Source organism: Nocardia terpenica, from assembly GCF_013186535.1.
In the GTDB taxonomy this organism is placed as follows: Bacteria; Actinomycetota; Actinomycetes; order Mycobacteriales; family Mycobacteriaceae; genus Nocardia; species Nocardia terpenica.
Genome location: NZ_JABMCZ010000001.1, coordinates 1,147,320 through 1,260,002 on the forward strand (window position 1 = coordinate 1,147,320; position 112,683 = coordinate 1,260,002).

General features: G+C 69.1%; 114 protein-coding genes (1 of these 114 cut by a window edge). 71 read left to right on the forward strand and 43 right to left on the reverse strand.

Going from position 1 to position 112,683, the window contains the following annotated elements; all coding sequences use genetic code 11:
• Positions 1-229, reverse strand: the beginning of a protein-coding gene (locus tag HPY32_RS05225; protein WP_067593222.1) for an ornithine cyclodeaminase family protein. Its footprint begins 794 nt before the window's first position; the window shows 229 of its 1,023 coding nt (coding positions 1-229); the start codon lies at positions 227-229; the stop codon falls past the left edge of the window.
• 102 nt (positions 230-331) lie between these two features.
• On the opposite strand from HPY32_RS05225, the gene HPY32_RS05230 reads away from it, so the two are divergent.
• From HPY32_RS05230 to HPY32_RS05250, 5 genes are all read left to right on the forward strand, one after another.
• Complete coding sequence (locus tag HPY32_RS05230) at positions 332-916, forward strand: TetR/AcrR family transcriptional regulator (RefSeq protein ID WP_067593219.1); 585 nt, start codon at positions 332-334, stop codon at positions 914-916.
• A 241-nt stretch (positions 917-1,157) separates the two neighbouring features.
• Positions 1,158-2,336: an elongation factor Tu gene (tuf, locus tag HPY32_RS05235; protein WP_067596179.1), complete on the forward strand. Its 1,179-nt coding sequence runs from the start codon at positions 1,158-1,160 to the stop codon at positions 2,334-2,336.
• A 133-nt stretch (positions 2,337-2,469) separates the two neighbouring features.
• On the forward strand, positions 2,470-2,628 hold the full coding sequence (locus HPY32_RS05240; protein ID WP_156674678.1) for a hypothetical protein: 159 nt from the start codon (positions 2,470-2,472) through the stop codon (positions 2,626-2,628).
• Between the two features lie 151 nt (positions 2,629-2,779).
• Positions 2,780-3,235, forward strand: coding sequence for a hypothetical protein (locus HPY32_RS05245; protein ID WP_156674677.1), 456 nt, complete (start codon positions 2,780-2,782; stop codon positions 3,233-3,235).
• Positions 3,236-3,328: 93 nt separating this feature from the next.
• Positions 3,329-3,805, forward strand: coding sequence for a GNAT family N-acetyltransferase (locus HPY32_RS05250; protein ID WP_067593215.1), 477 nt, complete (start codon positions 3,329-3,331; stop codon positions 3,803-3,805).
• On the opposite strand, the gene HPY32_RS05255 is transcribed toward HPY32_RS05250, so the two are convergent.
• The 6 genes from HPY32_RS05255 to HPY32_RS05280 all read right to left on the reverse strand — a co-directional run bounded on the left by HPY32_RS05255 (position 3,783) and on the right by HPY32_RS05280 (position 8,612).
• Positions 3,783-4,937 (reverse strand): NAD(P)/FAD-dependent oxidoreductase, encoded by a 1,155-nt coding sequence (locus HPY32_RS05255; protein ID WP_231951838.1) that lies wholly within the window; start codon positions 4,935-4,937, stop codon positions 3,783-3,785. The two genes, HPY32_RS05250 and HPY32_RS05255, sit on opposite strands and share 23 nt — an antisense overlap.
• Positions 4,938-5,016: 79 nt before the next feature.
• Complete coding sequence (locus HPY32_RS05260; protein WP_067593211.1) at positions 5,017-6,777, reverse strand: ABC transporter ATP-binding protein; 1,761 nt, start codon at positions 6,775-6,777, stop codon at positions 5,017-5,019.
• Positions 6,774-7,226 (reverse strand): S26 family signal peptidase, encoded by a 453-nt coding sequence (locus HPY32_RS05265; RefSeq protein ID WP_067593208.1) that lies wholly within the window; start codon positions 7,224-7,226, stop codon positions 6,774-6,776. The genes HPY32_RS05260 and HPY32_RS05265 overlap by 4 nt, the downstream gene beginning before the upstream one ends.
• Positions 7,223-7,768, reverse strand: coding sequence for a thioredoxin domain-containing protein (locus HPY32_RS05270; protein ID WP_067596177.1), 546 nt, complete (start codon positions 7,766-7,768; stop codon positions 7,223-7,225). Before HPY32_RS05270 ends, HPY32_RS05265 begins: the two co-directional genes overlap by 4 nt.
• Before the next feature lie 29 nt (positions 7,769-7,797).
• A complete protein-coding gene (locus HPY32_RS05275) occupies positions 7,798-8,346 on the reverse strand; it encodes a MauE/DoxX family redox-associated membrane protein (RefSeq protein ID WP_067593205.1) in 549 nt (182 codons plus the stop codon).
• Between the two features lie 71 nt (positions 8,347-8,417).
• The gene (locus HPY32_RS05280) at positions 8,418-8,612 is read right to left on the reverse strand and encodes a hypothetical protein (RefSeq protein ID WP_156674676.1); all 195 of its coding nucleotides are present in this window, start codon (positions 8,610-8,612) and stop codon (positions 8,418-8,420) included.
• 289 nt (positions 8,613-8,901) lie between these two features.
• Here HPY32_RS05280 and HPY32_RS05285 point away from each other — a divergent pair, with 289 nt between their 5' ends.
• Positions 8,902-12,651 carry an nSTAND1 domain-containing NTPase gene (locus tag HPY32_RS05285; protein ID WP_171982722.1) on the forward strand — a complete coding sequence of 1,250 codons (3,750 nt, stop codon included), beginning with the start codon at positions 8,902-8,904 and terminating at the stop codon, positions 12,649-12,651.
• Positions 12,652-12,678: 27 nt separating this feature from the next.
• Here the strand turns inward: HPY32_RS05285 and HPY32_RS05290 are convergent, their stop codons facing one another.
• Positions 12,679-13,722: a DUF2961 domain-containing protein gene (locus HPY32_RS05290; RefSeq protein ID WP_067593200.1), complete on the reverse strand. Its 1,044-nt coding sequence runs from the start codon at positions 13,720-13,722 to the stop codon at positions 12,679-12,681.
• A 121-nt stretch (positions 13,723-13,843) separates the two neighbouring features.
• Here HPY32_RS05290 and HPY32_RS05295 point away from each other — a divergent pair, with 121 nt between their 5' ends.
• Positions 13,844-14,362, forward strand: coding sequence for a DinB family protein (locus HPY32_RS05295; RefSeq protein WP_067593198.1), 519 nt, complete (start codon positions 13,844-13,846; stop codon positions 14,360-14,362).
• A 4-nt stretch (positions 14,363-14,366) separates the two neighbouring features.
• Here HPY32_RS05295 and HPY32_RS45570 read toward each other — a convergent pair whose 3' ends face one another.
• Positions 14,367-16,640 (reverse strand): ATP-binding protein, encoded by a 2,274-nt coding sequence (locus HPY32_RS45570; RefSeq protein ID WP_067593196.1) that lies wholly within the window; start codon positions 16,638-16,640, stop codon positions 14,367-14,369.
• Between the two features lie 72 nt (positions 16,641-16,712).
• On the opposite strand from HPY32_RS45570, the gene HPY32_RS05305 reads away from it, so the two are divergent.
• From HPY32_RS05305 to HPY32_RS05315, 3 genes are read left to right on the forward strand one after another with little or no spacing between them, the layout of a single operon-like run.
• Positions 16,713-17,624, forward strand: coding sequence for an LLM class F420-dependent oxidoreductase (locus tag HPY32_RS05305; RefSeq protein ID WP_067593194.1), 912 nt, complete (start codon positions 16,713-16,715; stop codon positions 17,622-17,624).
• A 7-nt stretch (positions 17,625-17,631) separates the two neighbouring features.
• Positions 17,632-18,051 (forward strand): MmcQ/YjbR family DNA-binding protein, encoded by a 420-nt coding sequence (locus HPY32_RS05310; RefSeq protein WP_067593191.1) that lies wholly within the window; start codon positions 17,632-17,634, stop codon positions 18,049-18,051.
• 34 nt (positions 18,052-18,085) lie between these two features.
• On the forward strand, positions 18,086-18,754 hold the full coding sequence (locus HPY32_RS05315) for a class I SAM-dependent methyltransferase (protein WP_171982723.1): 669 nt from the start codon (positions 18,086-18,088) through the stop codon (positions 18,752-18,754).
• Between the two features lie 277 nt (positions 18,755-19,031).
• Here HPY32_RS05315 and HPY32_RS05320 read toward each other — a convergent pair whose 3' ends face one another.
• From HPY32_RS05320 to HPY32_RS05335, 4 genes are all read right to left on the reverse strand, one after another.
• On the reverse strand, positions 19,032-19,604 hold the full coding sequence (locus HPY32_RS05320; RefSeq protein ID WP_067593188.1) for a PadR family transcriptional regulator: 573 nt from the start codon (positions 19,602-19,604) through the stop codon (positions 19,032-19,034).
• Positions 19,605-19,653: 49 nt separating this feature from the next.
• A complete protein-coding gene (locus HPY32_RS05325; RefSeq protein ID WP_231951339.1) occupies positions 19,654-20,742 on the reverse strand; it encodes an IS630 family transposase in 1,089 nt (362 codons plus the stop codon).
• Between the two features lie 94 nt (positions 20,743-20,836).
• The gene (locus HPY32_RS05330; protein WP_067593184.1) at positions 20,837-21,628 is read right to left on the reverse strand and encodes an IclR family transcriptional regulator; all 792 of its coding nucleotides are present in this window, start codon (positions 21,626-21,628) and stop codon (positions 20,837-20,839) included.
• Positions 21,629-21,770: 142 nt separating this feature from the next.
• On the reverse strand, positions 21,771-23,408 hold the full coding sequence (locus HPY32_RS05335; RefSeq protein ID WP_373686598.1) for a nitroreductase family deazaflavin-dependent oxidoreductase: 1,638 nt from the start codon (positions 23,406-23,408) through the stop codon (positions 21,771-21,773).
• Positions 23,409-23,596: 188 nt separating this feature from the next.
• Between HPY32_RS05335 and HPY32_RS05340 the strand changes: the two genes are divergently transcribed.
• Both HPY32_RS05340 and HPY32_RS05345 read left to right on the forward strand, forming a co-directional pair.
• Positions 23,597-24,193: a TetR/AcrR family transcriptional regulator gene (locus tag HPY32_RS05340; protein WP_067593180.1), complete on the forward strand. Its 597-nt coding sequence runs from the start codon at positions 23,597-23,599 to the stop codon at positions 24,191-24,193.
• A 396-nt stretch (positions 24,194-24,589) separates the two neighbouring features.
• Positions 24,590-25,393 carry an SDR family oxidoreductase gene (locus HPY32_RS05345; RefSeq protein WP_067593178.1) on the forward strand — a complete coding sequence of 268 codons (804 nt, stop codon included), beginning with the start codon at positions 24,590-24,592 and terminating at the stop codon, positions 25,391-25,393.
• 667 nt (positions 25,394-26,060) lie between these two features.
• On the opposite strand, the gene HPY32_RS05350 is transcribed toward HPY32_RS05345, so the two are convergent.
• Entirely contained in the window at positions 26,061-26,918 is an 858-nt protein-coding gene (locus HPY32_RS05350; protein ID WP_067593176.1) for a ribokinase, read from the reverse strand.
• A gap of 50 nt (positions 26,919-26,968) precedes the next feature.
• Here HPY32_RS05350 and HPY32_RS05355 point away from each other — a divergent pair, with 50 nt between their 5' ends.
• Complete coding sequence (locus HPY32_RS05355) at positions 26,969-28,240, forward strand: glutamate-5-semialdehyde dehydrogenase (protein ID WP_067593173.1); 1,272 nt, start codon at positions 26,969-26,971, stop codon at positions 28,238-28,240.
• 24 nt (positions 28,241-28,264) lie between these two features.
• Here HPY32_RS05355 and HPY32_RS05360 read toward each other — a convergent pair whose 3' ends face one another.
• Entirely contained in the window at positions 28,265-28,897 is a 633-nt protein-coding gene (locus tag HPY32_RS05360; protein WP_067593170.1) for a TetR/AcrR family transcriptional regulator, read from the reverse strand.
• Positions 28,898-29,020: 123 nt separating this feature from the next.
• On the opposite strand from HPY32_RS05360, the gene HPY32_RS05365 reads away from it, so the two are divergent.
• Positions 29,021-29,848 carry an SDR family NAD(P)-dependent oxidoreductase gene (locus HPY32_RS05365; protein ID WP_067593167.1) on the forward strand — a complete coding sequence of 276 codons (828 nt, stop codon included), beginning with the start codon at positions 29,021-29,023 and terminating at the stop codon, positions 29,846-29,848.
• Positions 29,849-29,860: 12 nt separating this feature from the next.
• Here HPY32_RS05365 and HPY32_RS05370 read toward each other — a convergent pair whose 3' ends face one another.
• Positions 29,861-30,064: a hypothetical protein gene (locus HPY32_RS05370; protein ID WP_156674675.1), complete on the reverse strand. Its 204-nt coding sequence runs from the start codon at positions 30,062-30,064 to the stop codon at positions 29,861-29,863.
• Between the two features lie 139 nt (positions 30,065-30,203).
• Here HPY32_RS05370 and HPY32_RS05375 point away from each other — a divergent pair, with 139 nt between their 5' ends.
• Positions 30,204-30,407 carry a hypothetical protein gene (locus tag HPY32_RS05375; RefSeq protein ID WP_067593160.1) on the forward strand — a complete coding sequence of 68 codons (204 nt, stop codon included), beginning with the start codon at positions 30,204-30,206 and terminating at the stop codon, positions 30,405-30,407.
• 252 nt (positions 30,408-30,659) lie between these two features.
• Positions 30,660-31,280, forward strand: coding sequence for a DUF998 domain-containing protein (locus HPY32_RS05380; protein WP_171982724.1), 621 nt, complete (start codon positions 30,660-30,662; stop codon positions 31,278-31,280).
• Between the two features lie 62 nt (positions 31,281-31,342).
• Here HPY32_RS05380 and HPY32_RS05385 read toward each other — a convergent pair whose 3' ends face one another.
• The gene (locus HPY32_RS05385; RefSeq protein ID WP_156674673.1) at positions 31,343-31,717 is read right to left on the reverse strand and encodes a hypothetical protein; all 375 of its coding nucleotides are present in this window, start codon (positions 31,715-31,717) and stop codon (positions 31,343-31,345) included.
• Positions 31,714-32,097, reverse strand: a complete 384-nt coding sequence (locus HPY32_RS05390) for a hypothetical protein (protein WP_067593154.1) — start codon at positions 32,095-32,097, stop codon at positions 31,714-31,716. Before HPY32_RS05390 ends, HPY32_RS05385 begins: the two co-directional genes overlap by 4 nt.
• Before the next feature lie 210 nt (positions 32,098-32,307).
• On the opposite strand from HPY32_RS05390, the gene HPY32_RS05395 reads away from it, so the two are divergent.
• Positions 32,308-33,192 carry a Scr1 family TA system antitoxin-like transcriptional regulator gene (locus tag HPY32_RS05395; protein WP_067593152.1) on the forward strand — a complete coding sequence of 295 codons (885 nt, stop codon included), beginning with the start codon at positions 32,308-32,310 and terminating at the stop codon, positions 33,190-33,192.
• On the forward strand, positions 33,189-33,377 hold the full coding sequence (locus tag HPY32_RS05400) for a DUF397 domain-containing protein (protein WP_067593150.1): 189 nt from the start codon (positions 33,189-33,191) through the stop codon (positions 33,375-33,377). Before HPY32_RS05395 ends, HPY32_RS05400 begins: the two co-directional genes overlap by 4 nt.
• A 55-nt stretch (positions 33,378-33,432) precedes the next feature.
• Here HPY32_RS05400 and HPY32_RS05405 read toward each other — a convergent pair whose 3' ends face one another.
• The 4 genes from HPY32_RS05405 to HPY32_RS05420 all read right to left on the reverse strand — a co-directional run bounded on the left by HPY32_RS05405 (position 33,433) and on the right by HPY32_RS05420 (position 37,879).
• Positions 33,433-33,969 carry a DUF3558 family protein gene (locus HPY32_RS05405; protein WP_171982725.1) on the reverse strand — a complete coding sequence of 179 codons (537 nt, stop codon included), beginning with the start codon at positions 33,967-33,969 and terminating at the stop codon, positions 33,433-33,435.
• Between the two features lie 157 nt (positions 33,970-34,126).
• Entirely contained in the window at positions 34,127-34,765 is a 639-nt protein-coding gene (locus tag HPY32_RS05410) for a TetR/AcrR family transcriptional regulator (protein WP_067593146.1), read from the reverse strand.
• A 28-nt stretch (positions 34,766-34,793) separates the two neighbouring features.
• Complete coding sequence (locus tag HPY32_RS05415) at positions 34,794-36,839, reverse strand: CocE/NonD family hydrolase (RefSeq protein ID WP_067593144.1); 2,046 nt, start codon at positions 36,837-36,839, stop codon at positions 34,794-34,796.
• A 92-nt stretch (positions 36,840-36,931) separates the two neighbouring features.
• Entirely contained in the window at positions 36,932-37,879 is a 948-nt protein-coding gene (locus tag HPY32_RS05420; RefSeq protein ID WP_067593142.1) for an LLM class flavin-dependent oxidoreductase, read from the reverse strand.
• Positions 37,880-38,086: 207 nt separating this feature from the next.
• Between HPY32_RS05420 and HPY32_RS05425 the strand changes: the two genes are divergently transcribed.
• Entirely contained in the window at positions 38,087-38,236 is a 150-nt protein-coding gene (locus HPY32_RS05425) for a hypothetical protein (RefSeq protein WP_156674672.1), read from the forward strand.
• Here the strand turns inward: HPY32_RS05425 and HPY32_RS05430 are convergent.
• Complete coding sequence (locus tag HPY32_RS05430; RefSeq protein ID WP_067593140.1) at positions 38,226-39,101, reverse strand: LysR family transcriptional regulator; 876 nt, start codon at positions 39,099-39,101, stop codon at positions 38,226-38,228. The genes HPY32_RS05425 and HPY32_RS05430 overlap by 11 nt on opposite strands.
• Before the next feature lie 99 nt (positions 39,102-39,200).
• On the opposite strand from HPY32_RS05430, the gene HPY32_RS05435 reads away from it, so the two are divergent.
• From HPY32_RS05435 to HPY32_RS05490, 12 genes are all read left to right on the forward strand, one after another.
• Positions 39,201-40,601, forward strand: a complete 1,401-nt coding sequence (locus tag HPY32_RS05435; RefSeq protein WP_067593137.1) for an MFS transporter — start codon at positions 39,201-39,203, stop codon at positions 40,599-40,601.
• Between the two features lie 134 nt (positions 40,602-40,735).
• Positions 40,736-41,611 (forward strand): AAA family ATPase, encoded by an 876-nt coding sequence (locus tag HPY32_RS05440; protein ID WP_067593134.1) that lies wholly within the window; start codon positions 40,736-40,738, stop codon positions 41,609-41,611.
• Positions 41,611-43,047 (forward strand): vWA domain-containing protein, encoded by a 1,437-nt coding sequence (locus tag HPY32_RS05445; RefSeq protein ID WP_067593131.1) that lies wholly within the window; start codon positions 41,611-41,613, stop codon positions 43,045-43,047. The genes HPY32_RS05440 and HPY32_RS05445 overlap by 1 nt, the downstream gene beginning before the upstream one ends.
• A 50-nt stretch (positions 43,048-43,097) precedes the next feature.
• Positions 43,098-43,730 (forward strand): hypothetical protein, encoded by a 633-nt coding sequence (locus tag HPY32_RS05450; RefSeq protein WP_067593129.1) that lies wholly within the window; start codon positions 43,098-43,100, stop codon positions 43,728-43,730.
• 81 nt (positions 43,731-43,811) lie between these two features.
• Positions 43,812-45,164, forward strand: a complete 1,353-nt coding sequence (locus tag HPY32_RS05455) for a DoxX family protein (protein ID WP_231951836.1) — start codon at positions 43,812-43,814, stop codon at positions 45,162-45,164.
• Positions 45,165-45,216: 52 nt separating this feature from the next.
• On the forward strand, positions 45,217-45,858 hold the full coding sequence (nadD, locus tag HPY32_RS05460) for a nicotinate-nucleotide adenylyltransferase (protein WP_082871687.1): 642 nt from the start codon (positions 45,217-45,219) through the stop codon (positions 45,856-45,858).
• A complete protein-coding gene (gene rsfS / locus HPY32_RS05465) occupies positions 45,855-46,283 on the forward strand; it encodes a ribosome silencing factor (protein ID WP_067593123.1) in 429 nt (142 codons plus the stop codon). The genes nadD and rsfS overlap by 4 nt, the downstream gene beginning before the upstream one ends.
• Before the next feature lie 29 nt (positions 46,284-46,312).
• A complete protein-coding gene (locus HPY32_RS05470; protein ID WP_067593121.1) occupies positions 46,313-46,939 on the forward strand; it encodes a histidine phosphatase family protein in 627 nt (208 codons plus the stop codon).
• 610 nt (positions 46,940-47,549) lie between these two features.
• Complete coding sequence (gene octT / locus HPY32_RS46055; protein WP_309247515.1) at positions 47,550-48,245, forward strand: diglucosylglycerate octanoyltransferase; 696 nt, start codon at positions 47,550-47,552, stop codon at positions 48,243-48,245.
• A gap of 3 nt (positions 48,246-48,248) precedes the next feature.
• Positions 48,249-49,091 carry a DegV family protein gene (locus tag HPY32_RS05480; protein ID WP_067593112.1) on the forward strand — a complete coding sequence of 281 codons (843 nt, stop codon included), beginning with the start codon at positions 48,249-48,251 and terminating at the stop codon, positions 49,089-49,091.
• A gap of 114 nt (positions 49,092-49,205) precedes the next feature.
• Positions 49,206-50,090 (forward strand): ComEA family DNA-binding protein, encoded by an 885-nt coding sequence (locus tag HPY32_RS05485; protein WP_067593109.1) that lies wholly within the window; start codon positions 49,206-49,208, stop codon positions 50,088-50,090.
• On the forward strand, positions 50,087-51,643 hold the full coding sequence (locus HPY32_RS05490) for a ComEC/Rec2 family competence protein (RefSeq protein WP_067593106.1): 1,557 nt from the start codon (positions 50,087-50,089) through the stop codon (positions 51,641-51,643). Before HPY32_RS05485 ends, HPY32_RS05490 begins: the two co-directional genes overlap by 4 nt.
• A 129-nt stretch (positions 51,644-51,772) precedes the next feature.
• On the opposite strand, the gene HPY32_RS05495 is transcribed toward HPY32_RS05490, so the two are convergent.
• Positions 51,773-52,147 carry a hypothetical protein gene (locus HPY32_RS05495; protein WP_156674671.1) on the reverse strand — a complete coding sequence of 125 codons (375 nt, stop codon included), beginning with the start codon at positions 52,145-52,147 and terminating at the stop codon, positions 51,773-51,775.
• 344 nt (positions 52,148-52,491) lie between these two features.
• Positions 52,492-53,322 carry an alpha/beta fold hydrolase gene (locus HPY32_RS05500; protein WP_171982726.1) on the reverse strand — a complete coding sequence of 277 codons (831 nt, stop codon included), beginning with the start codon at positions 53,320-53,322 and terminating at the stop codon, positions 52,492-52,494.
• A gap of 70 nt (positions 53,323-53,392) precedes the next feature.
• Here HPY32_RS05500 and HPY32_RS05505 point away from each other — a divergent pair, with 70 nt between their 5' ends.
• Complete coding sequence (locus tag HPY32_RS05505) at positions 53,393-54,346, forward strand: helix-turn-helix domain-containing protein (protein ID WP_067593100.1); 954 nt, start codon at positions 53,393-53,395, stop codon at positions 54,344-54,346.
• A 39-nt stretch (positions 54,347-54,385) separates the two neighbouring features.
• Here HPY32_RS05505 and HPY32_RS05510 read toward each other — a convergent pair whose 3' ends face one another.
• The 3 genes from HPY32_RS05510 to HPY32_RS05520 form a co-directional block, all read right to left on the reverse strand.
• Positions 54,386-55,201 (reverse strand): MerR family transcriptional regulator, encoded by an 816-nt coding sequence (locus HPY32_RS05510; RefSeq protein WP_067593097.1) that lies wholly within the window; start codon positions 55,199-55,201, stop codon positions 54,386-54,388.
• Between the two features lie 100 nt (positions 55,202-55,301).
• Positions 55,302-56,831, reverse strand: a complete 1,530-nt coding sequence (locus HPY32_RS05515; protein ID WP_231951834.1) for an MFS transporter — start codon at positions 56,829-56,831, stop codon at positions 55,302-55,304.
• A gap of 43 nt (positions 56,832-56,874) precedes the next feature.
• Positions 56,875-57,195 carry an ArsR/SmtB family transcription factor gene (locus HPY32_RS05520; RefSeq protein ID WP_067596171.1) on the reverse strand — a complete coding sequence of 107 codons (321 nt, stop codon included), beginning with the start codon at positions 57,193-57,195 and terminating at the stop codon, positions 56,875-56,877.
• A gap of 127 nt (positions 57,196-57,322) precedes the next feature.
• On the opposite strand from HPY32_RS05520, the gene HPY32_RS05525 reads away from it, so the two are divergent.
• The 5 genes from HPY32_RS05525 to holA all read left to right on the forward strand — a co-directional run bounded on the left by HPY32_RS05525 (position 57,323) and on the right by holA (position 61,557).
• The gene (locus tag HPY32_RS05525; RefSeq protein ID WP_171982727.1) at positions 57,323-58,732 is read left to right on the forward strand and encodes an MFS transporter; all 1,410 of its coding nucleotides are present in this window, start codon (positions 57,323-57,325) and stop codon (positions 58,730-58,732) included.
• A gap of 86 nt (positions 58,733-58,818) precedes the next feature.
• Positions 58,819-59,355: a cupin domain-containing protein gene (locus tag HPY32_RS05530; RefSeq protein WP_067593091.1), complete on the forward strand. Its 537-nt coding sequence runs from the start codon at positions 58,819-58,821 to the stop codon at positions 59,353-59,355.
• An 8-nt stretch (positions 59,356-59,363) separates the two neighbouring features.
• Complete coding sequence (locus HPY32_RS05535) at positions 59,364-60,104, forward strand: SDR family oxidoreductase (protein WP_067593088.1); 741 nt, start codon at positions 59,364-59,366, stop codon at positions 60,102-60,104.
• A 48-nt stretch (positions 60,105-60,152) separates the two neighbouring features.
• Positions 60,153-60,575: a TetR/AcrR family transcriptional regulator C-terminal domain-containing protein gene (locus tag HPY32_RS05540; protein ID WP_067593085.1), complete on the forward strand. Its 423-nt coding sequence runs from the start codon at positions 60,153-60,155 to the stop codon at positions 60,573-60,575.
• Positions 60,576-60,585: 10 nt separating this feature from the next.
• Positions 60,586-61,557: a DNA polymerase III subunit delta gene (holA, locus tag HPY32_RS05545; protein WP_067593082.1), complete on the forward strand. Its 972-nt coding sequence runs from the start codon at positions 60,586-60,588 to the stop codon at positions 61,555-61,557.
• 120 nt (positions 61,558-61,677) lie between these two features.
• On the opposite strand, the gene rpsT is transcribed toward holA, so the two are convergent.
• Entirely contained in the window at positions 61,678-61,944 is a 267-nt protein-coding gene (gene rpsT / locus HPY32_RS05550) for a 30S ribosomal protein S20 (RefSeq protein WP_067593079.1), read from the reverse strand.
• 233 nt (positions 61,945-62,177) lie between these two features.
• On the opposite strand from rpsT, the gene HPY32_RS05555 reads away from it, so the two are divergent.
• Positions 62,178-62,969: an aquaporin gene (locus HPY32_RS05555; RefSeq protein ID WP_067593076.1), complete on the forward strand. Its 792-nt coding sequence runs from the start codon at positions 62,178-62,180 to the stop codon at positions 62,967-62,969.
• A 13-nt stretch (positions 62,970-62,982) separates the two neighbouring features.
• Here the strand turns inward: HPY32_RS05555 and HPY32_RS05560 are convergent, their stop codons facing one another.
• The gene (locus HPY32_RS05560; protein ID WP_082871921.1) at positions 62,983-63,549 is read right to left on the reverse strand and encodes a type II toxin-antitoxin system PemK/MazF family toxin; all 567 of its coding nucleotides are present in this window, start codon (positions 63,547-63,549) and stop codon (positions 62,983-62,985) included.
• Positions 63,550-63,757: 208 nt separating this feature from the next.
• Between HPY32_RS05560 and lepA the strand changes: the two genes are divergently transcribed.
• The 3 genes from lepA (at position 63,758) to HPY32_RS05575 (ending at position 70,330) form a co-directional block, all read left to right on the forward strand.
• A complete protein-coding gene (gene lepA / locus HPY32_RS05565) occupies positions 63,758-65,596 on the forward strand; it encodes a translation elongation factor 4 (protein WP_156674670.1) in 1,839 nt (612 codons plus the stop codon).
• 292 nt (positions 65,597-65,888) lie between these two features.
• Positions 65,889-68,462: a hypothetical protein gene (locus HPY32_RS45575; RefSeq protein ID WP_067593070.1), complete on the forward strand. Its 2,574-nt coding sequence runs from the start codon at positions 65,889-65,891 to the stop codon at positions 68,460-68,462.
• Positions 68,463-68,506: 44 nt separating this feature from the next.
• Positions 68,507-70,330: a P-loop NTPase family protein gene (locus HPY32_RS05575; protein WP_067596169.1), complete on the forward strand. Its 1,824-nt coding sequence runs from the start codon at positions 68,507-68,509 to the stop codon at positions 70,328-70,330.
• 223 nt (positions 70,331-70,553) lie between these two features.
• On the opposite strand, the gene HPY32_RS05580 is transcribed toward HPY32_RS05575, so the two are convergent.
• Positions 70,554-72,599, reverse strand: a complete 2,046-nt coding sequence (locus HPY32_RS05580; protein ID WP_067596168.1) for a glycoside hydrolase family 15 protein — start codon at positions 72,597-72,599, stop codon at positions 70,554-70,556.
• Positions 72,600-72,728: 129 nt separating this feature from the next.
• Here HPY32_RS05580 and HPY32_RS05585 point away from each other — a divergent pair, with 129 nt between their 5' ends.
• From HPY32_RS05585 to HPY32_RS05635, 12 genes are all read left to right on the forward strand, one after another.
• On the forward strand, positions 72,729-72,965 hold the full coding sequence (locus tag HPY32_RS05585; RefSeq protein ID WP_156674669.1) for a hypothetical protein: 237 nt from the start codon (positions 72,729-72,731) through the stop codon (positions 72,963-72,965).
• Between the two features lie 126 nt (positions 72,966-73,091).
• A complete protein-coding gene (locus HPY32_RS05590; protein ID WP_098693780.1) occupies positions 73,092-73,355 on the forward strand; it encodes a hypothetical protein in 264 nt (87 codons plus the stop codon).
• 344 nt (positions 73,356-73,699) lie between these two features.
• Positions 73,700-73,789: an Ms4533A family Cys-rich leader peptide gene (locus HPY32_RS46485; RefSeq protein WP_373686599.1), complete on the forward strand. Its 90-nt coding sequence runs from the start codon at positions 73,700-73,702 to the stop codon at positions 73,787-73,789.
• Positions 73,790-73,939: 150 nt separating this feature from the next.
• Positions 73,940-74,986, forward strand: coding sequence for a sulfate ABC transporter substrate-binding protein (locus tag HPY32_RS05595; RefSeq protein ID WP_067593067.1), 1,047 nt, complete (start codon positions 73,940-73,942; stop codon positions 74,984-74,986).
• Positions 74,986-75,825 carry a sulfate ABC transporter permease subunit CysT gene (cysT, locus tag HPY32_RS05600; RefSeq protein ID WP_067593064.1) on the forward strand — a complete coding sequence of 280 codons (840 nt, stop codon included), beginning with the start codon at positions 74,986-74,988 and terminating at the stop codon, positions 75,823-75,825. The genes HPY32_RS05595 and cysT overlap by 1 nt, the downstream gene beginning before the upstream one ends.
• Positions 75,822-76,631 carry a sulfate ABC transporter permease subunit CysW gene (gene cysW / locus HPY32_RS05605; RefSeq protein ID WP_067593061.1) on the forward strand — a complete coding sequence of 270 codons (810 nt, stop codon included), beginning with the start codon at positions 75,822-75,824 and terminating at the stop codon, positions 76,629-76,631. Before cysT ends, cysW begins: the two co-directional genes overlap by 4 nt.
• Positions 76,628-77,641, forward strand: a complete 1,014-nt coding sequence (locus HPY32_RS05610; protein WP_067593058.1) for a sulfate/molybdate ABC transporter ATP-binding protein — start codon at positions 76,628-76,630, stop codon at positions 77,639-77,641. Before cysW ends, HPY32_RS05610 begins: the two co-directional genes overlap by 4 nt.
• A gap of 219 nt (positions 77,642-77,860) precedes the next feature.
• Entirely contained in the window at positions 77,861-78,460 is a 600-nt protein-coding gene (locus HPY32_RS05615) for a hypothetical protein (RefSeq protein ID WP_156674668.1), read from the forward strand.
• Between the two features lie 174 nt (positions 78,461-78,634).
• Entirely contained in the window at positions 78,635-79,783 is a 1,149-nt protein-coding gene (locus HPY32_RS05620; protein ID WP_156674667.1) for an Hsp70 family protein, read from the forward strand.
• A 169-nt stretch (positions 79,784-79,952) separates the two neighbouring features.
• Positions 79,953-80,951 carry an AurF N-oxygenase family protein gene (locus HPY32_RS05625; RefSeq protein WP_067593047.1) on the forward strand — a complete coding sequence of 333 codons (999 nt, stop codon included), beginning with the start codon at positions 79,953-79,955 and terminating at the stop codon, positions 80,949-80,951.
• The gene (locus HPY32_RS05630) at positions 80,952-82,574 is read left to right on the forward strand and encodes an FAD-dependent oxidoreductase (protein WP_067593043.1); all 1,623 of its coding nucleotides are present in this window, start codon (positions 80,952-80,954) and stop codon (positions 82,572-82,574) included.
• Between the two features lie 437 nt (positions 82,575-83,011).
• Positions 83,012-85,093: an Hsp70 family protein gene (locus tag HPY32_RS05635; RefSeq protein ID WP_171982728.1), complete on the forward strand. Its 2,082-nt coding sequence runs from the start codon at positions 83,012-83,014 to the stop codon at positions 85,091-85,093.
• Positions 85,094-85,251: 158 nt separating this feature from the next.
• On the opposite strand, the gene HPY32_RS05640 is transcribed toward HPY32_RS05635, so the two are convergent.
• A complete protein-coding gene (locus HPY32_RS05640) occupies positions 85,252-85,449 on the reverse strand; it encodes a hypothetical protein (RefSeq protein ID WP_156674665.1) in 198 nt (65 codons plus the stop codon).
• Between HPY32_RS05640 and HPY32_RS05645 the strand changes: the two genes are divergently transcribed.
• Positions 85,426-86,586, forward strand: a complete 1,161-nt coding sequence (locus tag HPY32_RS05645) for a pyridoxal-phosphate dependent enzyme (RefSeq protein WP_067593036.1) — start codon at positions 85,426-85,428, stop codon at positions 86,584-86,586. The genes HPY32_RS05640 and HPY32_RS05645 overlap by 24 nt on opposite strands.
• Before the next feature lie 142 nt (positions 86,587-86,728).
• Positions 86,729-87,112 (forward strand): hypothetical protein, encoded by a 384-nt coding sequence (locus tag HPY32_RS05650; protein WP_156674664.1) that lies wholly within the window; start codon positions 86,729-86,731, stop codon positions 87,110-87,112.
• 60 nt (positions 87,113-87,172) lie between these two features.
• Here HPY32_RS05650 and HPY32_RS05655 read toward each other — a convergent pair whose 3' ends face one another.
• The gene (locus HPY32_RS05655) at positions 87,173-87,934 is read right to left on the reverse strand and encodes an SDR family NAD(P)-dependent oxidoreductase (protein ID WP_067596165.1); all 762 of its coding nucleotides are present in this window, start codon (positions 87,932-87,934) and stop codon (positions 87,173-87,175) included.
• A gap of 146 nt (positions 87,935-88,080) precedes the next feature.
• Here HPY32_RS05655 and HPY32_RS05660 point away from each other — a divergent pair, with 146 nt between their 5' ends.
• The 8 genes from HPY32_RS05660 to HPY32_RS05695 all read left to right on the forward strand — a co-directional run bounded on the left by HPY32_RS05660 (position 88,081) and on the right by HPY32_RS05695 (position 95,246).
• Positions 88,081-88,785 carry a TIGR00266 family protein gene (locus tag HPY32_RS05660; RefSeq protein WP_156674663.1) on the forward strand — a complete coding sequence of 235 codons (705 nt, stop codon included), beginning with the start codon at positions 88,081-88,083 and terminating at the stop codon, positions 88,783-88,785.
• 33 nt (positions 88,786-88,818) lie between these two features.
• Complete coding sequence (locus HPY32_RS05665) at positions 88,819-89,613, forward strand: HAD family hydrolase (protein WP_067593023.1); 795 nt, start codon at positions 88,819-88,821, stop codon at positions 89,611-89,613.
• A gap of 112 nt (positions 89,614-89,725) precedes the next feature.
• The gene (locus tag HPY32_RS05670; protein ID WP_231951832.1) at positions 89,726-90,655 is read left to right on the forward strand and encodes a dihydrodipicolinate synthase family protein; all 930 of its coding nucleotides are present in this window, start codon (positions 89,726-89,728) and stop codon (positions 90,653-90,655) included.
• Positions 90,656-90,657: 2 nt separating this feature from the next.
• Complete coding sequence (locus HPY32_RS05675) at positions 90,658-91,842, forward strand: NAD(P)/FAD-dependent oxidoreductase (RefSeq protein WP_067593020.1); 1,185 nt, start codon at positions 90,658-90,660, stop codon at positions 91,840-91,842.
• Positions 91,839-92,156 (forward strand): (2Fe-2S)-binding protein, encoded by a 318-nt coding sequence (locus HPY32_RS05680; protein WP_067593017.1) that lies wholly within the window; start codon positions 91,839-91,841, stop codon positions 92,154-92,156. The genes HPY32_RS05675 and HPY32_RS05680 overlap by 4 nt, the downstream gene beginning before the upstream one ends.
• The gene (locus tag HPY32_RS05685; RefSeq protein WP_082871683.1) at positions 92,153-93,577 is read left to right on the forward strand and encodes an FAD/NAD(P)-dependent oxidoreductase; all 1,425 of its coding nucleotides are present in this window, start codon (positions 92,153-92,155) and stop codon (positions 93,575-93,577) included. Before HPY32_RS05680 ends, HPY32_RS05685 begins: the two co-directional genes overlap by 4 nt.
• Positions 93,577-94,578, forward strand: a complete 1,002-nt coding sequence (locus tag HPY32_RS05690) for a proline racemase family protein (protein WP_067593015.1) — start codon at positions 93,577-93,579, stop codon at positions 94,576-94,578. Before HPY32_RS05685 ends, HPY32_RS05690 begins: the two co-directional genes overlap by 1 nt.
• Complete coding sequence (locus HPY32_RS05695; protein ID WP_067593012.1) at positions 94,578-95,246, forward strand: GntR family transcriptional regulator; 669 nt, start codon at positions 94,578-94,580, stop codon at positions 95,244-95,246. Before HPY32_RS05690 ends, HPY32_RS05695 begins: the two co-directional genes overlap by 1 nt.
• A gap of 13 nt (positions 95,247-95,259) precedes the next feature.
• Here the strand turns inward: HPY32_RS05695 and HPY32_RS05700 are convergent, their stop codons facing one another.
• The 5 genes from HPY32_RS05700 to HPY32_RS05720 are packed head-to-tail and all read right to left on the reverse strand — an operon-like array spanning position 95,260 to position 100,688.
• Positions 95,260-96,006 (reverse strand): sirohydrochlorin chelatase, encoded by a 747-nt coding sequence (locus HPY32_RS05700; RefSeq protein WP_067593009.1) that lies wholly within the window; start codon positions 96,004-96,006, stop codon positions 95,260-95,262.
• A 1-nt stretch (position 96,007) separates the two neighbouring features.
• Positions 96,008-97,309, reverse strand: a complete 1,302-nt coding sequence (locus tag HPY32_RS05705) for a sulfate adenylyltransferase subunit 1 (protein ID WP_067593006.1) — start codon at positions 97,307-97,309, stop codon at positions 96,008-96,010.
• The gene (gene cysD / locus HPY32_RS05710; RefSeq protein ID WP_067593004.1) at positions 97,309-98,250 is read right to left on the reverse strand and encodes a sulfate adenylyltransferase subunit CysD; all 942 of its coding nucleotides are present in this window, start codon (positions 98,248-98,250) and stop codon (positions 97,309-97,311) included. Before cysD ends, HPY32_RS05705 begins: the two co-directional genes overlap by 1 nt.
• Positions 98,247-98,963, reverse strand: coding sequence for a phosphoadenylyl-sulfate reductase (locus HPY32_RS05715; RefSeq protein WP_067593000.1), 717 nt, complete (start codon positions 98,961-98,963; stop codon positions 98,247-98,249). The genes cysD and HPY32_RS05715 overlap by 4 nt, the downstream gene beginning before the upstream one ends.
• A gap of 15 nt (positions 98,964-98,978) precedes the next feature.
• Positions 98,979-100,688, reverse strand: coding sequence for a nitrite/sulfite reductase (locus tag HPY32_RS05720; RefSeq protein ID WP_067592997.1), 1,710 nt, complete (start codon positions 100,686-100,688; stop codon positions 98,979-98,981).
• Positions 100,689-101,067: 379 nt separating this feature from the next.
• Here HPY32_RS05720 and hemW point away from each other — a divergent pair, with 379 nt between their 5' ends.
• The 7 genes from hemW to HPY32_RS05755 all read left to right on the forward strand — a co-directional run bounded on the left by hemW (position 101,068) and on the right by HPY32_RS05755 (position 107,287).
• A complete protein-coding gene (gene hemW, locus HPY32_RS05725; RefSeq protein WP_082871682.1) occupies positions 101,068-102,288 on the forward strand; it encodes a radical SAM family heme chaperone HemW in 1,221 nt (406 codons plus the stop codon).
• A 188-nt stretch (positions 102,289-102,476) separates the two neighbouring features.
• The gene (hrcA, locus tag HPY32_RS05730) at positions 102,477-103,508 is read left to right on the forward strand and encodes a heat-inducible transcriptional repressor HrcA (RefSeq protein WP_067596161.1); all 1,032 of its coding nucleotides are present in this window, start codon (positions 102,477-102,479) and stop codon (positions 103,506-103,508) included.
• A 34-nt stretch (positions 103,509-103,542) separates the two neighbouring features.
• On the forward strand, positions 103,543-104,691 hold the full coding sequence (gene dnaJ, locus HPY32_RS05735) for a molecular chaperone DnaJ (RefSeq protein ID WP_067592990.1): 1,149 nt from the start codon (positions 103,543-103,545) through the stop codon (positions 104,689-104,691).
• A 6-nt stretch (positions 104,692-104,697) separates the two neighbouring features.
• Positions 104,698-105,426, forward strand: a complete 729-nt coding sequence (locus tag HPY32_RS05740; protein ID WP_067592987.1) for a 16S rRNA (uracil(1498)-N(3))-methyltransferase — start codon at positions 104,698-104,700, stop codon at positions 105,424-105,426.
• A 36-nt stretch (positions 105,427-105,462) separates the two neighbouring features.
• The gene (locus tag HPY32_RS05745; protein WP_067592984.1) at positions 105,463-105,687 is read left to right on the forward strand and encodes a ribbon-helix-helix domain-containing protein; all 225 of its coding nucleotides are present in this window, start codon (positions 105,463-105,465) and stop codon (positions 105,685-105,687) included.
• Positions 105,684-106,121, forward strand: coding sequence for a type II toxin-antitoxin system VapC family toxin (locus tag HPY32_RS05750; RefSeq protein ID WP_067592981.1), 438 nt, complete (start codon positions 105,684-105,686; stop codon positions 106,119-106,121). The genes HPY32_RS05745 and HPY32_RS05750 overlap by 4 nt, the downstream gene beginning before the upstream one ends.
• Before the next feature lie 284 nt (positions 106,122-106,405).
• Complete coding sequence (locus HPY32_RS05755; protein ID WP_197696592.1) at positions 106,406-107,287, forward strand: DUF4185 domain-containing protein; 882 nt, start codon at positions 106,406-106,408, stop codon at positions 107,285-107,287.
• Positions 107,288-107,516: 229 nt separating this feature from the next.
• On the opposite strand, the gene HPY32_RS05760 is transcribed toward HPY32_RS05755, so the two are convergent.
• From HPY32_RS05760 to HPY32_RS05780, 5 genes are all read right to left on the reverse strand, one after another.
• Positions 107,517-108,335, reverse strand: coding sequence for an LLM class F420-dependent oxidoreductase (locus HPY32_RS05760; protein ID WP_067592978.1), 819 nt, complete (start codon positions 108,333-108,335; stop codon positions 107,517-107,519).
• 14 nt (positions 108,336-108,349) lie between these two features.
• Positions 108,350-109,189, reverse strand: coding sequence for a carbohydrate ABC transporter permease (locus HPY32_RS05765; protein ID WP_067596160.1), 840 nt, complete (start codon positions 109,187-109,189; stop codon positions 108,350-108,352).
• A gap of 18 nt (positions 109,190-109,207) precedes the next feature.
• Positions 109,208-110,140 carry a carbohydrate ABC transporter permease gene (locus tag HPY32_RS05770; protein ID WP_067592975.1) on the reverse strand — a complete coding sequence of 311 codons (933 nt, stop codon included), beginning with the start codon at positions 110,138-110,140 and terminating at the stop codon, positions 109,208-109,210.
• On the reverse strand, positions 110,137-111,459 hold the full coding sequence (locus tag HPY32_RS05775) for an ABC transporter substrate-binding protein (protein WP_067596159.1): 1,323 nt from the start codon (positions 111,457-111,459) through the stop codon (positions 110,137-110,139). Before HPY32_RS05775 ends, HPY32_RS05770 begins: the two co-directional genes overlap by 4 nt.
• A gap of 84 nt (positions 111,460-111,543) precedes the next feature.
• Positions 111,544-111,921, reverse strand: coding sequence for a DUF4913 domain-containing protein (locus HPY32_RS05780; protein ID WP_067592972.1), 378 nt, complete (start codon positions 111,919-111,921; stop codon positions 111,544-111,546).
• Between the two features lie 376 nt (positions 111,922-112,297).
• On the opposite strand from HPY32_RS05780, the gene HPY32_RS05785 reads away from it, so the two are divergent.
• Positions 112,298-112,627, forward strand: a complete 330-nt coding sequence (locus HPY32_RS05785) for a hypothetical protein (protein ID WP_067592969.1) — start codon at positions 112,298-112,300, stop codon at positions 112,625-112,627.
• Positions 112,628-112,683 lie beyond the last annotated feature (56 nt).

Below are 112,683 nucleotides of genomic sequence, written 5' to 3' on the forward strand. Positions count from 1 at the left end.
TGAGCCCCAACACCCCCGCCCCGCCCATGATGGCCGGAGCCAGCCGGAGGAACGTGCCCTCGATCCGCAGATTGGATCGCTGCGGCATGGCCAGCCGCGGCCCGGGCGCCTCGCCGAGCGCGGTCTCGATGGCGTCGACCAGTGCCGTCATATCGGTGGCCCGGCGCACCTCGTCGTCGCTCAGCAGCAGCGTCGTGCCCACCGGTGCCGGGATTCGAGTCGTCTCCACGGTGTCTCCTCGCAGCGTCGTTCGATTGATGCCCCGAGCCTAGCAAGTTTGTAACCAATGGTCACTAACTATGTTCGGTGACCCTCTCGTAGAGTCCCGACCATGGCCGATGCCGAGACAGCCCGCCCCCGACCGGGACGCCCCGCCCAGCTGAACCGCGAGCGGATCGTCGACGCCGCGTTCTCGGCCGGGAACCTCGACACGCTGACCATGCGCGACCTCGCGGCGCGGCTCGAGGTCACCCACGGCGCCCTCTACCGCTGGGTCCGCAACCGCGACGAACTGTTCGATCTCGTCAGCGAGGCGATGATCGACCGCATCCTGCCCCCCGACGGTCCGGGCGGCGGGCAATGGCGGGAATGGCTGGCCCGGGTCGCCTGGGCCATGCACGACCATTTCCTGTCCGTCCCCGGCTACGCCACCCGCACCGCGCGCCCGCACCGCCACACCGCCCACTCCTTCGGGCGGCTGCGCGGCGCGGTCGTCACCGCCTTCACCGACGCCGGGGTCGATCCCGAACTCGCCGAGCAGAGTTGGTACATCTTCATCACCTCCGTCGTCAGCTGGCTTGCCACCCAGGAGAATCCGCTCGATCTCGGCCGCAGCGCCCCCCGCTTCGACCTGTTCCTCGGCACACTCCTGCGCGGCCTGCCCGCGCGGGAGCCGGGTGCGCAGCGACCGTCCTAGACGAGCCGGGCCGGTGGAAAATCGGTGGCGGGCGGCGGGGCCTGGGCGGCACCATGATTCGCATGTTCCGGCAGCTGTTCGTCGCTTCGCCCGCGGGTGCGGGCGCGATGGCCGCTGCCGCGGTGGTCGCATTCGACGGCGCACGACGCTGACCTTCTCCGGGACGTTCCGGGATCTCGGGCGGGGGAGGTGGTTCGTCGCCGAGGTCCCGATGCACGACTTCCGGGGAAGGTTCCCGATCATGGCCAAGCAGCCCTACATTCGCACCAAGCCGCACCTGAACATCGGCACCATGGGTCACGTCGACCACGGCAAGACGACCCTGACCGCCGCCATCACCAAGGTCCTCGCCGAGCGCGGCGGCGGCTCGTTCGTGCCGTTCGAGCGGATCGACCGCGCGCCGGAGGAGGTCGCGCGCGGTATCACCATCACCATCGCGCACGTCGAATACGAGACCGCCACCAGGCATTACGCGCACGTCGACATGCCGGGGCACGCCGACTTCGTGAAGAATATGATCACCGGCGCCGCGCAGATCGACGGCGCGATCCTGGTGCTGTCCGCCCAGGACGGCGTGATGCCGCAGACCGTCGAGCACGTGCTGCTGGCCCGGCAGGTCGGCGTCGAGCACATCGTGGTCGCGCTGAACAAGGCCGATATCGGTGACGCCGAGCTGCTGGAGCTGGTCGAGCTCGAGGTCCGCGAGCTGCTGACCGCGCACGGCTACGACGGCGCGGGCACCCCGGTGGTGCCGGTCTCCGGATTGCGTGCGCTGCAAGGCGATTCGTATTGGTCGGCGGCGGTGCTGGCGCTGCTGGACGCGGTGGACGCGCACATTCCCACGCCGGTGCGCTACACCGATACGCCGTTCCTGCTGCCGATCGAGAACGTGCTCACCATTACCGGGCGCGGCACCGTCGTCACCGGTGCGGTGGAGCGCGGCCGGGTCCGCCCGGGCGATCGGGTCGCGGTGCTCGGGTACGGCTCGGAGCTGGAGACGGTGGTCACGGGCATCGAAACCTTCGGCCGGACAATGGAGTTCGCGGAGGCGGGCGATAATGTCGCGCTGCTGCTGCGCGGCGTGCAGCGGGGGCAGGTGCGGCGCGGGCAGGTCGTCGCCGCGGTCGGCAGCATTGCCGTGCGCACCCGCTTCAGCGCGCGGATCCGGCTGCTGTCGGCCGCGGAGGGCGGGCGGCGCACGGCGATCGCCACCGGCTACCGGCCGCAGTTCTACCTGCGCACAGGGGATGTCGTCGGCGATGTCACGCTCGGCTCGACGCCGTTGGCGCTGCCGGGCGAGACCGTCGACGCGACAGTGACACTGGGGCAACCGGTTCCGCTGGAGCCGGGGCTCGGTTTCGCGGTCCGCGAGGGCGGCCGGACCGTCGCGGCGGGCTCGGTGCTCACCGTCGACGGCTAGCGTGCCGGACCGCCGGTTGTAACAATCCGGCCGCGTACCGGCGAGTAAACGGGTAGAGGTGTTCGAATCCGGAGTCCGATGGGAATCCGATCACCACAGGGTCCTCAATGGACGATGACCCGAGGAGGCAGGCATGGACAAGTCCGTGTGCATCGACTGCTGGCGCCGCGACAATCTCACCTTCGCACAACGCCTGGACCCGGCCTTCGTCACCCCGGGCCCGGCCTACCGCTGCCCCACCCACCGCCGCCTCCACGAGGATCTACACAGGCCCACTCCCCGGGCCGCGTAGTCCTCGGTGGTCGCGGGTTACCCGCCCACGCTCCGCGCGGGCGGGTACTGGGGGGCGGCTCCGCGGGCGGGTAACAAGGCTGCTGATCGTCCCGATATCCGGTTGCTACAACCTATTTGATGCTATTTCCCCAGATGAGGAGTGCGTCTTGATGCGTCTACGAGTAGCCGGGGTGGCCGCGCTCGCGGTGGTCGCCGCGTCCGCGGTGTCGACGGCCGGGGCCGCGAACGCCGACGATTCGTTCCTGACGGTGTCGGGAACGGTGCAGTGCGTCGGTCAGCAGTACACGCTCACCGTGCCGTCGTCGAAACTACAGTCCGGCACCGATTCCTACTACTTCCTCGACGGCTCCACCGTGATCGGCGGGCGGCAGACGTGGGAGCCCAACCAGGACGCCACCGTCACCTGGACCCCGACGTCCAGCGGCACCCACAACCTCTTCCTGCACGGCGACGAACCGGGCGCGGCCTACGTCATCGGCCCCACCACCGTCACCGTCCTCGCCGCCAACGACCCCAACTGCACCACCACCCCCACCCCCGGCGGCACCGGTAGCGCCGACTCCATCCCGGTAATCGGCGCGATCCTGAAGAGCCTCGGCCTCTGACGGACAGTGCGGCCCCGTTGATCCACGCCACCGTCGACTTGTCCACAGACAGACGATGGTACGTTCGCGCGGGGATCGAGATGAGGGGGCCGGATGATCGAAGAGCAGGTTCTGACAGCCGAGGACTGGCGGCTGTGGCGGCGATTGCGGCGGCAGGCGCTCGGCGAGTCGGCGGCCGCGTTCGGTTCCACGCTTGCGGAGTGGAGCGGGGCGGGCGATACCGAACAGCGGTGGCGCGCACGCCTTTCCGATGTTCCGCTGAATGTGGTGCTGCACCTGGACGGCGAACCGGCGGGCATGGTGTCGGCCTGTAGCTGTGCCGACGGCACGGTCGAGCTCATCTCGATGTGGGTGGCGCCGTTCGCCCGCGGTCGCGGTGTCGGCGATGCGGCCGTGCTTTCCGTTGTGCGCTGGGCGGATTCGCGCGAGGTCGTGCTGTCGGTCAAGACCGGCAACGAGCCCGCGGCGGCGCTCTACCGACGCCACGGCTTCACCGACATCGGCCGCTCACCGGACGATCCCGGTGAGCGGCTGATGCGCCGCGCGCTCACCCGGACACGGCCGCGATAGGCGCGGGCAGCGGGTCCGGGCCGGGCAGCCAGCGATAGGCGCGCGGGAACCGCAGCGACGTCAGGGTGAACCGGCAGACCCGCTCCTTGAGCAATGCCGCGGGCCGCCCGGACAGGGCGAGTTCGCGTGGCGTGTCGTCCGGGTGCGCGGTCTGGATGAATCCGTCGCGGCGGCCGAGGCTCATGCCCGTCCCGGCCATGCCGATCGACACCGGCGCGGGCCGTTCGCCCCGGATCAGGGCCAGCGTCGTATCCGCGCCGTGCGCGCCCATCGGTATCGCGGCCTGGCAGCTCATCCGCAGATGCGCGCCGACCCGCGGCGGGGGCGCGACCGCGTCACCGACGCCGACGATCCGCCGATGTCCCTCGCACACCAGCGTGTCGTCGGTCCGCAACCGGCCGTCGTCGGTCACCGGCAGCCCGCTGCGCAGCGCCAGATCCGGCACGCCGAACGCCCCCGCCCACACGGTGCAGTCACTGGGCACCGGGCCGGTGTCGGTATCGATGCCGTCCCGGCGAATCCCGGTGACCCGCAACCCGGTCCGCACCCGCACGCCGATCCCGGTGAGCTTGCGCGCTATTCGCGCACGGCTGGACTCCGGCAACCCGGCTCCGACCGCCCGCGAGACCAGCTCGACCCGCAGATCCGGGTACCGGCAGGCGATTTCGGCCGAGCTCTCGATCCCGGTCGCGCCGCCACCGATCACCACGACCCGCGCCCCCGGCGGCAGCTGCCGCAGTCGTGCGCGCAACCCCATGGCGCTCTCGAAATCGGCGATGCCCCAGGCGTTCTCGTGTCCGGCGATGCCTCGCGACGTCGTGCTGCCCACCGCGTAGACCAGCCGGTCGTACTCGAGCGCGTCCCCGTCGTCGAGCAGCGCCGCCCGCTCGCCGATGCCGACCACCGTCGCCACCCGCAGCCGGACGTCGCGGTGCAGCAGACCCCTCAGCTGCCGCACCGCATTCGACGTCCCGGCCGCGTGCTCGTGCAGCCGGATGCGTTCCACGAACACCGCCCAGGGATTGACGACCGTCACCTCGACATCCGAACGTCCCTTCGCCGCAAGCCGATTCGCGGCCATCACGCCCGCGTATCCGGCGCCGACCACCACCACCCGCACCAACGCGACCACCTCCTCCGATCGGTTTTCTCCGACATCTCGCAGACACCGCCCGGACGCCGACCGTGACATCGACATCGTGTGGTGCCGGTCACAGCGCGGCCGCGTACCGGTGGTCCTTGCGCACCAGCGCCGCGTACCGGCCGCCCTGGGCCAGAAGGTGTTCGTGGGTCCCGCGTTCCACGATCCGCCCCTCGTGCAGGACCACGATCTGGTCGGCGTCGCGAATGGTGGACAGGCGGTGCGCGATGGTGATGGTGGTGCGCCCGGCGGCGAGCGCGTCGACCGCCTCCTGCACCGCCCGCTCGGTCGCGGTGTCCAGGGCGCTGGTAGCCTCGTCGAGCACCAGGACGGGCGGATTGCGCAGCAGGGTGCGGGCAATGGCGAGGCGCTGGCGTTCCCCGCCCGAGAAGCGGTAGCCGCGCTCACCGACGATCGTGTCGTATCCGTCGGGCAGCGAGGCGATCAGGTCGTGGATGTGCGCCGCCCGCGCCGCGGCGATCAGCTCGTCCCGGGTGGCGTCGGGCCGCCCGAAACGGAGGTTGTCGGCCACGGACGCGTGCAGCAGATAGGTCTCCTGGGAGACGACACCGATTGCGGCGGCGAGCGTGTCGAAACTCAGCTCCCGCACGTCGTATCCGTCCAGCGTGACCCGCCCCGCCGTGACGTCGTACAGCCGGGGCACCAGATAGCCGAGCGTGGTCTTGCCCGCGCCGGTCGCCCCGACCACCGCCAGGCTCGTCCCGGCCGGAACATCGACGCTGATATCCCACAGCGCGGGCGTCGATCCGTCGTAGTGGAACGCGACGTCCTCCAGGCGCACATGACCGCGAACAACGCTCGGCCGCAATGGATTCTGCGGCTCCGGTACATCGACGGGAAGATCCAGATACTCGAAGACCCGCTCGAACAGCGCGGTCGAGCCGCGCACCGCGACCCCCATCTGCAACAGCGACATCGTCGGACCCAGCAACCCCTGCTGCAAGGTGGTGAAGGCGACCAGGGTGCCGATCGACACCATCGGGCGGCCGTGGGTCGCGGTCATCCCCGCCACCCAGTACATGGCCGTCGGCATTGCCGCCAGGACGACGGAGACCCCGGACTGCTGCCACTGCCCGGCCATGCTGGCGCGCACCTCCAGATCGGCCAGCGTGGCCGAGCCCTCGGCGAACCGCCGGGTCAGTTCCCCGGACCGGCCCACCGCCCGGGACAGCAGAATCCCGCTGACCGACAACGACTCCTGCACCAGCGACGTCAGCGTGGCCAGGTGCCGCTGCCGCAGCGCGATGATGTCCTTGCGCTGCCCGCCGACCCGCCAGGACACCCGCGCGGACACCGGCAGCAGGCACAGCGCGGCGATCGTCAACCGCCAGTCCAGCGCCAGCATCGCCGCCACCCCGGCCACCACCGTGGTGACGCTGGAGACCAGCAGGGTGGCGGTATTGGTCACGGTGGCCTGCATGCCGCCGATGTCGTTGGCGATCCGCGACTGGATGTCGCCGGTGCGGGTACGGGTGAAGAACGCCAACGACATTCGCTGCAACCGCGCATACACCGCGCTGCGCAGGTCGTGCATGATCCGCTGCCCCACCAGCGTGGACAGATACACCTGCCCCACCGACAGGCAGGAATTCACGATCGTCACGCCCACCATGCCCAGCGCCAGCAGCGACAGCAGCCCGGTCCGGCCGTGCGGCAGCGCCACATCCAGGATCGCGCGCAACAGGAACGGCGAGACCAGCGACGTCACCGACGAGCACGCGATCAAGGCGCACACGATCAGCAGCCGCCACCGGTGCCGCCGGAACAGGCGCGCGATCCGCCGCACGGACACCGTCGGCGGCGTGGTCATCGGGACCCGCCGGACAGCGGACGGATCACGGTGCCCAGCACCCAGTCCGCCGGGAAATATCCCTGCTGCCGCGAGTCGACGCTGACTCGCGGATTGTCGCCGAGCAGCACCAGCTTGCCGTCCGGCACCCGATCGGACGGCCGCAGCCCCGTCAGCGCGGAGGCGCACTCGCGGGGCACCGGGTCGCCCGAGATCCCGGCCACCCGCTTGATCTGCCACGGCCGCGATCCGAGCGGTGGGTGCGCGGCCCCACCCTCCCCGACGACCACCACCTGACCGCGTCCGGCAACGGCGGTGCGGCGCACCAGGACTCGATCCCCGTGCCGGTAGGTCGGCTCCATGCTGGCCCCGCGGACGGTGACCGCGACGAAGCGGCGTCCCAGCACCGCGCGGGCCAGGGCGAGGCCGAGCACCAGCACCGGGACCCCGCGGAGCAGCGGCCTGTTCATGCCGGGACGGGCGGCTGATCCAGCTCCACCCGGTCGGTCGTGACGGTGAGCCTGCCATTGCCGTTCGGTGCGACCGTCAGCGCGCTCGGGAAGTGCACCATGCGGAAGGCGCGGGTCAGTTCGCCGCCGTCGCCCTCGGCCACCACGCGGGCGACCGGGATGAGGTCGGCGACCATATCCCCGGCCTCGCCCGCGTCGCCGACCACGACGGCCAGGACGCGGTCCCGGCCGCCGGGCACCGCCCTGGCGTACTCGACGAACTTCGGCAGCGTCTCCCGGCAGGGTCGGCAGTCGGGCGTGAAGAATCCGACGAGCGTGTCGGTGCGCAGCGATTCGGGAATCAGCGGCGTGCCGTCCACCGTGACCGTCGCGAATTCGCCGATCTCCATGCCGATTTCGATGTTCGGCGCGCCGATCGCGGGCATCCGTGCCGCCAGCAGTGCCGTGTGCTCGCGTAGCCGTTTGACCACGCCCAGGGTGAGCAGCAGGTCGAGAGCGCAGACCGCGCCCACCAGGACGACCGCCGCAATGAGGAAGACCATCTCGGTATCCTTTTCGATTCGCTTGATAATCAACGAGAGTGAGGTGCCGCCGGGGTCACCGGACGGAACAACTCGACGACATCGTCGAGCGCCGCGATCAGCAATCCGAGCAGCACGCCGCCGGTCACCGCCACCGCGGCACCGCCAAGCTGTGCGGGTCCCGCCGGAGCGGTCCCCAGCGCGCCCGCGGCCGAGGCAATGCCCAGCAACACATTTCGCGCCACGTGCCGCGGACCCAGGGGAGTGGCGGTCCTGCCGAAACAGCGGCAGGGAGTGCGAACGTCGCGCTGCACGCTGTGGTGCACACCGAGCGCGAACACCCCCAGCAGTGCGGCCGCGACCGACAACCCCACGATGCCGGTGAGCCGCACCGGAACTGTCAGCAGCAGCCAGATCGAGCCTTCGATCCCGACCACGAGCCGGGCCACCGGACGGACGAAACCGGCTGGTAGCAAACGCATGTCACGCACGGACCCGGCGAACTCACCGAATGCTTCTCGGCCCGCGACCTTGCCGAGGAACGCCGCCAGGAATACGGCACCGATCAGGCCCCGGATGCCGAGGACGAAATACTGCATGGGAGAACTCGTCTCTGCGAGGGGACATCGGTTTCTCCGGAAAGCCGATGTCCCCGTGTTCCGAACGGATGTCAGCAGGAGCCTGTCCCGCAGGTCAGTGCGCCGGTGCTGGTGTCGACGCAGCACTTGTCATGGGCGCACTGCCAGCAGTCGTCCCAGCAGCACACGCTGCCGCAACACTGGTTGAATGCCATCGCCGACGCCTCGATGCGCGGCACGAACCTGTCGAGGAGCCTGCTCCCCATGGTTTCCATCAGGCCGTACACGGTTGCCTCCTGATTTTCGAAGAAGTGTGTTTCCGGAATCGGGTCGTTATCCCCGCGTGTGTGCCCACCCCCTCTCGGTCACGCCGAGTACCGATGGACCGGTTCTACGCCGGGACGATTGTTCGCGGTCGGGGCCCGATCGGCGGACAACAATGACCGGACAATCACGCCGCGGCCCGGTGCGCCCGGGCGGACCGGGCGGTACGTCGAATCCCGTTGTCCACGTAGGGGTTGGACCGTGGACAACCCGCGTCGGACAATGGTGCGGAGAAAGGCCGAGGGGGGCGCGATGCCGCGGCGCGAGCAACCGATCCGAGACGACGGGGCGATGGCCCGATTCGCCATCGACCTGCGACAACTCCGCAAACAGGCCGGGAGCCCGCCGTATCGGCAGCTGGCGCGCGACGCCATGTTCTCCCCGTCGGCGCTGGCCGACGCCGCCAGCGGGCGCAAACTACCCAGCCTGGCCATCACGCTGGCCTACGTGCGGGCCTGCGGGGGCGACACCGCGCAGTGGGAGGCCCGCTGGCACGAGGTGGCCGCCGAATCGACCGATGCCGCCCGGGATACGCGCGACGGCGAACCGCCCGGACGCGAATCCGCCTGCCCCTACGTGGGTTTGGCGCCGTTCCAGCCGGACGACGCCGACCGGTTCCACGGCCGCGAACGACTCACCGACGAGGTCGTCTCCCGCATTCGGCGGCAGCGATTCCTGGCGGTCTTCGGTGCGTCGGGGTCGGGAAAGTCCTCGCTGCTGCGCGCCGGTGTGCTGCCCCGCATCCGGCGCGGCGATACCGGCCGCGCGGTAAATGGTTGGCCGACACTGCTTTTCACGCCGGGACCGCACCCGCTCGAGGAGTGCGCCGCCCACGTGGCCGCCCTCGGTTCCCAATCCGCGGCGACGATCTGCCGCGAAACCGCCGAGAACCCGCGCGCGGTGCACCTGAGCGTGCTCCAGGCGCTGGCCACCCACCCCGACGACGTCGATCTGCTGATCGTGGTGGACCAGTTCGAGGAACTGTTCACGCTGTGCGACAACCATGGCGAGCGAGCGGATTTCCTCGCCGCCCTGCTGACCGCGGTCCGGGCCGCCAACAGCCGCACCCGGGTGATCCTCGGGGTCCGGGCCGACTTCTACGCGCGCTGCGGGCAGCATCCCGACCTGGTCGACGCGCTGCACGACGCCCAACTGCTGGTCGGCCCGATGAGCACCGAGGAATTGCGCAGGGCCGTCGTGCAACCGGCGGCCGATGCCCAGTGCACGGTGGAGGGCGCGCTGCTGGCCCGGATCATTGCCGACACCGCCGGGCAGGCCACCGTCCTGCCGCTGGTATCGCATGCCATGCGCGAGACCTGGCGCCGCCGCCGCGGCAACAGCCTCGCCCTGGCCGGATACGAGGCGGCGGGCGGCATCCGGCACGCCCTCGCCCAGACCGCCGAGACCATCTACAGCGCGATGTCACCGCCCCGGCAGCGCCTGCTGCGCGCCACCCTGCTGCGCCTGGTCGCGCTGGGCGAGGCCACCGAGGACACCAAGCGCCGGGTCGCGGCGGATTCGCTTCCCGCCGAGGCCGGTCCGATCCTCGAGGAGTTGGCCCGCGCCCGGCTGGTCACCCTCGACGCCGGGTCGGTCGAGATCACCCACGAGGCGCTGCTCCAGGCGTGGCCCCGGCTGCGCGGCTGGCTCGACGGCGACCGCGCCGGGCTCCGTACCCATCAGCAACTGCTCGACACCACCGCGGCCTGGATCCGGGAGCACCGCGACCCCGGCATCCTGTATCGGGGCGGCCGGTTGGCGACCGCCGTCGAGTGGGTCCGAAACCACGGCGACGACATGCTGCTCGGCGGCCAGGTGCGGGACTTCCTCGCCGCCTCGGCCCGGCAGCAGCGGCGGCTGATCCGGCTGCGGCGGGCCGCGGTCGCCCTGCTGACCGTGCTCGCGCTCGCCGCGTCCGGCGCGGCGGTCGTTGCCTTCCAACAGGGTTCGAACGCCCGCGCGCAACGCGACCGCGCCGTGGCCGGGCAGGTGCTCGCCGAGGCCGATCAGATGAAGGGCCGCGATTCGGCCCTCGCCGCACAGCTCGACCTGGTGGCGCACCGGTTGAGCCCCAGCGCCGAATCCGCTACCGCGCTCATCGATTCCCGCGATACCGCCCTGTCGACCGCGCTCACCGCGCACACCGGGCCGGTCTATGCCGTCGCCGTCAGCCCGGACGGGCACACCCTGGCCACCGGCTCCGGCGACAAGACCATTCGGCTCTGGGACATCACCGATCCCGGCCGCCCCCGGCCGCTCGGGCCGCCGCTGCTCGGCCACACCGACTGGGTGTACTGGCTGGCCTTCAGCCCCGACGGGCACACCCTCGCCAGCGCGAGCCGCGACCGGACCGCGCGGCTGTGGAACGTCACCGACCCCGCGCATCCGCTGCCCTGGGCGCCGCCGCTGGTCGGGCACGAGGGCTACGTCTTCTCGGTCTCCTTCAGCGGCGACGGCCGAATCCTGGTGACCGCGAGCTACGATCACACGCTGCGGCTGTGGGACGTCGCCGACCCCGCCCATCCCGCCCCGCTCGGGCCGCCGCTGGTCGGGCACACCGAGTCGGTCGCCTCCGCGACGATCGGCCCGGACGGCCGGACCGTCGCCAGCGCGGGCCACGATCACACGCTGCGGCTGTGGAACGTCGCCGACCCCGGCCACCCCACCCCGTGGGCCCCGCCGCTGACCGCCCACAATGCCGTCGTCTACGCGGCGGCGTTCAGCCATGACGGGCGCATGCTCGCCAGCGTCGGCGACGACAACACCGTGCGGCTGTGGGACATTCGCGATCCGGCGCACCCGGTGGCGCTGGCGCCGCCGCTGACCGGATCCTCCAATACCCTGCTCGCCGTGGCGTTCAGCGCCGACGACCGCACGCTCGCCGCGGGCGGGGCCGAGAACGTGGTGCGGCTGTGGAACCTCGCCGATCCGGCGCATCCGGTCGCCCTGGGCCCGCCGCTGGTCGGGCACACCGGGATGATCACCGCGCTCGCCTTCACCCCGGACGGGCAGACCCTGGTCAGCACCGGCGAGGACGCCACCGTGCGGCTCTGGGACGTCCGAAATCCCCTGCGCCCCAGCCCGATCGGGGAACCGCTCACCGGCCGCACCGCGGGTGTCACCGCCGTGGCCTACGCCCCCGGCGGTCGCCTGCTCGCCAGCACCGGCCGTGACCATACCGCGCGGCTGTGGAACGTCGCCGACCCGAACCACGCCGGGCTCTGGGCGACAGTGCCTGCCGGACAGGGAGATTCGGACGAGGCGCTGGCCTTCGACCCCACCGGGCGGGTGCTCGCCACCGACGGCGGGCCGGGCACGATCCGGTTGTGGGACGTCGGCGATCCCGCCGCCCCGCGACCGCTGGCCACCGTCACCGATACCCCGCCACTCGTCCGATGGACCGGGTTCAGCCCGGACGGGCATCTGCTCGCCGCCGTCGGCAACGACCAGAAGATCCGGCTGTGGGACGTTCGCGACCCGGCCGAACCCCGTGCGCTGCAACCGATCACGACCACCGATTCGGACGGGCTGCTGTGGGCGGACTTCGCGCCGTCGGGGCAGTTGCTGGCCGTCGCCGGGGCCGGTCACACCGTGCAGCTGTGGCGCGTCGCCGACCCGAACCACCCGGCGCTGGTCGGCAATCCGCTCACCGGTCACACCGATCAGGTCACCTGGGTGGGCTTCGGCCCGGACGGCCGCACCCTGGCCAGCGCGAGCGACGACGGGACGCTCCGGCTGTGGAACGTCGCCGACCCCGCGCACGCGTCGGCCCGGGGAATCCCGTTGTCGGCGGGCCACACCGGCCATCTCCTCAACGCGGCCTACAGCCCCGACGGCCACATCCTGGCCAGCGCAGGCGACGATCGCGCCATCGGGTTCTCCCTCGACGACACCGACTCGGCCGCCCGGCGCGTCTGCGCCACCACCCGCGGCGCGCTGCCCCCGGAGCTGTGGCGGCACTACGTCCCCGAGCTGCCCTACCGCCCGCCCTGCCCCGACTAGGGGAGCGAGTTCGGCTGCGGCCCGGCGCTATTCGGTCCGCGCCGAGCGCTGGCGCTGTCCCAGGACCACCCGGTGCTGGTACCAGAAGGCCGTCGTCCCGATGTCCGCGTTCTCCAGCGGCAGATAGCGGCCCTCGGTGCCCCAGCCCAGCGCCTGGATGGTGACGCGCAGGCTCCGGTCGAAGCAGATGGGATCGCGCACGTGCCACCGGAACAGGCCGAACTGCTGCGTCGGCTGATAGATCTGGTCGGGCGGAATGGCCTGGAGGAAACCGAGATACGGCGTGGAGTAGGTGGTGTAGACGCCGTTGCCCATGTCCATGTTCCAGGCGCCGCCGAAGTAGTCCTCGGTGCCGGTGCCGCAGATGGTGGGGAATTCGGTGTCGCCGTCCATGTAGAACTTCATCTCGCCCTCGCCCCACCAGCCCGGCGCGTTCGGCTGGATGGCCAGGTAGGTGCCGACATACCGGCCCGGACCCGGTGTGTCGGGGAGGATGGTGTGAATGGCCGGATGCCCCAACGGATTCTGGCGCTGCCAGCTGGCCTGCAGGTAGCCCGCCTCGCGCGGCACGTCCTGCTCCAGATAGGTCACCTGGTAGTAGACGAACACGCTGTGATCGCTGTCGTTGGTGAGGGTGATCGTCGCGTGCGAGCGGAACGGCAAGGGCCAGTAGCTGTTCAGCCCGCCCGCCGGCGCGACCACCATCATCTCCGAATTCATCAGCGCCAGTTGGCCCCACGCATTGCAGAAGAACGAGCCCAGCGGCACATCCACGGCCGGGGTGGCGTCGCCGTCCCAGTACATGCGCAACTGCAACTGCTGAAGCGCGCTCCGGTCGGTGGTCAGCCAGAAATGCCTGATGATGGCCGGTCCGGCGATATCGGCCAGGGTCGCCGTCTGCCCCGAATCGAGCTTGATCGAGGGTGATATCTTCCAGCCGATGCCCAGGTCTCGGGCCGCGTCCGCCCCGGTGCCCGTCGTCGCGCGCCCGCCCTGCCCCGGTGCCCCGGTGGGGTTCTCCGCACTGATCGAGCGGGTTCGGCTCTGATCGATCCGCCATATCTCGTGCATTCACCCGATGCTCCCACCTTATCGCCCGACTCGGGCGCGAATCGCCGGACCGTTTCGTACCGGTTCGGCGGCGGCGGAAAATGCGCTGACCGGGCAGAGCCGTTCCGCTACAGTCCGTTTCATGACGTGGACAGCGCCGGAGATCGACCGGCAGGACCCCAGCGGCATCGCGGGCGAGCGCGCCATGCTGCGGCACTGGCTGGACTACCACCGGCAGACGCTGCTGCACAAATGCGCGGGCCTGACCGGCCAGCAGCTGGCGCGGCGCAGCGTGGCGCCGTCGTCGCTGTCGCTGCTGGGGCTGGTGCGGCACATGACCGAGGTCGAGCGCGCCTGGTTCCGGATCCGGGCGACCGGCGCCGACCTGAGCTACCTGTACTGCGTCGGGGACAATATCGATGGCGACTTCGACGATGTCGACGCGGCCGAGGCGGCGATCGACTTCGCGCTGCACCGCACCGAGCTCGACCTGTGCGACAAAGCGGTCGCCGACCTCGCGCTCGACCACACCTTCGCCCATCCCCGCTACGGCGAACTCACCCTGCGCTGGGTCTATATGCACGTGATCGAGGAGTACGCCCGGCACAACGGCCACGCCGACCTGCTGCGCGAACGCATCGACGGCACGACGGGGGACTGAGGGCTCACAGCGCGTGGTCGCGCACCCAGCCCGCGACCTGGGTCCGCGAGCCGAAGCCCAGCTTGGTGAGAATGTGCTCGACGTGGGTTTCCGCCGTGCGGACGGAGATGACCAGTTCGGCGGCGATGCGCTTGTTGCTGTATCCGGCGGCGATCAGCCGGGCCACCTCCTTCTCCCGGCGGGTGAGCATGTCCGCGCCCCGGCGCAGGTACGGATCGCGGTCGATCGGGTCGGGCCGCACCGGTTCCGCGGCGGCGGGTGCGCGCTCGAGCGCGTAGTCGATGGCCGCGGGCAGCGGCAGCGCCGCACCGGCCGCCACGGCGGCCCGGAAACCGTCCTCGCCCAGCGCCGTTCGCACCCGGGCGCGCACCTTCTCGCCGACCGCGCCGGTAATGGCCTGCGCCAGCCGCACGCTGCTCAGCTCCAGGCTCTGCGCCGCGCCCATCAGCCGTGCCGCCCGTACCGGCTCGCCGCGGGCGGCCGCCGACCAGGCCATGCCGTCGAAAGCCGAAGCGAGCCATACGCATCGATCGAATTGGGCGAACATCTCGATGGCCCGCCGCAGGAACCGCGCGGCCGCGTCCTGATCCCCGTGCCGCCACCGGTCGATCCCGGCCGTCCAGTGCGCGAGCCCGCCCATCAGCCGCGGCCCGTGCTCGGCGGTGACGGCCAGCAGCGCGGCCGCGACGGCGGTGGACCGCTCGTCCTCCAGCAGCGTCGCGCACATGAAACCGAAGGAGAGACTGTCCATTTCGAGCGAGGGCCGCGCGGATTCGCGGGCCAGCGCGGCGGCCTGCTCGCTGAGCGCGAACGCGGTCGCGGTGTCGCCGTCGGTGAATGCGATCAGCGCGGTCCCCAGCCGCGCCTCGGCCAGAATATCGGCCGCGCCCAACTCCATCGCCAGCGTCCGGCAGTCCTCGATCAGCCGCGCCGCCGACTCCCGATCCGACAGCAGCGCCGCCAGCGAGGCCGCCGACGACAACGCCCGCGCCCGTTCGGGTGTCGGCTCGGGCGCCCGCTCCAGCGCGTCGGTCAGCCACCGGTATCCCTCGGACAAGAACCGGTAGTGCTCCCAGAACGGCCGCAGCGCCGTCGCCGTCTCCAACGCCACGGCGGGCGAGTCGGCCAGCGAAAATTGCAGTGCCGCACGAATATTCGCATGCTCGCGAGAAAGCTGCCGAAACCACCGCAGATCATCACCGCTGCGATAGGCCCGATGCCCCCGCAACCCCAGCGCACAGTAGTACTCCCGATGCCGAGCCCGCGCCGCCTGCTCGCCCCCCGACTTCACCAGCCGGTCGTACCCGAACTGCCGAATCGGTTCCAACATGGTGTATCTGGCAACCGCACCGTCATCGCGCCGAATCAGCACCGATTTGTCCACCAGCCCAGCAAGAGTGTCGACCACTGCCTCGGGCTCACCCACTGCTTCGGCGGCATCGAGATCGAGGCCGCCCGAGAACACCGAAAGCTGTTGCCACAGTTGCTGTTCGGAGGGCGTGCACAGGTCGTAGCTCCAGCCGATGGCGTCGGCGATGGTGCGCTGACGGGGCGGGGCGGTGCGGGGTCCGGCGCGGAGCAGGCCCATGGTGTCGTCGAGGCGGTCCAGGATTTGTTCGGGGGACAGGACGCGAAAGCGTAAGGCGGCCAGTTCGAGTGCCAGGGGGACGCCGTCGAGGCGGCGGCAGATGGCGGTGAGCGTGGCGCGGTTGGCGGGGGTGGCGGCGAAGGCCGGATCGGCCGCGCCGACCCGGGCCAGCAGCAGCCGCAGCGCGTCGCTGTCGTCGGCCGCGACCGGCAGCGGGCGGACCGGCATCATCTGCTCGCCCGGCACGCCCAGCACCTCCCGGCTGGTGGCCAGCACCCGCACCTGCGCGGTCGCGGCGACGATGCGGGCCACCAGCTCCGCGCAGGCGTCGACGAGGTGTTCGCAGTTGTCCAGGATCAGCAGCAGCCGCCGCGGCGCGAGGAAGTCGAGCAGCCGCGGCAGCGCGGCCGCGGTATCGTCGCGCAGCCGCAGGGTTTCCGCGACGGCGAGCGTCACCAGCTCCGGGTCGCGCACGTCGGCCAGCTCCACCAGCCACACCCCGTCCGGGAACGCCCGCGCCGTCGCGGCACCCACCTGCCGCGACAGCCGGGTCTTCCCGACACCGCCCGGCCCCAGCATGGTCAGCACGCGGGTGGCCGACAGCAGATCCCGGGCCTCGGCCAATTCGTCGTGGCGGCCGATGAAACTGGTGACCTCGGCGGGGAGGTTTCCGAGAACACGCCGAGACATTCCGTCACAGTATCGTGAACGAGGGAACAGACCATAGGTTGCGCCCAACCCGACGAAGCGAGGAGACCAACCGTGCGGATCGGCATCATGCTCGGAGAATCGACCGAACCCGATGCGCTGGAGCGCCTGACCGACGACCTGCGCCGCGCCGCCGACGCGGGCTTCGAATCCGCCTGGCTCCCGCACACTTTCGGCCTCGACGCGCTCACCGCGCTGGCGCTGGCGGGCAGCCGGGTGCCGGGCATCGAGCTCGCCACCGGCATCGTGCCCAGCTACCCGCGCCACCCCGGCACGCTGGCCCAGCAGGCCCGCACCACGGCGCTGGCGGTGGGGCCGGGGCGGCTCACGCTGGGGCTGGGGCTGTCGCACAAGTTCGTCATCGAGGACATGTTCGGCTACGACTTCGACCGCCCGGCGCGGCACATGAAGGAGTATCTGGAGGTGCTGCTGCCGCTGCTGGCGGGCGAACCGGTGTCCTACACCGGAGAGACGCTGCGCGCCAACCTCGCCCTGACCAGTCCGGACGCCGGGACCATCCCGGTCGTGCTCGCGGCGATGGGCACCCACATGCTGAAGCTGGCGGGCCGCCGCACCGACGGCACCATGCTGTGGATGACGGGCGCGCGCACCATCGCCGAGCACATCGCGCCGACCATCACCGCCGCCGCCACCGAGGCCGGGCGGCCCGCGCCGCGCATCGTGTGCGCGCTGCCGATCCTGGTCACCGACGACTCCGAACGCGCTCGCGCGCACGCGGCCTCGGTGTTCGAGATCTACGGCACGCTGCCGTCGTACCGGGCGATGCTGGACCGCGAGGGCGTCGCGGCGCCGGAGGATGTCGCCATCATCGGCACCGAGGAGCAGGTGACCGCGCGCATCCGGGAGATCTTCGCCGCGGGCGCCACCGAATTCGTCGGCTCGATCTTCGCCGGGGGAGACGCCGCGACCCGCACCCGCGAACTGCTCGTCGGGCTCGCGGACTGAGTCGGCCATGGCACGCCGGGCGCGGGTGCAGGACGTGCACGAGGTGGCGTCGGCCATGCCGCACGTCACGGTGGAGTACGGCCCGCAGGACAATCCCGTCTACCAGGTGGGCCGCAAGTCGTTCGTCTTCTTCCGCACCCCGCGCCCGGACGCCGTCGATCCGGACACGGGGGAGCGGTACGGTGACGTCATCGTGATCTGGGTGCCCTCGGAATCGGACAAACTGGCGCTGGTGCAGGATCCCGATTCACCGTTCTTCACCACCGCGCACTTCGACGGGCACCTGTCGGTCCTGGTGCGCGGGAGCCGGATTCGCGAACTGGGCCTGGACGAGCTGACCGAGGTGATCCAGGATGCGTGGCTGTGTCGGGCCTCGGCGGCGCGGGCGCGGCGGTGGCTCGCGGAGCATCGGCTCCGACCGTCTTGACCTCGAGTACGGTTGATATTTCAGACTCGATGACATGACACAGGCAGCCCCGGAGTTCTGGAACACCGTCTACGACAACGACACCGCGCCCTGGGTGATCGGCGAGCCGCAGCGCGCCATCGTCGACCTCGAGCGCGACGGCTGGATCCGCGGCCGGGTGCTCGACCCCGGCGCCGGCGCGGGCGAGCACACCATCCTGCTCACCCGGCTCGGCTACGACGTCCTCGGCGTCGACCTGTCCCCGAGCGCCGTCGACTACGCCCGCCGCAATGCCGCCGCCCACGACGTGCCCGCCGCCCGGTTCCGGGTGGCCGACATGGTGCGGGCGGGCGAGGATCCCGAATACGCCGCCGAGCTGGGCGAATTCGACACCATCGTGGACAGCGCCCTGTTCCACGTCTTCCTCGACGACCCCGCCCGCCGCGCCTCCTACGTCAAGGCCCTGCACACCCTGTGCAAGCCCGGCGGCCTGGTCCACATCCTGTCCCTCTCCGACGCCGACCCCGGCTTCGGCCCCCGCATCAGCGACACCCTCATCCGCGAATCCTTCACCACCGGCTGGCACCTGGAATCCCTCCACCCCTCCACCTACCGAGGCCGACTGACCCCCGCCCTCCCCGCCGAGGAACGCGCCACCATCACCCCCAACCCCGACGGCACCGTAGACGTATCCGCCTGGCTAACCCGCCTCCGCCGCCTCTGACCCCGCCCACCCGCCGGGAGATCCCGGTGCGTTCCCGTCATAGCCCCGGTGCGCTTCCGTCCTGGTCTCGGTGCGCTTCCGTCCTGGTCTCGGTGCGCTTCCGTCCTGGTCTCGGTGCGCTTCCGTCCTGGTCTCGGTGCGCTCCGCTCCTGGTCCCGGCGCTTTCCCCTTATGGTCCCGGTGCTTTCCCTCATGATCCCGGCGTGCTTTTGGCCGGGATCTCTCGGTAGATTCCGGCCAAAAGCACGCCGGAATCAAGGGATACGGGGTCGGGCATTCAACTCGCCGGACGATCCCGCAGCACTTGGCTTTCCAGATCCGCGAGCAATTCCGCCGCGAAATCCCGTTCCGCCTCGTAGTGCCGGATGCACCAGCGCAGGACGGCGCCGGGGACGGTCGGTTCGGCGGCGGCGGCCGCGGCGTCGGATTCGGCGCGGCGGCGCATGGTTTCGGCGTAGGCGATGTGTTCGGAGAGGATGTCGCGGAGGCGGTCCGGCTCGGCGAGGTGGCTCAGCCAGGCGCGCAGCAGGACGCTGTGTTTGAGGACCGGGGCCTCGACGGGGGAGTGGTTCACCCAGTGCGCCACCGCCTCCCGGCCGCTGGCGGTGATCGAATACATGCGCTTGCCGCGCAGGCCGTCGTCGGACACCACCGGCCGCGAGGTCACGAAGCCGCATCCCTCCAGGCGCTTGAGCTCGGCGTAGATCTGGCTGAACGACGGGCTCCAATAAAACATCTGCAAACTGCCGTCGGCCACCTTCTTCAGGTCGTAGCCGGAGGATTCGCCGGTGTGCGAGAGCATTCCGAGCACGGCCCACGAGGTGGTCGGCAGATCGGGGCCCGCTGTCATCTGGGCACTATATCGCTCGGAATTATGCCGATCGGGACCTAGTGCCTTGTCACGCAACCTTCGGTAGGTAATCGGGTCGCCGGATCTTGGAGCCGACAGCGAAGTTGCGGACAGGTCCGGCGTGCTGGTTACGCCAGCGGATGTAGTCGCCGATGACCGCGTCCTGCTCGTCATGGCTGCGGTGATCGGTACCGTTCAGCGCGAAGTAGCGCAGGGCGGCGAACTCGCATTCGATGCGGTTCAGCCATGAGGAGTAGGTCGGCAGGAACACCAACTCGATCTGGTTGGCGGCGCACCACTCTCGCACCTCACGCCGTTTGTGGACCGAGTAGTTGTCGCAGATCAGGTACAACTTCTCGCCCGCCCAGCGGGCCCGCAAGGTCTTGAGGAAGGCCAGAAATTCGGTCCAGCGTTTGCGGTCACGGATCCGGTAGTACAACTGCCCGCTGCGCAGGTCCAGGGCGCCGAGCATGTGCCGCACGCCTTGGGTTCTGTTGTAGGTCGCTCGCAGCCGCTTGGGCCGGCGACGCGTGAACCAGCCGCGACCGGGCCGCGGCTGCAGATTCAACGGACCGAACTCGTCCACACAGATCACGCGCCCGTCTGCGGGTGGATGGTCGTAGAGGTCGAGCACCCGGTTCATCTTCTCGGTGAACTCGGGATCGTTGCTGGCCTTCCAGGTTTTGGTAGCCTGCCACGACACCCCACCGGCCTTCAGGATCCTGCGCAGCGTCTCGCGGCTGATTTCGGCGATCCTGTTGACCGCCAATACCTCTCGCAGTTTCGACAGGCTCCACGTCGTGAACGGCCAGCCTAGATCGAGGGGGCAGCACCGGGCGATCCGACAGATCCGATCACGCATCGCCTGATCGGTCTTCGCCGGTCTGCCCCCTCTCCATTTTGGGTCGAGCGCCTCGAAGCCCTTCTCGTTGAAATCGTGGATCACTTGCCGCACATACGATTCCGATACTTGCATCAGCTTCGCGATGAACCCGACCGGCTGATGCTGCGCCGAGGCCATCACCACCACCGCCCGCCGCATCCGCACTGGTTGCTTGCTGCGCCGGGCGATCTGGGCCAGCTTGCGACCCTCCTGCGGGGTCACCGCTCTGACGAACACATCCGGCTTCCGAGCCACCGGCACCACCTCCGCCAGGCAGCATCACCGGCCGACCAGTGGCGAGCAACCCGACACCCCGACGATTAACGCATCAACCTTTCCGGACGAGGCACTAGTGCCACCGCACCCGCCGCGGAAACAGCGTCCGCGCGGCCTCGTGCGCGACCTCCAGCACCACCCGCGCCAGCCGATCGAAACCCATCGACTCGGCCCGCCCCGACAGCGACAGCGCCGCGGGCGGCATCCCGCGCCCGCGTAACGGCGCTGCGACACAGGCGATTCCGGTGACGGCCTCCTCCCGGTCGATCGCGACGCCCTGCCGCAACCGAATCTGGCCGAGCTCGCGCTGCAGGGCGTCGGTATCGCAGAGGGTGCGCGGGGTCAGGCGGGTCAATTTCCCCCGCACCGCGGCCTCGGCGATGGCCGGGTCCAGCGCGGCCAGCATCGCCTTGCCCAGAGCCGTTGCGTGCGCGGGCATCCGGCCGCCCAGCCGGGTCGGCAGCGTCGCGCCGAACCGGCCCCCGACCTTGTCCAGGTAGATCACGTCGCGGCCGTCGAGCACCGCCAGGTGCCCGACCAGTCCGGTGCGCTGGGCCAGCTCGTGCAGCAGCGGGCTGACCGCCTCGCGGATCTCGTTGTGGTCGGCGGTGAGCCCGCCCAGCTCGAGGGTCCGCATGCCGAGCCGGTAGCCGCCGGAGGTGTGCGCCAGCCAGCGCAGCCGGATCATCTGATCGAGGATGCGATGCACCGTCGAGCGCGGAAGCCCGGTCCGCTCAACGAGTTCCAGCAGCGTGAGGGTGGGTGTGGTGGCGTCGAACGCGTCGAGGATGAGGGTCATCCGCTCGATCATCGAGACCGGGCTCGCCGCGGTGCGGCCCCCGGAGGACAGCACGGTGACGGTCATATGTACCTCCGTTGGCTCATATGCAGTCTAGGAGTATTCCGACTAGGCATGCACGGGTTCAGGGCTTTGTGTCTCCAGTCACAGTGGCCCGCGTGCGGCCCGTCGCGAATCGGTAGAACTACGTATGTGCCACGGACGCTGGTCAGTCGGTGAAGGTGATCCGCACGGTGATCGGCGTGGTCTGCAATGCCGCGAAACCGGCCGCGGTCAGCGGCGCGAGCCGCGGATGCGGGGCGAACGTGCGGGCGCGGGCCACCACATCGTCGTCGGGCAGGAACTCGGCGGTGCCGGTGCGCCACCGGTTGCCTTGGCGCACGCGCACTTCCGGATGCGCGGCGATATTGCTCCCCCACCCCGACCGCTTTCCGTGCTGGCAGATCACCCACGCGCCCTCGTGATCGAACAGCACCGTCACCGGCACCCGCCGCGGCTGCCCGCTCTTGCGCCCGATCGTCTCCAATTCCGTGGCGAACGTGGTGCGCACGCCGATGCGGTCGAGTGCGCGGAAGGTCGGGTTGGCGACATACCGGTTGACGGCTCGTTCGACGACGAACTTTCGGGCCAGCCGATCCTTGTTCGTCCCGCCCGCCGCGCCGCGCTTGGGCCGGAGGGCGTCGAAACCGTTGCGGCGCACCATGGTCACCGCCGTCCGCCACGGGGAGCGGTTGGGGTCGGGTTCCAGTCCCGAACCGAGGCGGTGCAATTGGTCGGTATGCCATTGCAGATCCACGGCGCCGTCGAAGGTCTTGACGCTACTGCTGGCGCCCAGCCGCCCGCGCAGGCCGACCGTAATGTGCGGCGGGCGTAGCGCATCGGTGCGGGCGGAGAGCAGATCGTCTGCGGCGGTGGGGAATACGGCGCTGGGACGGCCGACGCCGACCACATCGCACGCCCCGGATTCGATCGCGTCCGACATCGCGGCGCGGGAACGGAACCCGCCGGTGACCGCCAGCGGCACCGCGCCCGCGGCCTGCCGCACCGTCTCCGCGTACTCCAGAAAGTATGCCTCGCGGGCGCGCGTGCTGTCCGATGCCGTGCGCGGGCGGCCCATCATGGCCGGGGATTCGTAACTGCCGCCGCTGATTTCGATCAGGTCGAGCGCCTCGGCGGACAGCCGCTCCACCACCGCCCGCGACTCGTCCTCGGTGAACCCGCCGCGCTGGAAATCCGCGGAGTTGAGCTTGATCGCGACCGCGAACCCCGGCGATACCGCGCCCCGGATCGCGCGCACCACCTCCAGCGGGAATCGCATCCGGCGCTGCGGATCACCGCCCCACCCGTCGGTGCGCCGATTCGCCAGCGGCGACAGGAACTGCGACACCAGGTAGCCGTGCGCGCCGTGCACCTGCACGCCGCTGAAACCGGCGGCCTCGGCGACCCGCGCGGCCGTGCCGAACCGGGCGATGATGTCGACGATCTCCGCCTCGGTCAGCGCGCGGGGCGCGGGCAGCCCGGGAATGCCGGGTGCGATGGCCGAGGGCGCCACCGTGCGACGCCGGGACGCGAGCGGATTGCCCTGCCGCCCCGGATGATTCAACTGCATCCACACCGGCGTGCCCCCCTCCCGGGCGGCCTTCGCCCACCGGGTCAGCGCATCCAGATCGCGCTCGTCCTCGATGGCCACATTGCCCGGCTCCCCGAGCTGCGTCCGATCGACCATCACATTCCCGGTGACGATCAGCCCGAATCCTCCCGCGCCCCACCGACTGTAGAGCCGGGGCAGCCGATCGTCGGGCGCATGCTCGGCATTCCCGAGCCCCTCGCTGAGCGCCGATTTCATGATCCGATTGGGCAGCACCTGCCCGCAGGGAAGCGTAAGAGAATTATGCAAACTCGCCATCGTGCCTCCAAGGTCGCCGCGAACCACCCGGTAGGTAGACCGATTGGTTTAGCAGGCACGCTAGTACACCGATCGGTCTACGGCAAGGGTAGGGTAGAACGACGGAATCTTCGGGGATAGGAGTCCAGATGGGAGCCCGGGATCGGCTGATCGACAGTGCCGTGGAGCTGATGCGGCGGCACGGTGTCGCGGGTACCGGCATCGCCGACCTGCTGGAGCACAGCGGCATTTCCCGGCGGTCGGTGTATCTGAACTTCCCGGGCGGTAAGGCCGAGCTCATCGCCGAGGCCACCCGCACCGCGGGCCGGGCGGCGAGCGGGCTGTACCGCCGGGTCATCGCCGAGGCCGACCTGGCATCGTGCATCGCCGCCTTCCCGGCCATGTGGCGCGAGGTGCTGGTATCGAGCAACTTCGCCGCGGGCTGCCCGATCGTGGCCGCCGCCCTGGGCCGCTCCGAGTCCCCGGACGCGGCCGAGGCGGCGGGGGAGACATTCGCGGACTGGGAACGGATCCTCACCGAGCGACTGGAGGCCGAACAGGTGGAGGCCGAGGTGGCCGAGTCGCTGGCGACCACCATCGTCGCGGCGGTGGAGGGCGCGGTGGTGATGTCACTGGCCGCCCGCTCGGTCGCCCCGCTCGAGCGGGTCAGCAAGCAGATGGCGGCCCTGGTTGCCCAGTACGCCCGGCCGACGCGCCCGGCCGCCGAACCGGCGACCACCGACTGAGCGCGTATTCGAAAGTCCCCTCGTCATTCCGGCGTGCGTCCTGCTGGTGCTTCCGGCGTGCGTCCTCTTCGTCATTTCGGCGTGCGTCCTGCTGGTGCTTCCGGCGTGCGTCCTCCTCGTCATTCCGGCATGAGTCCTCCTCGTGATTCCGGCGTGAGTCCTCCTTGTGATTCCGGCGTGCTTTTGGCCGGAATCCACCCTGCCGCAGCAGATCTCGGCCGAAAGCACGCCGGAATGACGAGCAGGGCCTCTGCTCATATCCGCCGAACGCCCCGATTTTCCCGGGCTTGCGCATCTCTCGATATCTGCTCCGAACGCATATGTACGTTGCGCTGCAACGTAATTCACCAAAATTTCCATGTGCACGTAGCGCCCGCCGGAGGGTAGCTTCGGGGCATGAAAATTCTGGTGACGGGTGCGAGCGGCAATATCGGCAGGAAGGTCGTCGATCATCTGATCGCGGCGGGGGCGGACGACATTCGGGCACTGGCGAACCATCCCGAGCGTGCCGACCTGCCGCCGGAGGTCGAGGTGGTGCGGGGCTATCTGGGGCGCGTGTCGTCGCTACCCGCGGCATTCGAGGGGGTCGACCGCATGTATCTGGCCCCGCATCTGCCCACCGCGGCCGAGGTCGTCCAGATCGCGCGGTCGGCCGGGATCGGCCGCATCGTCGACCTGTCCGGCGACGAGTCCAATCACTGGTGGCCGATCGCGGAGGCGGTCCAGAACTCCGGCCTGGACTGGACCCACCTGTTCGCGGGCGAATTCATGGAGAACAGCACCCAGTGGGCCGACCAGATCCGCGCCACCGGCGAGGTCCGCGAACCGTACCCGGATTCGGGCAACACCCCCATAGCCATGGACGACATCGCCCGCGTAGCCGCCACGGTCCTACTACAAGAAGGCCACTCCCACGCCTCCTACACCCTGACCGGCCCCGAAACCATCACCCGAGCCACCCAACTCGACCACCTCGCCCAGGCCCTGGGCCGCCCCCTCACCTTCGTCACCATCCCCCACGACGAGGCCATCGCCCAATTAACCCCGCACATGGGCGATTTCGCCACCTGGTACGTAGACGGCCTACGCACAATGGTCGACCACCCCCTACAACCAACCACCACGGTCCCCGACCTCACCGGCCACCCAGGCACAACCTTCGCCCAATGGGCAACCACCAACGCCCACCAATTCCGCTGAGCCCCAGCGCCATTCAGCCGCCCCCTGCGTGCAAGCCTCAACCCCATCAACCTCCCACCTCCGAGCAAGCCTCAACCCATGATTCCGGCGTGCTTTTGGCCGGAATCTCGCTAGGCCCCGGCCAAAAGCACGCCGGGGTCGTGGTGGTGGCGTGCGCGGGGTCGTGGTGGAGTGCGCGGGGTCGTGGTGGTGGCGTGCGCGGGGTCGTGGTGGTGGCGTGCGCGGGGTCGTGGTGGTGGAGTGCGCCGGGGCCGTGCAGGTGGCGTGCGCGGGGCCATGGATGTGGAGTGCGCCGGGGACGTGGAGGTGGAGCACGAGCTTCGCCCAGTGGGTACCCGCGAACGCCGACCAATCCCGCTGAGCCCCATGGGCGTTCAAACTGTCGCCGCCGAGCAAGCCTCAGCCCTGTGATTCCGGCGTGCTTTTGGCCGGAATCTCGCTAGGCCCCGGCCAAGAGCACGCCGGGGCCATGGAGGTGGGGTGCGCCGGGGCCATGGATGTGGGGTGCGCCGGGGCCGTGGAGGTGGGGTGCGCCGGGGCCATGGGGTGGTGCGCGCCGGGGTCGTGCCGTGGAGGTGGCGTATGTCGGGACCGCGGGGCGACGTACGCGGGGCCTTGGAGGGTGGTGCGCGCCGGAGGCGTAGAGGTGGCGCGCGCCGAGGGCCGTTTACTGCTCGGCAAGCAGCCTCTCGATGTCGGTCCGATTCGGAATTGACGCGCTGGCACCGAGTTTTGTGGTGGCGAGGGCGCCTGCGGTGCAGCCCCAGGCGAGGGCGGTGGTGGGGCCCTCGTGCCAGTGGGCGGCGAAGGCGCCGGTGAAGGCGTCGCCTGCGCCGGTGGTGTCGATTACGTCCACGTGGACGCCGGGGTGGCTCAGGTTCGCGTCGGGGCCGCGGTAGGTCGCGCCGTCGCCGCCGCGGGTGATCACCAGGTGCGCAACGGTATCCAGCGCGGAGCTCAGTTGCTCGGCTTCGCCTTCGTTAACCACCGCGATATCCACGACCTCCCACAACTCCGGCGGAAGCTGTTGCACGGGAGAAGGGTTCAGCAACACCACGGTCCCGTGGGCGTGGGCGTGGCGGGCGGCGGCCAGTACGGTTTCGGCCGGAATCTCCAACTGGCACATGAGGATATCGGCCGCGGCGATGGTGTCGAGGTCTTCGGCGGTCAAATCCGTCATTCGCCCGTTCGCGCCCGGCACCACCACGATGCTGTTCTCCCCGGCCGAGTCGACCACGATCGCGGCGATTCCGCACGAGCCGTCCAGTGACCGCAGTCGCTCGGCCCCGACTCCGGCGTCGGAGAGTACCCGCCGCAAGTCGGGGGCGAAACGGTCGTCGCCGACCGCGCCCACGAACTCCACCTCGCCCCCGGCCCGCCGCGCGGCGATGGCCTGGTTGGACCCCTTCCCGCCGGGCACCATCTCGAATCCGGTGCCGAGCACCGTCTCCCCGGGCTCCGGCCGCTTGCCGGTCGTCGTCACCAGATCCATGCCGATACTGCCCACCACCACGATTCGTGCCATACGGGCACGGTAGCCGGATTCGTCCGGCCGCGGTCAGTAGGCTGGTGGCCATGACTGCTCCCACTGCCACCACCAGCCAGGACGACGTCCGCGCGGTGGTGCACGACGCGGCGCGCCGGGCCCGGGTAGCGTCGCGGACGCTCGCCCAGCTGACCACCGCCCAGAAGGACACCGCCCTGCACGCCGCCGCCGATGCCCTGCTCGCGGCGAAGGACCGGATCCTCGCGGCCAATGCCGCCGACCTGCTGCACGCCGAGAACGCGGGCACCGGCGCCTCACTGCTGGATCGCTTGCGCCTCACCGATTCCCGCGTCGACGGCATCGCCGCGGGCCTGCGTCAGGTCGCGGGCCTGCCGGACCCGGTCGGCGTGGTGGTGCGCGGCTCGACGCTGCCGAACGGTCTGGAGACCCGTCAGGTGCGGGTGCCGCTGGGCGTGGTCGGCATGGTCTACGAGGCCCGCCCGAATGTCACGGTCGACGCCTTCGGCCTGACCCTCAAATCCGGCAATGCGGCCCTGCTGCGCGGCTCGTCCTCGGCGTCGAAATCCAATGCCACCCTGGTCGCCGTGCTCCGGGAAGCGCTTGCGGCACAGGGCCTTCCGGAAGACTCCGTGCAATTGCTGCCGAGCGAGGACCGCTCCAGCGTCACCCACCTCATCCAGGCCCGCGGCCTGGTCGACGTGGTCATCCCGCGCGGCGGCGCGGGCCTGATCAATGCCGTGGTCCGCGACGCGCAGGTCCCGACCATCGAGACCGGCACCGGCAACTGCCACGTCTACGTGCACGCCGCCGCCGATCTGGATATGGCCGAATCCATCCTGATCAATGCCAAGACCCGCCGCCCGAGCGTCTGCAATACCGCCGAGACGGTCCTGATCGACAAGGCCGTCGCCGATACCGCGGTGCCCCGGCTCACCGCCGCGCTGGAGCGGGCGGGCGTCACCATCCACGGCGACCTGCCCGGCCTGGTCCCGGCCACCGACGAGGACTGGGCCGACGAATACCTGTCCCTCGATATCGCCCTGAAGGTCGTCGACGACCTGGACGCCGCCGTCGACCACATCACCCGCTGGGGCACCGGCCACACCGAGGCCATCGTCACCGCCGACCTGTCGGCCGCCCGCGAGTTCAGCAGCCGGGTCGACGCCGCCGCCGTCATGGTCAACGCCTCCACCGCCTTCACCGACGGCGAGCAGTTCGGCTTCGGCGCGGAGATCGGCATCTCGACCCAGAAGCTGCACGCCCGCGGCCCGATGGGCCTGCCGGAACTGACCTCCACGAAGTGGATCGTCTGGGGAGACGGGCAGATTCGCCCGGTCTGAGCCGACTATCGGTGCGGTGCAGCGTTATTGCCCGAATGCCCGGAGAAAGGTGTCCACCGCGGAGTCGGTGAGCGCCCGCAGCTCGGTATCGGGAACAACGCGAGTCCCCAACCGGGACTGCGTATCCAGCGGCCCGATGAGCAGCGCCGTGAAATGCGCGGCCGCCAGCTCCGGGTCCTGGATGCGCAGCCTGCCGCTCAGCGACAGCCGGGCGAGCCGGTCCGCCAGGGCCCGCCCCGCGCGGTGCTGCACCCCGGTCACGATATCGACCAGGTCGGGAAACCGCGCGGCCTGAGCGCAGACCAGCTGCCGCAGGGCGCGCGCCTCCTCGGCGCAATAGCACTGTGCCAGTTGCAATCCGACCTCGCGGAGCCGGGCGGGCAGCTCGTCGCCATCGGTCAACTGCTCGATGGCGGCGAGGTTGGCGGCCAGGGCGGTATCCGAAAGTGCTTGCACCGCTTGGCGAAACAGCGTCTCCTTATCGCCGAAGTGGCTATAGACGGTGGCCTTGGCGACCTTGGCCTCGGCCGCGATGTCATCCACCCGGGCCTGCGCGTACCCGACGCGTGCGAAGACCGTCAGCGCCGCGGTCATGACGGCACGCTGCTTGTCGATGCGCCCGCGCGTCGAGGCCGATCGGGAGTTCGCCGTGGTCATCGGTCGAATATACCTCGAAGTCTTGGTGATTGAACTCACGAGTCTACTTTGTGGGTCTTTCGTTCTAGACTCGTGAGTCTGGATGGATAGTCCACAGAGTTCATCGAGCATGAGGAGAACACCGTGAAGACCGTGGTCATCACCGGCGGAACCGACGGCATGGGGAAGGCGCTCGCGCTCACCCACCTGCGGCGCGGCGACCGGGTAATCATCCTGGGCAGCAACGAGTCCAAGGGCCGAGCCGTCCTGGCCGCCGCCACCGAACTCGGAGCCGCCGACCGCGCCGAGTTCCTCCGCGCCGACCTGAGCCTGGTATCGGAGAACCGCCGGATACTCACCCGCATCGCGGCCGACCACCCGGTCATCGACACCCTCGTCTTGGCCGCGCGGTATTTCCGCGCGAACCGCTTCGTTACCACCGAGGGCTTCGAGGCGACCTTCGCCCTGTTCTACCTGAGCCGCTACCTGTTCGGCCACGCCCTGGCGCCGAACCTGGACCGAGCGACCACACCGGTGATCCTCAATTTGGCCGGTCCCGGCGGCAACCTATCCGAAATCAATTGGGACGACCTGCAATTCGCCCATCACTACGACTCCGACGCCATCATGCACCAGTCCGGAAAACTCAACGACCTGCTGGCCGTCTCCTTCACCCACCGCCACCCCACCCCCCGAGCCCGCTACATCCTCCTCCACCCCGGCCTGACCGCAACCGCCTTCACCGGCCAATACGACTCTGCCACAGCACGATTGGTCGCCGGAATGCGAGACCGCGGCCAACCCGTCGAAGCCGCCGTAACCCGCATCCTCCACCACCTCGACAACCCACCCACGGCCCCACTCACCGCCTACATGCAGGACACCCCGATCGACACCACCGGAACCCCCTTCTCGCCCGAAGCCGCCGCCCGCCTCGAAAATCTCACGGAAAGCCTTCTGTCCGACCGTTAGACGTGGACGGTCTCAGCCGCGATCGACCGGTTGCCGCTGCTGGAACGCAAGAAGCAACGCACCCGGCAAGCGCTGATCGATACCGCGCTGGAGCTGTTCACCGACCGCGGGTTCGACAACATCACCCTCGATGAGCTCTGCGACCCTGCGCCAGCTGTGGGCAGCCTTCCATTGCGCCCTCGACACCTGGAGCGCCACCACCCGCGAAACATCCACGCTCGCAAGACATGTCCGCGACGCCTTCGCCGCCAATCCCCGAAGCACTCACCATGACCCCAACGCCACGCCCGCCGAGCTGAGTGGGGCGGATAATGCACTAGTGTGGGGCACACTTCGAACTGGGTGGGGAATTTGCATGGTCCGGCTTATTGTTGCCGCGCTGGTGTTCGTCGTCGCGGCCTATGCCTCGATCTGGCTGCTGTGGATAGACGGTCGGCCGAATCACGGGACCGACCGCGCACGCCGCATCCGACGGCTTCGAGCCATCGTCTTCTCGATCACCGGCGTGGCGCTCACCGCCTTCATCGCCGCCTTCCTCACCTACCGACCCCTGACCTGATCACTGTCAGGGTCACGCACCCCGGTGTTGTCGTCCTGACCGCCGCGCAGCGGCGCAGCTGGAAACGATGACCCGCCGGTCCTCGGTGTCGTATCGAGCGGTGGTGCTGGCACTACCGGCTATCGGGGCGGTGGCAGGCTGTTTGCCGCAGGTCGGTTTCCGTAGCTTGATGCCGTGAAAATGAACGACCGGGACCGGCTTTCTCTTCATCGACGTCGATCCCACTGTGTCGCAACCGGCAGGATCGGCGCCGTGGCTTGGCTGGTCGGTGCCGCGCAGTTTCTGATCGCGCAGCTGGTCGTGGGGGCCGGGTGGACAACTCGGTACAGCTGGGCAACCAACAACATCAGTGATCTGGGAAATGTGGGTTGCGGGATCTGGGACGAATCCCGTCCCCGGTATGTGTGTTCACCGCTGCACGCGGTCATGAACGTATCCTTCATCGCCCAAGGGGTGCTGTTGCTGGTGGGAGTGCTGCTGACCGGGGCGTTCTGGGGCCGGACGGCGATGTCTCGGGCCGCCCGCGCGCTGCTGGCGGTCGGCGCGGCCGGATGGGTGGTGGTGGGTCTGATGCCCGCGGACGTCGACGAGAACCTTCATCTGCTGGGGGCGCTGTTGATCATGGGGTTGGGCAATATCGGGCTCGTCTGCGCGGGTTTTCTACCGCGGACCACCTCGTTCGGTCGGATACGGCTCGCTACTCGCGCCTTCGCCGCCGTGGCGGTGTTGTCGGCGGTGATGTTCTTCCCCGGATACGGCCCCCTCATCGGCACGGGTGGTATGGAACGACTCGCGGCCTTCGCGGTCACGGCGTGGACGGTGGTCGCGGCGATCACCGCGCTGCGCAGGGTGCCGGTGAAGGTGCCGTCGTAGACCGCAGCCGCACTGCGCCGCAGTCGGTCTCGCGGTTGTCTACTCGTCATCCCGGCCGCCCACTACTCGTCATCCCGGCGTGCTTTTGGCCGGGATGAATCCGGGGCGATGCGACCAGCGGCGACCAATGCCGCGAAGGCGGCGCGCTTGCGGGCGCAGGTGTGGTCGCGGTGGAGTTGCATCCAACGGTGGGCGTCGGTGAGGGTGAACGGCTGGGTGGGGGCGGTGCAGGTCCATTCCATAGGCCATGGGGCGGAACGCAATTCGCAGCGGCGACCGGTTGGGTCGTGGGCGCCCGGGCGGTGGCGGCGGGGCGGGGGCCATACGCAGCCGAGGGCAAGCAGGGCCGCCGCCGATGCCGCGCATATTGTCACGATGCTCGAGATCGTGTTCCATGCCTCGGCCGTGCACAGGCCGCAGGCGGGTGCACTCGTCATGCCGCCTGCCCGTCGGTACCGGCGCTCGGGGGAGTCGAGCGTACCCAAGTTCCCTTGGGGCACACGGTTTCCAGGTCGAATCCGGCGTCGCAGATCAGGGCGGGGCGGCTGTCCACGTGGCCGAGGTCGTACACCACGATGACATCGACCTTCAGCCCTGACGCCATGCCGAGGGCGTACTCGATGGGAGCATCGCTGTCGGTAGGTGGGCGGACGGTATAGAGGTACTGGTAGCCCAGCGAATGCGCATGTCGCTGCACCTCCACGGCATGCCGGGGCGCATCCGGTCCGGACACATCCTTGCGGACGAGGCCGATAGCGCTCGGCTTGGCGCTCGTGGTGAGCTCCTGCAACGACTCGAAGGCATGCGTGTATGCCATGGCTCCTCCGGAACCTGTTCGGTGTGTTGGAATTTCGACGCATCGCCGCCGAGGATGTGCGTTATCGTTGGCTACCTCGGGGCGCACAGTCAGCACACACCTCTCGGCGCAGTTCCACAACCGTTTTCGCAAAAGATCTTCACTTCGAAAAAACGAATCGTTTCAGTACGGCGCAGCAGTTTTCCCTGATAGAGACGAGGAGGGCCAACCATGCCACCACAGCCGAACGTCCCGTCCGTTCCGCGTCGACAGGTCGCGCACATCCTGTCGAGGCTGCACAAGGAGTCCGGTCTCTACATCAAAGACGTTGCGGAGCAGATCAATCTGCATCACACCACCGTGTCGAAGATGCTGAAGGGTGAGCCGTGCAATCTGAAACCGATCTACATCGACAAGCTCTGCGAGATCTACCGGGTTGGGCCTGCTCTCAAGCGAGAGTTGAAAGCTCTTGCGGCAGAAGCCGAAGAAGCCCGGGGATGGTGGCATGACATCGGTGATGTGGAGTCGACCACTCAGCTGAGCACGTTCATCGCGCTCGAACGCTCCGCTACGGCCTTCTTCGTGTACCAGAACGCTCGTATTCCTGGCCTGCTGCAATGCGAGGACTACGCAAGGAGCCTCCTGAGCACCAGCCCTGACACCGAGCCGGAGAATGTAGAGAGATATGTAAAGCTTCGAATGAGCAGACAAACCCTGCTCACCGAATCCAAGCCGAAGTTGGATGTAATTCTCGATGAGTGCGTGCTTCACCGAGTGCTTGCCGATCCGGAAATGGCGAAACAGCAGCTGAATCAGATCCTCGCCACCTCGAAGCTGTCCAATGTCAGGTTCCGCCTCGTGCCCTTCGATGTCGGTCTCTACCACGGGACCGACACGGGGCCGTTCATGATCCTCGAATTCGGTGGTGCCAAAGACGTTGAACCAGAATCTCCCATCGTTTACGTAGAATCTGGCGTCAGCAGCACTCTTTACTTCGACAAGGCTGACCAAGTGTCCAGGTATCATCGATCTTGGGCGGACATCGAGAAGTCCGCGCTGAGCGTGTCCAAGACTCGCGCATACTTGTCGAAGATCGCAAAGGAGTTGCCCCGGTGAGTATCCCCGCCGAGTGGTTCAAGAGCAGCTACAGCAGTACGACCGGCGACTGCGTCGAAGTAGCCTTCTTATCCCCCAACACGATCGGAGTCCGCGACAGCAAGAACCCCACCGGCCCAGCACTGACTTTCACTGCGGCCGAATGGGATTCCTTCACCGCCGCCCTCCGCGCCGACCCCTCCTGACCCGGCACCGGCAGGAACCACAACCTGCCGGTTGGTCAGATTCCCGCCGCAGCGCTCAGGACAGATACCCCACCAGCGCCCCGCCGATCCGCCGCGCCACGGCGCACGGCTCGTCCGCATCCGGCTGGAGATTGCGCACCACGAATTCGGCGAGGCCGTTCGGCACGGTAATCCCGATGTAGCAGCCAATCTTGTTGGTATCCTGGGACGCACGATATTGGATGCCCGACCGGCCGCCGACCGGCTTCGGGCTGAAATCCGTGTAGCGTCCACTCTGTAGCCGGTCCTGTAATGAATCCCGGGACGATACGATCGCCAAGTCGAAGTTGTTCGTGGTGGACACCCACGTGCATTGATTCGTGTCCCGCTTCTTGCTGGCGGGGAGCAGTCCCTGCTTGGCGATATCGGCGTCGGATATCTCGCAGGGGTCCCAGAGCGCGGCGGGCGTGGCTGCGGCCGTGGTGTTTTCGGCCCGGGTGGCCGCAGCGGTGATGGTTGCCGTCACCTTCGTGTTGCCGGAAGTCGGCTGGCCGCCGGTGGAACTGCTGCTACACCCCGCGAGCAGCAGCGCAGCACCGGCGGCCACAACCATGGCACCCATCGACTTCCCTCTATCCGACACGGACGAAACCTCTTCTCTACCACCACCGTTGGTGGCACTCCGGATAGCGGGCTCGGTCGACCGCCCGCACCGAGCCTATCCACACCGTAGACAACAGCAAATCCCCAGAAACTCGATCCTTGACAGTTCATTGTTCAATGTCGTACGACAGGTCCCCGAGGTCGGGTGTGTGGGTGACGTAGTGTTCCGCGAGCGGGATGCGGTATGCCGCGAGATCCGGTCGGGGATAGACGCTTCCGGTCAGGGCGGCGCCGGAGAACATGTGCACCATGGAGAACAGGGCGAGCTCGTGCGCGGACTCCGGGACGGCGTCGAGCAGGCCGATCTCGGCGGTGTGGGTGTGAATCCCGTTGTAGAACTTCTGGATCGCCGGTTCGATCATCGCGCGCAGCTCGTCGTCGGTGCGTGCGGCCACCATCATCTCGTGCCATACCGCGACCAGGGGTGATTCCGCCGCGTCGGCCAGGAATGCCAGCCCGGCGCGCAGCGGCGACGGCTGTTCGCGGAGGTGTTGCCCGGCCGCGGCGTATGCCGCCAGAATGCGCCCGCTGACCTCCTCGGCGACCCGGGCGATCAGCGACAGCCGGGTGTCGAAGTGCCGGAACAGCGCACCGGCCGAGACCCCGGCGCGGTCGCAGACGGCCGAGACCGAGGTCCGGTAGTAGCCGTGGTCGACGATGGTGTCGATGGCGGCGTCGATCAGCCGCCCGACCATCGCCTCCCGGCGCTGCTGTTGGGTTCTGGTGCCCGGTTGCGCATTGGACATCCCACCAGTATGGCCGGGCCGGGATCGCTTATTCCGGCAGCGGCCGATCGGTCGGGATGTTGATCCAGCTGGGCGCGCTGGGGTCCAGGCGCAGCTGCTCCGGTCGGAAACCGCTGTCCAGCAGCAGCGGCGTGGGAGGTATTCCCGCCGGAACGTTGCCCGCGAACACGTCGACCCGCAGCCGGTGACCCGGTTGCAGCACCGCGTCGGTCGGGATCAGGGCGATGTCGAGGGTGACCGGCTGTCCCGGCACGGTCGGCTCTCGCCTGCCGAGGTCGAGGTAATAGTGCGGGTCGGTGTAGTCGCCGTTCGGGGATCTGGTGCTCTTGGTGTCGTCGATGGCGCGCAGCGACGACATCAGTTGGCCGAGGCTCAGTTCGCGGGATTGCCCGTCGGGGGCGACGTCGTTGAGGGTCACCGACCAGAATCCGTCCGTCGCCTCGTGCACCGTATTCAGGTGCACGGCGATCGGGCCGGATATCTGGGTCGGTTCGGTCGCCGGTGGGCTGGTGAATGTCAGCGCGTTGGATTCGCGGATCTGTGAATCCTGGGTGCAGCCAACGAGAATCGAGGTGATGCCGAACGATGCCTGCGCGGCGTCGCGCGAGCACAGCACCGCCGCGCCGGGGGAGACGGTCAGGTCCGTGGTGCCCTGCGGCGATTGCCCGGACAGGCTGCCGTCGTGCAGTGCGGTGCGGGTGGTGCCGGTCGGGGCGTCGGTGAGGTAGCGGCGGTGGTAGGACATGCCGTCGCGGGGGAACGAGCCCGGGGCCGACCAGCCGCCGCCCTGCTGCTTCACCGTCACCGGGCTGTAGTGATCGATGCCGTTGTCGATTCCCCTGAGCCACTTGTCGAACCACGCCCGTTGCAGCACGTCCAGCCGCGGCGGATAACCCGGGTGCCCGAAACCGCCGACGCCCGCGCCGCTGTGGTAGCCCTCGCCCATGATGATCTTCTTCTGGGTCGGCGGCAGCGGAATCTTGTCGTAGGTGTCGGTTTCGTCCCGGGCGAATGCGTCGAACCAGCCGCCGACGAGGAAGGTCGGGACGTCGATCGTCGCGGCGTCCGGTGCCAGGGCGCGACGCACGGGGGAGTCGTCGGTGAAGAAGTCCTTGGCCTTCTGGCTCAGGTGCGTCGTGTCGGTCGACAGGTAGGCGCTGGCCATGAGGTCCATCTGGCTGAGCGGGCTGGCGAGGCGGTCTTTCAGCCACTGCAATTCCGTTGCGGGATCGAACTTTCCGGTAAGCAGCGACTCGATGTCGGGAACGAATTTCGCCAGATTGATCGCCAACTGCCACGGTGCCGCCGGGGCGACGAGGCTGCCGCCGTTGAGCAGGCTGGCGGTGATGTCGGCGCTGGCCTCCAGCGGGAAGATCGCCTTCAGTCCCGGGGGGTGGTGGGCGGCGGCCTGGATCTGGTTGAGGCCGCTGTAGGAGATGCCGGTCATCCCGACCGTGCCGTCGCTCCAGGGCTGCTTGGTGATCCAGTCGATCAGCTCGTTCGTGTCCTGCTGTTCTCGCGGTCCCCACATTCCCCACTCGCCCTGCGAGTTACCGGTCCCACGGGCGTCCACGACCATGACCCGGTAACCGCCGCGGACGAGTTTCCAGTCGCCCAGGGCGGCCTGCGCCAGACCGGAATCCGCCAGTCGGGTGAGATCGGTGACGCCCTCCAGCGCGGTGCCCGCCAGGTTCACCGATCCGATCAGCGGGGCCAGAACCTGTTCGATCCCAGGTATTTTCAGCAGCGCCTGGCCGATATTGAACCCGGTGCGGGTGTAGGCCGTCACCATGAGGATCGTCGGCGTTTTGTCCGTCGTCGCCCGGTCGCCCTGCGCCGGATGGAAGATGTCTCCCTTCAGGACCGTGCCGTCGCTCATCGTGATCGGAACGCCCAGCTCGGGCCGGATATCCGAATACGGTTGCGGGCCATCCTGAGTCGCCGTCCACTGCGCCGCCTGCCCACCGCCGTCGATCCCGGTGAAATCCGGCGCGGCCGCACTCGCCACCGCGGTCGCACCAACCGCGAGCAGCACCGGAGCAACCATCGCGACCAGCCGCGTCATCCATGACATGCCCGGTCTCCCTTCCCGTTTCGTGCCGATTATGCACAAGATCACAGGTACCCGCGCGGTGGCATCAGGATAGAGAGCGATCGGTATCTAAGTCAATGTCCGGCAAGGATCTCGAGGATCGCGGCTTCCTCCCGAGCGGGGTCGGTCAGCGGGCGGATGCTGGCCGCGATCTCGTCCGCACCGGCCTCGTGCAGAGCGAGCAGGCGTCGATGAATCGTGTCCTCGTCGCCGTAGACATAGTTTTCGTGAATGAGCTCGTCGCTGAGTCGGCCGTCCGCGGTGAGGGGAAAACCGGCTTCGCGGAACATCTTTCCGTAGGTGGGCAATCGGGCGAAGTGCTCGAAGCCTGCCTGCGCGGCCTGGCGCACGACGCCGAAATCCTTGGTGAGCAGGATGGGCGAGGCGGCGATCAATGGTGGCCGGGGACGCTGGGCCAGTCGCGCGCCTTCCTCCAGCGCGGGGCGGGCGATCGAGCGGATGTAGGAGGGTCCGGCGGAGGTGAGCATTGCGCCGTCGGAGATCTCACCTGCCAAGCGCAGCATGTTCTTTCGCAGTACGCCCAGCACGATCGGCGTTCGCGGCGGCGTGACAGTCGGCGGCAGCGCGGCGTGCACCCGGTAGTACTCCCCGTCCATGTCGACCCGCCCGTCCCACAGCATTCCGCGTAGGACCGCGACGTATTCGCGCAAGTGCGCCAGTGGCTTGCCGAACGGCAGGCCGTAGGTGCCCTCCATCACCACCTTGTGGCCGGACCCGATGCCCAGGCGAAAACGGCCCGGCGCCAACTCGGCCGCGACCAGTGCCTGATTCGCCCGCGCCAGTGGATGGGTGGGGTAGGTGATCGAGATTCCCGTGGCCAGCCCGATTTTGCTGGTTCGGGCCGCCGCCGCGGTGGCGATCGCCAATCCGTCCGGCCCGATCGGCCACGAGGGCACCCAGGCCGTGCCGACCCCGGCCGCTTCGGCCCGCGAAATCGCTTCCAGGACACTGCGAACCGATGGCGGGAAGATCACCACACCGGCAGGAATATTCGAAGCCATCAAGCGCCCCCAGGAAATTCGGATGCGGATTGTGCCGCCACTTCGTACGGTTGTGTCCTGGCCAGCGCACGACAGTACGACCGAACGGGGGCCGAGTACCCGGTACGGAGACCTTCACGAGAGGCTTGTACCCGCATGTTTACCGCATTGCACCAAATAGTAGACCGGATAACCAAACTCAGTGCCGAATCGGCTTTTTTCGCGGACATGTTCCGTCCGGCCGATGCGCTACCACCGCTCGACCGCGCCACCGAACTGATCGATCGGCAGGCCGTCCACGGGCGGACCATCCACGAAATGCCGCGGCTGGAGATGGATTTGCACGCCGCGATCATTGCGCGTCGTTTCACCTACTGAGGTGATCGCGTAGGGCGCGCGCCGTTTCCGAGAGATCCCTGTCGTCGGTGTAGCACACGACCAGGCGGCGGTCCGCCCACGGGTCGGTCAGGGGTACTGCGGCGAGAGTGCCTGCGGCGAGCCAGGATTGGATGCTGTGGCGGGGGAGTACGGCGATGCCGATTCCCGCCGCCACGGCGCGGCAGGCAATGTCGATGCCCGGCAGGCGAACTCGGTAGGTGGGCCGGGTTCCCAATGGCCGGGCATGGCTTTCCACATGTTCCTGAAGCGGATCGGAGCGGTTCAGGCCGACGAAGGCGCGGCCGACGACATCGGCGAAAGCCACCGTCGGGTTTCGGGTCAGCGGGTCGTCCGGGACGGTGACGACGACCAGGGGGTCCGGGCGCAGGACACGGGTGTGCAGCTGCCCGAGATCCACACTGTCCGCGACGATTCCGAGATCGGCCCGGTGTTCCGCGACCGCGGCCACGATGCGGTGGCTCGGCCGCTCCTCCAGATCGATGCGCGCGGCGGGATGCGCGGTGAGGAACGAAACCGCCACCGCCGGAACCACACTCGCGGTGGCCGCGGTATTCGCCTGGACGCGGACAGTCGCGCCGTGCCCCTGCGTGTACTCACCGAGCTCCACCCGCAGCCGATCGACCGAACGACCGACGGCCCTGGCGTGCCGCAGCAGCAGTTGCCCGGCCGGAGTCACCGTCACCCCGCGCCGTCCCCGATCGAACAGCGTCACCCCCAGCGCGCGTTCGAGCGCGCGAATCCGTCCGCTGGCCGCGGGCAGGGACAACCGGGCGCGGGCGGCGCCGTGGGTAATGCTGCCCGTCTCGGCGACGGCCGTCACCAGTTCCAGATCGATCAGCTCCACAAGCCCTCCACCCCGAATCAGCCTTCGGCGCTACCGAAGCCTGACCGCAAATCTTTCGCATTTACCAGGCCGTTTCCGTAGTAGCACGCTACAGATGTGATGGCTACCGCACAGAATGCGCCCGCCCGGTCCGGGCACGGTGGAGCGCTCGCGCTGACCGGGATCTGCCTCGGATTCTTTCTGGTCCTGTTCGATGCCACCGCCGTCAATGTCGCCACCGGAGACATCGCGACCGCGCTGGGCGCGTCGGTCGTCACGGTGCAGTGGGTGCTCAACGCGTACACCGTGGCCTTCGCCGCCCTCATGCTGACCGCGGGCAACCTCGGCGACCGCTGGGGCGCGCGCCGCACCTACCAGGCCGGTGCCGCCCTGTTCGCGGTGGCCAGCGCGGTATGCGCCCTCGCTCCCGACGCCGCGGTGCTGATCGCGGCGCGGGCCGGGCAGGGTGTGGGTGCGGCGGCGGTGGTGCCGTGTTCGCTGGCGCTCATCGCCCACCGCTTTCCCGAAGGGGCGCAACGCTCTCGGGCGCTGGGCATCTGGGGTGGCGTCTCGGGGATCGGGTTGACCGCGGGACCTGTCGTCGGTGGAGCGCTCGTCGCCGCGCTCGGCTGGCGGTCGGTATTCCTGGTCGTCGTGCCGATCGCGGCGGTCTCGCTGGCCCTCGTCGCGGCTCGGGTGGAGGAGACGCCACGCCGGTCGGCGCGGCCCGACCTCGTGGGGCAGGTGCTCGCGGTCGCGGCGCTGGTGGCCCTGACCGCGGCACTGACGCAGACCGCCACGCAGGGCTGGCGCGCTCCGCTCGTCGTGGGACTGCTCGGGGTCGCGGTCGGCACCGGTATCGCCTTCGTGGTGAGCGCATTCCGCGTCCCCGAACCGATGCTGCCGCCGAAACTGTTCGCCAGCAACGCCTTCAGCGGCGTGACCGGGGTGGGTTTGCTGTTCAACTTCGGGCTCTACGGCGTGCTGTTCTGCCTGACCCTGTTCCTGGAGCGCGCACTGCACCGGCCCGCCGCGATCGCGGGCATGGCGCTGCTGCCACTGACCGCCGTGGTGACGCTCGGGGCGCTGTTCTCCGGCCGGATCACCGCCCGATTCGGCCCCCGCGCGCCCATGATCGCGGGCCTGGCGGGCGGCCTGTTCGGGACCTGCCTGCTCGCCGTGTGGGGAGACCGATCCGGCGTCGCGGCACTGGCGGTATTCGGTGCCATCCTCGGCTGTGTCGGCCTGGCCATGCCCGCCATGACCGCAATCGCGTTGGCCGCGGTCGGATCTCGGCGTGCGGGACTCGGTGCCGCCACGCTCAACGCCGCCCGCCAGACCGGCGGCGCGCTCGGTGTCGCCCTGCTCGGCAGCGCCGCGTTTCAACGATCCGCCAGTTTTCCGCACCTGCGATTTCCGATGACGCTGGCCGCGATCGGCTACCTGATCGCCCTCGGCATCACCGTCGCCGCGATCCGTCCGCGACCCGACGGCGATCCCCCACGTCATCGCGGCACGTGAGCGGCGAGCCGACCGAAAACCGTACCGGTGTGTACCGTCATGGGTGGGCGACTTTACGGTGCATACCGGAGTTCCCCGAGGGTTGGAGCTGGAGGAGTGCGGGCACGCCCGTTTTCCGGAGGAGGACCGCAACAGTGCAGACCGCAGCGCACGAGCCGATCTTCGCGTCGGTGGACGATGTGATCGAGCGGCTCGCGACGACCGGCTATCTGGCCGACAAGGCGACGGCGACGTCGGTGTTCCTGGCCGACCGGCTCGGCAAGCCGCTGCTGATCGAGGGCCCGGCCGGTGTCGGCAAGACCGAGCTGGCGCGGGCCGTGGCGCAGGCGGCGACCGCAGGCTTGGTCCGGTTGCAGTGCTACGAGGGCATCGACGAGGCTCGGGCGCTGTACGAGTGGAACCACGCCAAGCAGATCCTGCGCATCCAGGCGTCCAGCGAAAACGGCTGGGAGGAAACGAAATCCGATGTCTTCGGCGAGGAGTTCCTGCTCTCCCGCCCGCTGCTGACCGCCATCCGGCGCGCCGATCCGACGGTGCTGCTGATCGACGAGGCCGACAAGGCCGATGTCGAGATCGAGGGCCTGATGCTCGAGGTGCTCAGCGACTTCGCGGTCACCGTGCCCGAACTCGGCACCATCACCGCCACCCGGCTGCCGTTCGTCGTGCTCACCTCCAACGCCACCCGCGAACTGTCCGAGGCGCTCAAGCGCCGCTGCCTCTACCTGCACATCGACTTCCCCAGCGAGGAACTGGAGCGCCGCATCCTGGCCAGCCGGGTGCCGGAGTTGAAGCCCGCCGTGGCCGCGCAGCTGGTGCGGGTCGTGCACGTGCTGCGCGGCATGCAGCTCAAGAAGCTGCCGTCGGTGGCGGAGTCCATCGACTGGGGCCGCACGCTGCTGGCGCTGGGACTGAAGGACCTCGACGACAAGACGGTGCGCGCCACCCTCGGCGTCGTCCTCAAACATCGCAGCGACCACCAGCGCGCGCTCGCCGAGCTGAAGCTGGCCTGATGTTCGGCGCCCGAGCCCGCCCCGAGCGTCCGGCGGACGAGCTGTCCCCGCACGGGCTGTCGGGCCACCTGGTCGGATTCGTGGAGGCGTTGCGCGCCAAGGGAATTCCGGTCGGTCCCTCGGAGACCGTCGACGCGGGGCAGGTGCTCACGGTGGTGGATCTGCTGGACCGGGAGATGCTGCGCGAGGGCCTGGCGTGCGCGCTGCTGCGGCGCACCACCCAGCGCGCCACCTTCGACGGACTGTTCGACCTGTGGTTCCCGGCGGCGCTGGGGGAGCGGGCGGGCGCGGCCGAGATCGATATCCCCCGTAAGCCGGACGGCGAGGTCGATATCATCGCGCTGCGAAAGATGCTGGCGGAGTTGCTGATCGCCGACCCCACCGGCGAACGGTCCCGGCAGCTACAGGATCTGGCCGCGCAGATGGTCGAGGAGATGGGGCAGTACCAGTCGGCCAACGGGCCGTCGTTCTCGACGTATCAGACGCTCAAGGATGTGCAGCCGGAGCTGCTGATCAGCAAGATTCTGGCGGGTTTGGCTGCGGGCGGGGACAATTCGGAGTTCGACACCGAGGTCGCCCGCCGTGCCGCGCGGCAGCGCATCCAGCGGTTCCGCGGCGCGGTCGACGCCGAGACCCGGCGGCGGGTGGCCGAGCGCATCGGCCGCGACCGCGTCGCCTCCTACGGCGTGCAGCGGCAGGCCGAGGACGCCGACTTCCTGCGCATCTCCGAGAACGAGCTGGCCGAGTTGCGCCGCGGCAGCCAGCGGCTCGCGCGAGTGCTGGCCTCCCGCTTGGTCGCTCGGCGGCGGCGGGCGCGGCGCGGGGAGATCGATCTGCGCAAGACGCTGCGCAAATCCATGTCGACCGGCGGGGTGCCGATCACGCTGGCCGCCCGCAAGCCGCGGCCCGGCCGCCCGGATCTGGTGCTGCTGTGCGATATCTCGGGCTCGGTGGCCGGATTCTCCAGCTTCACCATGCTGCTGGTGAACTCGCTGCGTGAACAGTTCTCGCGGGTGCGGATCTTCGCGTTCGTGGACCGGGTCGACGAGGTCACCCACCTGTTCGACCAGGTGACCCCGCTGGACCAGGTGACCCGCCGCATCTTCACCGAGACCAAGGTGGTCGGGTTCGAGGGCCACTCCGATTACGGTGCGGCGCTACAGGGTTTCGCCGAGAACTTCGCCGACGCCGTCACCAGCCGCACATCCCTGCTGATCCTCGGCGACGCCCGCACCAACTACCGCGACCCCGCGCTGGACACCCTGCACGAATTGGTGACCGTCGCCAAGCACGCGTACTGGCTCAATCCGGAGGCGGAGAAGATGTGGGGCACCGGCGATTCCGCCGCCACCCGCTACGCGCGCATCATCGAGATGCACGAATGCCGTTCGGCCCGACAGCTGACCGCGGTGGTGAGCCGCCTGCTTCCGGTCTGAGCCAAGCACCCGTTAAGCGGATCACAAGCTTTCGGCGGGAGCATTCGCCCGTGTCGAGGGGACCGGGGGATGCCGACGATTCGTTCACTGCCGCGTCGGCGGAGTATGTGGAGGCGCTTGCCGAGATGGCGGTGGCGCGGCTGGCGATCGATCCGGTCGGTGCGGAGCGGATGCTGCGGCGGGCCCTGGCGGTCGGCGGGCAGCGGCTGCCCTGGGAGCGGCGGGCTCGGCTGAATTCGCTTGTGGTGACCGCGATTTCCGCCCAAACCGGCCGCGACGACGAGTTGGCCGAGGCCGCGCTCGCCGCCGCGGCCAGCTGGATCGGGCTGTCGGCCGCCGACGCCGCTCACCACACCCTGCTCGCCGCACGTATCCACTACCGCGCCGGTCGCCATCGCGCCGCGGCCCGGCTGTACGCCCGCGCCCTGGCCTGCCGCGACATTCCCTATCCGGCGCCCGAAATAGCGCTGCTGCACGAACAATTCGGCACCTGCCTGCTCGCGCTGCACCGCTTCCGCGACGCCGCACGGGAATTCACCCTCGGCGCCCACCTCGTCGCCGACGTCCCCGACTATCACGAACTCCGCGAGGATCTGCTGATCTCGGCCGCCGCCGCCCGCTCGGCCGCCGGGTCCCGCCTCCGCCGCACCCTCACCCGCCTGCTCCACCGCGACCCGAATTGATATGCGCGACCTGGGAAACGTGCCCGGCCGCCGGTGTTTCGATACTTTCGGATGGGTGTCGGTTCGTTGAGAGGGGCGGGGATGAGCGTCGGCGTCGAGGTGGCGGATGCGGATCTCGGGCGGGAGGGCGGTGATCGGCCGCCGCGGTGGAATGTGGCCACGCGGATCGGGTTTCGGTTCTGCTTCGTCTACTTCGGGCTGTTCTGCGTGCTCACCCCGCAGATTCTGTTCGCGTTCACCGGATGGTTCGGCGAGCGGCTGTCCGAGGGCGCGCAGCAATGGCAGACGAAACTGCTCGGCCCCGTCTACCAGTGGGTCGGCCGGGAACTGTTCGGTGTGGACGCGGTCGCGCACCAGTCCGGAAGTGGCGATCAGGCGGTCTTCTGGGTCGCGCTGTTCTGCACGTTCGTCGTCGCCGTGGTGGCGACCGTGGTGTGGACGGCCTTCGATCGCCGCCGCGCCGAATACCGGACCGTGGCGGGATGGTTCCTGCTGTTCGTCCGGTTGTGTGTGGCCGGGCAGTTGATCAGCTACGGGATGGCCAAGGTGATTCCGGCCCAGATGCCTCCGCCCACGCTGAAGACGCTGCTCGAGCCGTACGGCAATCTTCCACCGATGTCGGTGCTGTGGAGCCAGACCGGTTCGTCGCAGCCGTACGAGATATTGCTGGGCTGTGCGGAACTGCTGGCCGGGCTGCTGCTGGTCCTGCCCCGCACCGCGATGGCGGGCGCGCTGCTGAGCCTGGTCGACACGGCGCTGGTGTTCGTGCTGAACATGACCTTCGACGTGCCCATCAAGATCATATCCAGCCATCTGATGCTGATGTCGCTGGTACTGCTGGCGCCGGAGGCACGGCGGTTGGTCGGCAGTCTGCTGGGCGGCGCGACCGCGGCCTCGGCGTATCCTCAGCCGTTCCGGACGCCTCGCGCACGGTGGATCGCCGCGGTGGCGCAGGTCGCGCTCGGTGTCTGGGTCCTCGTGGACGTGGCGAACGTCAGCTGGCACGGCTGGCGCGAATACGGAGGCGGCCGCCCGAAGCCGCCGCTGTACGGCATCTGGAATGTCTCGGAATTCACTCGGGACGGGCAACCGGTGGCGCCCCTCGTCACCGACCGGACCCGCTGGCGCAGGATCGTTTTCGATTATCCGGGCGTCGCGCAGGTGCAGCGGATGGACGACTCGTTCGCAACCTCGAAGGCCGCCGTCGACACCGGCTCCCATCGCCTCGTCCTGTCCGCGCCGCCGACGACGGCGGCCGAGCAACCGAAGCCGATGGCCACCTTCACCTTCCGGCAACCCGCGGCCGATCGCCTGGAGCTGACCGGCGACATGGACGGCCACCCGGTCACGCTCTCGCTGACCCGTGTCGACCCGGACAGCTTCCCGCAGCGCAGCACCGGATTCCACTGGGTCCAGGAATACTCGGTCAACTGACCCCGACCGCGCTGCCGGGTACCGGACCACCCGCCCAGTAAGCTCGGCAGTCGTGCAAGAAACAGGGCGGCGCAAACTGGGCGTGATGGGCGGCACCTTCGATCCCATCCATCACGGGCACCTGGTGGCGGCGAGCGAGGTCGCCAACCGCTTCGATCTCGACGAGGTCGTTTTCGTCCCGACCGGGGAACCGTGGCAGAAGACCGGCAGGCAGGTCAGCCCGGCCGAGGACCGGTATCTGATGACCGTCATCGCGACCGCGTCCAATCCGCGATTCTCCGTCAGCCGGGTCGACATCGACCGCGGCAAGGAGACCTATACCGTAGACACCCTCCGTGACCTGCAACGATTACATCCCGACGCGGATCTGTACTTCATCACCGGAGCGGATGCGCTGGCCAGCATCCTGACATGGCACGATTGGTCGGAGCTGTTCGAGCTGGCGAAATTCGTCGGTGTGAGCCGGCCGGGATACGAATTGAATATCGACCACCTCGAGGAGCATCTGCGCGGAGGCCCCGCCGAAGCCCTCACGGTGATCGAGATCCCGGCCCTCGCGATCTCGTCGAGCGAATGCCGCCGCCGCGCCGCCGAAGGCAGGCCGGTGTGGTATCTCGTTCCGGACGGGGTGGTGCAGTACATATCGAAACGGCACCTGTATGTGCCGGGAGGGAACGGGAAGGTAGCTGGATGACGGCAACTGTCGAAGCGGTGGAGATGGCGCAGGTCGCCGCGCGAGCGGCGGACGAGAAGCTGGCATCCGACGTGGTGGTCCTCGATGTCTCCGAGCAGTTGGTGATCACCGACTGCTTCGTCATCGCGTCCGCGCCGAACGAGCGCCAGGTCAACGCGATCGTCGACAATGTCGAGGACAAGCTGCGGCTGGCCGGGCACAAGCCGGTCCGGCGGGAGGGCGCCCGCGAGGGGCGCTGGGTGCTGCTCGACTACGTCGAGCTGGTGGTGCACATCCAGCACGACGACGAGCGCAACTTCTATGCGCTGGAACGGTTGTGGAAGGACTGCCCGCAGATCCCCGTGGACGGGATCGAGCAGCCCGCCCGGCTCGCGGCCGACGAGGTGGACGCCGACGAGGCGGACGAACCCGGAGACACCGCGTGAGCAGGCATCCCGGCGTACGCCGGTTGATCATGCTGCGGCACGGGCAGACCGAATGGAACGCCTCCGACCGCATGCAGGGTCAGATCGACACCGAGCTCAGCGAGCTCGGTCGGCGGCAGGCCAAGGACGCCGCCCGGGAGCTGGTCACCCGCGACGCCATCGCCCTGATCTCCTCCGATCTGCGCCGCGCCTACGACACCGCGACCGCGCTGGCCGAACACACCGGCCTCGAGGTGAAGCGGGACAGCAGGCTGCGCGAGACCGATCTGGGGGAGTGGCAGGGGCTGACCCATGTGGAGGTCGACGCGAAGTATCCGGGCGCGCGGCAGACCTGGCGATTCGACCCGACCTTCACCCCGCCCGGTGGTGAGAACAAGCTTCAGGTGGGTGCGCGCGGCGTGCCCGTGGTGCGCGGGCTGTTCGCCGAGCGGGCCGACTGGCCCGGCCGTACGATCATCCTCGTCGCGCACGGCGGGTTGATCGCGGCTCTGACTGCGGCGCTGCTGGAGCTGCCCCACCGGAACTGGCCGGTGCTGGGTGGGCTGGCCAACACCAGCTGGGTGCAGCTGAGCAGTCACGGTCCGAGCATCGAGCAGCCCGGGTGGCGGCTGGATGTGTGGAACGCGGCTGCAAAGGTAGCACCTGATGTCCTCTGAGAAATCCGCCTCCGACCGGGACGAACCGGTCCGGCAGGTATCCGACGAGTTGCTCCGCCAAGCATCCGAGGGCCCGGTACGGCACCTCCCGGATGCGCTGTTCGGCGGCCCCGCCCCGGGATCGCCTGCCCCGCAGCAGAATTCCGGCGCGGACGACCGCGGCGGCGCGGTCTCCGACGAATTGCTCCGCCAGGCATCCCAGGGCCCGATCCGCCACCTCCCGGACCTGCTCTTCGGCGGTCCGGTGCCGGAACCGTCTGTCGGGGAGCAGGATTCGGCGGGCGAGAGCGACGGGGGAGACTCCGGAGATACCGAGGGGGCGACCGGTCCGCCCGAGGCGAGCCGGGATGGTGGCTCGGATCGGGATGACGTTCGACAGCCGGGGCGTGCCGAGTCCGTAGTCGAAGACTCCCCTCGTGATTCCGGCGTGCTTTTGGCCGGAATCCAGCCTGTTGCGGGAGATCCCGGCCAAAAGCACGCCGGGATCACTAGTGGGGTTGGTGCCGGGATCACGGGTGGGGTTGGTGCCGAAACGGCGGTCGGGTCGGGGAGTGTCGAGCGTCGGGGCGGGGAGGGGGCGGAGCCTGGGGGGGAGTCGGGTGGTCGTCCGGTGTTGCTTGTGATTGCGGATTCGCTTTCCTATTTCGGGCCGAAGGGTGGGTTGCCTGCGGATGATTCGCGGATCTGGCCGAATTTGGTGGGGGCCGAGCTGGATTGGGATGTGGAGCTGATCGGGCGGATCGGGTGGACGTGCCGGGATGCGTACTGGGCGCTCATCGGTGATCCGCGGGTGTGGGCCGCGGTGCCGCGTGCGGGGGCGGTGGTGTTCGCGACCGGGGGCATGGACAGTTTGCCCTCGCCGCTGCCGACCGCGTTGCGTGAATTGATTCGGTATGTGCGGCCGCCCGCGGTGCGCCGCCGGGTGCGCGCGGGGTATCAGTGGTTGCAGCCGCGGCTGTCGCGGCTGGGTCGCCCGGTGGCGCTGCCGCCCAAGGTGAGCGTCGATTATCTGGAGCAGTCGCGACATGCGTTGGCGCAGTTGCGGCCCGACCTGCCGGTGGTCGGCGTGCTGCCCTCGGTGCACAACTGCGATGCCTACGGCCGCGTGCACACCGGCCGGGAGCCCGCGGTGCGCGCGCTGCGCGAGTGGTCGGCGAAAACCGGTGTGCCGCTGGTCGATCTGGGAGACGCGGTGCGGGACAACGTTTTCTCCGGTGAGGCCAATCCGGACGGCATCCACTGGGGCTGGGAGGGGCACGCGGCCGTCGCCCGTGCCATGGTCAAGGTGCTGTCGGAGGTCGCATAGCGCATGGCCGTGGTGGTGGTCACCGATTCCGCGGCGAGTCTGCCCGGCGAACTGGTCGAGAGTTTCGGCATTGTCGTGGTGCCGCTGCACGTCCTGGTGGACGATCGCGCGATCTGCGAGGGTGTCGACGACGCCGAGATCGACTACGGCTCCTCGACCGTCACGACGTCGGCCCCCTCGCCCGGTGAGCTGCGCGCCGCCTACGAGCGCGCGCTGGCCCGCAGCGACGGCGACGGCGTTGTGGCCGTGCATATTTCACGTCAACTGTCGGCGACCTGGGAGGCCGCCCGGCAGGCCATCCGCGATATGGACGCCGCCGACCGGATCCGCCTGGTGGATTCGCTCAGCGCCGGGCTGGGCACCGGTCTCCCGGTGCTCGCCGCCGCCCGCCGCGCCCGCGACGGCGCCCCGCTCGAGATCGTCTACGACGCCGCGGCCTCGGCCTCCGCGCGCGGCCGCGCCTTCATCGTCGTCAACCGCACCGAACAGCTGCGGCGCGGCGGCCGCCTCAGCACCGCCGCCGCCTTCTTCGGCACCGAACTGGTCACCAAACCGATCCTGCAAATCGTCGAGGGCCGCCTCGAACTGCGGGAAAAGGCCCGCACCCGCTCCAAGGCGTACGCGAAACTCGTCGCCGCCGCGGTGGACGCGGCGGGCGACGACGGCGCCACCCTGGCTGTCCAACACTTGGGCGCCCCCGAGGCCGCCGCCACGCTCACCAGCCAGCTCACCGAGCTGATCCCTGGTATTCGGGAAATGATTACGGCGGAGTTCGGCCCGACTCTCGGTGTGCATTTGGGGTCGGGGGCCGTCGGGGTGCTGGTGGTTCCCGGCGGTTGCAGCTGATTCGGCCATCAGTAGCTCGGCGTGTTGTCCACAGCTCGGAAGTTGTCCACAGACTTGATGTAAGCCCTGGTCGGAGGGCGAGTCCGAACGGCCGTGGCGCCTATCGTCGGCGGCATGGCGCGAGACAACGGGCGGGTGCGGGAGCGGTTGGGGGCGCTCGAGGACGGGCGCTGGGATCTCGACGAGATCGAGCACGAGACGCGAGCGGTGGAGCGAGGAGAGCAGACCCCGCGGTCGCCGCAGTGGCTGAGCGAGCCGGTGGGCAGCGTCTCGCTGTGGCACGAGCGGCTGGTGCCGGAGCGGTTCCGGGGCACCCGGTGGGACCCGGGGCGGCGAGGCGTGATCGTGCTCGCGGCGGTCGGGGTGGCGGCCGTGGTCGTCGCCGCGGCGGCGGCGCAGCGGGAACATCCTGTCGTGCAACCGGTTCCGCCGCTGCCCGCGGCGCGGACGTCCGAGGCGGTCGAAACCGGTATTCCGATCGAGTCGGTGGGTCGGACGCGGGTGGACGCTCCGCCGCCTCCGCCCGCGCCCGCGGAGCTGGTGATCAGCGTCGTCGGTCTGGTGGAACACCCTGGGCTGCTGCATCTTCCGGCCGGGTCCCGGGTCGCGGATGCCATCGCCGTGGCCGTGGCGAAGGAGGGCGCGGACCTGGCGACCTTGAATCTCGCCCAGCGGCTGACCGACGGGGACCAGGTCGTCGTCGGGGTGCACGCGGCGAATCCCGGTCCGGCGCATCAGGGTAGCGCGGTCGTGCCCGGCGGTCCGCGCCCGTCCGGTACCGGGCACACCTCGGGAGCGTCGCCGTCGGTCAAGGTCAACCTGAACACCGCGACCGAGGACGAGTTCGATGCACTGCCCGGCGTCGGCCCGGCGACCGCTCGCGCCATCATCACCTGGCGCGCCGAACACGGCCGCTTCACCAGTATTGATCAGCTGGCCGAGGTGACCGGCGTCGGCCCGGCCCGGCTCAACCGCCTGCGTCCGCTGGTGACGCTGTGAGCGAAACACGGGGTGGGGCACCGAAACACGAGCCGATCACCGACCCGCAGATCCTGGATGCGCGCCTGCTGCCGTCGGCGCTCACCTGCTGGGGCGTGACTATTCTGGCCGTTGCGTCGGGCTGGCGGACCGGTCTCGTTGCCGCCGCGGTACTGCTGCTGTCATCGATTGTGCTCGGCGCGTGGATGTTTCGCCGCCACGCGGCGGGCACCGACAGCATCGCCGCCGAGGGTCGGGTCGCCGCGGCGGTCCTGGCCGCCCTACTGCTCGGCACCGGGTTCGCCTGCGCGGCCTCCTGGCAGCAGTACTGCGCGGCCACCCACCCCTTGCGCGCGGCCGCCCCCGGCACCTACCTGACGGTCGTGGTGGTACCGACCGATGATCCGAAACCGCTGCCCGCCAAGCCCTTCGGCGGCCGCCGCTGGATGCTGCGCGCGGAACTGCGCGAGTACCAGCACGGCGAGGTCGCGGTGCGCACCGGCGGATCGGTGGTGGTCCTCCTGCGGGAGAACCGGCAAGCGCTGCTGCCCGGCCAACCGGTGCGCCTGCGAGTCCGCCTGGATCGACCGTGGCGCAACGACCTCACCCTCGCCGTCCTGAGAGCCGAGGGCCCACCGACCCCGGTCGGCACCGCTCCCTGGTGGCAGCGCGTCGCCGGTACGGTGCGCACCCGGCTGGCCGAGGCCGCGACCCGCGTCCTGCCGCCCGATGCCGCCGGGCTGCTCCCGGGTCTGGTCGACGGCGATATCTCGCACCTGTCCGACGAGGTTCGCGAGAACTTCAAGCAGACGGACCTGACGCACCTGATCGCCGTCTCCGGCACCAATGTCACGATAATCCTTGCCGCCGTGCTCCTTTCGGTGCGAGCGGCGACCGTGGACCTGCGGTGGGGCGTGCTGCTGTCCGTGCTGGCGCTGGTGATGTTCGTGATCCTCGCCCGCCCGTCCCCGACGGTGCTGCGCGCCGCGGTCATGGGCGCGATAGCCGTCCTCGCGGTGATCACCGGCCGCCGCAAACAGGCCCTGCCCGCTCTGTGTGCGGCGGTGATCGGTCTGATCGCGCTGTCCCCGGCCTTGGCCTTGGATATCGGCTTCGCGCTCTCGGTCTTCGCCACCGCCGGGCTCGTGCTGCTGGCCCCGGGCTGGTCCCAGTGGCTCGAGCACCACGGCTGGCACCACATTCCCGCCGAGGCGTTCTCGGTCGCCACCGCCGCCTTCCTGCTCACCATTCCGATGATCGCCGCCCTGACCGGACATATCGGCCCGCTGGCCATTCTCGCCAATGTGCTGGTGGAGCCGGTCATCGCGCCCCTGACAATTCTCGGCACCCTCGCCGCCATCCTGTGCTGCCCGTATCCGCCCGCCGCCGACGCGGTGCTGTGGCTGACCGGGCCGCCACTGCGCTGGCTGCTGTTCGTCTCCGAACGCGGTGCGTCCCTGAGCATCTCGCTGTCGGTGCCGAGCGGCCTCACCGGCGGGCTGGCGGTCGCGTCGGTGGTGGCCGTGCTCCTCGCCCTGTTCGCCCGCGGGGTCCGGTCGCCGCCGGACGAATAGGGCCGAATAACGCTGTCGGCCAGCCTCTTCCGACCGTCCCCTCCACAGCGCGGAGTGGAGGGGACGGATTCGAATCACACGGCGCGAGGGTACACCCTCACATCACGCACCCTCGCCGGTGCGAGCCGTTCAGTGCTCGTAAATGAAACGTACCGAACGGAATTGGGCGTAATCGGTCCTCGAGTACGCACCCAGCTCCTGCCAGGGGCCCCGGCAGTCGTTGGTGTAGTACAACTGGGCGACACGGTCCGTATTGTTCTCCACGGGTCCCACTCCCTCGACGTCGTAGCATACGAAATCGTAGGGCTCCGAGAGAATGTAGTGGTTGTCGTCCCTGGCCGTGTACCCGAAGGCACCCTGCGCGGGAGCGGCGGGAGTCGCACTGGGATCATTGGGCGCCGCACTGGCGGCGGCGGGTGCGAGGAACCCGAGCGAGACCACCGCGCCGATAATCGCCACAGTACTGCCGATATGCTTCATGTCATGGCCTTTCGTCGAACCCATATCTGGGGTGTCCGATAAAGAGGTGCTACTTCCAGAGCGCCCTGTTGTAACCGAGCGGGAAGCGGAAATTTCCTGGCCAGTCGACGTCGACAGCGATGAGCATATCAGCTGTCCAGCTCCACGATCCATGAATGATGTTGCTATACAACGTCATTCGAGGTTAAAGAGTTGGTAATACCCCTGATGATAATTTATAGGGGTGACAACCATTGCGTGACAACGCAATTCCAACTGGCTCGTTTGCCAGCCGACCTAATCTCTTGCGGCAGAGTTGAAATCAAACCGACCACGCGATCGCTGTTGCGAAGCGCAGCGATGTCGGCCGAGAGAGTTGGAAGATCGTTCTACGCCGTGCAGAATTCGGTGAGGGCGTGGGCGACCTCGGTGGGGGCGTTCTCTGTGGGGATGTGTGTCGCGTTCGGGATTCGTACGAGTGTGGTGTGCGGGATTTCTGCGGCGAATCTCTCGGCGTATTCGATCTTTTCGAAGCGGTCGTCTTCGCCCCAGATCAGTAACTTGGGTGTCGGGGACTGCTGTAGTGCGGGGACGAGGGCGAGGGTGTAGCGGGGGTCGGCCGCTGCCACCATGGCCAGCCAGGAGCGGCGGACTCGGGGATCGGTCCATGGGGCCAGGTACTGGGCGATCCGCTGGTCGGTGGCGGCGTCGGCCAGATCCGTTGTCGCGGCGCGTCGGCGCGCGGCGAGGAGGTCATCGGTGGTGGTCGCCGCGACGACGGCCGGGTCTCGGAATCGGGCCACGTGGGGTGCGGGCCAGGAGTCGTAGGCGACCGAGTTGACCAGGGCCAGTCGGCGCACCTTCAGTAGGTCGTGGGCGAGGAGATGCTGGGCGACGGCGCCGCCGATGTCGTGACCGGCCACGGCGATCGGCTCGGGGAGCTGCAGCGTGGAGGCGAATCTCGTCACCCAATCGGCAAGGGCGGGAACCGTGGCCGTTTCCGGGGTGAGCTCGCCGCCCGAGCGCCCGAGTCCCGGGAAATCGACCGCAATGGGCCGTAGCCCCGCCGCCGCGAGATGGTCGAGCACCGCAAGCCACACCCGGCTCCAATACGTTCCGTGTAGCAGCAAGACCGCCGGGCCGTCCTGCTCCACCGTCAGGTAACTGGCCATGTCGCCGTCGATCCGGACTGCGGTTCGCAGCACGCCTGTTTCACTCATGGGACCACTGTGGCCGGGGTCTACCTCCAGGCCGAGAGTCTGAAAAGACATCCTTGGGTATATTCCTGCCATGAACCGCCATCGGGTGGTGGCTCTACTCCAGCCGCCTCAGTCGCCATTCGAACTCGCCTGTGCCGCCGAGGTTTTCGGCACCTTCCGGCCGGATGTGCCCGCCCGCTACGACTTTCGGATCTGCGCCGAGCGCCCAGGCCCGGTGGAGACGACCATCGGCTACCCGATGCTCGTCGACGCGGGACTGGAGGCTCTCCAGGAGGCGGACACCGTGGTCGTCCCCGGCTGGCAGCCGCCCGGCACACCGGCGGAACCGATCGTCATCGAGGCGCTGCGGGCCGCCCACCGGCGCGGGGCCAGGATCGCCGCCATCTGCACGGGGGCATTCGTCGTGGCGCAGGCCGGGCTGCTCGACGGCCGCCGCGCCACCACCCACTGGCGCCACACCGCCCAGCTCGCCGCCACCTTCCCCGAGATACAGGTCGACCCCGACGTGCTCTACGTGGACCTGGGCGACGTGGCGACCAGCGCCGGAACCGGCGCGGGCATCGACCTGTGCCTGCATTTGGTACGTTCCGACCACGGCGCGACCTACGCCGCCCGGATCGCCCAAAACATGGTGCTGCCACCACACCGCGACGGCAGCCAACTCCAATACATTCCACGGCCCGCCCCCGCCTGGGCGGACGAGTCATTGGCGCCGCTGCTGGACTGGGCCACCTCCCGGCTCGACTCCGAACTGACCATCGCCCGCCTCGCCGAACACGCCGGGCTGTCGAGCCGGACCCTGGCCCGGCGGTTCACCGAACAACTCGGCACCAGCCCGGGACAGTGGCTGCTCGGCCAACGCCTGGACGCGGCCCGAGCACTCCTGGAACAGACCACCCTTCCGGTGGAAGCCATCGCCACCCGGGTCGGACTCGCCTCGGCGGTCAACCTGCGCCGCCACTTCCGCGCACACCTCGGCACCACCCCGGGCGCCTACCGCCACACCTTCGGCGAAACCCGGTAGGAGGCAGGCATCTTCGCGTCCTGCTCAGGCAGGCTGCGGTCAGCGTAAGGGGATGGCCAGCTCGTAAACGATGTCGGTGGACTTGGCGACCGACGGGTCGAGCAGAAAGATTTGGCGCGGTGCCCAGGTTGTCTGTTCGTTGTGATCGATCAGCCATTGGTGCAGCGACTCGAACCCGAGCGCGGTCATCATGTCGGCCTTGGGCACCCGAATAAATGCCTCCCGCATCGCGGGTTCGGAGCTCGATGCCATGTCCGGAAAGCGGCTGGCCACCTCGTTGATATCGGCCTCGCCGATGGGGCAGCAAAACTCCACCGGCGCGTCACTGTCATTGCTGACCTGTCCGTGATAGCGCAGGAACGGTAATCCCGCGACCCCTTCCGGCCGTGGGATATTCGGGCCCCCGAACAGCGCGAACAGCGGGGTGGCGAACTCGCCGATCTGGTCGGCGGTGAGATGTTCGGTAATGCTGAGCAGGGCACGTGCCGGGATGTCACGGACGGATACCTCGTACATGGTGGATCTCTTTCCAGCGAATTGGTTGAGGAGGAACGCGACCAATTCCCGTTTGGCCCTCGCACTCTGCTCTTGCTCGTCCCAATAGGCGGCCAATTCGCCTGCCGCGGCATCGGGTGGAAGGTCGAGGACCTTCTTGATCCGGGCCAGCGGCATGTCCAATTGGCGTAGCAAGACGACCCGACGGGCCCGGGCCAGCTGGTCCGGGGAGTACCAGCGATAGCCGGTGTCCGGATCGACGTGCGCGGGTGGCAGCAGGCGCAGCTCGTCGTAGAGCCGCAATGCCTTGGGCGAGAGCCGGGCCATGCGCGCGAATGTGCCGATGGCAAGCAGGTCCATGGTCGCCTCCCTCGTTCCGGGCGGGGTGCCCGGTCGCCATTACTGTGCGGCCGTCCCCAGGGTGAAGGTCAAGCCGTATGCCGACTGCTTGCCCGGTGAATTACCCATCCACCGCGGTGAATCCCGCCGCGGCCACTATCAATACCGCCGAAACCAGCAGCGCCACATCAAGTCCGTGATGGAATGCCGTTTTTCCCGTGGTGAGAACGTCGGATACCTTCGATAGATACGGAAGGTATGGGCCGATATTCGCGCCCTGGGGGATGCGGCCGCGTTCGACGGCATCGATGGCGGCGGGTTGCAAGGGGGCCGGTAGGCCCAGTTCGTTCATGCGGGTTGTGAGGTCCGAGGTGAGGAGCGAATTCACCAGCGCGCCGAGGACGGCGACGCCGACCGCGGAGCCGACCTGGCGCATGGTGTTGGTTATCGCGGCGGCCATGCCGGAGTGTTCCGCCGGGACGCCGGACAGGACGGCCGATGTCAATGGCACCACGGCGATGCCGAATCCGAATCCGGCCACCGCCATGGCGCCCGCCAGGGACGTGTCGTGTAGCGGGCCGGTGAGGGTTTGGCGGGTCAAAAGGATTCCGCCGGAACCCATTACGCAACCGATGATCATGAGCAGGCGCGCACCGTGGCGTGCGGTCCACGCGCCCGCGGCCAGTGATCCGATGATGATCGCCACGGCCATGGGTGCGAAGACAGCCGCCGTTCGCGCGCCCGAATACGACTGTGTCACTTGCAGATACAATGCGGTGAAGAAGAAGATCGAGAAGATGCCGAAGTAGACGGCGAAGGCGACCACCAGTGCACCGCGTACCGCTGGCAGGCGGAGGTACCGGAAGTCGAACATGGGAGCGCGTGCCCGCGTCTCGACTACCACGAAGCCGACGAACGCGACAGCGCCCAGCGCGAACAGCGCGATCACCGAGGGCGCGGTGTAACCCCGATCCTCGCCGGTCGTCGCCGCGTAGATCACCGATCCGAAAAAGGTCGCGCCGAGCAGGATTCCGGCCCAGTCGAGGGGTTCCGGGCGCGGGTCGGCGGTTTCGGGAACCGACCACAGCGCGGCGGCGAGCGCGACCGCCCCGACCACCAGGTTGAACCAGAAGATCGAGCGCCATCCGTACGCGTGCACCAGCACTCCGCCCAGAACCGGCCCCGCCGCGAGCGCCAGTCCGGACACCGCCGCCCACACCCCGATCGCCCGGGCGCGAACCCGCTCCTCCGGGAAGAGATGACGCAGGACCGACAGCGTGCCGGGCTCCGACGCCGCCGCTCCCACACCCATGATCGCGCGAGCGGCAATGAGCACCGGCACGCTGGGCGCGAGCGCCGCCAGCACCGATCCGCCACAGAAGATCGACAATCCGACGACCATGACCCGCTTGCGCCCCCACCGATCACCCAGCGATCCGCCCGCCAGCATGAGCCCCGCGAACACCAGCGTGTAGGCATTGACCACCCACTGCAGCACCATCACATCGGCACTCAGCTCGTGCCGAATATCGCCGAGCGCCACGCTGACGACCGTGGTGTCGAGAAAGGTCACGAACAGCACGGCCGTTACCGCCGCCAGCGCGATCCCCGGTCGCCCCGCCGCGGTCGGAACCCTGTCGGTTGGCCTCACCGGCACAGGCTAACCGCCCGCACCGCTCACCGACCCGCAATAACTACGCGGGCGGAGCGTTGTCCACGACGAGCCGGAGCAGGCCGGGGAAGCGGCGGTCCAACTCCGCGCGCCGCAACCGGGTCAGACGAGCATTGCCGCGGTCGACCTGCCGAACCAGCCCGGCCTCGCGCAGAATGCGGAAGTGATGGGTACGCGTCGACGCCGCCACCGGTAAACCGAAAGAGCTGCAGTGCCGTTCGGTTCCCTCGGGCGCGACGGCAAGCGCGACGACGACCGCACGTCGCAGCGGATCGGCGAGAGCGGAGAGGATCGCACCGAAGTCCATCTCCTCCTCGGTGGGATGGCCGTGGTCGTCGGGCATGATCCAGCCCACTTTCGAAATATCTCGAACCTTCGACCGTCATCGTATATCCTTCTTCCATCTGGAACCGATGTTGCGGCCGTCTCGAATGCAGTGTGCCGCATGCTTATTGGGGGGAGCCAGCAGCGTGGATGCGGGATCCGTGCGCGGCCGGTCCTGGGGACTGGCCGGGCTGTGTATCGGAGCGATGCTCATCGTCCTGGACGCCAATGTGCTGAGTGTGGCGGTGCCGACCATCCGCACCGCACTCGGCGGCAGCGCCGACACCGCGCTCTGGGTGGTCGACGCCTACACCGTGGTGCTGGCGGCACTGCTGCTGTCGGCGGGAAGCCTGAGCGATCGGTACGGCAGCCGCAGGATTTTCGTGTGGGGGTTGTCCATCTTCGGCGTCGCGTCGGTCCTGTGCAGCGTCTCGATGACCGCGGGTGAGCTGGTCGCCGCTCGCGCGCTCCAGGGCCTGGGGGCGACACTCCTTGCGCCGGGCTCGCTTTCGCTCATCCGGCACATGTACCGCACACCCGAGGAGCGGGCGCGCACGGTGGGCCTGTGGGCGGGCGTCTCCGGCGTGGGGTTCGCCTCGGGCCCGGTTCTCGGTGGGCTGCTGGTGGATTCGCTCGGCTGGCGCAGCATCTTCCTGTTGAACGTGCCGGTGGTAGCGGTGGCCGTCGTGCTGGTGGTCCGCTATGTCCCGGAGACGCCCCGGCAGCCGCGGCCGTTCGACCTGTCCGGGCAGATCCTGGCAGTCGTCGGATTGACCTGTCTGGTCGTGGGATTGATCGAGAGCAACCGATACGGCTGGGGCTCTCCGGTGATCGTGGCGACGTTGATCGGCGGGATCCTGCTGCTGGCGCTCTTCACCGTCGCCCAGTTCACCCGGGAGCGAAGTGACCGGCCGGTCCTGCTGCCGCTGTCGGTCCTGCATCCGCACCCCGCGCGGGCCGGTGTGATCGCGGGCTTCGTCTACAACTTCGGCCTGTACGGCATGATCTACGTCTACTCCTTCGACCTTCAGCAACTGCGCGGATACAGCGCGGCGGCAACGGGTCTCGCATTTCTGCCCCTCACCCTTGCCGGAGCCCTGACCTCCGCCTTCGTGGCCGGGCGAAGCACCGCGCGCTTCGGTGCCCGACCCGTCCTGGGCGCCGGAATGCTGCTGTCGGCCATCGGCGCGGTGCTGCTGATGTTCGCCGCGAACCATGCCCCCTACCTACTGGTGGCGGTCGGTTTCGTCTTCTTCTCCCTCGGAACGGGCCTGTCCGCACCGGCAATGACGACCACGGTCCTCAACCACGTCTCGGCCGAACATTCCGGCCTGGCCTCCGGCCTGCTCAACGCGGCGCGCCAGATCGGCGGCGCGGTCGGCGTCGCCCTACTCGGCGCCCTGACCGCAGGCCACCTGTCCACCCGCACCCCCGCCGCAATGGCCGTTGTCGCGGCGGCCTTCCTCCTGGTCACCGTGACCACCACCCGGATGATCCCGGCCCGCGAACCCACCGCCTCGGCCCCGATCCCGCTGTCCGGCAACCGATCCCGCTAACAAGATCACCACTTCGTACAACCGGCGAATCACCAGCGCCCGGCATCTCGTCGTGCGTCGATTCACCCTTCTGGAAAGGAAAGATCATGCGTACCGAGCTCGACACCACACTCGCCGAGGACGGCCCACGGAAGGGAGTCGTCCACGTTCCGGCCGGTGCCGGTCCGTCGATCTGCGTCGCGGGCGACACCTACACCGTGAAGGCTTCGACCGAGATGACCGGCGGCGCCCTCGCCTTCCTCGAGGCGTCGGTGCCTCCGGGCGCCGGTCCGGCGCCGCACATCCACACCCTGGAGGACGAGGCGTACTACCTGCTGCACGGGGAGCTCGAAATCCTCGACACCGACCGGACATTCGTCGCCAAGCCCGGCGACTTCGTCTTCATCCCGAAGGGAACCACACACCGCTTCAAGAACCGCGGCACCCAGACCGCGAAGATGATCTTCCTCTTCACCCCTGCGGGCTTCGACCGGTTCTTCATGGAGATCGGCAAGACGCCCCAGCCCGGTGCCCCCGCCCCGGAATGGACCGAGGAGGACTACCGGCGGGTCGCCGAGGTGGGGCGGCGCTACGGTCGGCTACCCGGCGAGACCGCCGGTGCCGATGACCCCGCACAGGCGTGAGGGCCGACATGGCCGACTCCGGTGCCAAGGTCGCGCTGGTCACCGGCGGGAGCCGGGGGATCGGTGCCGCCATTGCGACTCGCCTCGCCGCCGACGGCGCGGATGTGGCGATTACCTATGTGCGAGACGAGGAATCGGCGCGCACCGTTGTCCGGCGGATCGAGCGGTCCGGGCGGCGTGGCACGGCGATCCGGGCCGACGCCGCCGATGCCGAGGCGGTGGTCGCAGCGGTGAACCGGACCGTCACCGAGCTCGGGCGGCTCGATATTCTCGTCAACAATGCCGGGATCTGGGACGGCGGCGTGTTCGAGGACCTGACCCTGGCGCAGTTCGACGGGATCATCGCGGTCAATGTGCGCTCGGTCTTCGCCGCCACGCAGGCAGCCGCCCGGCACATGGGTGACGGCGGGCGCATCATCACCATCGGTAGCTGCCAAGGGGATCGGGTCTCCGCGGCTCGGCAGATCCTCTACGCCACGAGCAAGTCGGCGCTGCACGGGCTCACCAAAGGCGTTGCCCGCCACCTCGGGGAGCGCGGCATTACCGTCAATCTCATTGCGCCGGGCCCGATCACGACCGACATGACTCCCTCCGATCCGCAGGTCGTCGCGGACCTGAAGAACGGGACCGTGGTCGGTCGGTTCGGGACCACCGAGGAGATCGCGGCGCTGGCCTCCTATCTGGCGAGTCCCGCCGCGGGGTTCACCACGGGCGCCATCTTCGCGGTCGACGGCGGCACCAATATCTGAGTGCCCGGCCCGGCACGATCAGTCCGTCGTGGGCCAATCCCAGCCCAGTTGCAGGAACATGCCGAGGCGGTCGCTTACCGCGCGGATTTCGGTGATGTGGTTGTCGGTGTGCTCGGTGATTACTCCGTCACATCCCGGACCCTGCACACGGTCGAGCGCGGGCTGGCGGTGCTGTGCGCGGAGGGATTCGATCTGGATCGAGCGCTGGATGCGTTGAATGCGCTGACGATGTTCGTCGTAGCCCACGCCGCCTGGGAGGCACGCGGCGCATCCCGGGTCGGCGTCGATGGGCCGGGATCGGCGGAGTATCTGAAAAGTCTTGATCCGGAAGAGTTTCCGCTGATCACCGCGGCGGCGCGGGCATCGTCCGGCACCGACGACCACGACCGTTTCGGCTTCGCCGTCCGCGCGATGATCCACGGATTCGCCGCGACAGCGGTCCGTCCCGACCCTGTCACCCCCGCCCCGTAGGATCACCTGCGTGACCGAACGACCCGCACCCGTTCAGCTCGTGCTCGGTGAGGAAGAGTTGCTCATCGAGCGGGCCGTGGCCGCCGTTGTCGCGCAGGTGCGCGGCTTGGTGAGCGATCCCGACGCATTGCCGGTGGATCGGATGCGGGCGGGCGATGCCAGTACCGCGGAGCTGGCGGAGCTGTTGAGCCCGTCGCTGTTCGCGGAGGACCGGGTCATCGTGCTCGAGTCGGCCGCCGAGGCGGGGAAGGACGCGGTCGCGGTCATCACCGATGCCGCGTCGGCTCCGCCGGAGGGCGTGGTGCTGGTGGTGCTGCACTCCGGCGGCGGCCGGGCCAAGGCGCTCGCCCCCGCGTTGCGGAAGCTGGGCGCCACGGTGCACGACTGTGCCAAGGTCACCAAGAACGCGGAGCGAATGGAGTTCGTGCGCAACGAGTTCCGGGCCGCCGGTGTGCGCGCCTCCGGTGAGGTGGTGCAGACCGTGCTGGAGGCCGTCGGCTCCGAGCTGCGCGAGCTGGCCGCGGCCTGCTCCCAGCTGGCCGCCGACACCGGCGGCAAGGTCGACGTCGCCGCCGTGCGCCGCTACTACTCCGGCAAGGCCGAGGTCACCGGCTTCGAGGTGGCCGACCTGGCCGTCGCCGGCGACCGTCCCGCCGCCATGGAGGCACTGCGCTGGGCCATCGACCGCGGCGTCGCCTCGGTGCTACTCGCCGACGCCCTCGCCGACTCGGTGCACACCATCGCCCGCGTCGGCTCGGCGGGCCGCGGCGACCCGTTCAAACTGGCGAGCCAACTCGGCATGCCGCCCTGGAAGGTGAAAAAGGCCCAGTCCCAGGCCCGCGGCTGGACCGCCGCCACCATCGGCACCGCCCTCCAGGTGGTAGCCACCCTCAACGCCGACGTCAAAGGCGGCGCCGCCGACACCGACTACGCCCTCGAACACGCCCTCTCCCGCATCCTCGACCTCCACGCGAGCAACTAGGGCTTCACTCCGCGAATCACGCTGGCGGACACGACAAAAGCCGCCGTGGTCGTCTGTGTGTACAGACCCTCTGCCACGGCGGCATTGCACTGCTGGGGGCGGTATAGCTACCGCGAGGAATCAGCCCTTCAGGGCGGCGACCTGCTTGGCCATCGCGGACTTCTTGTTGGCGGCCTGGTTGGCGTGGATGACGCCCTTGGACACGGCCTTGTCCAGCTTGCGGCTCGCGACGCGGGCGGCCTCGTCGGCGGCGGCCTGGTCGGCGGCGACGACGGCCTCGCGGGCCTTCTTGATCGCGGTGCGCAGCTCGGACTTCACCGACTGGTTGCGCTGGCGCGCCGCCTCGTTGGTGCGGATCCGCTTCATCTGAGACTTGATGTTGGCCACGCGTGTTTCCTCTGGTTCCTGTCGTCAGTGTGGGTATAGCTGCGAAGTCTGTGGGCGCACCACGGCCGATGCGTAGCGCCGCGCCGAAGGTCGAGACTACCAGCTGGCTCGGTGCGGGACGAAATCGCCCCGGTCGAGCGTTTGCTGCCGACGATTCTCGCATGCCACGCCGAGTGGGCGGCCAGCGGCCCACGGTCGTTGTGGACGCCACCGGGGACGCGTAGAAAATAGCCATGTCTCCGACCGCGCAGGAAGTCGTCGAGGAGGATCCGGAATTACCGGCGGTGAGCCTGGCCCGCAAACTGCTCGCCGAGGCGATCGGCACCTTCGTGCTGGTGTTCGGCGGCGTCGGGACCATGGTGTTCGCCGGGCATCGGGTCGGCGATCTGGGTGTCGCGCTGGCCTTCGGATTCACCCTGCTGTTCCTGATGTACGCGATCGGGCCGATCTCCGGCTGCCACGTGAATCCGGCGGTCACGCTGGGACGGCTGCTGCTCGGCCGGATCGGCGTGATCGCGGCCGTCGACTATGTGGTGGCGCAGGTGCTCGGCGGTGTCGCCGCGGGCGGGGTAATCTACGCGATCGCCCGCGATCTGCCCTCCTACGACCGGGTGCACGACGGGCTGGGGGCCAACGGCTGGGGTGCGCACAGCCCGGCGCGGCTGGACATCGTCGGCCCGCTGGGCGGGCTGGCCGAGAACGGCTACGGGCTGACCGCCGCCGCCACGATCGAGATCCTGCTGACCGCGCTGCTGGTCTTCGTGGTGCTGGCCTCCACCGATCGGCTCGCCCACGTGCCGCTGGCCGGTGTCTCGGTCGGCATCACGCTGACGGTCATCCATCTGATCTCGCTCCCGATCGACGCCACCTCGGTCAATCCGGTCCGCAGCCTCGCCGTCGCCCCCTATCAGGACGGCGCGATGAGCCAACTCTGGGCGTTCCTGGTGTTCCCGCTGGTCGGCTCGGCGATCGGCGCGCTGGCCTACGCCCTGCTGTTCAGCCGCGCCCGCCCGCCGGTGCAGTGAGCCCGGCGCGCGGTCAGTGCCAGCCGTAGTCGGCGCAGAGGCGGTGGGCGACCCGGTCGAAGGTCTTGCGCGCCAGGATGGCTCCCTCGCGCCGGATCCCGGCCTCGGGCACGTCGAGGACCCGGTCCAGCCGCACCCAGCTGTCGCGGCCCTCGTGATCCCAAGGGCCGGAACCGATTCCGACCCAGTGCGGGTCGTGGGCGCGCGCGATGTTCGAGGAGAGCATCAGGCCCAGCAGGGTGTGGCGGTCGCGGCCGACGACCAGTACCGGGCGGTCCTTGCCATTGGTCGGATCCTCCTCGAAAGGCACCCAGGTCCAGACGATTTCGCCCGGATCGGCGCGCCCGTCCAGCTGCGGGCTGTACACGATCTGGCGGGCCCGCTCGCGGCTGGGCACCGGCACCGAGGCGGCCGGGCGCACCGCGATGGCCGGCTTGCGGCGGCCCAGCGCCCGCTCCCACATCGCCGACCGCTGCACCCGCTCCACCAGCTTCGGCGCCTGCTGCCTGACGATCCGGGGCCCCTGCTCCCTGGCGATGGTCCCCAGCTGCTTGCCCAGAGCGCTCCACGTACCGGCCATGATTCGGAGCATAACGGCGCGGGGGCGGGTTCTCACCCCGCCCGAATCCGCCTGCGGCACCAGCGAATTTGCGGTATCCGCCGATGTGGCCGCGCCGCGATCGGATCGAGACGGTGACCTGGATCACCGGTCGCATGGACCGCTGGCGGGATCGCTGCCCGGTTCATGGGACGATGGTGCGCAGTTCATCGATCACCAGAGGAGTGGAGTGCCCAGCTTCGCCGACACGACGTTCACCGATCCGTCACGGATCCGGAACTTCTGCATCATCGCGCATATCGACCACGGCAAATCGACCCTGGCCGATCGCATGCTGCAGCTCACCGGGGTGGTCGAGGAGCGGCAGATGCGCGCGCAATACCTCGACCGGATGGATATCGAGCGGGAACGCGGTATCACCATCAAGGCTCAGAACGTCCGCCTGCCGTGGCAGGTCGACGGGCAGGACTACGTGCTGCATCTCATCGACACCCCGGGCCACGTGGACTTCACCTACGAGGTGTCGCGTGCGCTGGAGGCGTGCGAGGGCGCGATCCTGCTGGTCGACGCCGCGCAGGGCATCGAGGCGCAGACCCTCGCGAATCTGTATCTGGCGCTGGACAAGGACCTGACCATCATCCCGGTCCTGAACAAGATCGACCTCCCGGCCGCCGACCCCGACCGCTACGCCGCCGAGCTCGCCCACATCGTGGGCTGCGAGCCGGAGGACGTGCTCCGCGTGTCCGGCAAGACCGGCGTCGGCGTGCCCGAGCTGCTGAACAAGGTGATCGAGGAGGTGCCGCCGCCGGTCGGCGAGGCCGACTCGCCCGCCCGCGCGCTCATCTTCGACTCGGTATACGACACCTACCGCGGCGTCGTCACCTACGTCCGCGTGGTCGACGGCAAGCTGACCCCGCGCCAGAAGATCAAGATGATGTCCACCGGCGCGACCCACGAGCTGCTGGAGATCGGCATCGTCTCGCCGGAGCCGAAACCCACGAAGGGCCTGGGCGTCGGCGAGGTGGGCTATCTCATCACCGGTGTGAAGGACGTGCGTCAGTCCAAGGTCGGTGACACCGTCACCACAGCGCGCGACGGGGCCACCCAGGCGCTGACCGGTTACCGCGAGCCGCGGCCCATGGTCTACTCGGGCCTATACCCGGTCGACGGCTCGGACTATCCGGATCTGCGCGACGCGCTGGAGAAGTTGCAGCTCAACGATGCCGCGCTCACCTACGTGCCGGAAACCTCCGTGGCGCTGGGCTTCGGCTTCCGGTGTGGCTTCCTGGGTCTGCTGCACATGGAGATCACCCGCGAGCGCCTGCAGCGCGAGTTCGGCCTCGACCTGATCTCCACCGCGCCCAACGTCATCTACCGCGTGGTCATGGAGGACGGCAGCGAGCACATCGTCACCAACCCGTCGTTCTGGCCGGAGGGCAAGGTGCGCGAGATCTACGAGCCGGTGACCAAGTGCACCATCATCGCGCCCAGCGAATTCATCGGCACCATCATGGAGCTGTGCCAGTCCCGCCGCGGCGACCTGCTGGGCATGGACTACCTGTCCGAGACCCGCGTCGAGATGCGGTACACGCTGCCGATGGCGGAGATCATCTTCGACTTCTTCGACTCGCTGAAGTCGCGCACCCGCGGCTACGCCTCGCTGGACTACGAGGAGGCCGGCGAGCAGCGGGCCGACCTGGTCAAGGTGGACATTCTGCTGCAGGGTGAGGCCGTCGACGCGTTCTCGGCCATCGTGCACCGCGACGCCGCGCAGGGGTACGGGCACAAGATGACCACCAAGCTGCGCGAACTCATTCCGCGCCAGCAGTTCGAGGTGCCGATTCAGGCCGCCATCGGCTCGAAGATCATTGCGCGCGAGAACATCCGGGCCATTCGCAAGGACGTGCTGGCCAAGTGCTACGGCGGTGACATCAGCCGCAAGCGCAAGCTGCTGGAGAAGCAGAAGGAAGGCAAGAAGCGGATGAAGACCATCGGCCGGGTCGATGTGCCGCAGGAGGCGTTCGTCGCCGCGCTGTCGACGGAGAGCTCGTCGGACAAGAAAAAGTAGGTATCAGGAGATTGTCAGGGCGGCCCACGGCGGGAGCTGTGGGCCGTTCTTCGCGCGTCGGGGCGGGCATTTCCGCACGTCGTTGGGCAGGCGACCGGTTGGTTATGACCGCCGATCTTGGGGCTTCCCTACGGATTCGTATACTGGCAGGCTGATGTGGCGCACCAGCGTGTCGGAAGTCGGCCGATAAGGGATGTGACAGGTCGGTTTTTCGGCATTTAAGGTGTTAAGTGTTCTGGATTCGGAAGACCCCGTTCGGTTCGGACGCCGAACACCTGAGAGCGGAGCTTGTATGACGCGTGACCTGCCCTTCGACGATGACGGCGACGGGGCTGCGGGCGATCACGCTGGGGATGCCGCCTATCGCGTGGCGACCGGGGTCGCGCGCGTTGCCAGGGCAGGCGCCTATGTCACCGGAGGCGCCCTGATCGCATCCAACGGCACTGCCGCCCCCACCAACGAGTCGCACGACAGCCACATCACCGGTTGGTCGACCAACGATCCGCAGCCGAACGCGCCGAGCCCGGTCGTCACCTACCCCGATCCCGACCCGGACTCCGTGCCGCCCACGCTGGGCAAGCCGTCCCCGGTCGGCCACGGCCTGCCCGGGCAGCACGGCGCGCATGTCCCGCCCGCGGGCAGCGGCTTCGGCCTGCCCGACCTGCACGGCGGGACCGGTGGCACTCAGGGTTTCACGCTGCCCAACACCGGCACCGACGCCGTTCCCGGCGGGGGTGCGCCCGGTGTCGGCGGACTGCCGTCGCTGCCGGAGTCGGCTCAGGGTGGTAGCACTCCGTTCGGCGGTCTCCCGGGCGCCGATCAGGGTTCCGGGGGTGGTTTCGGGCTACCGGAGCTACATCAGAACCAGGGCTCCGGGGGCGGTTTCGGGCTGCCCGAGTTGCATCCGGCGCACGGGTCCGCGGGCGGTTTCGGGCTGCCCGGTCTCGAGGATCAGTCCGCACATGCGTTCAGCGGCAACGGTTTTACCGGTAGCGGCCTCGGCCTGCCCGGCACCAACGGCCTGCACCTGCCCGGCATGAACGGGATGGGCCCGGGCGGCCTCGGGCTGCCCTCCGATGCGGGCACGCACGGCACCGTCTTCGACGGCGTCGGCGACGGCGGGCATCCGGGTCTGTTCGTCGGCACCGAGATGAAGGTGGATGCCCACATCGGCCTCGACGGCATCTGGGTCACCACCGAGACCAAGATCGATATCGCCGCCGGTGACGTCGGCCATCAGCTCGACAGCTACTCCAACTGGCTGGGCCGCGGCGTCGACCACATTCCGACCGGCGACCCGTCGGCGGGCGGGGTGCCCGGCCTGGTCAGCGGCCTGACCTCGAACGGCCCGATCGCGCAGGCGGCCCCGGCCGCCGCGCCGCACGCCGGCACCATCGCCGCCGCCGGTCCGCATGCGCACGGCCCGCACGCGCACGGCGTCGCCCCGGCGGGTGCGGCGGGCTCCGGTCCCACGCTGCCCGGCGGTTCGGCCGCGCCCGGCACCGGCCCGGCCGTCGCCGGAACACCCGGTCCCGCACCGGCTTTCGGTGGAGCTTCGGGCCCCGCACCGGCTTTCGGCGGAACTCCGGGCCCCGCACCGACCTTCGGCGGTGCCACGGCCCCCGCCTTCGGTGGGGCGCCGAGCGTTTCGCCGGCGATCGCCACCCAGCCCGCGCCGATCGCCGCCCCGGCTCCGGCGAATATGGCTGTGACGCAGCCCGTTTCGGCCGTCGCCGCGGCTCCGGCCGTCGCGGCGGTGGCGCCGGTCCCGGTGGCCGTGCAGCCGGTGGCCGCGACCCCGATCCAGACGGTGACCCATCCGGAAGCGACCGTGCATCCGGGCGTGAACGTGCTGACCGGGTGGACCCCGGCGGCCGTCGTGCCCGCGCTCGCGGACGGCTCCGCGCCGACCACGGGCCGCCATGCCGCCGACGGTCAGCACGGCACGCACTCGCCGACCTCCGCGTCGGCCATCGCGCAGCCGTCGACCGTGTCGCCGTCCACCGCCGCCCACGCCACCCCGACCCCGGGCAGCATCACCGCGCCGACCACCGTCGACGGCACCAGGCTGCCGACGACGGGTGCGCACACCACGGGGACCGTGCCGACCACGGGCGAGACCACCCGAACCCCCACCACGGGGACGCACGATTCCTCCGGCCAGGTGACCACGACCACCGCCCCGCACGGAACCGGTTCCGACACAACGGGATCGGACACGACCACCGGCCGCTCGGGCTCGGACACCACGACGGGGACCGGCCATTCCGGTTCCGACACAACCGGTTCCGATACGACGGGCACCGGCCAGACCGGTTCCGATACGTCCGGCGGCGCCCACAGCGGTTCCGACACGGCGAGCCCCGGTCACAGTGGTTCCGATACGAGCGGGGCCGGGCCGACCACCGCCACCGGCTCGGACACCGCGGGCACCGGGACCGGCTCGGGTACCGCGGGCACCGGGACGCACGGCTCCACCGCCACCGGTGCGACCGCGCCGACCGCGCCTGTGCCGACCCATGATTCGCCGGTGACCACGCCCCCGAGCGTCCCCACCCACAGCGCGACCGCGCCGTCGGCGGGCTCCCCGTCGAACGCGGGTGAGGTCGGCACCGCGCCGGGTCATCAGGTTCCGGTCGTGCCGCCGCACTCGGTGGTGCCGCCGACCACCGTGCCGCACGCCCCGATCCAGCCCGTCGCGTATGTGATGGACGACCACAACGGCGGCGCCTGGGCCGACGGCGATCACACCGGTCTGCTCGCGGCCGGCGGCACGCTGTCGAGCGGGCTGATGCCGGAGTCGACCGTCGCCGAATTCCACCACACGGTGCTGCATCCGGCCGCCGACTACCACATCACGCTGTGACCGGGTCTGCACTGGACACTGCCACGGCGAAGCATCCCGACGCGATGGCGCCGCTGCTCGCTCTCCTCGACGAGCTGGCGGGGCTGACGCGCGCCGCCGGTCGTGCGGATCTGACCGCGCGCCTGGGCATGTCGCGGGCCCGCGTCGCCGATCCGCGGGTGCGGCTGGTCGTGGTGGGCGAGCCCAAGAACGGGATGAGCACGCTGGTCAACGGGCTGGTCGGGGCGGTGGTGAGTGCCACCGACAGCCCGGTCAGCGTGCCGGTGATCGCCGAGTACGGTCACGAGTCGTCCGCGACGCTGGTCCGCGCGCTGCCCGGCGGCCGCACCGAGCGGCAGCCGGTGGACCCGCTGAATCCGGGGCCCGCGCTGTCCGCGGAGGGCGTGATCCGCGCCGAGTTCACCGAGCCCAGTGCGCTGCTGGCCGAGGGTTTCGTGGTGATGGACGCGCCCGGCGCACCCGCCGAGACGCCCACCACCTGGTCGCTGATCGCGGCCGCCGACGCGGTGCTGTATGTCGTGGAGGCTCGCGCGGAATACACGCCGGAGCAGATCGCGCTGCTGCAGCGCATTCAGCAGGTCTGCCCGACCGTCGTGTGCGTGCTCAACAAGATCGACCGGTATCCGCACTGGGCGCGGGTGCAGCAGCGCAACCGGGAACTGCTCGACAATGCGGGCCTCGGCTTCGCCGTCGCGCCCATCTCGGCGGAGCTGCATCGGCGCTCGGGTCGGGATCAGCGGCTGGACATGGAATCCGGTGTGCCGCAACTGGTCGACCACCTGCGCGACTACGTGCTCGGCCGCGCCGACTCGGTCGCGCGCGACGCCGCGGTGCGCGATATCTGTTCCATCACCGACCATCTCGCGCTCGCGCTCCGGTCGGAGGCCGAAACCCTGCGCGATCCAAGGCGTTTCAACGAGATCACCGAGCGGCTGCGGATGGCCCGCGCGGAGGCCGACGATCTGCGGCAGCGCTCGTCGAACTGGCAGGTCGCCCTCGCCGACGGCTGCTCGGAGCTGATGGCCGACATCGAGCACGATCTGCGGCACCGGCTGCGCAGCCTGATTCGCGACACCGAGACCGAGATCATCCAGAAGGACCCGGCGCCGGGCTGGAAGGAGTTCGGCGCGGATCTGGACGCACGCATCTGCGAGGCGGTGGAGGAGAACTTCGTCATCGCGCACTACCGCTCGGCGGAGCTGGCCGAGCAGGTGGCGGCGAAGTTCCCCGGGGGTCCCGGCCAAAAGCATGCCGGGATGACGAATGGCCAGCACGCCGGGATGACGAATGGCCAGCATGCCGGGATGACGAATGGCTCCGTAGTCGATCTGCCGGATATGCGGCTGGAGAATCCGGGCGAGGTGCTGGAGCCGGTCGCCTCGCTGGAACCGTTGAGCAGCGCCAAGATCGGCGTGGTCCAGCCCGTGCTGAACGTGATGCGCGGCTCCTACGGCGGCCTGCTGATGGTCGGCGTGCTGCTCACCGCGCTGCTGAATATGCCTCCGGTGAACTGGTATTCGGGCGCCGCGGCGGTGCTGTTCGGTGTCAACGCGGTGTGGGAGGACCGCCGGATGCGCCGCGAGCGCCGCCAGGCCGAGGCCAAGGTCGCGGTGTCCCGCCTGATGGACGACGTGATCTTCCAGGTGAGCAAGGAATCCCGCTTCCGGCTCCGCGCGGTACAGCGCACCCTGCGCGACCACTTCACCGACCTGGCCACCCAAACCCTCCGCTCGGTCGACGAATCCCTCCGCGCCGCAGAGGAAGCCGCCGCCATGCACTCCCCGGAGGGCCGCAACCGCCGCCTCACCGACATAGAAAACGCCCTCGTCGGCCTCCGCGAGGTCCGCGAAAAGGCCGACACACTGTAGATTCCGGCCAAAAGCACGCCGGAACCACGAGAGAGCGCTCCGGAATGACGAGAGAGCACTCCGGAATGACGAGAGTGAGCCGTCATTCCGGAGTGTGTTCGTTGTCATTCCGGCGTGCGTCCGTCGTGGTCCCGGCGTGGGTCCGTCATGATCCCGGCGTGCGTCCGTCATGATCCCGGCGTGGGTCCGGTCCGTCATGATCCCGGCGTGCTTTTGGCCGGGATCACCCCGCCCGATGGGCAGGCTGGAATTCTCCTGCGCCGACGTTCTGTTCGGCGCGGATGACGTGGGTGAGGGCGTTGATGAGGGCCAGGTGGGTGAAGGCCTGGGGGAAGTTGCCGAGGTGGCGGCCGGTGCGGGGGTCGATCTCCTCGGCGTAGAGCTCCAGGGGGCTGGCGTAGCCGAGTAGTCGTTCGCACAGGCGGCGGGCCCGCTGGACCTCGCCGATCTCCACCAGCGCGGACACCAGCCAGAACGAGCAGATGGTGAAGGTGCCCTCCGCGCCGGACAATCCGTCGTCGGTGGTCTCGGTGCGGTAGCGCAGCACCAGGCCCTGATCGGTGAGGTCGTCGGCGATGGCGAGCACCGTCGCGCGCACGCGGTGGTCCTCCGGCGGCAGGAAACGCACCAGCGGCACCAACAGCAGTGAGGCGTCGAGGTTTTCGCTGCCGTAGCTCTGGGTGAGCACCCCCTCGGAATTGACGCCGTTCTCCAGGATGTCGGCCTTGATCTCCTCCGCGGTCTCGGCCCACTTGTGCGCGAAGTCGACCTCGCCGTGCATCAGCGCCAGCTTGGCCCCGCGGTCCAGCGCCACCCAGCACATCACCTTCGAGGACGTGAAATGCTGTGGCGCGCCGCGGATTTCCCAGATTCCGCGATCGGGCTCGCGCCAGTGGTCGATGGCCGCCTGCACCTGCTGTTCCAGCATGGGCCACAACGTTTCCGGCACCTGCTGGCGCGACTTCACGTGCAGGTACACCGAATCCAGGATCACCCCCCACACGTCGTGCTGCTGCTGGTCGTACGCGCCGTTGCCGATGCGCACCGGGCGGGCGCCGTCGTAGCCGAACATATGCGGCAGTTCGTATTCGGTGATCTCGCGCTCGCCGCCGACGCCGTAGAGCACCTGCAGCGGCAGCGTATCGCCGTTGTCGCAGGTGGCCACGTCGTGCAGGAAGGCGAAGAAGTCGTCGGCCTCCCGGTTCAGGCCCAGCGTGTACAGGCCCCACAGGGCGAAGCTGGAATCGCGCACCCAGCTGTAGCGGTAGTCCCAGTTGCGTTCGCCGCCAGGGGTTTCCGGGAGCGAGGTGGTGGCCGCGGCCAGCAGCGCGCCGGTGGGCGCGTAGGTGAGGCCCTTCAGCGTGAGCGCGCTGCGCTGCAGATAGCCGCGCCACGGATGGTCGGGGAACTTGCCGAGCGTGATCCACTGCCGCCAGCACTCGGTGGTGGCCCACATCTTCTCCGCGGCCTCGGCGAACGTGCGCGGCGGCGGCAGCGGCGACCAGGACAGCGCGACATAGACCTGATCGCCCTCGGCCATGCGGGTGCGGGCGCGCGCCTCCCGGCCCTCCAGGCCCAGCCGCAGATCGGTGGTGAGGGTGACGCTCCCGCAGGGTGCGTCCGGGCTGTCGCAGGTCGCGGTGGCCTGCTCGTAGACCTGGCCGGTGTACTCCCAGGTGGCCGGGGCGCGGTGGTAGTCGAAGGCCGGTTCGCAGCTGACCTCCAGCTCCACCACGCCGCTCACGCATTTCACCGTGCGCAGCAGGATGTGCTCGGCGTCCCAGTCCATGGGCGTGCGGCGAAAGGTGCGGCTGCGCTTGTCGTTGTTGTGCCAGGGCCCCAGCACCAGCGCGTCACGCACGATGAGCCAGCCGGTGTCGGTCTGCCAGGTGGTCTCCACGATCATGCCGCCGGGCAGATAGCGGCGCGCGGCCGGCACGTTCACCCCGTACGGGCCGACCCGGAAATGACCGGCGCTGCGATCCAGCATGGCGCCGAAGACGCTGGGGGCGTCGGGACGCGGCAGGCACATCCACTCCACCGCGCCGTTGCGGGCGATCAGACAGGAGGTCTCGCAATCGGACAGGAACGCGTAGTCGTCGATGGGCGGGAAGGCCGACTTGTGCGTGGTGCCCAGAGCGGCGGGGACGAAGCCACCGGCGAGCTGGGCGTCGGGCACATCGCTCAGGGCATCGCGCGGGACCGGCAGCGAATCGGGCTCGAAGTCGTCGTCGGAGTCGTCGGTGATCGGTTCGTCGAAGGACGCCATAGTGACCATCATGGGTCGGTGTCGCGATCTCGTCCACAAACCGGTGAGCGCGCCCCGGATCGGGCGATGGCGTTCCGGAAACGGCGACCGGGCGCGGCCGTCGTTCGGGAAAACTACTAGGCTGGGGCCGTGCATCATATCGCTGACTTGTGGGACGGCTTCGAACTGTGGGTGGCCGGCCTGCCCTTCGTTCCGCAGTTCGCCGTGGTCCTGGTGGGGATGGTCCCGGTCAGCTTCGGCATCGCGTATCTGCTCGACCGGGGCCTGCGGGCGGTGCTGCGGCTGCTCGGCCGCGACCGCAACCACGTCGCGGAGCCGGTGCCTGCCGCCGTCGCGGCGCCGCCGGTGCGGAAGAAGGCGGCTTGATGCCGCGTTCGCGAGTCCAGCTCGCCCTGATCGCCCTATTGCTGCTGATCATCGTCGCATGGCTGGTCACCCGCTGATTTTCGGGAGCACGTGAGTCGCGGGCCGGAGTCGGCTACTGTGCCAGGCATGCCAACTGATGAGGATTTCGCGGAGCTCGAGCAGATGCTGGAGTCCGACGAACTCGACGAGGGTCCCCGCCTGATCGCCACCCACTACTGCGCCCCCGACGAGGCCATCGAGATGGTCCGGGCCGCCCAACTCCTCGGCCTCGGCGTCCGCCTGCACAACCGCCTCCGCGTCGACGAAGCCGGCGAGGACGGCGAGGAGACCGCCACCGAGGAATGGATCCTCGACCTCCTGGAAAGCCCACCCGAGGTAGAGGAGGACTAGCCCTCCGGGCTGTGATCCCGGCCAAAAGCATGCCGGGATGTCGGGACTCGGCGGGCCGGGATGTCGGGACTCGGCGGGCCGGGATGTCGGGACTCGGCGGGCCGGGATGTCGGGACTCGGCGGGCCGGGATGTCGGGACCCGGCCGCCGGGATGACGGGACCGGCCGCCAGGATGACGGGACCGGCCGCCGTATTCGGTACTGCCCCAGCATTACTCTCGCTTTGCCCCCGCGTGTTCCCTTGTTTTTGCTCCCCGCGTGTTCCCTCGTCTTGCCCCCGGCGTGCTTTTGGCCGGGGGCATTTTCCTTTAGCGTGGCGTCAACCCCCTCTGCTACTGTTTGCCCGTGTCGTCGAGTGCTGTCCCGCAGGTCCGCCATGAGTTGGCGTTGATCGCGGTTGGATGCCTCGTCATCGCGGATATCTACTGTCGCTGAGTGCAGATCGGGTGCGTCTGCGCGTTCTCGCCTAGACTCGGCGCGTTCCTTTTCGCAGACGTGACCCGTTTTCGTGACAGGTCTACCGGCAACCACATCCCGCCACCGATCGGCCCATTCCGGTGGCGGCGGCAGGAAAGGTCCCTCCCGATGTCTCGCACCTCCTGGCTCTTCTCGCGGGGACGCCCGGGCGCGGTCGCGCTCGCCGCACTGGTGGCGGTCGGCCTCACCGCCTGCAGCGGCGGAGCCAGCGACACCGTGGGCGGGAGCGGCGGCGGGGGCGGGGGCAGCAAGCTGACGCTGTTCGCCTACTCGGTGGCCAAGCCCGGCTTCGACAAGGTGGCTCCGGCGTTCAACCGGACCGAGCCCGGCAAGGGCGTGCAGATCCAGCAGTCCTACGGGCCGTCCGGCGATCAGTCCCGCAAGGTCAAGGACGGCGCCGACGCCGACGTGGTGTGCTTCTCCGTCGAGCCCGACATCACCCGGCTGGTCGACTCCGGTCAGATCGATCCGAAGTGGAATGCCGACGCCGACAAGGGAATTCCGTTCGGGTCGGTGGTCGTGATCACCGTGCGCAAGGGCAACCCGAAGGGCATCCACGACTGGAACGATCTGCTGAAGCCGGGCGTGGAGGTGGTCACCCCGAACCCGTTCAGCTCCGGCTCGGCCAAGTGGAACCTGCTCGCCCCCTACGCGGCCGAGAGCGACGGCGGCAAGAACCCGCAGGCGGGCCTGGACTACCTGGGCAAGCTCATCGCCAAGGAGCACGTGAAGGTGCAGCCGAAATCGGGCCGCGAGGCCACCGACACCTTCCTGCAGGGCACCGGCGACGCGCTGATCAGCTACGAGAACGAGGCCATCTACTCCGAGCGCGAGGGCGACCCGATCGAGCACGTCGTGCCGCCCACCACCTTCAAGATCGAGAATCCGGTGGCGGTGCTGAAGAACTCCCGCAACCTGGACCGGGCGGTGGCGTTCAAGGACTTCCTCTACACCCCCGCGGGTCAGAAGGCGTTCGCGCAGGCCGGATTCCGGCCGGTCGACCCGCAGGTGGCCGCCGACTACACCGGGGACTTCCCGCCGCCGCAGAAACTGTGGACCGTCGCCGACCTGGGCGGCTGGAAACAGGTCGACAAGGACCTGTTCACCCCCAACACCGGCAGCATCGCGGTGATCTACGACAAAGCGACCAAGTGATGACCGCCCGGATCGAGCAGCGGCCCGCGCGGTCCTGGCTGCGAATCACCGGATCGGTCGGCCCGATCGGCATCGCCACCGCGGTGCTGTGGCTGAGCGTGATCGTATTGCTCCCGTTGGCCGCGTTGGCATTTCACGCCTTCGACGACGGCTGGTCCGGCTTCTGGAGCGCCGTCACCGCGCCCACCGCCCTGGACGCGCTGCGGGTCACCGTTCTGGTCTCGGTGGTGGTGGCGCTGCTCAATGTCGTGATGGGCACGCTGGTGGCCTGGGTATTGGTGCGCGACGACTTCCCCGGCAAGAGCATCGTCAACGCGCTCATCGACCTTCCGTTCGCGCTGCCGACCATTGTCGCCAGCATCGTGCTGCTGTCGCTGTACGGGCCGGAGAGCCCGGTCGGCATTCATCTCAACGCCACCCGACCCGGCCTGGTGGTGGCGCTGGCGTTCGTGACGCTGCCGTTCGTGGTGCGGTCGGTGCAGCCGGTGCTGATCGAGGCCGACGCCGAGGTCGAGCAGGCCGCGGCCTCGCTGGGCGCGGACAATGTCACCATCTTCCGGCGCATCGTGCTGCCCACGCTGGCGCCCGCGATCATCTCCGGCGGCGGGCTCGCCTTCGCCCGTGCCATCGGCGAATACGGTTCGGTGGTGCTGATCGGCGGCAACATCCCCCGGCAGACCCAGATGGCCTCGCAGTACATCCAGCAGCAGATCGAGGTGGACCGCCCGGTGAACGCCGCCGCGGTATCGGTTGTGCTGCTGGCGATCTCGTTCGCCACGCTGTTCGTGCTGCGGCTGTTCGCCGAGCGCACCGCGCGGAAGGAGCAGTTGTCGCGATGAAACTGTCCGCATCGACCCGGATCTCGCTGCGCGCGATCGCACTCGGATACCTGGTGGTGCTGCTGGTGGCGCCGCTGGCCATCATCCTGTGGCGCAGCTTCGGGCACGGCATCGGCGCGTTCGTCGACTGGATCAGCACCCCGGCGGCGATCTCGGCGTTCAATCTGACCATGGTGATCATCGCGATCGTGGTCCCGGTGAACGTGATCTTCGGGGTGATCACCGCGATCGCCCTGGTGCGCGGAAACTTCCCGGGCCGCACCCTGATTCAGGGCGTGGTCGACCTGCCGTTCGCGGTGTCGCCGGTGGTGGTGGGCGTCGCGCTGATCATGCTGTGGGGCGTCAACGGCTGGTTCGGCGGCGTCGAGCACCTCGGCATCAAGGTGATCTTCGGCCTGCCGGGCATGGTGATCGCCACCATCTTCGTGACGCTGCCGTTCGTGGTCAGCGAGGTGGTGCCGGTGTTGCACGAGATCGGCGACGATCAGGAGCAGGCCGCGGCCACCCTCGGCGCCACCCGCTGGCAGACGTTCTGGCGGATCACCCTGCCCGCCATTCGCTGGGGCCTGACCTACGGCATCGTGCTCACCGTCGCCCGCGCGCTGGGCGAATTCGGCGCGGTGATCATGGTGTCCTCGGCGCTACCCGGAATTTCGCAGACGCTGACGCTGCTGGTGAGCGGCCGCTACACCAACGACCACAACACCTTCGGCGCCTACTGTGCGGCGACCCTGCTGATGGGCATCGCGCTCGTCACCCTCATCCTGATGACCATTCTCGAACGCAAGCGGGGCAGTGCCACATGATCACCGTGACCAATGCGAACAAGCGCTACGGCTCGTTCGCCGCGCTGAACGACGTCAGCATCGACATCCCGTCGGGCGAATTGACCGCGCTGCTCGGCCCGTCCGGCTCGGGTAAGTCCACCCTGCTCCGATCGATAGCCGGACTGGAATCCCTGGATTCCGGGGTGGTCACCATCGCGGGTCGCGACGTCACGCGGGTGTCGCCGCAGAAGCGCGATATCGGATTCGTTTTCCAGCATTACGCCGCGTTCAAACATATGACCGTGCGCGACAATGTGGCGTTCGGATTGCGGATCCGCAAGCGGCCGAAGAGCGAAATCGCGAAGCGCGTCGACGAATTGCTCGGCATCGTCGGCCTGGACGGTTTCCAGCACCGCTATCCGGCGCAGCTGTCGGGCGGCCAGCGCCAGCGCATGGCCCTGGCCCGCGCGCTCGCGGTCGACCCGCAGGTGCTGCTGCTGGACGAGCCGTTCGGCGCGCTCGACGCCAAGGTGCGCCAGGACCTGCGCACCTGGCTGCGGCGGCTGCACGAGGAGGTGCACGTCACCACGGTGCTGGTCACCCACGATCAGGAGGAGGCGCTCGATGTCGCCGACCGGATCGCGGTGATGAACGCCGGGCGCATCGAGCAGATCGGCAGCCCGGAGGACGTCTACGACCGTCCGGCCAATGAATTCGTCATGTCCTTCCTGGGCGCGGTCGCGAAATTGAACGGCCACCTGGTGCGGCCGCACGATATCCGCATCGGGCGCGATCCCGGTATGGCGCTGGCCGCGCACGAGGGCACCGCGGAATCGGCGGGCGTCACCCGCGCCACCGTGGAACGCGTCGTGCATCTGGGATTCGAGGTGCGCCTGGAATTGCGCAATGGCGCCACCGGCGACCTGTTCACCGCCCAGGTCACCCGCGGCGACGCCGAGGCCATGAAACTGGTCGGCGGCGAAACCGTTTATGCGCGGGCGACCCGCATACCGGAGCTGCCCGCATCTCGACACGCCGATCACAAATAACGTTTCGTCATCGCACCGTGTGATCGAATACCTCCCGTGCCGAACGAGTAATTTCGTCGATGTTCGGAGCATGTGCTCGTGTGGATCGCGTTCGCGCGCGATCGTTTCGCGGCCCGGAAATTATGCGGGCAGTCCCTGTCAATCACCGTCGCTGTCGTTCGGGTGCCGAACGGATGTGATCGAGTGGGGGAGCGGCGGCTGCACAGAATTCACGAATCCATGCAAATTCCCAGAATATCGCTGGCCGCGGTGGCGGGCTGCTGCGCACTCGCGCTGTACAGCGGGAACACCGCGAATCTCTCGCTCGGGCCGGATCGGCTGGTCGCCGGCGAGGCGGTGCGCATATACGACGACCCGCCGCGCGACGCCTACACCCGACCCGCCCCGGCCGACCTGCTGCCGCGCCCGCCGGTCGACGATCAGAGACATCTGGATCCCGATCCGCAACAGTGGGACAACGCCCGGTCGATCGTCGCCGTGGTCCGCGCCCGCGCGCTGCCGGTCTACGCGGCGGTGCTCGCGGTGGCGACGGCGCTGCAGGAGTCCCTGCTGGAAAACCTCACCGAGGCAGTGGATTGCGACTCGCTCGGCCTGTTCCAGCAGCGTCCCTCGACGGGCTGGGGCACGCCCGAGGAACTGACCGACCCGGCCTACGCCGCGGGCGCCTTCCTCGACGCGCTGCTCGCCCGCGTCCCCAACTACCGCAGCCTCCCGCTGTGGCAGGCCGTCCAGGCCATCCAGGCATCGGCCTACCCCCAGCGCTACGCCCAGTGGGAACTCCAGGCCGCCACCATGGTTCGCACCATTTTGAGCCGATAGTCCCTTCGGGCATATTCGTCCTCCGGCCCCATGCCTGGCCGAAATCCACTACCGGCTGGCGGCTAGGGCGGACAACCGTGTGTCCGGTGGTTGGCAATTTCTCGGCACAGTGGTTGCCTGAACACCGGGTCGAATCACGGTTCGATAAACGGCTCGTCGATCGAGGTGGATGCGATGACGGTTGGGCTCGGAGTCAGTATCGGCACGGTGAACACGGTCTGCGCGGTCGCGTCGGGCGGCGGGGGACGGCACGGGCATCGGCCGAACCGGATCGCCCCGTCGGCCACTTGGCGCACCACGCTCACCTTCGACAGCACCGGCACCGCCCGCGTCGGCCGCATCCCCCGGCACGGCCGGGCCATCACCGAATTCGCCGATCTCACCCAGCGTTCCGCGGCGACGGCCCGGGTCGGGCACCGCGCGCTGTCGGCCGCGGACCTGGTCGCGACGGTGGTGGCCAGCGTGGCCGGGCAGGTGCTCGGCGGCCCGCCCGGACCCGAGGTCGCCCTCACCGTCACCCATCCGGTCGGCTATCCGCCGGACCGGGTCGCCGAGCTGCGCCACGCGCTCGCGGCGCTCGGGCTCGGGCACGCCACACTGGTGTCCGAGCCGGTCGCCGCGGCCGCGTGGCTGGCGGCCGCCCACGGCCCGCTGATGCCCGGCCTGGCCCTGGTGTACGACCTGGGCGGCTCCGGCCTCACCGTCACCCTGGTCCGGGTCGGGGCGGGCTGCCCGGTCGATCCGGTCGTGGGAGAACCGTTGCGCTGCACCGATTTCGGCGGCCGCGCCTTCGGCGCCCAGCTGGCCCGCCGGGAGCGGTGGTCGGCCGGGGTGGGGCCGTCGCTGGCGCACCGCGTCACCGATGCGGCCATTACCGAACTGCGCACCGCTCACGTGCGGCACTCGCTCGAGGCGGTCTACGAGTGCCTGCGCATCGCCGATGTCACCATGGCCGATGTCGACTGCGTGCTGGTGGTCGGCGGCGCGGCCCGCCCGCCCGAGGTGACGGGGTTGCTGGCCGGTGCGCTGGCCCGGCCGGTGATCGTGGCCCCCGACCCCGAGCGCACCATCGCCGACGGCGCCGCCCTGCTGGCCTACCGCCTCGGCGAGACCGCCCTCGGCGGCGGCGCCCGGCGCGGCCACTCCGCCCGGCAGCTGCGCCGCCGGCTCGCCCGCGCGGCGGCGGTGGCCGGTGCCGTGGCCATGGCCGGTGCGCTGATATCCCTGGTCCCCGGCGACCATCCGGCGCCCGTGTCCGGACCGCCGGTGCCCGTGATGCACCATTTCGGTGAACGTGACGCGGGGCACATTACCCCGCGGTAAACGCGCATCGAGGCGGCGTCGACCTGCCGAAACCCGCCGGATCCCCATTGTTCGGTGCACGAGTGTTCACTTCAATGTGAAGAGCTACTGCGTCGCTATTGACCTCTCTCTATGTTGGTGTAACTATGGGAAACAGTTACCCGTGCGATTTGGAGAGGCTGTGACGACGATGTCCGTTGCCGCTACCCGCGCCGACCTCGATCCGATTGTCGAGCAGGCCCAGCAGTACGCCCAGAAGCTGATGCTGCTGTCCGAAGGATCGGTCGACAAACACTTCGACCCGTATGAGGACATCGACTGGGGCAACCCCGATTTCGACGTGGACTCCCAGCCCGAGCGGTGGATTCTGCCCGCCGCCGCGGACCCGCTCGGCCGGCACCCGTGGTATCGCGCGCTGCCCGTGGACAAGCAGATCGAGATCGGCAAATACCGGCAGGCCAATGTCGCCAAGGTGGGCCTGCAGTTCGAATCCATCCTGATCAGCGGCATGGTGCAGCACACCTTCGGCCTGCCCAACGGCTCGGCGGAGTTCCGCTACTGCACCCACGAGATGTCCGAGGAACTCAACCACACCCTGATGTTCCAGGAGATGGTCAACCGCATCGGCGCCGACGTGCCCGGCATGGGCCCGATCGTGCGCCAGCTGCGCCACCTCGGCGTGCCGGTCGCGGTCATGTTCCCGAACCTGTTCTTCATGGCCGTGCTCGCCGGTGAGGAGCCGATCGACCACATCCAGAAGCAGATTCTGCGCTCGGGCGAGGAGGTGCACCCGATCATGCGCGGCGTCATGGCGATTCACGTCGCCGAGGAGGCGCGGCACATCTCGTTCGCGCACGAATACCTCAAGCACCATGTGCCCGAGGCGAATCCGGCCAACCGGCTGGTGCTGTCGATCGCCATGCCGATCGTCATGTGGATCCTCGGGCGCTCGATCGTGAAGCCGCCCAGGGCATTCTTCGACACGTTCGAGGTTCCGGCGGAGGTTCGCAAGGACTTCCTCGGCTCGCCGGACAGCAGGCAGGCGTTCAGCGACTACTTCGTCGACGTGCGCGCGCTGGCCAAGGAGATCGGCCTGATGAACCCGATCGCCAAGCGCGTGTGGAAGCTGCTGCGCATCGACGGCCCGGCCAGCCGGTACCGTTCGGAGCCGATCCGCGGCGGACGATAGATGCCCTACGTCGTCACCCAATCCTGTTGCAGCGACGCGTCCTGCGTGTACGCCTGCCCGGTCAACTGCATCCATCCCACGCCCGACGAACCGGACTTCCTGACGGCGGAGATGCTGTACGTGGACCCGCAGGCGTGCGTGGACTGCGGCGCCTGCGCCACGGCGTGCCCGGTGGACGCCATCACCTCGTCGAAGCGGCTGACCGCGGAGCAGAAGCCGTTCATCGAGATCAATGCCGACTTCTACCGGCAGTCCCGGCCGCGTCCGCTGCTGGCGCGGCCGGTGCCGGCGGCGGCGGTGGCCGCCGGGCGGGAGCCGCTGCGGGTCGCGATCGTGGGCTCGGGACCGTCGGCGATGTACGCCGCCGACGAGCTGCTCACCCAGCCCGGCGTCACGGTGACCGTCTTCGACCGGCTGCCGGTGCCCTACGGGCTGGCCCGCCACGGTGTCGCGCCCGATCACACCCGCACCCGGCAGGTGAGCCGATTGTTCGATGTGATCTCGGCGCAGCCGGGTTTCGGCTCGTATCTGAATGTGACTGTGGGTCGGGACATTTCGCACGCCGAACTGCTCGAGCACTTCCACGCGGTGATCTACGCGGTGGGCGCGTCCGCCGATCGCAAGCTGGAGATCCCGGGGGAGGGGCTGCCCGGGAGCGTGTCCGCCACCGAGTTCGTGGCCTGGTACAACGGCCATCCCGATCATGCCGACCGCCGCTTCGATCTGTCGCAGCGGCGGGCGGTGATCGTCGGCAACGGCAATGTGGCGCTCGACGTGGCCCGCATTCTCACCTCCGATCCGGCGCTGCTGGCCGGTACCGAGGTGTCTTCGGTGGCGCTGGATGCGTTGCGGCACAGCAAGGTCGAGGAGGTGGTGGTCGTCGGGCGCCGCGGCCCGGCCGAATCCGCCTTCACCGTACCGGAATTCGTGGGCCTGCTCGGCGCCGATGTCGATATCGAGGTAGAAGGGGAAGTGCCGGAGCCGGTTCCGGGTATGCCGCAGAAGGTGGAGCAGAAGCTGCGCCTGCTGCGCGAGGCCGCCGCGCGGCCGTCGCGCGGCCGCAAGCGGATCGTGTTCCGGTACCTGTCCGCCCCCACCGCGCTGATCGGCACCGACCGCGTCGGCGGCATCGAGCTGACGCGCACCGAACTGTCCGCCGACGCCGACGGCGTGGTGCGCGCGCTGCCCACCGGCGAGACCGAGACTCTCGACGCCGGGCTCGTGCTCGCCTCGGTCGGCTACCGTGGCGTGGCGCTGCCCGGGTTGCCGTTCGACGAGCGGCGCGGGGTCGTCCCGAATCGCGAGGGCCGGGTGCTGTCCGGTGAATCCGGTTTGCCCGCAACTGAATCCGCTTTGCCCGGTGCTGAAGCCTTTTTGCCCGGAACGTATGTGACCGGGTGGATCAAGCGAGGCCCCACCGGCTTCATCGGAACCAACAAGTCCTGTGCTCAGCAGACCGTGCGCCTGCTGGTCGACGACTTCAACACCGGCCGCCTCGCCGAACCGCGCCGCGACGCCGCCGATTTCGATCGTCTCGTCGACACGCGCCGCCCCGGGGCGATCCGCGGCGGCGCGGTCGCCCGGCCGTGGTGGAAACGGAAGCTGTTGGCGCGCAGCGTCTGAGTTGCCCGCACTGCAAACCGATCGGTTCCCCCGGAGTGGGTGATGTGCCTGAAACGCCGCTTCTGACGCGTGCAGCAACCTCTCAGACATTCGTTTTACCGGGGGATGTTTCAGACGTGGAGAGATCACCACGGTCGTTGCACAGCGCACCGGTTGGTATTCAGTGGGAATTACTGTGATGTAGCTGGTTTTCAGACGAAATTTAACGATGGTTCACGTTCTCGACATTATGTCTGCGCCCTAAAGCCGTTCTATCAGGGAGTTAGCGATATGTACCGATAGGTATGAAACCTTTTGCGCTCATTCGGCATTCGTCGCCGACACCTACCAGCTAACCTGTGACCGCTGTTTGGTAACTGACTGCGACCGCATGATTCGTCAACCTGGGGCCGTGGTCACGGTGCGTTGACGGGATGGCGATGACTGTTGGTTTCGGCATGAGCATCGGTACAGTGAACTCCGTCTGGGTGACCGCGGCCGGTGAGCGGGAACGGCCGGTCGTGCGGGTGCGTCGCACGGCCGTCACCTTCGACAGCGTCGGTGGTGCACGGATCGGCGGCATTCCCCGATTCGCCCCGCTGGTAACGGATTTCGCCGATCTCACCCGGGACATCGAGCCGGTGGTCCTGGGCGGCCGCATCTGGTGGCCCGCCGATCTGGTGGCCGCGGTGATCGACTGCCTGATCGAGGTCGGCGAGTCGGCCGCTGGCCCCGTCGCCACCTATCCCGCTTGCTATTCCGTGCGGCAGGGCGGCATGCTGCGGCACGCGCTGGACCGGATCGGGGCCGTCGACGTGCTGCTCATGCCGGAGCCGGTGGCGGCCGTGGAATGGCTCGACGCCGAGTACGGCGTCTCCGAGAACGGCCTCACCCTGGTCTACGACCTGGGCGGCAACTGCCTCGACGTGGCGGTCGTGCGCACCGAGGCCGACCGCGACGAGCGCGGGGTGCTCGGCCGGGCGGTGCGCTCGTACGAATTCGGCGGGCGGACGCTGGGCGCCATCCTGGCCCGCTACGCGCGGTCGCTGTCCCCGAGCGCCTCCTCGCCGGTGTCGAAGGTGATACCCGCCTGCGACACCAGCCGGTTACGCGCCTGGCATGTTCGCAATTCCCTTCGGGCGGTGCGCAATTGCGTGCATGCCGCCGGGCTGACCATGCCCGATATCGACCGTGTGCTGGTGGTGGGCGGGGCGGCGCGCCCGGTCGAGGTGGAGCTGGTGCTCGCCGATCTCGGTCGGCCCGTGGTGGTTCCGCCGGATCCGGCGCACGTGGTGGCCGTGGGCGCCGCCCTCGCGTCGGCACGCCTGGCGGACGCCGCGGGCAGTGCCGGACGGTACGCGCGTGGCGCGGCCGTGCTGTCCAGCGCCGCGGTCGCCTCCGCGCTGGCCATGTCGGCGGCGACCATGGTGGGCGGTGGGGGAGTCGGAACCGACGGCACCACACTGGAATTCGGGCCCGCCCTCGCCGAGCCCGCCAACCGCGTCCACGACCACCCGGTCGATCTGCGCCTGTCCGATGGCTCGGACCTGACCACCGAGGTATCCGCCGGAGCCGACGCCCTGGTGTCGTTCACCGGATTCGGCCCGTATACCCCTGCGGCACAGGGGTTGTCGCCCGCCTCGGTGCCCGACGCCGGGGTTCCCGCCGCCATCGAATCGCACGGGCCCGGCACCCACTGCGACCCGGTGGGCCCCGGCAGGCAGCCCTACTCCGACCCGGCGCACTTCGTGAACCCACTCCCGTTCTACCCCGTCCCCGACTCCACCCTGGCTCGCCCGACGGTCGGCGCCATCCCCAAGATCAGCCTCCCGCCCTCTTATCCGCGCGCCAATTCTCCTGGTGACCTGCACAATTCACCCGGCTCCCACGACACCGGCACGGGCCTCGCCGGAACCGGGACCGTGAGAACTCCCGGCGATGACAACTCCCTGTCGCATCCCACCCCCTCGTCCTCGACTGCCGATTCCGGCATCGAATCGAATGGAACAAGCTCCGGCGCAGCATCTTCCGATTCCGCTCCCGGCCACACCGCCCCGGTCGGCGGCAATCCGCACGGCGCACCGCTCCCGGGAAGCCTGCCCCCCTCGGGCGATATGCACACCAACACAGGCGAATCCGCGCCCGACGGCGGGTCCGACAGCACCGACACCGCGACCGACCACACTCCTTCGGATAGCACCGACCCCACCCGCGACAGCTCTGCCCCGGGTGACCACAACCCGGCCGACGATCACTCCACCTCCGGCGGAAGCTCTCCCGCCCACACCCCCACCCCCGACGGCAGCTCTCCCTCCTCCAGCTCTCCCTCCGGTGGAGGCTCTCCCTCCCACGGCTCTCCCTCTGACGGAAGCTCTCCTTCCCACAGCTCTTCCCCCGGCGGCAACTCCCCCGCCCACAGCTCTCCGCCCAGCGGAAACCCTCCCTCCCACAACACCTTCGGCGGCGGCCTCCCGCCAAGCGGCGCGCATGCCTTCAGCGGCGGGTTCTCGGGAGGTTCGCACATCGCCGGGCAACGCTGAGCCGGGAGGTCGGCCGCACACCGCTGGAGGCGGCGTGAGCGTGCTTGCCAAGGAAAGAGCATGCTCATGGACCGAACCGTTCGACTTCCACGGTGCCTACGTCCGGCTCACGGAGGCGTTCGGTAGCCCGAAACCCGTGCAGCGCCCGCACCCGCCGATCATGATCGGCGGCCGCCTCGTCCGCGACCCTGCGCATCGCCGCCGAGCACGCCGACATCTGGAATATCGCCGGTGGCGACATCGACGACGACGCCACCCGTGCCGCGATCGGCGAGGCGATCGACGCGGGTTTTCGCCACATCATCCGACGAGCTGATCGCCAGACTGTCGGTATGACAAACGATGTTGTGCTGCACTGCGGTACGTGCGGGCGGGACCACCGGCTCGAAGAACTCGCCTGGCGGTGCGGTGACTGCCGCGGGGTGCTGGATCTGGCGGGCTTCACCCCTGTGCTGCCGTCACTGCCCGAACTGGCCGGTGCGCGACCGACGTTGTGGCGCTACGCATCCGCGCTCCCGATCGCCGAGCCGATCGATATCGGCCTCGGTGAGGGCATGACGCCGCTGATCCACGCGCCCGGACGCACCGACATCATGCTCAAACTCGATTACCTCATGCCCACAGGCTCTTTCAAGGATCGCGGCGCCGTTCTGCTCGCCGCGCTCGCCCGGCGGCTCGCGGTGCCGCGCATGCTGGCCGACAGCAGCGGGAATGCGGGAACGGCCATTGCCGCCTACGCCGCCCGCGCCGGGATCGCCTGCGAGGTCTACGTCCCCGCGTCGACCTCGGCCGGGAAGCTGGCGCAGCTACGCGCCTACGGCGCAACGGTGCACGCGATTCCGGGTACGCGGGAGGACACCGCGGCGGCCGCCGCCCGCGCGGCCGACGAATCGGGCAACTTCTACGCCAGCCACGTCTACCACCCGTTCTTCCTGCACGGCACCAAGACCTACGCCTTCGAACTGTGGGAACAGCTCGGCGGCCGACTGCCGGGCACCCTCGTTCTCCCCGTCGGCAACGGCACGCTCGTCCTCGGCGCCTACCTCGGCTGCCGGGAACTGCTCGCTCGGCGGCTGATCGACCGGATTCCCAGAATCGTTGCGGCACAGGCCGAATCCTGCGCACCGCTGGCCGCCGCCATCCGCACCGGCAGCACCGTACCCGTCGACGTGGCCGCGCGACCGACCGCCGCCGAAGGCATTGCCATAGCCCGCCCCGCCCGCGGTCGCCAGATCCTCGCCGCCGTCCGGTCCACCGGCGGCACGATCGTCACCGTCGCCGACACCGAAATCCGCACCGCCCATGCCGAACTGGCGCGCGCCGGGCTCTATGTCGAACCCACCGCGGCGGTCTGCTGGGCGGCGGTTCGAGCCGGTCGCATCGGCGGCTCCGGCCGATCCTCGTCGAGCCCGGCCGTCGTCGCGCCGCTGTGCGGAAGCGGGCTGAAGGCCGAGCCACCGGCCGAAGCCCTCGATATCTCGCCCCGGGCATAAGTCGAACCCGAAATCGTAACGCGCGCAGTCAATCCTGGGAACGTGTTGAATATCACGCTGTTCCGAATCTTCTTGCCACACCGACCGCATGTCCGATATGAGTGACTTGTTAGTTTTTGGTCGGAGAAGAGTGAGGAATTCAATGGTCCGTCGGACTGTTTTCACCGCGAGCCGTCGCGCGCTCGTAGGTGCCCTGCCGATCGCCGTGGGCATCGCGTTCGCCGGTGCCGCGGCGGCCGAGCCGGTGGCGGCGCAGCCGGTGGCGGCTCCGGTCCAGGCCCAGCCGGTCGCCGGTGTTCCGCTGGAGATCGCGACGAATCCGGATGCGCAGGACAGTGATCCGCTGCACAACGGCATCGCCGCGGGCGCGCTGGCCGGTGCCGCGGGCTCCGGCGTGCTGGGCGCGGTGACCGGTTCCGGTATCGGCGCCATTCCGGGCGCGATCAACGGCGCGCTCTGGGGCACCGTGATCGGCGCGCTGGTGGGCGTCTTCGCCCCGGACTCCGTGCCGCAGGTGCTGCCCTGACCCGCAGCCGCAGGGTCGACGGCCGCGCACCGAAAGGTGCGCGGCCGTCCGCGATTGCGACTACTGCGCGGTGAAGCCGCCGTCGATCGCCACCGCGGCCCCGGTCACGAAGGACGCCTCGTCGCTGAGCAGATACACGCACAGTGAGGCGATCTCGTCCGGACGCGCGATCCGCCCCAGCGGATGCAGCGCCGCGATGCTCGCCTCGCCCTCGGGGGTGGCGCCCATCGATGCGCGGAACGCCGGGGTGTTCACCGCGCCCGACACCAGCGCATTGACCCGCACGCCCCGAGCGGCCCCCTCCAGCGCCACCGCCCGCGTCAGCCCGACGACGCCGTGCTTGGCCGCCACATACGGTGCCACCGAACCCATTCCGACCACCCCGAGATTCGAGGCGTTGTTCAGGATGGCCCCGCCGCCGGAGGCGACGATCGCCGGAACCTGGTGCCGCAGACCGTAGAACACGCCGGTCAGGTTCAGCTCCAGGTCGGCCCGCCAGGCCGACTCGTCGATATCCTGCACCGGACCGAACGCCCGCACCGCCCCCGCATTGTTGAATGCCGCGTCGAGCCGCCCGAACTCGTCGAGCGCGGTGCGCGTCAGCCGCTCCACCTGGTCGGCCACCGTCACATCGGTCGGGACGAACACCGCCCGGCCACCTGCCGAGCGAATCCGCTCGACCACCCGCTGACCGGGCTGCTCACCGCGCGCCCCGAGCACCACCGCGGCGCCCTCGGCGGCCACCCGCAGGGCCACCGCCTCGCCGATCCCGGAAGTCGCCCCGGTGATCAGCACGACCTTGGCCTCGAACCGAGAACCCATCGTCATCTCCATTTCCCCTTGTCGTTCCGACGTTTTCGTCGCGGTTGTCAGTCAAGTCGCCGCGGCGGGGCGGTGCTGGCGGGATCCGGACCTATAGTTGATGCGTCATTAATTGCGTCGATCGCGGTGGTGCGCACACTGGACTGGTGGACGCCAGAATCCTCGGAACCGTCATGCCGGTCCTCGAGGTCACCCTGAATCCGGGAGACAGCGTGGTCGCCGAGGCCGGGCAGCTGTCCTGGATGACCGATTCGATACGCCTGCACACCTCCACGCGCGGTGTCTCCGGCGGCGTCCTGGGCACGATGCGCCGCGCCATCGCCGGTGCGGGGCTGTTCATGACCGAATACACCGCCGCCCGTCGGCCGGGCACCGTCGCGTTCGCGGCCAAACTGCCGGGCCGGATCGTGCCGGTCACGGTCGAGCGCGGCGTGGAGTACCTGCTGCACCGGCACGGATTCCTGTGTGCCAGTGGCGATGTGCGGGTGACGCTGAGCTTTCAGCGGCGGCTGGGCGCGGGCATCTTCGGCGGCGCGGGATTCACGCTGCAACGCGTGAGCGGGACCGGCGCCGCGTGGGCGGAGCTGTCCGGCGAGGTCGTGCAATACGATCTCGGGCCCGGGGAGACGCTGCGGGTGCATCCCGGGCACGTCGGCATGTTCGACGCCACCGTCCGCTTCGACATCACGGTCATGCGCGGCATCCGCAATATCCTCTTCGGCGGCGACGGATTGTTCCTGGCCGCGCTGACCGGCCCGGGACGGGTCTGGCTGCAGTCGATGACCATTGCCAACCTGGCCCACGCCATCACCCCGTACCTGCCGCAGCCCGAGCCCGACCGGCAGCGATGAGAATGCATTTGCCGCATCGGTAAGAATGAGCCGGTGGGCATACCGGATAGACCAGAGTTGATCGCGCTGGATGTGGACGGCACCTTGCTGCGCACGGGGGAGCGGATCACCCCGCGGGTCCTGGCCGCGGTGCGGGCCGCGGCCGAGGCGGGGGCGCACGTGGTGATCACCACCGGGCGCACGCTGCTGGCGACCCGGCTCGTCATCGAGGAACTGGAACTCGTCGAGGGGCACGCGCTGTGCTCCAACGGCGCTGTGCACGTGGACATCTCGAACTGGCGGCCGCTGGCCGTGCACACCTTCGACCCGGAACCCTCGGTGGGCGTGCTGCGTTCGCTGTTCCCGGACATGGTGCTGTCGGTGGAGAAGGTCGGCGTCGGCACCTGGACCACCGGCTACTACCCGGGCAGCTTCCGGCTCGGCGAATTCCGTTACGTCGAGGACAGCGACCTGAGCCTGGAGCCGACCACCCGCCTCAACGGCTGGTGGCCCGGCGGCACCCTCGCCGACATGGTCGAGATCGTGCGCGGGGTGCGACTACCCGGCGCGGGCTGGGTACACGGCGAGGTCGAGCCTTGGCTGGTCGCCTCGAAGCAGGGCGTGACCAAGGGCTGGGCCCTCGAACGCCTGCGCCGCCAGCTCGACATCCCCCGATCGGCCACCCTCGCCATGGGCGACGGCTACAACGACCGCGAAATGCTCACCTGGGCAGCCCATTCCGTAGCCATGGGCAATGCCGTCGCCCCGATCCGCCAACTGGCCGACGAAATAACGGCCGACGTCACCGACGACGGAGTAGCGGTAGTGCTGGAGCGCTGGTTTCATTGATCCCCTACCGTCGGGCTCTTGCGTGATCCGACTCACATCTCCTACAGTCAGTGCAATGTCACATATCACATGGCACTGATCCTCGAAGTGCCGGGCCGAGACGGGGGCCGGTGTGTCGCACAGTATTTCGCCGCAGCGATCGGATATCTCGACGCGGGAAAAACCCTGGCACGGCGTGCTGGTGGCGACGGCATTGCCCTTCGCCGCGGACGATTCCGTCGACTATGACGCCTATGCCGAGCACGTCCGCTGGCTGGCGGCCAGCGGATGCCACGGGGTGAGCCCGAACGGGTCGCTCGGGGAGTATCAGACCCTCGACGACGTGGAGCGGGCGCGGGTGGTGGAGACCGCTATCGCGGCGGCTCCCGGCGGATTCACGGTCATGCCGGGCGTGGCCGCCTACGGTGCCCGGCAGGCGCGGCGGTGGGCCGAGCAGGCGGCCGAGGCGGGGGCGCAGGCGGTCATGCTGTTGCCGCCCAACGCCTATCGCGGCGGCCGGGAATCGGTGCTCGACCACTACCGCACCGTCGCGGCGGTGGGGCTGCCGATCGTGGCCTACAACAACCCGATCGACACCCGCATCGACCTGACCCCGCGGCTGCTGGCCGAGCTGTTCCACGAGGGCCTGATCGCCGGGGTGAAGGAATTCAGCGGAGACGTGCGCCGCTTCTACGAGATCAAGGAACTGGCACCGGAATTGGATGTGCTGGTCGGCTCCGACGACGTGGTGGCGGAGCTGGCGATCGCGGGCGCGGTCGGCTGGGTGGCCGGATACACCAATGTCTTTCCGCAGGCCACGGTCGAACTGTTCGACGCCGCAGTCAATCACGACCTCGACAAGGCGCTACCGCCGTACCGCGACCTGCACCCCCTGCTGCGCTGGGATTCGAAGACGGAGTTCGTCCAGGCCATCAAGCTGTCGCTGGATGTCGTCGGCCGCCGGGGCGGCAGGTGCCGCGCGCCGCGCGTCCCGCTGTCCGCCGAGTCGGCCGCGGCCATCGCCGCCGCCACCGAACGTGCTCTCGCACAGGGCTATCGGTAACCATGTCCGGCACCGACGTCCTCATTGTCGGCGCGGGCGTGATCGGATGCGCGCTCGCCGACCGGCTCACGCTGGCCGGGGCCTCGGTGCGGGTCTGCGAGCGCGGCGGGGTCGCGTCGGCCACCACGGCGCACGGGGAAGGCAATGTCCTCGTCTCCGACAAGGCCCCCGGTCCCGAACTGGATCTCATCCGACTGTCCCTGCGGCTGTGGCCCGAAACGCTCGACCGGATCGCCGAGCGGCTGCCGCAGGATGCCGCGGCCGTCGACTGGGATCGCAAGGGCGGCATCGTGGTTGCCACGACACCCGAGGGAGCCGATGCGCTGAGCGAATTCGCGGACGGCCAGCGCGCGGCCGGAGTGCACTGCGAGACTATGGATTCGGACGGCCTGGCCGCCGCCGAACCGGCCCTGACCCGTGACGTCCGCGCGGCCGTCTACTACCCGGACGACGCCCAGGTGCAACCGGTGGGCGCGGCGACGGCGTTCCTGGCCGCGGCCGTCGCCGCCGGGGCGGCGCTCGAAACCCGCTGTGCCGTCACGGGTCCGATCGTTCGGGACGGCAGGCTGATCGGTGTGCACACCACCCGCGGCCCGCGCACCGCGACGACGGTGATCAATGCGGCCGGGCCGTGGTCGGGCGCGCTGTCTCGGCTGCTGGGCGCGCCGATCGCGGTCGCCCCGCGCCGCGGCGACGTGCTGGTCACCGCGCCGCTCCCGCCGACCGTCTTCCACAAGGTGTACGACGCGGATTATGTAGGCGCGGTGGGCAGTTCGGCGGCGGCACTGCAATCGTCCGCGGTGGTCGAATCCACCCCCGCCGGACCGCTGCTGCTCGGCTCGACCCGCCGCCGCTGCGGCTTCGACGACCGCCTGCGCCCCGACAGCCTCTCCGCCATCGCGCGCAAGGCGATCCGCCTCTACCCCTGCCTCGCCGACGCGGCGATCATGCGCGCCTACGGCGGTTTCCGCCCCTACACCGACGACCACCTCCCGATCCTCGGCCCCGACCCTCGCCTCCCGGGGCTCTGGCACGCCACCGGCCACGAGGGCGGGGGAGTGGGACTGTCGACGGCCACCGCCCACCTGCTCACCGCCGCCCTCACCGACCAGCCACCCATACTCGACATCGCCCCCTTCACCCCCGCCCGCCCGGCCGTCCTCGTTCGACAGCAGGCCCGGGCATGAGTTCGTATTCGATTCCGGCGGCGGAGGATCCGGTGGGACGGCGGGATCGGCCGGTCACGATCAGTGTCGACGGGGACGAGGTTCGAGGGGTGACGGGGCAGAGCCTGGCCGCGGTGCTGCTCGGGGCGGGGCGGTCGCAGTGGCGCACGGCGACCACGGGCGGTAGCCGGGGTGTGTTCTGCGGCATCGGTGTGTGTTTCGACTGTGTCGCGACCGTCAATGGGGTGCGCGATATCCGGCTGTGCCGTCGGCCCGCCCGGGACGGGGACCGGGTGGTCACCCAATCGCGCAGCGCAGCCGAGGCGGAGTCGTGAGGCAACGGCACGTGGTGGTGATCGGCGGCGGGCCCGCGGGGATGGCTGCCGCGGAATCCGCTCTGCGCCACGGCGCTTCGGTGACCCTGGTCGACGCGAACGAAATGCTCGGCGGACAGTACAACCGGCGCATCTCCGCGGCCTTCGAGGTACGCCGCCCGCTCACCATCGGACACGGCTACCCGGCGGCCGACCGGCGCGCCCGCTGGCTCGCGAATCATCCACGGTGCGAATACCTGCCGTGGGCCGCGGTGTATCGGCTCGACCGTGACGGCGGTCGCCCCCTCGTGCGCGCACTGGTGGGCGTGGAGGGCGATCACCGCACGCACCGCGAGATTCGCGGCGACGCACTGATTCTCGCCACCGGGGCCTACGACCGGGTGTGCCCGTTCCCCGGCTGGGACCTCCCCGGCGTCTATACCGCCGGTGCCGCACAGACTCTCGCCAAGACCCAGCGGGTCCTGGTGGGCCGCTCGATCCTGCTGTCCGGCACCGGGCCGTTCCTGCTGCCGGTGGCCCGGGCGCTGGCCGAGGGCGGGGCGACCATCCGCGCGGTGCTCGAGGCCAATCCGGGCCGCCGCATCGCCCGGCACTGGGCGGCGCGGCCGTGGCAGCTGCGGCACAGCGCCGACAAGGCCGTCGAGCTGGCGGAGTACCTGGCTTACGGTGTGCGGCACCGGATTCCGCTGTGTACCTCGCATGCCGTCATTGCCGTGGCGGGCGACGGCCGGGTGCAGGAGGCCACCGTCGCCCGGCTCGACGAGAACTGGATCCCCGTTCCCGGCAGCCAGCGCACCCTGGCGGTCGACGCGGTGGCGGTCTCGCACGGCTTCACCCCGCAGCACGAACTGGCGCTCGCCGCCGGAGCGGAATTGACCGAGGACGGCTTCGCCCGCGTCGATCGCACCCAGCGCACCACCGCCGAATATGTCTGGGCGGCAGGCGAAATCACCGGTATCGGCGGCGCACAGGTCGCTGCGGTCGAGGGCGCGGTGGCGGGAACGGCCGCGGCGGGGGCGGACCCGTTCGCCGATCGCTCGCTGCGCGCCGAACACCGCACCGCGCGACAGTTCGTCGCCCGGCTCGCCGCCGCGCATCCGATTCGCTCCGGAGCCCTCGACTGGTCCCGGCCCGATACGGTGATCTGCCGCTGCGAGGGCACGACCCGCGCCGATCTGACCGCCGCCTGGGACCGCGCCACGGGTGACGGCTATCGATCGGTCAAGCTGGCCACCAGGGCCGGATTGGGGCCGTGCCAGGGCCGCATGTGCGCGGCGGCGATCGCGGCGCTGCGCCCACGCCCCTGCACCGACGGGACCGACACCGACGGCCTGGCCGCGGCCACCCCCGCCCGCCGTCCGTTCGCGGCGCCGGTGCGGCTGCGCGAACTCGCCGAACTCGACAGCGAAGGGCCAGCGTAATGCGAAGCAGCCGAATCATTTCCGCGATCGACACGCACACCGAGGGCATGCCCACCCGGGTGGTCACCGGCGGTATCGGCACCGTGCCCGGTGACACCATGGCGGCGCGGCGGACGTATTTCCAGCGGCATCTGGACGGACTGCGCACGCTGCTGATGTACGAGCCGCGCGGGCACGCGGCCATGAGCGGCGCGATCCTGCAACCCGCCACCACCGCCGACGGCCACTACGGGGTGCTGTTCATCGAGGTCAGTGGGCTGCTGCCGATGTGCGGGCACGGCACCATCGGGGTGGCCACCGCGCTCGTCGAATCCGGGATGGTGCCCGTCGCCGAGCCGACCACCGAGATCCGCCTCGACACCCCCGCCGGGCGCGTCGTCGCCGAGGTCGCGGTGTCCGGCGGCCACGCGGACGCGGTCACCCTCCGCAATGTGCCCGCCTACTGCGACAGCGTGGACAACACCGTGGACGTGCCGGGGCTCGGGACCGTGCGCTACGACATGGCCTACGGCGGCAACTTCTACGCCATCGTCGGGCTCGACGGTCTCGGAATACCGTTCGACCGCGCGCACAAGGACCGGATCCTCGACGCGGGCCTGCGAATCATGGCCGCCGTCAACGACACTCGCCGCCCGACCCATCCCGGGGACGAGCGGATATCCGGCTGCAAGCACGTCCTGTTCCTCGACCCGGCCTCCGAACCCGCGCACACCCGGCACGCCATGGCCATCCATCCGGGCTGGTTCGACCGCTCACCCTGCGGCACCGGCACTTCCGCGCTGCTGGCCCGCCAGCACGCGCGGGGCTTGCTGTCCGACGGCGAGGTGCTGCGCAACGATTCGTTCCTGGGCACCACCTTTCACGCCCGCGCGCTCGAAACCACCACCGTGGGCGGCCATCCCGCGGTCGTGCCCGCGCTTACCGGCCGCGCCTGGGTCACCGGGATCGGCACCTATCTGCTCGACCCCACCGACCCCTTTCCGGAAGGTTTCCTGTTCTGATGGGCGAGCGCGCCACCCGGTCCACGCTGCGCGACCACGTCGGGGACGCGCTGCGCGCCGCGATCATCTCCGGCGAACTCGCGCCGGGAGCGCTCTATTCGGCTCCGGCGCTGGCCGAACGATTCGGCGTCTCCGCCACCCCCGTGCGCGAGGCGATGCTCGACCTGGTGCAGCAGGGTCTGGTGATCTCGGTGCCCAACAAGGGATTCCGCGTCACCGAACCCTCCGACGCCGACCTCGACGCCATTGCCGAGATCCGCCTGCTCCTGGAGCCACCGAGCGTGCGCGCCATCGTCGGCGCCGTCCCCGCCGCGGATTTCCCCGCCCTGCGCGCCCAGGCCGACCGGATCGTGCGCGCGGCCCGCCGCGGCAACCTCGTCGACTACGTCGACGCCGACCGCCGCTTCCACCTCATGCTCCTGGACTATCGCCGCAACCCCCGCCTGTCCCGCATAGTCGGCGACCTGCGCGCCCAGACCCGCCTACTCGGCCTGTCCGCCCTGGTGGCTCGCGGCGAGCTGGAAAACTCGGCCCGCGAACACCACACCATTCTCGACCTCCTCGAATCCCACCGGGCCGCGGAACTCGAACGCTTCCTCCGCGCCCACATCGGCCACACCCGCGGCATTTGGGCGGCGGGAAACGCCCCGGACGCCGAAATCCCCTGAGCCGGAACGCTGGTCAGGCCGCGGCGTGCCGAATGCGCTCGGCGAGAACGGTTGCCGCGTAGCGGCTTGCGATGATCTCGGTCAGCAGTGGATGAGACCCGATCGGTGCGGCGTGGACCAGGTCCGGGGCCGCGGTCGCCAGCCGATCGGTGAGCAGGCCCGGGGCGAGGAACCACGGGGCCACGATCACGCGCTCACACCCCCGGGCCCGAAGCCGGGAAACGGCCTCGGGGAGGGTGGGTTCGGTGGTGGCGAAGCAGACTTCGGTGCGCCAGGCGGTGCCGGTCGCCAGGAGGCGGCCGATGCGGTGGGTGCGGCGGTTGGCGGTGGGGGAGGAGGAACCGACCGCCGCCACGGCGATGCCGAGACGGTTGTCGGCCACGTCCGCGCCCGTTGCCAGGACGCGGTCGCGCAGGGCGGTGACGAGGCGGGGGTCCGGGCCGAGGACGTCGGCCTGGGTCACGTGCAGGCGCGGGTGGCGGGCGCGGGCGGCCGCGAGCAGGCCGGGGAGGTCGACGCGGGCGTGAAAGGCGCTGCCCAGCAACAACGGAACCACGACGGCCTCGGTATGGCCCGCGGCGGCAACGGCATCGATGACCTGCTCCACCGAGGGCGTGCTCAGGTCCAGGAACGCCAGCCGCACCGCGAGATCCGGCCGGACCCGTGCCAGCCCGGCCGCCACCGCGGATATCGTTGCCGCGGAACGCGGATCGCGACTGCCGTGCGCGACGGCGATCAGCGCCGGGCCCGCGACCGCCACCTCAACTCCCGGACTCGGTGCCGACCTCCACCGCGGTCAGCACATCGCCCACCAGCCCGGCGGCGAGGGTGTTCCCGCCCGCCGGATCGATGAGCAGGAAACTGCCGGTGTGCCGGTTGACCCGATAGTCGTCGGCCACGATCGGGTCGGCGACCCGCACCGAGATCCGGCCGATATCGTTGAGCGACAACGACTCCGGCTCCGGATCGGCGGCCAGCCGCTGCTCGTCGAACCGCTCCAGCAGCGCACCCACGATCGCCTGCGTGGTGCGCGTCCCGTGCTTGAGCAGCAGCCGCGCACCCGGCCGCAGCGGCCTGTCGCCGAGCCAGCAGACGGTGGCGTCGAACGCCTCGATCGGCTCCGGCGCATCGGCCGCCGCCGCGATGGTGTCGCCGCGCGAGACGTCCACATCGTCGGCGAGTAGCAGCGTCACACTGCGCCCGGGCTGGGCCGCGGGCAGCTCGCCGTCGGCGGTATCGATGCGCTCGACAGTGGTGCGGATACCGGACGGCAGCACCACCACCTCGTCGCCCTTCGACACCACGCCCGCCGCAACCTGTCCCGCGTACCCGCGGTAGTCGGGGTACTCGGCGGTGCGCGGCCGGATTACGTACTGCACCGGGAACCGTAGTCCCACCCGGTGGCGGCCGGAGCTGTCGGCGTCGACGGGTACCGACTCCAGATGCTCGATGAGCGAGGGCCCGTCGTAGTACGGGGTGTTCGCCGAGCGGGAGGCCACGTTGTCGCCGTGCAGCGCCGACACCGGGATCTCGGTGACATCCTCGGGTGTCCAGCCCAGTGTCGTTGTCAGCTCGGCGAATTCGGCCGAGATCTTGTCGAATACCCCGGCGGCGTCGTCGACCAGATCGATCTTGTTGACCGCCAGTACCAGTTTCGGGACCCCGAGCAGCGCCATCACCGCGGCGTGGCGGCGGGTCTGCTCGATGACGCCCTTGCGTGCGTCCACGAGCAGGATCACCAGCTGCGCGGTCGACGCGCCGGACACCGTGTTGCGGGTGTATTGCACGTGTCCCGGGGTATCGGCGAGCACGAACGAGCGTGCGGGGGTGGCGAAGTAGCGGTAGGCCACATCGATGGTGATGCCCTGTTCCCGCTCGGCGCGCAGGCCGTCCACGAGCAGCGACAGGTCCGGTGTGGCCAGCCCGCGGTCCACCGACGCGCGGGTGACGGCGTCGATCTGGTCGGCCAGCACCGATTTGGTGTCGTAGAGCAGGCGCCCGACCAGCGTGGACTTACCGTCGTCGACACTGCCGGCGGTGGCCAGTCGCAGTAGGTCGGCCATCAGAAATAACCTTCTCGTTTGCGGTCTTCCATCGCGGCTTCGGAGACTCGGTCGTCGCCGCGGGTGGCGCCGCGTTCGGTCAGCCGCGACGCGGCCACCTCGGCCAGGATGTCGGCGTTGGTGGCGGCGGTGGACAAGATTGCGCCCGTGGTGGATCCGTCGCCCACGGTGCGATACCGCACGGACTTGACGGTCAACTCCTCGCCGTCGCGCGGCCCGCCCCAGGAGCCGGGGGTCATCCACATGCCGTCGCGCTGATAGACCGGGCGCTGGTGTGCGTAGTAGATGGTCGCCAATTCCACGTTCTCGCGGGTGATGTAGCGCCAGATGTCGAGCTCGGTCCAGTTGCTGAGCGGGAACACCCGCACGTGTTCACCCGGTGCGTGCCGCCCGTTGTACAGGTTCCACAGCTCGGGTCGCTGCCGCTTGGGGTCCCAGCGCCCGAACCCGTCCCGCAGCGAGAAGATGCGTTCCTTGGCGCGTGAGCGTTCCTCGTCGCGGCGGCCGCCGCCGAAGACCGCGTCGAACCGGTGCTCGGTGATGGCGTCCAGCAGCGGCACCGTCTGCAGCGGATTGCGGATGCCGTCCGGCCGCTCGCTCAGCCGCCCGTCGGCCAGATACTCCTCGACGCTGGCGACATGCAGCCGCAGCCCGTACTTGTCGACCACCCGGTCCCGGAACCGCAGCACCTCCGCCAGATTGTGCCCGGTATCCACATGCAGCAGCGCGAACGGCAGCGGCGCGGGCCAGAACGCCTTCAGCGCCAGATGCAGCAGCACGGTCGAGTCCTTACCGCCGGAAAACAGGATCACCGGCCGCTCGAACTCGCCCGCGACCTCGCGGAAGATGTGAATGGACTCGCTCTCCAGCGCGGCGAGGGTATCGAATCCCCCGAGCGAGGCGAGCACATCGAATTCGGTATCGGTGGCAGTGGAATTCATGGCTGATGCAACCCGCATTCGGTCTTGGCGAGGCCGGCCCAGCGGCCGCTTCGCGGATCGGATCCCGGTTCCGGCTTCCGCGTGCACGGAGCGCAACCGATGGACGGATACCCCTCCTCCACCAGGGGATTGACGAGAATGCCGTGTTCGGCGATGTAGGCGGACATGTCCTCGTCGGACCAGGCCGCGATCGGGTTGATCTTCACCAGCCCGAAGCCCTCGTCGAAGGAGATCAGCGGCGCGTTGGCGCGGGTGGGCGCCTCCACCCGGCGGATGCCGGTGACCCACGCGTTGTAGGGCGCCAGCGACTTCCGCAGCGGCACCACCTTGCGCAACCGGCAGCACTCGTTGGGCTCGCGCGCGAAAAGATCCTTGCCGAGCAGCGAATCCTGTTCCGCCACGGTCTGTTCCGGCGTCACATTGACGACGTTCACGCCGTACACCAGCTCCACCGCGTCCCGGGTGCCGAGGGTCTCGGCGAAGTGGTAGCCGGTATCGAGGAACAGCACGTCGACACCCGGTCGCACCCGCGCCGCCAGCTGCACCAGCACCGCGTCCTGCATGTTCGAGGCGACGATGTAGCCGGAACCGAAGGTGTCCTCGGTCCACTGCAGCAGCTCGGTGGCCGAGGCGTGCGGGCCGAGTTGTGCCGCACCGTCTTCCGCGATCCGGCGTAGCTCGTCGCCGGACAGCTTCTCCAAAGTGGTTGCCATGGCTGATTTCTCCCGTTACCGAAGGTCGGCCTCGTCGGCGCGGACGGCCCACTGCGCGAACCGTTCGCCCGCGTCGCGGTTCTTCACGAAATTGCGCACCACGCGCTCGACGTAATCGCCGAGTTCGGTGCTGGTGACCTTGTGCTGACGCAGCTTGCGGCCGAACGCGCTGTCGAAGCCGAGGCTGCCACCCAAATGAACCTGGAAACCCTCCACATGATTCCCGTTGCCGTCGTCGACCAGCTGGCCCTTGAATCCGATGTCGGCGATCTGGGCGCGGGCGCAGGAGTTCGGGCAGCCGTTGATGTTGATGGTGATCGGCACGTCCAGCTGCGCGTTGATATCGGCCAGCCGCCGCTCCAGCTCCGGCGCGAGTTCCTGTGAGCGCCTGCGGGTCTCGACGAACGACAGCTTGCAGAACTCGATTCCGCTGCAGGCCACCAGATTCCGCCGCCAGATCGACGGCCGCGCCTGCAGGCCCAGCGGTTCCAGCTCCTCGATCAGCTGGTCCACCTTGTCGTCGGGCACGTCCAGCACGATCAGCTTCTGATACGGCGTGAATCGCACCCGGTCCGCGCCCGTCTTCGCCACCGCGTCGGCCACCTTGGTGAGGACGGTGCCCGACACGCGACCGGCGATGGGAGAGAAGCCGATCGCGTTGAGCCCGTTGCGCAGCCGCTGCACGCCGACATGGTCGATGATCTGCGTCGGCTGCTCCGGCGCCGGGCCGTCGACGAGCGTGCGCTTCAGGTACTCGTCCTCGAGCACCCGGCGGAATTTCTCGACGCCCCAATCCTTCACGAGGAACTTGAGCCGGGCCTTGGTCCGCAGCCGCCGGTAACCGTAGTCGCGGAAGATCGAGACGACCGCCTCCCACACATCGGGAACCTCCTCCAGCGGCACCCAGACGCCGAGCCGTTGCGCCAGCATGGGATTGGTGGACAGGCCGCCGCCGACCCACACGTCGAAGCCCGGTCCGTGCTCGGGATGCACCACGCCGACGAACGCGACGTCGTTGATCTCGTGCACCACGTCCTGCTGCCCGGAGATGGCGGTCTTGAACTTGCGCGGCAGATTCGAGTAGCGCTTGTCGCCGATGTAGCGGCGCACGATCTCGTCGATGGCCGGGGTGGCGTCGATCACCTCGGCCAGCGACTCACCGGCCAGCGGCGAACCCAGCACCACGCGCGGGCAATCCCCGCACGCCTCGGTGGTTTTCAGCCCGGCCTCTTCCAGCCGCCGCCAGATCTCCGGCACGTTCTCGATCTCGATCCAGTGGTACTGGACGTTCTCGCGGTCGGACAGATCGGCGGTGTCGCGGGCGAATTCGGTGGAGATGCCCGCGATCGCGCGCAGCTGCGCCAGATTCAGCGCACCGCTGTCGCAGCGCACCCGCATCATGAAGTAGCGGGCCTCGAGGAGGTCGATGTTCTCGTCGCCGGTCCAGGTGCCGTCGTAGCCCTGCTCGCGCTGGGTGTACAGGCCCCACCAGCGGAACCGGCCGCGCAGATCGGCCTTGTCGATGGCGTCGAAACCGGCCTTGGCGTAGATGTTTTCGATGCGCGCGCGAACGTTGAGCGGGTTGTCGTCCTTCTTGCTCTGCTCGTTGGGGTTCAGCGGCTCGCGGTACCCGAGGGCCCACTGGCCTTCCGACTTGCGGCGCACGGGTTTCCCGGTGCGCTGCCGCGGGGTCGGGGATGAGGTGGCGTCGGTACTCGACGTCATGGGTCGCTCCTGCGGATGGAATGAAGGGCCTTGCGGCAGGCGGAGGGGGCTGGACTCACGCCTCGGTACTCGGCGGCCGGAGAAATGCGGCATCGAAACGGCGACACCGAAACCGGATACGCGGCCGAGCTACCGGAGGCACCCCGGCAGACAGCGCGCACTGCAGACACGCTTGAAGTCGACGTGGCGCCGCGCCACCAATCGCACCCCAAGTCCGGTCATGCGGCTATTGTGCCATGTCAGCGGGGCCTTTCCGACCCCGGCCCCGCATTTTCCGTAAATCGGAGGGAAATTCCCTGGGCAACCGCCCAAATTTGTGAGATCCGCCATAGCGACCGCCGGGCGGGGTGTGAGCGGGGTAACCGGTCAGACTGGAGGGGTGACTTCGACCGTTCGTGCCGACTCCGTTTCCTCCGCCTCGGGAGCGGGGGATCAGCCTGTGCTGGGGGATTTCGGGGGTGGGCCGTTCGGTATCTATGTGCACGTGCCGTTCTGTGCGACGCGGTGTGGGTATTGCGACTTCAACACCTATACGGCCGGGGAGCTGGGGACCTCGGCATCGCCGCAGTCGTGGCTGGCGGCGCTGAAGGGTGAGTTGGCTACGGCCGCAGCGGTATTCGGGGGATTGCCGACGGCACAGCCGGAGGTGGGGACGGTGTTCGTGGGCGGCGGGACGCCGTCGCTGCTGGGGGGTGACGGGCTGGCGGAGGTGCTGGCGGCGATCCGGGAGAATTTCACCCTCGCGGCCGATGCGGAGGTGACCACCGAGTCGAATCCGGAATCCACCTCGCCGCGCTTCTTCGAGCGCCTGCGCGAGGGCGGTTTCACCCGGGTGTCGCTGGGCATGCAGTCCGCGGCCGAGCATGTGTTGCAGGTGCTCGACCGCACCCACACCCCGGGCCGGGCCGTCGCCGCCGCCCGCGAGGCGCGCGCCGCCGGTTTCGAGCATGTGAACCTGGATCTCATCTACGGCACGCCGGGCGAAACCGACGCCGATCTCGATGCCAGCCTGGATGCCGTGCTGGCCGCCGGGGTCGACCACGTGTCGGCGTACTCGCTCATCGTCGAGGACGGCACCGCGCTGGCCCGCCGGGTCCGCCGCGGCGAGTTGCCCGCGCCCGACGACGACGTGCTGGCCGCCCGCTACGAGCGCATCGACGCCCGCCTGACCGCCGCCGGACTCACCTGGTACGAGGTATCCAATTGGGCGGCAAGCGATTCCGCCGCGTGCAGGCACAACCTCGGCTACTGGGACGGCGGCGACTGGCTCGGCGCGGGCCCCGGCGCGCACAGCCACCTCGGCGGCGTGCGCTGGTGGAACGTCAAACACCCGGCCCGCTACGCCGATCGCGTCGCCCGCGGCGGCCTCCCCGCCGCCGGATGGGAGGCCCTCACCGCCGCCGAACAGCACACCGAGCGCGTCATGCTCGCCGTCCGCCTCCGCACCGGCCTCCCCCTCGCCGACCTCGACACCCCCGGCCGCGCCGCCGCCGCCCGCGTCATCGCCGACGGCCTCGCCACCGACGCCGCCGACCGCCTCGTCCTCACCGACCGCGGCCGCCTGCTCGCCGACGCCGTCGTCCGCGACCTACTCGGCTGATCGTGTCGAGCCGACCATCGGCCCTGCTGAACGGGTCGTCGGCCCCGCTCGCGGGGCACGTATGCGGGGGATGTGCGCGCATGCAATTAAACTGGAATTCGGATTGACAGGGATCCGCGTGATCGCGTCGTGCCGTCGGCCGGTCGCGCCCCCGAAGCGGACCGATGACGAACGAGGAGGTGGGGCCGATGTCGAGCACCGAGAAGCGACGCCTCGAGGTCCTGCGGGCGATCGTCGCGGACTACATCGCGACCAAGGAGCCGATCGGCTCGAAAACCCTTGTGGACCGGCACAACCTGGGCGTATCCAGCGCCACGGTGCGCAACGACATGGCGGTGCTCGAGGCGGAGGGCTACATCGCGCAGCCGCACACCAGCTCCGGCCGCATCCCCACCGACAAGGGCTACCGCCAGTTCGTCGACAACATCGCCGAGGTGAAGCCGCTGTCCCCGGCCGAGCGCCGGGCCATCCTCGACTTCCTGGAGAGCGGCGTCGACCTCGACGACGTGCTCCGGCGCGGGGTGCGGCTGCTGGCCCAGCTCACCCGCCAGGTCGCCATGGTGCAGTATCCGACCGTGTCGGCGTCGACCGTCCGGCACCTGGAGGTCGTGGCGCTCAACCCGGCCCGCCTGCTGCTGGTCGTGATCACCGACACCGGCCGCGTCGATCAGCGCCTGGTCGACCTGGGCGCGGTGGTCGACGACGACGATCTGGCCGCCCTGCGCGCCATGCTCGGCAAGGCCATGGACGGCAAGCGCCTCGCGGTGGCCTCGAGCGCGGTCGCCGCACTGCCCGAGAACGCACCGGCCCGGCTGCGCGATGTGCTGGTGCGGGTGTCGACCACGCTGGTGGAGACGCTGGTCGAGCATCCCGAGGAGCGGCTGGTGCTGGGCGGTACCGCCAACCTCACCCGCAATGCCGGCGATTTCGGCTTCCCGGGCTCGCTGCGCCAGGTTCTCGAGGCCCTCGAGGAACAGGTGATCGTGCTCAAACTGCTCGCCGCCGCGCAGCATCAGGGCATGGTGACCGTGCAGATCGGCGAGGAGACCCAGGTCGAGCAGATGCGTGGCACCTCGGTGATCTCCACCGGGTACGGTATGCCGGGTACCGTGCTCGGCGGGATGGGGGTGCTGGGACCGACCCGGATGGACTACCCGGGGACCATTGCTTCGGTCGCCGCGGTCGCCCGATACATCGGCGAAGTGCTCGCCGAGCGATGAGCGAGAAACCTTCGGAACAGGACTAGAGACACAAGTGGCACGGGACTACTACGGAATTCTCGGCGTCGGCCGCAACGCGACCGACCAGGAGATCAAGCGCGCTTACCGCAAGCTGGCGCGGGAGTTGCACCCCGACGTCAATCCGGACGCGACCGCGCAGGAGAAGTTCCGCGAGGTGTCGGCCGCCTACGAGGTCCTCAGCGACCCGGAGAAGCGGCGCATCGTGGACATGGGCGGCGATCCGCTCGAATCCGCCGGCGGGGGCGGCGGTTTCGCGGGCGCCGGGTTCGGCGGCCTGGGCGACGTGTTCGAGGCGTTCTTCGGCGGCATGGGCGCGACCACCTCGCGCAAGGCCCGCGGCCGGGTGCAGCCGGGCGCGGATTCGCTGCTGCGGACCAGGTTGTCGCTGGCCGAATGCGCGGTCGGGGTCACCAAGCATCTGACCGTCGACACCGCGGTGCTGTGCGACCTGTGCCAGGGTGCGGGCACCAACGGCAACTCCAAGCCGGTGCGCTGCGAGACCTGCGGCGGCGCGGGCGAGATCCAGACCGTGCAGCGGTCGTTCCTGGGCCAGGTGATGACCTCGCGCCCGTGCCCGACCTGCCGCGGCACCGGCGAAACGATTCCGGACCCCTGCCGCAAGTGCGGCGGCGACGGCCGGGTGCGGGCGCGCCGCGAGATCGCCGCGCCGATCCCGGCCGGTGTGGCCAACGGCATGCGGGTGCGGCTGGCCGCGCAGGGCGAGGTCGGTCCCGGCGGCGGCCCGGCCGGTGATCTGTATGTGGAGATCGTCGAGCAGCCGCACGACACCTTCGTCCGCGACGGCGACGACCTGCACTGCACGATCCGGGTGCCGGTGGTCGACGCCGCCCTGGGCGCGACGGTGGTGGTCGACACCATCCTCGACGGCCCGACCGAGCTGACCATCCCGCCGGGCACCCAGCCGGGCGAGGTGTCGGTGCTGCGCGCGCACGGCATGCCCAAGCTGCGTTCCAGCGCCCGCGGCGACCTCATCGCCCACCTGGACATCGTGGTGCCGACCAAGCTCGATTCCAAGCAGGCCGACCTGCTGCGCAAGTACAAGGCGATGCGCGGCGGCGAGCGCACCGAGGTGCTGTCGACCCAGTCCGAGCACAACAGCGGGCTGTTCGCGCGCCTGCGCGCGTCCTTCAGCGGGCGCTGACGGCCCGTGGCCGCCACGGTTTTCTATCTGGACGACATTCCGGAGCCCGGTGCGATCGCGGTGCTGGACGGCCCGGAGGGCCGCCACGCCGCGACCGTGCGCCGTATCCGCGTCGGCGAGCCGATCACCCTGTCCGACGGCGCCGGTCTGCTCGCCGAGTCGGAAGTGGTTGCCGCCCAGAAGGATCGGCTCGAGCTGAAGGTCCACGCCAAGGTCCTGCTCGCCCCGGTCACGCCCCCCGTGACCGTGGTGCAGGCACTGCCGAAGTCGGATCGCTCCGAACTGGCCGTCGAACTGATGACCGAGGCCGGCGCCGACGTGATCGTCCCCTGGCAGGCGGCCCGCTGCGTAGCGAACTGGGAAGCCAAGGCGCACAAGGCCGTCGACAAATGGCGCACCGCCGCCCGCCAGTCCCGCCGCGCCTACATCCCCGCCGTCACCGACCTACACCACACCCCCGACATCCTCGACCTGACCCGAAAGATCAAGGCCAACAACGGAATAGTGGCAGCCCTCCACGAATCCGGCACCACCCGCCTCACCGACCTCCCCCTCGCCACCGCCACCCACATCCTGCTGATCGTCGGCCCCGAGGGCGGCCTGGCCGACTCCGAACTATCCGCCCTGGCAGACGCGGGGGCGGAGGTAACCCTGCTGGGCCCCACGGTCCTGCGCACCTCCACCGCGGCAACGGTGGCGCTGGGCGCGCTGGGAGCATTGACCCCGCGCTGGTAGCGGTCGGGTGGTATCACTGTTGGTATCATGACTCGTATGGCCTGGACCATGCGACTGCCCGACGACGAGGAAGCCGCCCTCGACGTGCAAGCTCGCGCCGAAGGGCGCTCGAAGCACGACATCACGCGGGATGCTCTCCGTCTGTATCTCCTCCGCAACCGGACTTGGGACACCCCGCTGTTCGCCGATGACGAAGGACTCGATCTCGGTGGGCCGATCAGCAAGGACGATATCCGGGACATCATGCACCGGTCCGCATGATCGTCATCGCGGATACCTCCGGGGTCTTGGCTCTGCTGAACCTGTCGGATCCGGAGCACTTGGCGGTGCGTCGAGCCGCGAACATTGCGAGCACATTGGTGGTGAGCACTCTCGCGCTGACCGAGGTGCACCACGTCGCGACCGCGCGTGCGGGGCGTGATGCGGCCGACCGAGTGCTACTTCTGCTGGCCGATCGGATCGCGACTACTCGGATCGAGGTTGCGAATACCGATGCGGCTCAACTCAGGACCGCTATCGCGGTTCGTCGGCAATACGCCGATCTGAATCTGGATCTGGTCGATGCCGCCTGCGTGGCGCTTGCGGCCGAGTACGACTCGGACGCTGTTCTCACGCTCGACAGGCGAGATTTTCGAACGGTACGCCCCCTGACTCACTATCCCGCGTTCCGGTTGCTGCCAGACGATCTGGATTGAGTCCCGCCGGGCGGGACGTGAACCAGGGGGTCGGTAACAGTTTACGGCGTGTCGGGTGGGATGGCGGGGTCATACTGGGGGGATCATGGCTCAGAGCGGCGCTTATCTTTGTGACAATCCGGGGGATTCGGCCAGTCGGTACGGTCTCGGCTCGGGTGATCTGGGCATTCCGTATCAGCGGCCCGACGGGACCTGGGGGTATGTGTTCGGGGATTCGTTCACCGGGCAGGACAGTTCGGGGGTGTATATCGGGTCGCCGGTGATGCTGTACCAGAACGCATTCGATGCGTCGGGGAGTTTCGCCGGTCACTTTCACCGGGGCGCAGCCGGTGCCGTGTGCGCAGCTGTTCGCGTATCGGCATCAGGCCGACAACGGGTTCGGGTACGAGGTCAGCAGGATTCCCAACGATGCGATCACCCTGACCGTCGGCGGGAAGAGCCGGATCTTCATCCAGTACACCTCGGTGAATCAGTGGGTGCCGACCGGGAGCGCACACGACGGGTCGCTGATGGCGGGCGTCGCCTACTCCGACGACGGCGGCGCCACCTGGCGCGACTTCGACACGCACTGGCCCGGAGATGCGCAGGGCAGCAACGGAAGCCTGGAGATGTCGTGGTCGTTCGCGGGCGTCGACTCCGACGAGAATCTCTACGTGTTCGGCAAGGCATGGAACGGCAGCCACCACTACGCCGCCGACGGCGGGCGGATCCAGCTGGTCCGCTACCGGCCCGCCGACTTCTTCGACGGCACCTTCGGCACCCGCGAGCACTGGGCGTACCGGGGCGGCGCGTGGCAATGGGTTCCGGCCGCCCAGGCCCCGCCCTCGCCACTGTTCGCGCCCGGCAACAATATCGGCGAGTTCTCGGTCAAACGGGTCGGCGACACCTACGTCATGAGCTACTTCGACGTCACCGACTACAGCGTCCGCACCCGCACCGCCCCCCGCCCCGACGCGGTCTGGACCAACCCGAAAACCCAAGTGGTGGGCCGCGCTTACTGGCCGCCCAGCCACTGGTTCACAAGCTCCCTGTCGAACCTGTACGGCGGCTACATCCACCCGGGCAGCACCGACGCCTCGAACCTGACACTGATCATCAGCACGTGGGATGGGACCGTAGGGGACCGGCCCTATACCGCTACGCAATGGACCGGGTTGTCGGCCTGACGTCCTGCCGCATGATCCCGGCGTGCCGCACTCCCATGATTCCGGCGTGTCGACACCTTCATGATCCCGGCGTGCCGACACTTTCATGATCCCGGCGTGCCGATACTCCCATGATCCCGGCGTGCCGACACCTTCATGATCCCGGCGTGCTTTTGGCCGGGATCCCACCACGATTCCGGCCAAAAACACGCCGGAATCACAAGGTGGGTCGATTCGAAGTGGACCCCGCTCAGAGCAACTTCGCCCACTCGTCCAGCGTGCGCAGCGCGTCGGCCTCCTGTAGCTGCGGCAGGTGGAAGGTGATCCCCTCCACCCCCGCCTCCCGATACGCCTCGACCAGATCACGCTGCGGCGGAACGGCATTGGCGATCACCGGGACATCGGATCCGATCTGCGCGATCTGCTCGGCCACCAGCTCCGGCTTCACCACGCAGTTGGGCATCCAGCCGCCGAAGCGGTGCGCCCGCGCGATGGCCGCGGGGCTGTTGCCGCCCACGTAGACCGGCGGGTGCGGCCGCTGAATCGGCTTGGGCCAGGCGAAGATCGGATCGAAATCGACGTACGTGCCGTGATACTCGGCCTTTTCCTTGGTCCAGATCTCGATGACGGCGGCCATGCGCTCGTCCAGCAGCGCGCCGCGGGTGCGGGGATCGGTGCCGTGATTGCGCATCTCCTCGCGGTTCCAGCCCGCGCCGATGCCGAAGATCGCCCGCCCACCCGACAGGTAGTCCAGGCTGGCCACCTCCTTGGCGGTGTGGATGGGGTCGCGCTGCATGAGCAGGACCACGCTGGTGCCCAGCAGCAGCCGCTCGGTCACCGCCGCCGCGGCGGACAGCACCGCGAACGGGTCGAGGGTGCGGTAGTACTCGCGGGGCAGCTCGCCGCCCAGCGGATACGGCGACGAGCGATCGGCCGGGATGTGGCTGTGCTCGGCCAGGAAGAAGGAGGCGAAACCGCGCTCTTCCAGCGCGGTGGCAAGTTTGACGGGGTGAATGGACTCGTCGGTGGCGAAGGTCTGCACACCGATCTTGGTAGTACCAATCGTCATATCATCAGACTAATTCAGCGACCCGCGAGTCCGCTCGTCGCGATGCCCCGTACGAACGCCTGCTGCGCGAACGCGTACACCACGAGCATCGGCGCCAGCATCAGCAGGGCGGCGGCCATGAACACCGGCCAGTTCGCGGTGTACTGGCCCTCCATCCAGAACAGGCCCAGATTCAGGGTGGAGATGCTGTTGTGCTGAATCATGATCAGCGGCCACAGGAAGTCGTTCCACACCGTCACCCAGGTCAGCACCGCGAGCACCATGACCGCAGACCTGGTGTGCGGCAACAGGACTCGCCAATACGTCTGCCAGACGGAGCAGCCGTCGAGAATCGCCGCCTCCTCCAATTCGGCTGGGAGGGTGAGGAAGAACTGCCGCATCAGGTAGGTGCCGAACGCGCTGCCGAACAGTCCCGGCACGATCATCGCCCACGGGGTGTCCACCCAGCCGAAGGTGCGCATGAGGATGAACTGCGGAATCACGGTGACGGTGAGCGGCACCATGAGCGTGCCCAGGTACGCCAGGAACACCACGTCGCGACCCTTGAAAGGCAAGCGCGCGAACGCGTATCCCGCCAGCGAGCAGAAGAACACCTGCCCCGCGGTGACCAATCCGGCATACAGGATCGTGTTCAGGAACATGCGCCCGAACGGCACGAATTCGAACACCAGCCGATAGTTCGACCATTGGGGATGCGCCGGAAGCACGCCCGTGCCGGTGATCTCGCCCTGCTTCTTCAGCGAACCCGCCAGCGCCCACAGCACGGGCAGCAGCGTGCACCACGCCATGACCACCAGCGCGAGGTAGACCAGCAGTCCGCGCAGCGCGCGTCGGGCGATCACCCGCTCGTACAGGGGTGCGCGAGTCGCCACTCACACCTCCTCGGATCTCGCACGCCCCCACCGCAATTGCAGATAGGTCAGCGTGAGCAGGATCGCGAACACCACCCAGGCCAGGGCGCAGGCGTAGCCGAGATCGTCGAACTGGAAAGCGTTCTGGAACATCATGATTCCGAAGATGAAGGTGCCGGTCTCCGGCCCGCCGTTCGTCCCGGTCAGCACGTACGCCTGATCGAAGGCCTGGAACGAGTTGATGATCGAGATGACGAACACGAAGCCCAGCGCGGGCCGGATCAACGGCAGCGTGATGGACCGGAACCGCCGGAACCCGCCGGCCCCGTCGATGCGCGCGGCCTCGTGCAGATCCTCCGGCACGCCCTGCATGGCCGCCAGCAGCACCGCCGCGGCGAAAGGCACGCTCTTCCAGATGCTTACCAGGCACAGGGAGACCAGCGCCCACTTCGGGTCGATCAGCCACTGCACCGGGCCGAGGCCGAACCAGCCCAGCACCCGGTTGAACAGCCCGCCCTGGGTGTTGAACATGAAGCCCCACACGATGGCCATGGCGGCGGTGGACGCGACCAGCGGCATGAACATGACGCTGCGAAACACCGCGATTCCCTTGAGTTTCTCGTTCAGCGCCGCCGCCACCGCCAGGCTGATGACGACCGTCGGGACCAGCGTGCCGACGGTGAAGAGCACGGTATTGCGCAGCGCGATGTAGAACAGCGGATCCTGGGCGAACAACCGCCGATAGTTCGCCGCCCCGACGAATTTCGGCGGGCTGAACATATTCCAGTGATTGAAGCTGAGGTACAGCGAGAACAGCAGCGGGAAGATCAGGAACACCAGCACCGCAAGCAGATTCGGGGCGATGAACGTCCGCCCGGCGGCGGCCTTGCGCCGCACCAGCGCCGACCGTTGCCGACCTCGGCGGTGGTTCTCGGCGGGCGCGGCGGTGCTCATACCGACCCCCGCAGCAGGCGATTGAGCTCGTCGGCCGGGCCCTGCTTGAAGAAGGACGCCTGCGCGCCGCCGCGCAGCACGCGGTCGGAGTAGCGGATGAAGGCCGCGTCGACCTGCGGCCACATCGGGCTCACCGGAAGGTGATTGGAGTTTTCCGGCCCACCGGTGAGCACCTCGAGATTGCGAATTCTGGTGTGCGCCTTGGCAAAATCAGGAGAGTTACGCACCGACTTCAACGCCGGTACGAACAGGCCCGAGGCGGCGACGGCCTGCTGCCCCTCCGGGCCGGTCGCGAACTTGACGAACTCCCAGGCCAGATCCTTCTTCGGGCTCGCGGCCGCGATGGCGAGACCGGTGGTGCCGATATCGGATTTCGCGCCCTGCCCGTGCGGCCCGACCGGCAGCACGGTGACATCGAAATCCAGGTCGGGGGCGGCGACGAAGCCGCCGTACTGCCAGTGCCCGGTCAGCACCATCGCCGCCTTGCCCTGCGTGAACAGGTCCAGCGCCGACATGGAGGCCGAGATCGTCTGCAGGTCGGCCGACAGCGGCGCGACGCGGTGCTTCACCGACAGGTCGGCGTAGAACTGGAAGCCCTCGATGAATCGGTCGTCGTCGATATTGGTGTGCGTCGGGTCGATCGGCGGCGTGAACCACGGTGCGCCGTTGTTCATCCCGAAGATCGCCGCCGACCAGCGCGGCACCGGCCACGCGTCGGCGAACCCCCACTGCGTGGTGCTCCCGGCGGCATCCCGCTTGGTGAGAGCCGTTGCGGCGTCCAGGAATTCGGCGAAGGTCCAGGCATGCTCCCAGGATCCGGGCGGCGGCTTCAGGCCCGCCTCTTCGAACAGTTTCCTGTTGTAGTACAGGAAGATTCCCGCCCACTGCTCGGGCAGGACATACTGCCCACCCCGGAACTGGAAGGTCTCCAACAGATTCGGGGTGCTGTCGGCGTGCAGTCGCGCGGCGTAGGCCGGATCTTTGTCCAGCATCCTGTTGAGGTCGTACAGCACACCCAGTTCGGCGAACCGCGAATACGACTCCCACTGCATCAGTACGTCCGGGCACTTGCCCCCGGCGCAGTAGGTGAGGATCTGCTGCTGCGGGTCGGGCCCCGACATCTGCACCTGAATCTTGATCTCCGGGTGCAGCCGCCCGAACGCCTCGATGATCTGCATCCGCACCTTCGCCTCGTTCGGCGCGGCCTGGAAGAAGAATGTCAGTGCATTAGGATCGCTCCCACAGGCGCTGAGGCCCGGAAGCGCCAGCGACGCCCCCAGCGCGGCGGCGCCACCCAGCAGCGCACGCCGGTTCAACATCATCGTCCTCCGGAATACGTAGAGACGAGCCGTCTCTCACGGTAACCCACCGCCGGTCGTCCCACGGACGAATCCGGTGGACGATCATGACTGGTCATCCCTCGGAGCGCCGCCGAATATCCCGGGCGCGGGGCTGGTCAGCGGCAGCGGTCGCAATGCGTCGCTGTGCTGTTCGATCGTGCAGAATTCGAACGGCCCGTGCGGGTCGAGCAGCGCCGCCATCTGCGGGTCGGCATGATCGAGTAGCCACGTGCTCATTCCGAGCCTGCTGTCGCCCCGCAGGTACTCCCACGCCCGCCACAGCGCCTCGAGCCGAATGACCGCCTCCGCGTGCTTCCACCAGTCCCGGCACCAGGCCGTGCGCCCCGCCACGATGTCGCGCCGATACACGAGGCTGAGATAGTTCTCGACGAATTCGACAACCGAGTCATAGACCCGGTCCGAGGCCGCGGAGTCGTTCATACCGACTTCGACGCCGGGCGAGCACGAATGGTTCCGCACGGTCACCGCCGGATGACCCGGGTTACGAAGTCCTATGCACGTGGGTTGGAGATCCGAAGTCGGGCAGCCGACGCCTGCGTGTAGCGATCACTGACGACCGCGCCAACCCAGCCCGACCAAGGTCGGCCACCGGTCACCTTCGATCCGTGCTTCAAGGTCGGCGATGCACTGATAACGAAGGCCGGATTCGACCCGGCAACCCGTAAGCGAGACGATGGCATCCACGACAGCTACTCGTTCCACTCCGCGGCCGCCCGCCCGCTTCGCTGGCTCTCGCAACATGCTAGCGTCCGGACAGTGGTTGCTGTCCGGACGCAACCCTGCACACGGGGGATGTATGACCTTCAAAGCGGATCTGGAGATCCTCACCAAACTTGGTGCCACGCTGCACAATCTCGCGGAGGAGGTGGGGAACATCAAGGTGGAGAATGCGCCGGATCCCGGTGCCGCGGATCCGCTGCTCTCGGCCTGCGCCGCGGGGGCGATCACCAAGGAGCTGATCTTCGGGGGGCTGGTCGCCACCGCCAAGGAGCGGTTGAGTGAGACCGGGGACGTCATGGTCGACGTGGCCACCCAGTTCAAGAATCAGGACGACAACGCCGCCGATGCGCTTGTTGCCGCGTACAACAGCGCCACGGGTGCCTGGACCGTGGAGCCGACCAAATGAACGACTACGTCCCGGCGCCGACGCTGGACTGGGTTCGCAACTGCAACCCCCGGATT

Excerpts from the sequence above, each read along its gene's own strand:
- HPY32_RS05345 (WP_067593178.1), top strand. The coding sequence starts at position 24,590 with ATGAAAATTCTGGTGACGGGTGCGAGCGGCAATATCGGCAGGAAGGTC.
- HPY32_RS05335 (WP_373686598.1), bottom strand. The coding sequence starts at position 23,408 with ATGAAATCGGCGCTCAGCGAGGGGCTCGGGAATGCCGAGCATGCGCCC.
- HPY32_RS05650 (WP_156674664.1), top strand. The coding sequence starts at position 86,729 with ATGGTCCGTCGGACTGTTTTCACCGCGAGCCGTCGCGCGCTCGTAGGT.
- HPY32_RS05310 (WP_067593191.1), top strand. The coding sequence starts at position 17,632 with ATGGCACGCCGGGCGCGGGTGCAGGACGTGCACGAGGTGGCGTCGGCC.
- HPY32_RS05445 (WP_067593131.1), top strand. The coding sequence starts at position 41,611 with ATGTTCGGCGCCCGAGCCCGCCCCGAGCGTCCGGCGGACGAGCTGTCC.
- HPY32_RS05480 (WP_067593112.1), top strand. The coding sequence starts at position 48,249 with ATGGCCGTGGTGGTGGTCACCGATTCCGCGGCGAGTCTGCCCGGCGAA.
- HPY32_RS05285 (WP_171982722.1), top strand. The coding sequence starts at position 8,902 with ATGCCGCGGCGCGAGCAACCGATCCGAGACGACGGGGCGATGGCCCGA.
- HPY32_RS05355 (WP_067593173.1), top strand. The coding sequence starts at position 26,969 with ATGACTGCTCCCACTGCCACCACCAGCCAGGACGACGTCCGCGCGGTG.
- HPY32_RS05555 (WP_067593076.1), top strand. The coding sequence starts at position 62,178 with ATGTCTCCGACCGCGCAGGAAGTCGTCGAGGAGGATCCGGAATTACCG.
- HPY32_RS05390 (WP_067593154.1), bottom strand. The coding sequence starts at position 32,097 with ATGGCATACACGCATGCCTTCGAGTCGTTGCAGGAGCTCACCACGAGC.
- HPY32_RS05495 (WP_156674671.1), bottom strand. The coding sequence starts at position 52,147 with ATGGGTTCGACGAAAGGCCATGACATGAAGCATATCGGCAGTACTGTG.
- HPY32_RS05535 (WP_067593088.1), top strand. The coding sequence starts at position 59,364 with ATGGCCGACTCCGGTGCCAAGGTCGCGCTGGTCACCGGCGGGAGCCGG.
- HPY32_RS05405 (WP_171982725.1), bottom strand. The coding sequence starts at position 33,969 with ATGGTTGTGGCCGCCGGTGCTGCGCTGCTGCTCGCGGGGTGTAGCAGC.
- HPY32_RS05675 (WP_067593020.1), top strand. The coding sequence starts at position 90,658 with ATGTCCGGCACCGACGTCCTCATTGTCGGCGCGGGCGTGATCGGATGC.
- HPY32_RS05575 (WP_067596169.1), top strand. The coding sequence starts at position 68,507 with ATGGCGCCGCTGCTCGCTCTCCTCGACGAGCTGGCGGGGCTGACGCGC.
- HPY32_RS05340 (WP_067593180.1), top strand. The coding sequence starts at position 23,597 with ATGGGAGCCCGGGATCGGCTGATCGACAGTGCCGTGGAGCTGATGCGG.
- HPY32_RS05720 (WP_067592997.1), bottom strand. The coding sequence starts at position 100,688 with ATGACGTCGAGTACCGACGCCACCTCATCCCCGACCCCGCGGCAGCGC.
- HPY32_RS05425 (WP_156674672.1), top strand. The coding sequence starts at position 38,087 with ATGTTCCGTCCGGCCGATGCGCTACCACCGCTCGACCGCGCCACCGAA.
- HPY32_RS05320 (WP_067593188.1), bottom strand. The coding sequence starts at position 19,604 with ATGACAGCGGGCCCCGATCTGCCGACCACCTCGTGGGCCGTGCTCGGA.
- HPY32_RS05690 (WP_067593015.1), top strand. The coding sequence starts at position 93,577 with ATGCGAAGCAGCCGAATCATTTCCGCGATCGACACGCACACCGAGGGC.
- HPY32_RS05645 (WP_067593036.1), top strand. The coding sequence starts at position 85,426 with ATGACAAACGATGTTGTGCTGCACTGCGGTACGTGCGGGCGGGACCAC.
- HPY32_RS05680 (WP_067593017.1), top strand. The coding sequence starts at position 91,839 with ATGAGTTCGTATTCGATTCCGGCGGCGGAGGATCCGGTGGGACGGCGG.
- HPY32_RS05630 (WP_067593043.1), top strand. The coding sequence starts at position 80,952 with ATGCCCTACGTCGTCACCCAATCCTGTTGCAGCGACGCGTCCTGCGTG.
- HPY32_RS05315 (WP_171982723.1), top strand. The coding sequence starts at position 18,086 with ATGACACAGGCAGCCCCGGAGTTCTGGAACACCGTCTACGACAACGAC.
- HPY32_RS05530 (WP_067593091.1), top strand. The coding sequence starts at position 58,819 with ATGCGTACCGAGCTCGACACCACACTCGCCGAGGACGGCCCACGGAAG.
- HPY32_RS05395 (WP_067593152.1), top strand. The coding sequence starts at position 32,308 with ATGCCACCACAGCCGAACGTCCCGTCCGTTCCGCGTCGACAGGTCGCG.
- HPY32_RS05610 (WP_067593058.1), top strand. The coding sequence starts at position 76,628 with ATGATCACCGTGACCAATGCGAACAAGCGCTACGGCTCGTTCGCCGCG.
- HPY32_RS05580 (WP_067596168.1), bottom strand. The coding sequence starts at position 72,599 with ATGGCGTCCTTCGACGAACCGATCACCGACGACTCCGACGACGACTTC.
- HPY32_RS05560 (WP_082871921.1), bottom strand. The coding sequence starts at position 63,549 with ATGGCCGGTACGTGGAGCGCTCTGGGCAAGCAGCTGGGGACCATCGCC.
- cysT (WP_067593064.1), top strand. The coding sequence starts at position 74,986 with ATGACCGCCCGGATCGAGCAGCGGCCCGCGCGGTCCTGGCTGCGAATC.
- HPY32_RS05265 (WP_067593208.1), bottom strand. The coding sequence starts at position 7,226 with ATGAACAGGCCGCTGCTCCGCGGGGTCCCGGTGCTGGTGCTCGGCCTC.
- HPY32_RS05250 (WP_067593215.1), top strand. The coding sequence starts at position 3,329 with ATGATCGAAGAGCAGGTTCTGACAGCCGAGGACTGGCGGCTGTGGCGG.
- HPY32_RS05270 (WP_067596177.1), bottom strand. The coding sequence starts at position 7,768 with ATGGTCTTCCTCATTGCGGCGGTCGTCCTGGTGGGCGCGGTCTGCGCT.
- HPY32_RS05590 (WP_098693780.1), top strand. The coding sequence starts at position 73,092 with ATGCCAACTGATGAGGATTTCGCGGAGCTCGAGCAGATGCTGGAGTCC.
- HPY32_RS05520 (WP_067596171.1), bottom strand. The coding sequence starts at position 57,195 with ATGCCCGACGACCACGGCCATCCCACCGAGGAGGAGATGGACTTCGGT.
- HPY32_RS05615 (WP_156674668.1), top strand. The coding sequence starts at position 77,861 with ATGCAAATTCCCAGAATATCGCTGGCCGCGGTGGCGGGCTGCTGCGCA.
- HPY32_RS05290 (WP_067593200.1), bottom strand. The coding sequence starts at position 13,722 with ATGCACGAGATATGGCGGATCGATCAGAGCCGAACCCGCTCGATCAGT.
- HPY32_RS05655 (WP_067596165.1), bottom strand. The coding sequence starts at position 87,934 with ATGGGTTCTCGGTTCGAGGCCAAGGTCGTGCTGATCACCGGGGCGACT.
- HPY32_RS05705 (WP_067593006.1), bottom strand. The coding sequence starts at position 97,309 with ATGGCCGACCTACTGCGACTGGCCACCGCCGGCAGTGTCGACGACGGT.
- HPY32_RS05620 (WP_156674667.1), top strand. The coding sequence starts at position 78,635 with ATGACGGTTGGGCTCGGAGTCAGTATCGGCACGGTGAACACGGTCTGC.
- HPY32_RS05230 (WP_067593219.1), top strand. The coding sequence starts at position 332 with ATGGCCGATGCCGAGACAGCCCGCCCCCGACCGGGACGCCCCGCCCAG.
- HPY32_RS05510 (WP_067593097.1), bottom strand. The coding sequence starts at position 55,201 with ATGGACCTGCTTGCCATCGGCACATTCGCGCGCATGGCCCGGCTCTCG.
- HPY32_RS05410 (WP_067593146.1), bottom strand. The coding sequence starts at position 34,765 with ATGTCCAATGCGCAACCGGGCACCAGAACCCAACAGCAGCGCCGGGAG.
- HPY32_RS05245 (WP_156674677.1), top strand. The coding sequence starts at position 2,780 with ATGCGTCTACGAGTAGCCGGGGTGGCCGCGCTCGCGGTGGTCGCCGCG.
- HPY32_RS45575 (WP_067593070.1), top strand. The coding sequence starts at position 65,889 with ATGACGCGTGACCTGCCCTTCGACGATGACGGCGACGGGGCTGCGGGC.
- rsfS (WP_067593123.1), top strand. The coding sequence starts at position 45,855 with ATGACGGCAACTGTCGAAGCGGTGGAGATGGCGCAGGTCGCCGCGCGA.
- cysD (WP_067593004.1), bottom strand. The coding sequence starts at position 98,250 with ATGAATTCCACTGCCACCGATACCGAATTCGATGTGCTCGCCTCGCTC.
- HPY32_RS05385 (WP_156674673.1), bottom strand. The coding sequence starts at position 31,717 with ATGACGAGTGCACCCGCCTGCGGCCTGTGCACGGCCGAGGCATGGAAC.
- HPY32_RS05260 (WP_067593211.1), bottom strand. The coding sequence starts at position 6,777 with ATGACCACGCCGCCGACGGTGTCCGTGCGGCGGATCGCGCGCCTGTTC.
- HPY32_RS05375 (WP_067593160.1), top strand. The coding sequence starts at position 30,204 with ATGGTCCGGCTTATTGTTGCCGCGCTGGTGTTCGTCGTCGCGGCCTAT.
- HPY32_RS05470 (WP_067593121.1), top strand. The coding sequence starts at position 46,313 with ATGCTGCGGCACGGGCAGACCGAATGGAACGCCTCCGACCGCATGCAG.
- HPY32_RS05350 (WP_067593176.1), bottom strand. The coding sequence starts at position 26,918 with ATGGCACGAATCGTGGTGGTGGGCAGTATCGGCATGGATCTGGTGACG.
- HPY32_RS05360 (WP_067593170.1), bottom strand. The coding sequence starts at position 28,897 with ATGACCACGGCGAACTCCCGATCGGCCTCGACGCGCGGGCGCATCGAC.
- HPY32_RS05295 (WP_067593198.1), top strand. The coding sequence starts at position 13,844 with ATGACGTGGACAGCGCCGGAGATCGACCGGCAGGACCCCAGCGGCATC.
- cysW (WP_067593061.1), top strand. The coding sequence starts at position 75,822 with ATGAAACTGTCCGCATCGACCCGGATCTCGCTGCGCGCGATCGCACTC.
- HPY32_RS05275 (WP_067593205.1), bottom strand. The coding sequence starts at position 8,346 with ATGCAGTATTTCGTCCTCGGCATCCGGGGCCTGATCGGTGCCGTATTC.
- HPY32_RS05745 (WP_067592984.1), top strand. The coding sequence starts at position 105,463 with ATGGCCTGGACCATGCGACTGCCCGACGACGAGGAAGCCGCCCTCGAC.
- HPY32_RS05505 (WP_067593100.1), top strand. The coding sequence starts at position 53,393 with ATGAACCGCCATCGGGTGGTGGCTCTACTCCAGCCGCCTCAGTCGCCA.
- HPY32_RS05715 (WP_067593000.1), bottom strand. The coding sequence starts at position 98,963 with ATGGCAACCACTTTGGAGAAGCTGTCCGGCGACGAGCTACGCCGGATC.
- HPY32_RS05780 (WP_067592972.1), bottom strand. The coding sequence starts at position 111,921 with ATGAACGACTCCGCGGCCTCGGACCGGGTCTATGACTCGGTTGTCGAA.
- HPY32_RS05485 (WP_067593109.1), top strand. The coding sequence starts at position 49,206 with ATGGCGCGAGACAACGGGCGGGTGCGGGAGCGGTTGGGGGCGCTCGAG.
- HPY32_RS05635 (WP_171982728.1), top strand. The coding sequence starts at position 83,012 with ATGAGCATCGGTACAGTGAACTCCGTCTGGGTGACCGCGGCCGGTGAG.
- HPY32_RS05625 (WP_067593047.1), top strand. The coding sequence starts at position 79,953 with ATGTCCGTTGCCGCTACCCGCGCCGACCTCGATCCGATTGTCGAGCAG.
- HPY32_RS05415 (WP_067593144.1), bottom strand. The coding sequence starts at position 36,839 with ATGTCATGGATGACGCGGCTGGTCGCGATGGTTGCTCCGGTGCTGCTC.
- HPY32_RS05760 (WP_067592978.1), bottom strand. The coding sequence starts at position 108,335 with ATGACGATTGGTACTACCAAGATCGGTGTGCAGACCTTCGCCACCGAC.
- HPY32_RS05330 (WP_067593184.1), bottom strand. The coding sequence starts at position 21,628 with ATGACCGTCACCGTGCTGTCCTCCGGGGGCCGCACCGCGGCGAGCCCG.
- HPY32_RS05775 (WP_067596159.1), bottom strand. The coding sequence starts at position 111,459 with ATGTTGAACCGGCGTGCGCTGCTGGGTGGCGCCGCCGCGCTGGGGGCG.
- HPY32_RS05750 (WP_067592981.1), top strand. The coding sequence starts at position 105,684 with ATGATCGTCATCGCGGATACCTCCGGGGTCTTGGCTCTGCTGAACCTG.
- HPY32_RS05770 (WP_067592975.1), bottom strand. The coding sequence starts at position 110,140 with ATGAGCACCGCCGCGCCCGCCGAGAACCACCGCCGAGGTCGGCAACGG.
- HPY32_RS05420 (WP_067593142.1), bottom strand. The coding sequence starts at position 37,879 with ATGGCTTCGAATATTCCTGCCGGTGTGGTGATCTTCCCGCCATCGGTT.
- HPY32_RS05455 (WP_231951836.1), top strand. The coding sequence starts at position 43,812 with ATGAGCGTCGGCGTCGAGGTGGCGGATGCGGATCTCGGGCGGGAGGGC.
- tuf (WP_067596179.1), top strand. The coding sequence starts at position 1,158 with ATGGCCAAGCAGCCCTACATTCGCACCAAGCCGCACCTGAACATCGGC.
- HPY32_RS05500 (WP_171982726.1), bottom strand. The coding sequence starts at position 53,322 with ATGAGTGAAACAGGCGTGCTGCGAACCGCAGTCCGGATCGACGGCGAC.
- HPY32_RS05755 (WP_197696592.1), top strand. The coding sequence starts at position 106,406 with ATGCGTCGGGGAGTTTCGCCGGTCACTTTCACCGGGGCGCAGCCGGTG.
- HPY32_RS05595 (WP_067593067.1), top strand. The coding sequence starts at position 73,940 with ATGTCTCGCACCTCCTGGCTCTTCTCGCGGGGACGCCCGGGCGCGGTC.
- HPY32_RS05785 (WP_067592969.1), top strand. The coding sequence starts at position 112,298 with ATGACCTTCAAAGCGGATCTGGAGATCCTCACCAAACTTGGTGCCACG.
- hrcA (WP_067596161.1), top strand. The coding sequence starts at position 102,477 with ATGTCGAGCACCGAGAAGCGACGCCTCGAGGTCCTGCGGGCGATCGTC.
- HPY32_RS05695 (WP_067593012.1), top strand. The coding sequence starts at position 94,578 with ATGGGCGAGCGCGCCACCCGGTCCACGCTGCGCGACCACGTCGGGGAC.
- HPY32_RS05240 (WP_156674678.1), top strand. The coding sequence starts at position 2,470 with ATGGACAAGTCCGTGTGCATCGACTGCTGGCGCCGCGACAATCTCACC.
- HPY32_RS05435 (WP_067593137.1), top strand. The coding sequence starts at position 39,201 with ATGGCTACCGCACAGAATGCGCCCGCCCGGTCCGGGCACGGTGGAGCG.
- HPY32_RS45570 (WP_067593196.1), bottom strand. The coding sequence starts at position 16,640 with ATGTCTCGGCGTGTTCTCGGAAACCTCCCCGCCGAGGTCACCAGTTTC.